The sequence below is a fragment of the Brevundimonas albigilva genome, assembly GCF_023573565.1.
In the GTDB taxonomy this organism is placed as follows: domain Bacteria; phylum Pseudomonadota; class Alphaproteobacteria; order Caulobacterales; family Caulobacteraceae; genus Brevundimonas; species Brevundimonas albigilva.
In genome coordinates this window covers 2,861,267-2,971,044 of record NZ_CP097649.1, presented here as the reverse complement: position 1 = coordinate 2,971,044, position 109,778 = coordinate 2,861,267, and the positions used below count along the sequence as shown (strand labels likewise).

Genomic DNA, 109,778 nt, shown 5'->3' with positions numbered 1-109,778 from the left:
CGGCTCCGGTCGACGAACGGCTCGTGGTCAAACCTCCGGACGCGGACAGGCTTGAAGAAGCGTCGGCAACCCTGTCGTCCCGCCTTCGACTAAGCATCGAGCCCGCCGCGTCCGGCGCCAGCTTTGTTTATAGGCTGACCGATCCGATAAGCGGGAAGGTGGTGCGGGAACTGCCCCGTCAGGTCCTGATCGAGTGGCGGGACTCCCTTGGATATGTTGCGGGCTCGGCGGCATCGATCCGCGTCTAGGCCGCATGTCTAGTGCAGCTTCGCCTGCCGACGAGCCGCGAGCCGCTCCGTGTTAACCATAAGCAAACGTTTCAAGGGCATCTTCCTAAGGAAAGCTTAGGAGATTCCTATGAGCACGGGCAGCATCAATACCAATACCGGCGCATTGATCGCGCTGCAGAATCTTAATGCAACCAACCGTGCTCTGGAAACCACCCAGAACCGGGTAAACACCGGCATGAAGGTGGCGAACGCCAAGGACAACGGCGCGGTATTTGCGATCGCAACCAATATGCGCGCCGATGTAACCGCACTGGACGCCGTCAAAACATCGGTTGAGCGCGGCCGCTCGATCATAGACGTGGCGATGGCGGCCGGCGAGACGGTCATCGAAGCACTCAAGGAAATGAAGGCCCTGGCTGTCGCCATAGAGGATTTCACGCCTGTCCCGACGGCGGGGCAGAACCCTTCTTATGACGCCTATGTTGCCGATTACGATGCGCTGGCCGAGGAGATCACCAAGGCCTTCGCCGGCGCGATATTTGACGGGGTGAACCTTTTCGGCACCCCCGCTGAAATGTTGACCATACGCACCGGTCTGCAGGCAACCGACGTGCAAGACATCGGATTTTTTGACGACACCGCCACGCCGGCTACCCCTAATTGGACGCCGCCAGATCTTAATGACATGACCTCAACAGCCGTGCAGACGGCTATTGAAGCTTTCTCGACAAGCATGGCTACGCTCGGCACCCAGTCGAAATCACTTGACCGAACACTCGTCTTTCTTGGCAAGCTGCAGGATTCCTACGAGACCGGCATCGGCAATCTCGTGGACGCCGACCTGGCCAAGGAAAGCGCTCGCCTCACCGCGTTGCAAACGAAGCAGCAACTCGGCGTCCAAGCCCTGGGTATCGCCAACCAGGCGCCTCAAATCATTCTTTCGCTCTTTAACCGTTAAACGGCCTGGGAGCTGCGGCGCCGCTCCGTCGCTTAACGGCAGGCATGGCGGCAATCGACAAGTCGCGGAGAGTGCACGGCAATCTTCGCGTCAAAAGGCGACTTGGTTGCCTCTGCTGCTTCCTGTCCAGTGGTGGGAGTGACGTGACCCCCGTTTCTCATCCAGCCATAACGAGAGTCCTAGGTTGATCTGAGCTGTGATCGGCTGGGTTGGCAAGAGGCCGGTCTGCGCAGCCATCAACCAGCGCAGCAGGCCGGCCGATGTGTCCGGTGAGCGCTTCTGCATAAGCCTGCGGCGTCAGCCACCCGAGCTTCGAGTGCGGACGCTGCTCGTTGTAATCGCGTCGCCACGCCTCCAGCACGGCGCGAGCGTGCGGCAGCGAGCGGAACAGCGTCTCGTTCAGCAGCTCGTCACGCAGCCGCCCGTTGAAGCTTTCGTTGAAGCCGTTCTGCTGGGGCTTGCCCGGCGCGATGTAGTGCCAGCCGACGCCGGTGTCGTCGGCCCAGGCCAGGACCGCGTTCGAGGTGTACTCCGTGCCGTTGTCGCTGACGATGGTGTCGGGCCGCCCTCGCTGCCGGATGACGGCGTCCAACTCCCGCACGACCCGCGCGCCCGACAGCGAGGTGTCGGCCACCAGCGCCAGGCACTCGCGCGTACAGTTATCGATCACCGTCAGGATGCGGAAGCGCCGCCCGTCCGTCAGCTGGTCTGCGACGAAGTCCAGCGACCAGCGCTGGTTGGGCGCCAGCGGCAGGTCCAGCGGTCGCCGCGTGCCCATCGCTCGCTTCCGGCCGCCGCGCCGGCGCACCGTCAGTTGCTCGTCGCGATAGATCCGCTGGACCCGCTTCCTGTTGACCGCATGGCCCTCGCGCCGCAGCAGCACGTGCAGGCGACGATAGCCGAACCGTCGACGTTCCTGGGCCAGGGCCTTCAGCCGGTCGCGCAGAGCGCCGTCGTCCGGGCGCGTCGCCTGATAGCGCACGCTCGTCCGATCGACGCCCAGAACACGGCACGCCCGCCTTTCGCTCATCTCGTAGGCGGTCTGCAGATGGCCAGCCGCCTCGCGATAGCCGGCGGGCGTCACCACTTTTTTCCCAGCAGGTCCTTCAGGGCCACGTTGTCCAGCATCGCGTCCGCCAGCATCCGCTTCAGCCGGGCGTTCTCATACTCGAGCGCCTTGAGCCGCCCAGCCTCCGACACGTCGAGCCCGCCAAACTTGGCCTTCCATTTGTAAAAGGTCGCCGAGCTGACCCCGTGGCGTCGGCACACCTCCGCCGTCGCTACACCGGCCTCCTGCTCCCGCAGGATCCCGATGATCTGCTCTTCCGTGAACCTCGATCGCTTCATTCTGTCCGTCCTTCGTTGGGCGGACTCTAGCTATTCCTGGAGGAGTTTCAGGGGGTCACGTCAGACCGAACCCATGCGCCCGCTGGGGTCGCATCATCCGCTCTGAAGCCACCGCCCCAAGCTTGTGCGGCGACGTCCGTCCCCATGAGCGAAACTGCTAGAGCCGAAATCAGGACCTTCACGACACCCCTCCCAATGTTGCTGACCAATCTATTGTTACGGGCGGGGCGATAGGTCGGCTCGCGAGCGCGCCTACAGGGTCGACGTCAGCATGACGCCAACTGCGTCCGGTCCCGTCGCCACAACCCGACCGCCGTCAAGGCGGACATAGCCAGTTCTCTCATGTGCGGGCGCGTTCTGACAGAGATAGCGTTCGCGCCCGAAACGGATCGCGCTGATCGCACTATCTCCCCAACGCCGGCCCTCAGGTCATCGTCGTTCTCTAGCATGGTCAGGCAATGTCGCTTGCGGCGCGGAGACCCAAGAGGGGCGTCGGCGATTTCGGGCAGGTATGGCCGGCGCGTCTTTTTCTTTCCAGCGGGAGGGTTGCTGGGGGCGGCCTGCGCCGACAGGCGGAAGAGCGCTAGGCGCGCGGGGCGCTCTAGAGCGGAAGGTGTGACGGCTACCACCGTCGCCGGTGCAGCTTCGGCTTCATCATTTCGATGAAGGTCCGATCTGCACGTTCGATGCCGGCCTCAAGGGCCTGGGCGAACCTTGGAGACGCGATCTTCATCAGCTTCTCGAACGTCAGACCGTTTTCCGCCTCCCCGGCGTTTCCTGTGTGATGGAACCAGACGTGTGGCGCGAGGGTGACTAGCCGATGATCGCCTTGGCGATGCTTTTTCACCTTCGGCTTCGTCTCCAGGTCGAGAGCGCCCTTGGCGATGATCTGATCGATCTGCACATAAAGGGCGACGCGCCCTTCGCTGTCATCAGGACGCTGAACGATCAGGTGAAGGTCATCCCCCTGGTTCTTCATGAAGGCGCCGTGGGACAGGCTGATGAAGCCCCCGCCTAACGCCTTGTCGATGCGAGATACAAACTCGTGGTTCGTGTTCGCTTCGTCTCTAAACGCACGACGAAGTCCTCGGTAGGTGATGCCCTTGGCGGACCTTTCATACTCCATGCTGCGCGCTCCCTTGTTAACCGTAGAGGTTAAGCAAGATGCAGTCCACGAGGGGGCCGGGGGCGCGGCTGGGGGTGAACCCCCCAGCCCCTGCCGCGCCCCGACCTCCGGTCCAAGCCTCCCGCCAAGCCAGGATTCGCCCTCTCCGGAGTCATCGTTGGTATGTAACGTGACAGGGGTCCGCACCCCGTCCAAAAACCTCAACAACCTCAGCGGCTTGGGATTTCGTGACTCGGTTTTGCCCGAGGCGGCGGGCTCGGAATCGGCCCGTTCGCTCAAAGGTTGTCGGCAAACGTGACTGGGAACAGCCTCCTGCCTGATGAAAACCTCAACAAAATCAACAACCGTGAAAAAATCTCCCGGCGGATTTCGTGACTCGGCCAAATAAGGCAGCCCGCCCGATTTTTCGCCACATTCCGTGCCAAAGCGGGAAAATCCCTGGCACGGTCCTTGCAGGCCCAGCCGCGCCTCCCCCAGCCTCCACCCGCGCCCAGCCGCCCCTGATCCGCGCCCCCACCCCCCGCCCTCCGAGTCACGCCTGGTGGAAAACGTGACCGGCGCCCCAACAAACGCTTAAGGAGTCACCCTTGAGGGCTAAAGTGACCCCCTTTCGTGACTGCCCGGCTGTCACGCCCGGTGGAAACCGTGACTGCGTCTGTAAGCGTCTCCAACTCAAAGGCGTTTTTGCTGTTCGCCGCCGCTGAACGGCCTCACTCATGCTCCGCAAGAGGTCTTCCGGAACAAGCGCCCGGAGGGCTCGCGGCCGGCGTTTGGATCCCTCTTCGCGAACAGGTCTGAGCAGCACAACAGCGGCGGCGCCAAGGTGGCGCTGCTTGGGCCGGCAAAACGGCTGCGCCCTGTTGCAGGGCTTGGCCGAAAGGGGATGCGCCGCATGCAACTCGGACTTCGTCAGCTGGATTGATGTCTCCTCTGTCAACAAACGCAGTCCGAGCAAATAGCAGACAGCATAAAGGAACGGGTAGAGACGAGTCCCCTCCACAACCATGCGCCGTCTAGGTCCATGGTGATGGAGTCGGCTGTCGCTTCAAAAGAAGTAGTAGGGACAGTGATAGTTATAGGTTGGCGCGAGAGTGTTGACAGACGGGCTAACGTTCCGGCGTTGAGACTGGAGCGGCGTGGGCGATATCTTGACAACCTCCGACCTTTGTGGCAGGATCTGAAAACAAGATGACGTGGCGTTCCCGTCTCTTGTTCCAACCGCTTCGGTCAGCGGCATCGACAATCAACACGATTTGCGGCTGCGCCCTAGCGGAGCGGCGAGGTCCCCACGCGTGTGGGCTGTTGCTGGTCAATGCCGCGCTCTTCAGCGGCTCTTGAACCACAATCCCATATAGGCGGCGTCGAATAAAAAGGCGCCGCACAACAGCGAGCCTCCTTATGAACGCCTCCATCGAGCACCGCATAGTCCCTGCCGCCCTTCAGCAATTGGCTGAGGAGGGAATGGTGCAGTCCTTCACCGGCGCCCAAGGCGAAACGCGTTGGGCGTTGACGGCTGAAGGTCAAGCCTGGTGCGCCGCCTGGCGCGCATCCCCGGCATCGGGCGTCCAAGGCGACGTGCCGACGTGCGCCTCGACCGCGACGCCGCCCATTCTGTCGCGCCTGGCTGAAGCCTGCCGCATCGCGGCGGCTCACCCCCGGTCGGAAGGTCGGTTTTGGTTGATGAACGGCCTGTTGAGCGCCCTGGCGGTGGATGAGGTCGCCGTCGCGATCGAGACGCTCCACGAGATGGCGAACGAAGGCTTGCCTGCGGCCGCCGAGCGCATGTTCACCCGATCGGATACGGGCGACGTGACTGCGATCGATTACCAGCTCGCCTATGAGGATTGCGCCACGCTGCAACTCAGCGCCGCCCTGGCGTTGGATGGGGACGAGAACAAGCGCGTAGTGGTGCTGCAAGCCGCCGCTCTGGCTGTGCTGCAGGACCCGGATGCGGACCTGGAAGATCTGATGGGGCAGGCGGCGTGAGCCAGACGCCTGTCGCCGGCGGGCAGGCTTTGACAGGTCCGGACTCGCCCGCGTCAAAACATGATGGCCAGGCGCGGCGTCGAGAAGGACCGCTCAATGCCGTTCTGGCGCCGTCCCTTTGGGTCCGCCAAAGCGGCGCCCCGGCCGTTCTTCGTGTTGTGCTGCTCAGCCGGCTTCCTGACCCTGACGGGTTTGGCGGATGCGTCCTGGATGATGCGATCAGCGAGCCGATTCGCCTGCAGGACGTCGATGCTCAGCACTTGGCCGTTGTTCATCCCGTGCACTTTGAAATGCAGCGTGACGTCGCTGTTGTGGGCGTCGGCCTTGTTGATGATTGTGGGCGTCCTGCGTACGCAGGGCGCCTGCGTGGACGCGGCCAGCAGCCTTTGCCCCGCCGGTCGTTCTGGTTTGCGTCGCATGCGCTTCGCCTAAGACGTCCGCCGTCCTGGTCGCTGTGGCCCTCGGCGTAGAGCCCATATCCTTCTTTGCACCACCGTGAAGGGGACCAAGAGTGCGGTGGCGCCGAAGCGCTGCCTTTATGAAGCTGGCTCTTGGTGCTCAGAAGGCCGGTAAGCACACAAACATGCGCGAACTGCTAAGCCTCCGGGCGCGACCGCCTGCGCAAGGGCCCTTAGTCGCCTTCGCTTTCCGACGTCGATCTGCGCTTACGGCTCAGCGCCGGTTGAGCGTCGTCAACAAGACGAGCGCCCGCACCCAGGCCGTCGGACGGCGCAATGAAGGCGACGCCTGCGGCGGTCAGCGTCGTGACCAACAGCTTGGCATTGGCGGCGTTGATCGGGGCGCCGGCGTTGACCGATTCCGCGCGCTTGATTGTGTTCACGGCCAGCCCCGTGCGCTCTGACAACTCCAGAACGCTCATGTTCAGCAGGCCGCGCGCCGCACGAAGCTGGGCGCCGGTCGGGTGGTCAGCCGGCTTCTTGCGGGGCGGCCTCGTCATCAATTTGACTCTTTCGACTCAGTTTGAATTAGTGGACTCGTCTTGATGTAGGAGACTAACATGTCAGAGACTGAGCTAACCACCCCTGTTTGTCCCATCCACGGATCGAAGCTGAAGCGGGCCACGTGCTTGCGCTGCAATGCGGTTTATATGGCGGCCTACCAGCGCCGCCGACGACGCAGCGAACCGGCGCTGGCCTTGCTGGAGCGGGCGAGGCGTCGCGCCAAGCGGGCGGGCATCCGCTTTCGGCTTGACCGTTCCGACATCGTGCTGCCGCCAACCTGCCCCGCCTTCGGCACCCCCTTGGTTGTTGGTCAGCCGCGCTCGGGGGCCTCGCCGTCGCTGGACCGTGTCGAGCCTAAGCGCGGCTATGTTCCCGGCAATGTTCGGGTCGTGTGCGACGCCGCCAATCGCCTCAAGAGCGATCTGACGCTCGATCAGTTGCAGGCTCGCGCCCGTGGCGCCAAGGGCGAGCAGCGCGACGCATACCTGAAGCTCAGCCGCTACGTAGAGCGCGAGCTGTTGCTCCAGGAGGTGCGGATCAAGGCCAGGCGCGACGGCCGCGAAGGCGAGGTCTGGGCAGAGCTGGCGTCTGCGTTGGAGCGTTTGTTTTCGCGGGGCCGCTGATCATGTCCCGGCAACCTGGCGCCCAAGACGGTCATCAGCCCGCTGGCGTGCGCATTCGGCCGAGGTAAGGTTCGTGCTCCCGTGCGGCTGTCTATGTCCACCCGGTTGCGCTGGCCACGGACCTTTGACGCAGGGCAAATCCTTCACCGGCCGCCGGGCGCCGGCCCACAAGACGAGACCACCTCGACTTTGGCGGATCGTCTGCACCTGAATGGTGAGCGGCCCGCGGGCGCGGCGGATCAGCAATTCTGCCTCGACACCCTGCTCGAGGTTGATCGTATGTCCGCCGCCCCCAGTCGTGGTGTTCTCCACCGACCGAGGTCTATGCCGTTGCGCCCATTCAGCGCCAAGGGTCGGCCTTTGCACCATCCCCGCACATCCCGATGCAAGCCGGGAGGCTGGTCGTTGCGGGCCTGAGGGCCAGTCGGCTAGGACAGCGCGTGAACATAGCCTCTCCCGCCTTTTCAAACTCGCGCCTTGTTGTTCTCTTAAGCCGCCTTGCGCTCATCGTCTCGGGCGCGGGTGTGCTGGCGGCCGCCTTTCTGCCGGTCTCGTCCGCACCCTCGCTTGGCTCGGATTGGCTGAGCCACGGTGCAGCCTTTCTGGTGCTGGCGGCTCTGTCCGCCGCGGCTCTGCCCCGAACGTCGCTTCTGCGGCTGTGGTGGGGCCTGACGCTTCTTGGAATCTTGATTGAAGTGATCCAGGGCCTGCCCGGCGTGAACCGAGGCCCCAGCGTTCTTGAAGCCCTCTGGGATTCGGCTGTTGTCGCAGCTGTGTTTCTGGTTATCTCGATTGGAGCTGTGAGGCGCCAAGCCGGCGGCCCGCATAGCGGCTCGGATCACCGCTGAGGCGCGCCCTCTGAGTTACGAGACGCGTCGCCGATATGAACCTTTTGCCTGATCCGCCCTTTAACCTCGCAGTCATCTCATTTGACGTAATCGGGGTTGCTGACGCGATCTCCACCGTGCTATGCACCCTGGCAACCCCCGGTAGCCGTCTGTTCGAAAGGTCCACCATGATGAAGTCCCTGAGCGTCGTCGCCGCCACTCTCGCCGTCGCCGCGGTTTCCGCAGGCGCTTCGGCCCAGTCGGGCGTCCCGGCTCAAACGCCGGCCGCGCGCCTGTCGGGCGCTGCTGGTCAAGTGATGGTGGACCGCGGCCAAGGCTTTGTTTCGTCGGACGCAGCCTCGATCCTGCGCGCCGGTGACGTGGTTCGGACATCTGCGGCAACCCAGGTGGTCTTCGCCGACGGCTGCGCGCTGCCGATCGCCGCGGGTCAGGCCTTCGCGGTTCCTTCGGTTTCGCCCTGCGCCGCTCAGGTGGCTGGCGGCGGCCAGGCTGAGACCGGCGCTGGCGTCGCGGCGGGATCAGCATCTGCTGGGGGGCTGGCAGCGATCAGCACCACCGGCCTGGTGGTTGGCGGTCTGGCGGCCGGCGTCCTGGTGGGCGTTGTGGCGACCGTCGCCGACGATGACGAAGACGAGCCGATCAGCCGCTAAGCCCTGATCACGGAAGTCGAGAAGAGCGGCTTCGGCCGCTCTTTTTTTGCGGTTTGTGCCGGCGCCGGGGGGTATAGCGTATCCACTCCATGATTGATCTGCACTGCCATCTCTTGCCTGGCATTGACGATGGCGCCACCGACCTGGAAAACGCCCTGGCGCTGGCCCGGGTGGCGTGGGACGATGGCATCACCACGCTGGCCTGTACGCCGCACATTTATCCTGGCCTCTATGACAACACCGCCGAGATTATTCACGACGGGGTTGCCCGGCTACAGGATGAACTTGCAAAGGCCGACATTTCGCTGACGCTGGTGGCGGGCGCGGATGCGCAGCTCACACCGAATATGCTCGAGCAGCTAAAGACCGGCCGCATCCCGACGCTGGCCGGTTCTCGGTATTTCCTGTTTGAGCCGCCCCACCATGTGGCGCCTCCGCGCATGGCGGACGTGATCTTTGAGCTCCTGGCGGCCGGCTATGTGCCGATCATCACCCATCCCGAGCGCCTGACCTGGATCGAAGATCGTTACGCCACGATCTGCGAGGTCTTCGAGGCCGGAGCCTGGATCCAGTTGACGGGCGGGTCCGTCACAGGGCTGTTCGGCAAGCGCGCCCAGTACTGGTCGGAACGGATGCTGGACGAAGGCCGCGTCCACATAGTCGCCAGCGACGGACATAATCTGCGCCGTCGTCGCCCTGTGCTCTCGGAAGCACGCGAACGCGTGGCCGATCGGCTGGGACAGCAGGCGGCGCTGGACATGGTGAGCGTCAGGCCGCAAGGCGTGATCCTTGACCATTCCCCTACGGACATGCCCGCCCTGACGAAGGCGCGGCGTCCGGTCGAGCAGCCGGCGCGAAGGCGCTGGTTCGGAGGCTTCAGATGATCCGCATGCGGACCTTCACCCTGGCAACGGCTTTGATGGCGGGCGCCGCCCTGAGCGCCTGCGCGACCCGTTCGGCTGCGCCCCCCGCCGTTCTACCAACGCCCGTCGTTCAGCAGGCGCCGCAGCCGACCTATCGCATTGGTCCGTTTGATCAGTTGCAGGTCAATGTCTTCGGCGTGCCGGAGCTGTCTGGCGCGGCTCAGGTGGACGGCGACGGCCAGTTGAACCTGCCGCTGGTCGGGGCCGTCGAGGCTTTGGGCCGCACGCCGCCGCAGTTGGCGGTCGAGGTGGAGCGAGCCTATGCGACCCGCTATGTTCGCGACCCGAACGTCACTATCCAAATCACCACGCCGCAGAGCCAGCGGATAGTTGTGTCCGGTCAAGTGCGTGAAGCGGGCGTCTTCCCCGTGCAGGGGCGGTTGACCCTGCTTCAGGCCATCGCACAGGCTCAAGGCCTCAGCGACTACGCCAACAGCTCCAACGTGGTCGTGCTGCGGCAGGGCGATGGTCAGCAGAGCGCCGCACGGTTTGACTTGCGCGAAATCGAGGCCGGTCGAATGGCTGACCCCGAATTGGCTCCAGGAGACACTGTGATCGTGGACACCGCGCGGGCACGCCGCCTGATTCGAGACCTGGCGCCGCTCGGCACCCTTTTCGCTATCTTCCGCGTGTTCGAGTAACGCCTGATGACCTCCATGCTTCCCGCGGCCGGTACCAGCTCTTCTGCTGCAGAGTCTCGTCCCCTGTTCGGCCAGGACGGCGACGGCCTGATCGATCTGCGTCGGCTTTGGCACATCGTGTTGAAGCGCTGGTGGATACTTGCCGGCATGCTGGCGGTTGCGTTGGTCCTTGGCGTAGTGGTCACCCTGCTGTCGACGCCGATCTACCGCGCCAGCGCGATTATCCAGATCGACCGGGAAGCCGCTCAGGTGGTCGATGTCGAGGGCGTCTTGCCGGCTGAGAACATGTACTCGGCCCAGGAGTTCTATCAGACTCAATATGGCTTGCTGAAAAGCCGCTCGCTTGCCGAGCGCGTGGTGACGGCTCTCCGGTTGGCTCAAGACCCGCTGTTTATCGAAGAGAACCGCCGCAGCCCGGCGAACGCAAGCCCTTCGCGCGAACGCGAAAACGAGTCTCCCGCGAATCGCAATCGCAAGGCTGTCGACCAATTGCTCGATAATCTGCGTATCTCGCCAACCGTCAATTCGCGCCTTGTAACCATCAGCTACGACAGCGCCGACCCGGCACTGGCGCAGGCGGTGGTCAACTCCATCACCGAGACCTTTATCGCGACCAACCTGGAGCGTCGCTTCGAGGCCTCCTCCTACGCCCGCCGCTTTCTTGAAGAACGGATCGAGCAGTTGCGCGCCCGCTTGGAGGAGTCTGAACGCGAGCTCGTCGCCTACGCCTCCAACCAGCAGATCATCAACATCCCCAGCGCCAGCGCTACATCGGACGGGAGCGCCAACCGCGGCCGATCTCTGATCGCCTCATCTCTGGAGGCGCTCAACGCCTCACTTGCAGAGGCGCGCACCAGCCGTATCGCCGCCGAGGAGCGCTGGCGCGCAGCGCAGGCTTCAACCGGACTGGGTCTCAGCGAGGTGTTGTCGAGCCCCACCATTCAGGCGCTGCGTGAACAGCGCGCCGAGCTTACCGCGAGGCGGCAGGAGCTCTTGGAACGCTTCCAGCCGGAGTATCCCAGTGTTCAGCAGATCCAGGCCCAGATCACGGAGTTGGATCGGCAGTTGGCGGCCGAGGCCGGCGATGTTCGTCGTTCGCTGCAGGGCCAGTATGCGTCAGCGGCGGCGGCCGAACGCTCAATCCAGGGTGAAATCGATGCGCTAAAGGCGCAGGCGCTCGACCTGGATCAACGCAGCATCCGCTACAACATCCTTCAGCGCGAGCTCGACACCAACCGCACCCTTTATGACGGCCTGCTTCAGCGCTACCGCGAGATCGGCATTGCCGGTGGCGTTGGCACCAACAATGTGTCGGTTGTGGATCGAGCTGACCTTCCGGTGCAGCCGGTGGCGCCGCGCCCGCTGATCAACCTCGCACTCGCGGGTCTTCTGGGATTGCTGCTGGGCGCCGCGATCATTTTTGTGCTCGAGTTCCTGGATGAATCGCTTCGGGTGCCGGCCGATATCGAAGCGAAGCTGAACCTGCCCCTTCTTGGCAGTGTTCCGCTGTTGCCGTCGGCCGCAGCTTTGGCGCAGGCGGAGCGTGACCCTCGCTCCGGCTTCTCTGAAGCCTATCACTCCGTGCGTTCGGCCCTGCAGTTTGCCAGACCTGGCGGCATGGTCCGCACCCTTCTTGTGACCAGCTCCCAGCCGGCGGAAGGCAAGAGCACTTCGTCGGTTGCGATCGCCCGCGCCTTTGCGCGGATGGGCAAGAGCGTGTTGCTGGTTGACGGCGACCTTCGCAATCCGTCGCTGCACAAGATTCTGGGCGGCGCCAACCGGGCTGGCTTCTCGTCAGCCTTGGCGGGATCAGACCTGAACGCCTTGCTGCAGGCGACGGAGCAGGAACACCTGACCTTGCTGCCGAGCGGACCGCGCCCGCCAAGCCCCGCTGATCTGCTCTCCAGTCAGGCCTTGCCCGACGTTCTCGGCAGGCTGGCTGAGCATTTCGACTTGGTGATCATCGACAGTCCACCCGTGATGGGCTTGGCCGACGCCACCTTGCTCGGCAATGCCGTGGAAGGCGTACTCTTCATCAGCGGCGCGGGCATCGTGCGCCGCGGCACGGCGCTGCGCGCCCTTGACCGGTTGAGAGGCGCGGGCGCCGACATCCTGGGCGGTGTGTTGGAGCGCTTTGACTCCAAACGGGCGAACCTTGGCGGCTACGGCTATGAGTACACCTATTCCTATGACTATGGGATGGAGGAGACGCCCGGCGGCAAGGCGCGGCGACGCAAGCGCTGAGGGACGTCTCTGAGATGGGCCGCCGCACGTCGCAGCATGGCGCTCGTGAAAGCCGCCGCCAGGGAAAGCTGAGGGCTTCTCGTCCTGCGGCGGTTCTCATCGTCGGCGCCGCCATCGGTTTGGGCGTGCTTACGGCGGCGTTCGGCCTCGGCAAGCTATGGGCGCAGGAGGAGCCCGATCGAGCGCTTAGGGCATGGCCGTGGCAGGCGGAGGCGCACCTCACTCTTGCTGCGGACGCGCTAGGCGGCGCCGCGGGACTTGCGGACGCCTCGCTGGCCGAAGCTCACGCACGCGACGCTCTAGAGCACGCCCCCCTGTCGGTGCGCGCCGTCTCCATTCTGGGACAAGCCGCCGTCTTCAAGGGCGAGCTCCAGCACGCCGATGCATTGATGCAAACGGCGGCCCGTCGCAGCCTGCGCGACGCGCCCAGCCAAACCTGGCTTTTCGCCCGCGCCTTGGACCGCCGGGACTATCCTGCCGCAATGCGCTCTCTGGATGTTCTGCTTCGACGCCGTCCGGAACTGAACGAGACGCTGTTCCCCGTGCTGTTCCCCCTGCTCGACGCCGCGCCGGGCGCGCGCGCCGCCCTGGCGGAACGGCTGGCGCTGACGCCGCCATGGCGATCGATGCTGCTGACGAGCTACGCTCGATCCGCCTCTCAACCCGCCTTCGCCTACCATCTCTATCAGTTTTTGCGGGATGGTCCGGCGCCTCCCACCGATCAGGAAGCCGGCGCCTACATCGATCGTCTTGTCCGCGACCGCGCCTATGTCGCCGCGCTGGTTGCGTGGCAACAACAGCGCCCACAGACGGCCGCCGGCTTGCTGATCGACGGCGGCTTTGAGGCCGATAACAGCCTGCCGCCCTTCGGATGGCGACTGCTGGCGGCGGACGGGGGGGCGGCCGAGATCATCGGCTCGCCCACAGGAGAGGGCCGCGCACTCCAGGCGACGGCGCTTGGCGGACTAAAGCGGCAGAAGCTGGCGGAACAGCTGCTGGTGCTCGCGCCCGGATCCTATCGGCTGCAGGGACGCCTGTGGCGTGAAGCGGATACACGCGAAGACGCCCTGGTGTGGACGATGCGCTGTGAGAACGGACCTGCCATAGAGGCAACTCAAACCCTACGCGGAAGCGGGGAGGGGACCTTCCTCTTCTCCGTCACTTTCGAAACGCCGCAGGCCTGCCCCGCACAGCGACTTGCGCTGGAGACACGACCGGGCGCGAGCTTGTCGCCGGGTACCGCGGTCTTCGACGACCTACGTATCGAACCCACGGGTCTCCGATGAACCCGCTTTCCGCACGTGCGCGAACCGGCGAGGACGCCCATCCCTGGTACACTGCAGCCGTGGGCTCCTACCTCGTTTTGGCGCTGGTCCTTGGCGGGGCGTCTCAAGACAACGACGGCTTCGACCTCGTTCTCCGGCTGGCCGGCTTGCCGCTGCTGGCTATAGGCGCCCTGCGCCTGCTGACGAGAGGGGACGTCTCGCGCACGGCCCTGCTGTTTCTCGGCTCGCTGTTCCTGTTGCCGCTGGTGCAGTTGATCCCCTTGCCCCCGGCGCTCTGGAGCGCTCTGCCTGGTCGAGCCGCATTGGCGACTGATCTTGTTGCCGTTGGTGCCGGTGAGACCTGGCGGCCGATCAGCTTGGCGCCTGGCGCCACGGTGGACGCGCTGCTCGGTCTCACGCCCTTTGCCACTGTCTTCCTTGGCGTTTTGACGCTTCGGCGCTCGCAAGCCGAGACGTTGTGGCTGCTCGTCGCGGTGATAGCGGTCATCTCCGTCGGCTTGGGCGGTTTCCAACTGGGTGGTGGCCCGTCCAGCCCGTTTCGTCTCTACGGGCCGGATGCCGGACGCGCAGCGACCGGCTTCTTCGCCAACCGCAACCACTGGGCTGCCTTTCTGGTCGCCTCCCTTCCCGCCGTGGCTGCCTGGAGCTTCCAGCGCCGCGCCTCGGCGGATCGAGGGCGCTCCGGCGTCGCACTGATCCTTGGCGCCGTCGCATGTCTCGCCCTGCTCGCGGGGGTGGCGATTTCCGGCTCCAGGGCCGGCGCCGGGCTGTTGCTGCTGTGCGCTCTGGGACTGGCGCCTTGGCTTGGGGTCGGCCGACAGGGCGACCCCCGTCGCCTTCTTCTGCCCGGGCTGCTGCTGGTGGTCAGTCTCGGCCTGGCGGTCGCCGGATCTTGGGTCGCTGCGGACCGCTTCGCCGATGCGCGTCGTGATCTGCGGTTCGACATCTGGGCCGAGGCGGGTCGCATAGCGGCCGCCCACCTGCCGTTCGGGACGGGCGCGGGCAGCTTCAGCGCGGTGTTTGCCGGCGTCGAGACGCCCGACGACCTGACCGCCGGCTTCACCAACCAGGCGCATAACGATTGGCTGGAAGTCGTGGTCGAATACGGCCTGCTTGCGCTCCTGCCTGCCGCATTTCTGCTGCTGCTGCTGCAACAGGCCTGGCGACACAAGGGATCCCAGAGCACTCTCGCCCTGCTCGCCCTGGCCGTGCTTCTGGCGGCCTCGCTGGTCGACTACCCGCTCAGGACCCCGGCGCTTCAGGTTTTGATGGCCCTTCTTCTGGCCAGCCTCGCAGTGCGGACGCGGGATCGAGCGGCGGTCACGGACGGCGATCAGGCCTGAGCCGCCGAGATCACCTCGGAGATGACCGCGCAGCTCTTGTCGATCTCTGCGTCCGTCAGCGTCGGGTGCACCAGAAAGGCGAGGCTGGTTTCGCCGAGCGCCTTGGCGACCGGCAGACGCTCGCTCGGCCGCCAGCCCGTGCCCTCGAAGGCCCGTTCCAGGTAGACCTCGGACGCCGAGCCGTGAAAGCAGGGCACGCCGCGCGCGTTGATCTCCTCGATGATCCGGTCGCGCGTCCAGCCGTCCGCCAAGCGCTTGGGCTGAACAAAGGTATAAAAGCGATACCACCCATGGATCACGTCCTGCGGCGGCAAGGGCGTGCGCAGCAGGTCGAAGGGCTTGCAGGCGTCGGCGAGGCGCAGCGCCAGTTCGGTCCGGCGTGCCGTCCAATCCCCCATCCGCTCAAGCTGGATCAACCCGAGCGCCGCCTGCATCTCGATCATGCGCCAGTTTGTGCCAAAGCTGTCGTGCACCAGGCGCGGCCCCGGCGGATGGGCGCGCTCATAGACCGCCTCCCAGCTCTTGCCATGATCCTTGTAGGACCACATGGCCGACCACAGCGCCGGATCATCCGTCGTGACCATGCCGCCCTCGCCGCCAGTGGTCATGATCTTGTCCTGGCAGAACGACCAGGCGCCGACGTGGCCGATCGAACCGACGGACCGGCCGCGATAGCGCGCCCCGTGCGCCTGGGCGCAGTCCTCGATCACCTTGAGGTCATGCTCACGCGCCAGCGCCATGATCGGATCCATGTCACAAGGCATGCCGCCCAGATGCACGCAGATGACCGCTCGTGTTCGAGGCGTCAGGACCGTGCGGATAGTCTCAGCGGTGATGTTCTGGCTGTTCGAATCCACGTCGGCGAACACCGGCGTCGCACCCGCCGTGACGATAGAGGACGCCGAAGCGATAAAGGTGCGCGGTGTGGTCACCACCTCATCCCCCGGCCCGATGCCCAACGCTTTCAGGGCCAGGTCCAGCGCTAAGGTCCCGTTGGCGAGAGCCACGGCATGCTTTGTCCCCGCCCACTCAGCGAACCGCAGCTCGAACTCCCGACAGCGATCACCGGTCCAGTAGTTGACGCGGTTGGACGCCAGGGTCTGGGCGACCGCGTCCACCTCCTCCTGAGAGAAGCAAGGCCAGGGAGAGAAGGGGGTGTTGAGCATCGGAAGGGGCTTCTAGGTTTGCGGCGCGGTCGGAAGAGGGGGGCTGGAGCGCTGATGATTGCGGCGCTTACGCCCGCGGAGCCCGATAGGCTGGAAAATAGCGTTCCTGATCAGCGTCGATCCCACGGGCACGGCAAAGCTGAGCGTAGCGGTCGGGATCCAAGATCTCTCGGGTCACGTGAAACGGCGCTGTTATGGGGGAGAAGCCGCGCTTGAACTCGAATAAGGCGTCCTGCCGTGATCCTAGGCCGCCGCCCAGAACGATGCGCTTTACACCTTCGCCGGCCGCGAGCCGGTGCGCCTCGGCGATGATCGCTTTTGACGGCGCGTGGCGTCGGAATTCACTTAGGCTGCCGCTCAGATAGTACTGCATGACATCGCCGGTGATGACGAACATCGACGCCGCTATTTTTCGCCTTTCCAACTCGGCGAAGAACAACAAGGTCCGAAAATCCGCAGCCTCGGTCATGCCTTTTAGGTAGTCCAGGTTGAAGAGGTAGTACTGGTCGGCGGCCAAGTCCTTCATGGCCTCATGATAGATGGCGTGAAAGGCCTTCACGGCTTGGGGGCCGCCCTCCTGGTGGACCTCGACGCCCTTCTTCCCCGCATTGACGACCTCCCGTCGGTGACTGCCGCGATACGTCTTCGTTACGTCGGGATCGTCGCTCACCTCAATGACCACGATGTCGCCCAGCGCCGTACCACGCCGGCCTTCCGGCAGGCGGTCCATGAACAGGGGATGCATGCGCGAGAAGACCGCGACCGCCCCCTGCCGGCGCATCTCGGCTAGCACGGCGTTCAATGCGTTTCCGGCGTCTGACCCGGGCCCGACCAGCGGTCCCGCATAGCCGTAGACGCTGGTCAGGTCGAAACCGTGCGTGCCGGGAATCGGCCGCCTGAGCGTCGGCCAAAAAGCCAGGGCTCGGCCGTTGTCGGCTCGCGCAACGAACGCCCCCGGCTCCCCTTCTCCGGCTTCGCGAGCCATCAGGTGAAAATCATAGGTGTGGGCGAAGTCGTGCCCGCCCATTTCGGCGAGGGTGGCGGCCCAAACCGCCCGATCCTTCGTCAACTCGACCCGCATGTTCGCCTCAGATCGAGCAGGCCATGAACTCTTCATACTGCTGACGCGTGATTCCGACGACCACCTTGTCCCAGCGCCGCCCCTTGCGGAAGTACCAGGACGGCCTGATACCTTCCACTCTCCAGCCGCACTTCCGAGTGTAGAACTCGATGGACCGCACGTTGTATTCGATGATGTCGGTGTCCAGGCGCGCAAGGTCGAGCTCATTGAAGGCGTAGCTCATGATGGTCTTGACGGTATCCAAGGCAATGCCTTTGCCCCTTAAGTCGGGATCTCCGATCAGCATGCCGTGGAAGCCGTTGCGGTTCTGCCAGTCGATGTTGACCAAGTTGGCTGTGCCCACGATGCCATCCCCCGGCACGTCGATCGCGAAACGCTGGTTGGTCGAGCCGACCGACAGGCCGTCGTACCATTTCTTCTGATCTTGCATGCCGACGGGGAAGTGCCACCCACCCAGCATGGATTGGATGCTCGGGTCGTTTGCCCATTCCTGAAGTTTCGGCAGGTCTCCTTCCTCCACTGCGCGCAGGACGATGTGTTCTCCGATAATGTTCATCCGCTCGTTCCTCGCTGAAGGTCTGACACGACGTCCGCCACGCGGTGCATGTCCTCAGTAGAATACCGATGATCTATGGGGAGGAAGACGGTGCGCTCAACTAAGGTGCGTTCAAACGCGTTCGCCGGCACCACTTCCGGCCAGTAGCGGGGGCAGAAAATGCGCTCCATCGCCAAGCGTCGCTGAAGGTCGACGCCGTCCTCGACAGCCAGAGGATAGCATAGCGGAGTCTGCGGCCCTAAGTCGAAGGTCAGGCGGTTGGCTCCGAATCGTTTGGCCAAAACCTGATAGTTGGCGCGGCGGCGGGCGCTGATAGCGTTCTGGTCTTGGGCGCAGACCCAGCGGCGGGTCAGCTCCGACATGGCGGCTAATGACGGCCGCTCGAAGCTTTCTTCCGAGGTGAGATAATGCGCCCGTGTGGACTCCGGCGGTGATCCCACTCGCTCGACGAGATAATTGAAGCGTCGCATCGAGGCCGCCTCATTGGGGGGATCCTGACGCAGGTCCGCGTCGATCTCGATGAAGCCGCCATCGGGAACGGGCAGAAACTTGCGCGGGGAGTAGATGGTAGCAAGGGCGTCGAAAGGGGCTTCGAAAAAGGCGTGGGAGTTATCGACCACCACTGCGTCACGCGGCACGGCAGTTAATTGCGCCTCCACAGCCGAGGCGCAGAGGCCGTAATAGTTGACTAGAATCAGCAATTCGCCCCGCTTCATCTCCACGCCCCGTGCGTGGAAGTTGGGACCGATTTCATAAGGGCGCGCCTGGCATCCAGCCGCTTCTACCGCCTGACGGACGGCCGCGCAGAGATAGTTCGGCAGATGCACAGTTGTCGGAGTTCGCTCTCTCACCAGGGCGAACAGGCAGGATCGCGCTGAATCGTAACCGTAGCGACCCGGCGGCGCGTGATTGTGCTCGACAGCCAGAGCCGAAAAGTGCGCCCCGACGGTTGTGGGACCGGAATCAGTTGGCGCCATTGAACGACTCCACCTCGTCCTGCCCTCCAGCCCGAGCGCCGCGACGGGCAGCCACGATCACCAGCGTCATCAGGATGATGCGAAGGTCCAGCCACAGGTTGTGATTGTCGACGTACCAAACGTCGTACTCGAACTTGCGGCGCCAGCTGATGGCGTTGCGCCCGTTCACCTGGGCCCAGCCGGTGATCCCGGGCAGCACCTCGTGCCGGCGCATCTGATCCTCGGAAAACAGGGACAGATAGGCCAAAGCCAACGGGCGCGGGCCGACCAGGCTCATGTCGCCCTTCAGCACGTTCCACAGCTCCGGCAATTCGTCCAGGCTGGTGGAGCGCAGCCAGCGCCCAAACGGCGTCAGCCGCTCGGCGTCCGACAGCGGCTGCCCGTCCGAGCCGACGGCGTCGAGCATGGTGCGAAACTTGATCATCTCGAACGGCCGCGCGCCGAGACCAGGCCGCACCTGACGAAACAGCACCGGCGAACCCAGTCGCAGGCGCACCAGCAACGCGATAGCCAGCAGCACCGGCGACAAGGCGATCAGGGCGGCTAAGCTGGCTATTACATCAAAGCCGCGCTTGAGCCGATCGTCGCGACGGCCTTTCGACGGGGGAGTATCTCGCAACATGGTCACGCCAAGATTTCGCTTGTAATCGATCGGTCGAGCTTGGTCGAACATCATAGATTGTGCCGGCTCCCTACGCCCGCATCTGCTGCGGACGAAACAGGTATGAGGCTACTTTCGACCGCTATCATGCGACACTGCGGCTTGCACTCGATTGGCCAGACAGCGGCGCGGCAGTTATCCATTCCACCCATCGACGGGCTAAAAGGGTACGGTCAAATTGCTGACGCGCTAGGATCGAGGCGTTGCGCCCCAGCTTCGCTAAGCCTGCCCGATCATCGGCAGCGCGTTCAAGCGCGTTCGCGAAAGCAGCAGGGTCCTTGGGCGGCACCGCGAAACCACATCGATGCTGGTCGATCATCTCGGCCAACCATCCTGGATAATTGTTCAGCACAGGAAGGCCAGCGCAGATGTAGTCAAAGAATTTGTTCGGCGACGTGCCGTAGTAAAATGCCGGCACATTCGCCAGGCACTGAATTCCCAGGTCGGCAGCGGCCATTAATCCCGCCAAGGCCTGTTTATTAACAGGATCATGGAAGACGACGTTGTCGAGCCCTTCGGAAGCCGCCCGCGCCTGTAAGCGCGGCTTCAACTTGCCGTCACCGACCAGTACCAGATGAATATCGTCGCGACCACGCGCCTTGAGCACGACGGCCGCGTCAAGAACAGCGTCGAGGCCGTTGGCTTGGCCGTGCGTTCCCGTGAAGATCGCCATCAGCTCGTCGGGCCGAACGCCCTCAGGTCGCCAGGGCACAGTTCGGCTATCGGCGAAAATGTCCAGGTCGCAGCCGTTCGGCACAAGCGCGATCCGGTCCCGCGCCACGCCTCTGCTGGCGATGCCGTCGATGATCCCCGGAGACAAGCCGACCAGCCGGTGCGCCGACCGGTAGGACGCCCACTCCAACACCGACAACAGTTTAAGGACCACGGGATTGCGGATAACGCCCATCGCACGCGGCAACTCAGGCCACAGGTCCCGCACCTCGAAGATGAACGGCTTGCCTCGTAACCACCGGGCGACAATGCCGGGAAGACCTGCCGTCAGCGGCGTCGTGGTTGCGAACAGCCGATCGTAGCGGGACGTCAGCGCCAGCATCATGCCCGAGAGGGCGAAGCGAACAAAGAGCCAGGAACGACGCAGAAAGCCAGTCTTATTCGAGTAGGACAGGTCGAACTCGATCACGTTGATCCCATCAACGACGCCGCTGCGGCGGCCCCGCTGAAATGAATGCTCGAGACCCGTCTGACCCAGGCCATAGCTGCCGCAGACCATCGTAACGTGATGGCCCTCGCCAACCAGGGCGCGTGCCATTTCGTAAGAGCGGATGCCAGTCGCGCCCTGAGGCGTCGAGAAATGCTGGTGGAAATAGAGGATGTGCATCTTAGACCTGGCGATCACTGATAAGAAATAGCAGGCCAAACAACAAAGGGGACAACACGCCATAGGATATCGCCTGTCCGCCGATGATCGCCTCCGCCGACGCTTCGAGGTCGTTCCGTGAATCAAGGTTACGCGCTAGTATAGGATCCAGCAGGAGTGCCAACATGATCGTTCCGAGGCCGTTGAAGAACCCCACTGACTGCAATATTACCGCGTTGTACTGGGGCGCAAAGGCCGCTATGCAGTTTACTAAGAATATAGATGACGAATATGTGAAATACACCCATGCCGACATAGCGATCACGCGAGGATCTAATCTATTAACCACCACGCGCGTGACTAGCCTGTCACTGGACGCACCTGATTGAATGACCACAAGGCTCTTCACGCCGTGGAGGATAGCAGACACGGCACTTTTGCCGGCACCGAATTCGGAAATAACTAAAACAAACCAGCTTGATAGCCTAGCTCTGAGGGCGAAGACCAAAGCGCACGCAAGCAATCCGCACAAACACGACAAGAAGATGGAGGCGTACATTTCTTCTATGCGCCCGGCAGAAAGAAGCGCGCCGAGTATTGGCGGATAAAGAAATATAAAGGTCCTCTTCACTGCAGACAGAATCTTCTCGAATGCCGCTCCTGCAGCATTCATTCCAATATGCGCGGCAGCTGTCCGTACAATAATACTCCCGCACTCCAAGAGTGCGTAGCCAAAAAAACATACACAAACAGCAGCCACAGCAACCCCGTACAACATCACTTACCTCGCGACGCTATAGCAATGGGCAACGCCAGCCAGAAATACCAAAATGCCGCGTCTCCAGAGAATATAAGACAAATGCAAAAGAACGCGAGCGTAATGGATGCAAGGTGCGATCTAGTGCGTACAGTCAATGTTGCAGCCAAAGCGGCAAGCGCCAGACCGACGATCCCGTGCTCGGAGGCGATTTCGACGACGAGGTTGTGGGGATATATAGATGGCGACATGACCCACGCCGACCAATTACCCAGCCCCACACCCAAGATCGGGTGAGACACAAAGACGTCGATGGAGTTAGTCCACATAAACAGGCGGGTCCCTACGGAGCCCGCGTCCACGTTCTCGATCCTCCCCTCCAGCAGTCGACTTAGTGCATTTAGCCTCTGCGGTATAAGTCCCATCGAAGCCACGGCTACGTAACCCATACTAGCTAACAACGAGAACATAGCTAAGCGACCCACACGCAAGTAGCTGACGGCCATGGCCATGATACATAGCAGCGTGGATACGAGAGGCCCTTTGGACGCTGTCCATATCACCGCAGCGAAAAAGATGAGCACCCAGATCAGGCTGGTATTTCGATGGTATCGAGAAAACCTATAAAACGAAATTACAGAAGCAAACCCCATCAACCACCCAAAGATGATGGGTCCGTTGAGGAAAAATCGTACCTGCCGGTCGGTAAACCCAAAGTGCCACTTATATAGCACTGTGAGTAGCAATAACACGCCCGCGGCGGCTAAGAAATGACGAATAAAATGCTCTTCTCCATGTCTCGACAAGTACATTGCAAGCACCAAAACGACGGGACTCGCAATCACGACGCCGTCTATCTTTCCGAGCGCGACTATTTGAACAAAGTCGTAAGTTCTTCCGAATTGTAGAAGAACTAGTATGCCTATGAGGACGATCGGCACTGATCGAGAGACTACGGATCGCCATGGCAGCCGCAGGAGCAGAGCGGCCGATAAAAGCGTCAGTCCGCTCCACACGATGATTTGCGGATACGAGGGGTTGGCCAGACCAGCGCCACCTGCGGCTAACGCAAGATAGAGAGCGAGCCCTAGGGGTAGGTCGTGATCAGTGCCTCTCACCCTCGCCATGTGCCCCGAGTGTCAATGGCTGCGCCGCTTGGCTTCGGCAAGTTTCGGAAGCTATGGTGATCCACGAGCATCACGTGAATATCGGCTCCTGTAACACTTTCTGGCCCGACTAGCTGAAGATTAGGCCAATTAAGCGTGAGCGAGGTCAAGTTCGGCTCCACAACCTGGATCTGCCCCTCATGTGCTTGCGCCACCTGATGGACGATCGCCAAGGCAGGGCTTTCCCGCAGGTCATCGATATCCGGCTTGAACGTCAAACCATAGACCGCCAAGGTGACGTCAGCGGCAGTTTTGTCCGGGTTCGCCAATAGGCAGGCACCAATGGCGGCCCGCACCTTCTCCAGCACCCATTGCGGCTTGGAGTCGTTTACCTCGCGAGCCGTTCGGATCAGTTTCGCCTGTTTCGGGGCGCTCGAGACAATGAACCATGGATCGACCGCGATGCAGTGGCCGCCGACGCCGGGGCCCGGTTGCAGGATGTTGACGCGGGGGTGACGGTTGGACAAGGAGATCAATTCCCAAACGTCGATGTCCAGCTTGTCGCAAATCATCGACAACTCGTTGGCGAAGGCGATGTTGACGTCGCGAAAGCTGTTCTCGGTCAGCTTGGCCATCTCCGCCGTGCGGGCGTTGGTGATCACGCAGTCGCCGGTGACGAAGGCTTTATAGAGGGTCCGAGCCTGCTCTGAACAGGCAGGAGTCAGTCCACCGATCACCCGATCGTTCAAGATCAGCTCCTGCATCACCTTGCCGGGCAGCACGCGCTCGGGGCAATGGGCGATGCGGATGTCGGACGCTTCGCCATGGGTTTGCGGAAAGGTCAGGTCGGGGCGAGCCTCGGCCAGCCAAGCAGCCATCTGTTCAGTCGCGCCGACCGGGGAGGTCGATTCCAGCACGACCAGATTGCCCGGCCGCAGCACCGGAGCGACGGCGCGGCTGGCCGCCTCGATGTACGACAGGTCGGGCTGATGGTCCTCGCCCTTGAACGGCGTCGGCACGGCGATCATGAAGGCGTCCGCCGGCTCGGGCGCCGTGACGGCGCGAAGATAGCCCTCCGTCACGGCCGCATGCACGGCGATGTCCAGATCAGGCTCGACGATATGGATCTCGCCGCGATTGATGATGTCGACTACGCGTGGGTTCACATCGACGCCGATTACCTTGATCTTGCGCGAGGCGAACATCGCCGCCGTCGGCAGGCCGATATAGCCCAATCCGATGACAGAGACGGTCTCGAATGCGGATGCGGACATAGGGCTCTTCTACTTCTTGGTGGCTTGAAGGCGAACGGGCGTCCACTCGAGCAGTCGCGATATGATCCGCTGCGTGGCCTGGCCGTCGCCGTAGGGGTTATGGGCCTGGCTCATGGCGCGCCAAGCCTCGGGGTCGTCCAGCAGACGTTCCGTCTCCGCAACGATGCGGTCGGCGTCCGATCCGACCAAGCGCACAGTGCCGGCCTCGAGCGCCTCCGGCCGTTCAGTGGTGTCGCGCATCACCAGCACCGGCTTGCCGAGCGACGGCGCCTCCTCCTGCACGCCGCCAGAATCGGTCAGGATGATGTCGGCACGCTTCATCAGGTAGACGAAGGGCAGGTAGTCTTGGGGCGGCAGCAGGCGAACGGCGTCCAACCCGCCCAAATGTGTCTCGACCGGGCCCTTGACGTTCGGATTCAGGTGAACCGGGTAAACAATCGTCACATCCGACCGCTCCGCCAGGCGAGCGAGAGCGTCACAGATGCGTTCAAACCCGTCGCCGAAGCTTTCGCGACGATGGCCGGTGACCAGAATGATGCGTCGATCGTCGGGGAGATCGAAGCGTGCCGCGAGGTTTCGCGACAGGTCCTCATCCTCTTCGAGGCGCTGAGAAATCTCCAGCAGAGCGTCGATGACCGTGTTGCCGGTGATGGTGATTCGCTCTTCCGGCACCGCTTCAGCCAGCAGGTTGGCTCGGGCGCGGGAGGTGGGCGCGAAGTGCAGCTCGGCGATGGCGCCGGCGACCTTCCGGTTTATCTCTTCGGGCCAGGGCGCATAGATGTCGCCGGTCCGCAGTCCGGCCTCTACGTGCCCTACCGGTGTTTGGCTGTAATAAGCCGCGAGCGAGGCCGCCAAGGTGGTGGTGGTGTCGCCATGGACCAGGACGACGTCAGGTTCGAAATCCTTGAGAGGCGCCTCAAGGCCGCGCAGAACCGCAGACGTCACATCGGCCAGAGATTGACCCGGCTTCATGATGTCGAGATCGTAGTCTGGCTTGATTTGAAAAAGCGCCAACACCTGATCCAGCATCTCCCGATGCTGGCCCGTCACGCAGACTCGCGCGTCGATATTCTCGGCCGCCGCCAGACCCTTCACCACCGGAGCCATTTTGATGGCCTCGGGCCGAGTGCCGAACACGGTCAGTACGCGCAACTGCGATTTCACCGGCATCATATTGCTCTTTTGGAAGACGTTCGAACCAGTGGAGGCGATTTGATCGCGACCTCAGTGATCCGCAGGGCGGATGAATGGCTTAGCACGGGTATAGCTTTATCTGCGGAACGGACGGGAGATGATCATGACTTAGCCGCTGGCCTGTTGGACTTCTACATCGCGGAGTCTGCTGACGTGGCCATACACCGCGCGACACACCTCGGCCTCGTCGCCGGTTCGCGCCAGCGCCTCAAGCAAGCAAACCTGATCCTCGTTCATCACGGCGGCGGGGCCGTGTTCCACCACCTCCATCACCGAGTCCAGCCGCGCAATGACGCGTTCGCTGGTGTCGACCAGTTCCTCCGTCAGCTTTTCGCCGGGGCGCAGGCCGGTGAAGACCACGGGGATGTCCACATCCGGCTGCAGGCCGTGGAGCAGGATCATGTTGCGCGCCATGTCCACGATCTTCACCGGCTCGCCCATGTCCAGCACGAAAACGCTGGGGCGCGACAGCTCGCGCGCGGCGCTTTCGGCCGTGGCGTGCAGCACCAGTTGCACCGCCTCGGGTATGGTCATGAAATAGCGCTCGACGTCCGGGTGGGTGACGGTCACCGGGCCGCCGCGCCGGATCTGGTCCTGAAAAATCGGCGCCACCGATCCGGCCGATCCCAGCACATTGCCGAACCGAACCACGCTAAAGGCGGTGTCGCCCGCTTGGTCGTGCAGCCCCCGCACCACGGCCTCGGCCAGCCGCTTGGTGGCGCCCATGACGTTGGCGGGATCGACCGCCTTGTCGGTGGAGATCATCACCATCTGCGGCACGCGCGCCTCTCGCGCCGCCTCGGCGACATTCCAGGTGCCGATCACATTGGTCAGCACGCCCTCGGCCGGATGATGTTCGACAATGGGCACATGCTTCAGCGCCGCGGCGTGAAAGATGATGTCCGGCGCTTCTTGCGACACCCAGGCTGAGACGCGGCGGCGGTCGCGCACGTCGCAGATGATCTCGCGGCGCGACAGGTGGGGATAGGCCTGGCCGATCTCCTGGTCGATCTTGAACAGGCCGAACTCCGAATGGTCCAGCAGCGCCAGATGGCCACAGCCGAAGGCGGCGACCTGGCGGCAGATTTCGGAGCCGATGCTGCCGCCCGCGCCGGTCACCAGCACGCGCTTGCCCTGCACAAGCTGGCGAACCCGCGCGGGGTCGAGCCGAACCGGGCTGCGCGGCAGGAACTCCTCCAGCGGGATTTCCTTCAGCGCCTGGGGATCTCCGTCCGCCGCCGCAAGGTCCACCAGCATCCGCGGCCGAAGCAGCGTGTGGCCCGCCTTGCGCACCTCGCCGATCCGCGCCGGGCTGACGTTCCAGGCCTGAACCGGATCGTCCAGGAAAAGAATGGCGTAACGCGGCCCATCCGCCGTCTCGGGCAGCCGCCACTCGCCGACCATGCCCAGCACCGGCACGCCGTGAAGACGCAGGCCGACCTCGCCCCCGTTGGGCGTGATGATCCCGACCGGCTGGTGCGGCGACCGGGCATCGGCCAGGAGGTGGCGCAGATGCGCGTCGGCGGCCTTCATGTCTCCCACCACGAGCAGGGGCGTCTTGCGAGCGGCGTGGAGCTCTCCGGCCTTGAGGCCGCCTGCGACCGATCGACGAAGCAGGTGAGGATCGTGAGCCAGGCGCCAGCACAGCCTGAGGCCCGCCAGTCCCAGCAGGCTGAACAGAAGGGCGAGAACCAGAACCGAGCGCGGCAGTTGCAGACCCCGATCGAGGGCGAACACGAGTACCAGGAACAGAGCCATGGCCGCGACAAGGCTGCGCGCCAGGGCCAGCAGCTCGCCCAGAGACGTATAGCGCCAGGCGGACCGTTCAGTCTTGGCGACGAGTTCGACCGCACCGCCCATCCCGGCATACAGCGCCGCCCAGCCCAGGACCCGGATCGCATCGCTTTGCGTCAGCCACCACTCCAGCGGCAGGGCGCGCCGGATTTCATAGGCCGCGAGAAACGCGACAAACAGCACGCCCACATGCAGGGCGAACTTCGTGGCGTCGGTGACTCCGAACCGCGCCGGCGCTTTGAAACGGTGCGGCATTCAGCGAACCTCCAGCATGGTCACTCCACCGTCACCGACTTCGCCAGGTTGCGGGGCTGGTCCACGTCCGTGCCCTTGTGGACGGCGGTGTAGTAGGCCAGCAACTGGACCGGGACGGCGTAGACCAGGGGCGCGATCAGGGGGTGGCAGTCGGGGGGGTGGATGCGGCGGATGTCGGCGCCGTGCGGAGCGGGGGCGGTCTCCGGGGCGATCATGATCACGGGACCGCCGCGGGCGGAGACTTCCTGCAGGTTGGAGCAGGTCTTTTCGAACACGTCGTCCAGCGGCGCCAGGGCGACAGTCGGCGTCTCCTCGTCGATAAGGGCGATGGGGCCGTGCTTCAGCTCGCCGGCGGCGTAGCCCTCGGCGTGGATGTAGCTGATCTCCTTGAGCTTCAGCGCGCCTTCCATGGCCAGCGGGAACATGGCGCCGCGACCCAGGAACAGCACGTCTCTGGCCTTGGCCAGGTCGTGGGCGACAGCTTCGATGTCGGCGTGATGCTCGGCGCATTCCGCGATCAGGCGCGGGCTCTCGAACAGCGCCTTGACCAGTTCGGCTTCCTTGTCCGCATCAACGCGGCCGCGCTGAACGCCGGCGGCGACCGCCAGCGCCAGCAGCGCCGCGACCTGAGCGGTGAAGGCCTTGGTGGAGGCCACGCCGATTTCCGGCCCGGCATGCGTCGGACAGAGGATGTCCGCCTCGCGCGCCATGGAGGAGGAGTGGACATTGACCACCGCCGCCGTCTTCAGCCCCTCGCGCTTGCACCAGGTCAGGCTGGCCAGGGTGTCGGCGGTCTCGCCCGACTGGCTGACGGCGACCGCCAGGGTGCTCTTGCTCAGGGCCGGCGAGCGGTAGCGGAACTCCGACGCGATCTCGACGTCGCAGGGAAGGCCGGCGATGCGCTCGAACGTATAGCGGCCGATCTGGCCGGCGTAGAAGGCGGTGCCACAAGCGATGATCTGGATGCGGTCGATGGCGGCGAAGTCGATCGCCCCGGTCTTGGCCTTGCCGGTCACCAGATCGAGATATTCCGACAGGGTGTGCTGGACGCTGTCGGGCTGCTCGTGGATCTCCTTTTCCATGAAATGGCGGTACTCGCCCTTCTCGACCATGGCCGAGGAGGCCGAGACCTGGACCACCGGCCGATCGACGGAGGCGCCGCCGGCATCGAACATGCGCGCGCCGGAGCGATCGACCGCGACATAATCGCCCTCCTCCAGATACGAAATCTTCTGGGTGAACGGGCCGACGGCCAAGGCATCGGAGCCCAGGTACATCTCGCCCTCGCCCCAGCCGACCACCAGGGGGCTGCCGCGCCGGGCGCCCAGGATCAGGCCGTCCTCGCCCTCGATCAGCACCGCCAGCGCATAGGCGCCGGTCAGCCGGTCCAGCGTCGCCTTGAAGGCGTCCAGCGGGGCCGCGCCTTTGGACAAGGTTTGATCCAGCAGATGGGCCACCACCTCCGTGTCGGTCTGACTTTCGAACACATGGCCCTGCGCCGCCAGTTCGGCCTTCAGTTCGGCGAAATTCTCGATGATGCCGTTGTGAACCAGAGTCACGCGCCCGGCCTGGTGCGGGTGGGCGTTGGGCACGTTCGGCGCGCCGTGCGTGGCCCAGCGGGTGTGGCCGATGCCGACGGTGGCCTTCAGGGGCTCGTCCGCCAGCACCTCTTCCAGCGCGCGGATTTTCCCCTTGGCGCGGCGGCGCTCGATCCGGCCGTCCACCACGGCGGCGACGCCGGCGGAATCGTAGCCCCGGTATTCCAGCCGCTTGAGGCTGTCGAGCAGACGCGGAACGACCGGGCCCTCGCCGGTGACGCCGATGATGCCGCACATAAAGAAAGGCGCTCGCTGAACGGCGCCCCCGCGCCTCGGATACCGCCTTTTACAGCCACAAGTTTGTGCTGTCACTCTCATACTCTCATTTTGAGAGCATCCTCACTGGCGCTGCAAAAAGGGGGAAGGCGCTGCTCAGGGCGCTTACGCAGCCGGTGCGTCAGGCTGGTGCTCAGCGCAAGACCAACAGGCTGACTTAGATAGAACACCCACTGCACTGAGACGATGACGAAGCGCTCGAACAAGGTCGGCTTCGAAATCTCCGGACCGCACCCCGGCGGCGGATGCCGAACGCCAATGCATCAAGGCCCGGCTGGAGAGCCTGTCGGCGCGCGAACGCGATGTTCTCGACGGTCTGGTCAAGGGCCACGCCAACAAGGTCATCGCCTTCGACCTCGACATCAGCCCGCGCACCGTTGAGGTCTATCGCGCCAACGCCATGACCAAGATGGGCGCCAACAGCCTGTCCGAACGGGTGCGGATGGTCCTCACCGTGGGCCAGCCAGCCTCGCCGCCTCTACAGTCTGAGTTCGCTATCGCCGGAATCCCGGATACCCATAAGCGCTGCTCACCGACCCGCAATCAGCCTCGCTGACCCCGGCCGCGCGCGCGATCGCATACCATTCGCTCGTCACCACCCGCTCCACTTCGTCCACCACGGCGGCGGCTTGGGCAGGAGGCAGCAGGAACCGCCCGCTTTTGCTGAGCAGGTTCGCGGCGTTGGCGGAGCGCCCCTGGGCGCCGCAGGCCATGGCCAGGTCGCGGCGGTCCTCGCTGACTGACGGTGTCGGAGAGAGGTCGAAGGCCGGAGACAGGCGCCAGCCCCGGCCGGGCGCGATGGCGGCATGGTTGCGCGGGTGGTCGTCGATGTTCGAGATCAGGGCGTTGAAGACCATGCGGCGGAACAGTTCGTGCGCGTCCTTCGCGCGGTCGCTCGCTGATCCGACGCAACGTCTCGGCCAGAATGACGTAGGACCAGCGGGCCCGACCATCCGGGGTCTCATCGGTCTCCAGCAGGGTGAGGGCGCTGACCATGCGGGCGCGGGCGTAGCCGTCCTTGGCGCGCTCGCGATCGAAGCGGCGGACCAACAGGACATCCCGTCCGCCCACGGTCACAACCTGGGAGTCGGGGGCCTGCAACCCGCACCGCCTCGCGAGCAACAGGGTGGCGTGCTCCATGCGCGCCATGTTCCAGCGGTCGTCGGCGCGGTTGAATTTGGCCAGCCACAAGGCTCCGTCGTGCTCGACCACCACCTTCGGCCGAGCGCCGCCCATGGAGGTGCCCAGCAGCAGCAGTTCCTCGACCGCCGCCGCGTCCTTGGGGGCTTGGTCGGCGATCAGGGTGTCGGCCAGCGCCTGAAGCTTCTCAAGGTCCCAAGTCTTGTTGAACTCACGGATCGGCGCGAGCGGCTCGACGCCCAGACCGAAGCCGAGGGCGCCCGCCCGGTCGTCGGGCGAGTGCAGCAGGTAGTCGAGTTCGCCCAACGCGTCGACGCCGGCGTGTTTCTCGATGACCCGCCGTCCCCAATAATCCGGGCTTGAGTCGCGCAGGGCGCCGAAGACGCCGTTCAGGCGCACGGTCTCGAACTGCGCGCGGCCCAGACGCAGCTCGAACGGATCGATCTCGACTGCATCGGGCCGCTTGCGATAGCGGCGGCCGTAGACGAAGCGGCCGACAGCGACCCCGTTGCGATCGACCTCGTGCTCGAACCGCCCGGCGGTGACGGCCTGGGTGGCGCCAGGCAGGGTGATGTAGACGTAGGCCTGGGGCATGGCGCGGCTCAGAAGTCGTCGTCCAGCGCCTGGCCGACACGGGCGCGCTGGCGCTGGTCCAGACTGGCGAGGCGCAGGCCTTCTTCGTCGGCGAGCGGTTCGGCCAGCGACGCCAGGCGCTCGATCAGACCGTAGGACCACAGCAAGGCCGCATAGATGGCGACGCTGGTTGACGGCTTTCCCCGCTCGGCGTCGGCGATGGCTTCGCGGCCGACACCCAGCCGCTCGGCCGCCTCGATCATGGTGACGTTTCGGCGCAGACGCGCGGTGCGTAGGTCCGCTCCTAGCCGCTTCAGGGCGGCCTCGACTTCATAGGGCGGGGTGGTATGCAGGGGACTGCGACGCATGACGGCCTCCGAAGCCACTATGAGGCCTTGAGCCGACATTATCCAGCTTAGTGTCGGTTTGAGCCGACACCACCGCGCCCAAGGATCGCCCACGAAACGCCCGTGCAACCTCGGTTCGAGTCCTGATTTCCTTGATCTGTCCGTTATTTGGATAATTCCAAACCTTTGAATTTGTTGGAAATATTAGCGTTGACATCGTAGGGGTCACAGGTTCAATCCCTGTCGCGTCCACCATTCTTTTCAAAGACTTATGAAGATTGCTGGGCGAGCGCTGGTCACATACTGACCAGATTGCCCGCGGCGTTAACGCGGGCATGGCGGCCGAGCCTATTGCATGTCCACATTTACGGTCTGCTTGACGCACGATCGCAGCAGTCGGATGGCCCCATCTGACTCATATCGGACTTTGGGAGCGTCCGCTGACGGCATCCAACTACGAATCTGAGGATCGGACGTTCGAATCGTTTCGAGCGCGACGCAAGTGTCGGATGTCACAATAGGTTGGACTCCGTCAGAGATGATTGGACTCTGGCGAGGTCTCCGGGGTGACAGCGTTGCCTGAACTCGGCAGTCTGGTCGGTATCTTGAGACGAGATGCCCGTGACCCAATCGCCCACGCTGCCCAAGTACGATGATCTTTTCAGACCCACCCTTGAGGCGCTCTCAAGCTTGGGCGGCTCCGGCTCCATCGAGGAACTGGACGAAGCGCTGATCTCGTCGCTCGGAATCACTCAAGAACAACTCGACGTCACCTATCCCAAGAGCGGGGCGCCCGTTCTGCCTGATCGGATGTCCTGGGCTCGGTCCTTCCTCAAGATCGGCGGCTTCGTCAAAAATCCAAAGCGCGGAGTGTGGGTGCTCACCGAGGAAGGGAGGGCCGCCCTCAGCAAGAGCAATGCCGATCTGAAGAAGATCATCTCGGCGGCCGACCGTGCGGCAATCGCCGCCCGGAAGGCGGCTCAAGCTGCTGCGGAAGGAAGTTCCAGCGAAAATGGGAACGGCGATTCGCTAAGCTGGCCGGACCTGCTGTTGCAGCGGGTTCAAGCCGTAGAACCCGCTGCCTTCGAGCGCCTCTGTCAGCGCCTGTTGCGCGAGAGCGGCTTCACCCGGGTCGAGGTCACCGGCAAGACGGCTGACGGGGGTATCGACGGCGTCGGGGTTTTGCGCGTGAACCTGATTTCCTTTCAGGTTCTGTTCCAGTGCAAGCGCTGGAAGGGCTCCGTCGGTTCGGAAGTGGTCCGCAACTTTCGCGGGGCTATGCAAGGTCGGGCGGACAAAGGCCTGATCATCACGACCGGGACATTTACGTCTGAGGCTCGCCGGGAAGCGACGCGAGACGGCGCGCCGGCCATCGATCTGATCGACGGCGACTCGCTATGCCTGCTGATGAAGGACCTCGGCTTGGGCGTGGACGTCAAAGAGGTTAGGGTGGAGGAGGTCTCCCTCAACGAGGAGTTTTTCGGGACCCTTTGACCCGGTGCTGCACCTTTTCGCCCATGGCCGACGGGCTGCTATGGCAGGAAAGCCTTCGCGGCGGCCTGGGTCAGACGGGCCGGACCCCCCTTCGCCTCCGCTAGGCTCTTGATCACCGACTTCTGCTCGCCGCGCGTAGTCGCACCGTAGCGAAGAGCATCCTTGAACCTCCTGACGACGATCAGCTTGCCTTCCGTCGCGCCCATGCCGTGCACATCGCAGTCGTCGCACCAAAAGTAGAGCGAGGGGCCACCAGCGTAAGTCGTCGCTCTCGTCGCCGTGTGGCTGCAAGTGGTGCAAGATTGCAGGAAGGGCTTCGCGTCCAGAACGGCCGCCAAACGCTTGAACTCCTTGGCGACTTTGCCGTCAGGGTATTGATCCATGATGAATGCGGCATGGCCTGGGTCGCGCAGAAGGACGTATGCCGCTTCTTGCCCTGCGTGTTTCCCCGATTGAAAAATCATCTCGTGTCCTCGATCTGCGTCAACTGATGTTGGGCCCCCGGAACGGTCGGTCGCCGTATACCAATGCCCTTCTGTGAGATGTGGCTGGGGGGCGTCGCCGCCCTCCCGCGTCGCCTACTTCCGCTCGACGGGTGCGGCGTACGAGCTCTTGTTAAGCTCGATCGACCGATCGCAGTCTGCTTCGGCCAAGTAGGCCTCGCTGGACATCGAGATGATCTTGCCGTTGGCGGTGGACTTGAGACGCCAACGCCAGCCGTCGGTCTTGTACTTTTCGTACTTCAGATTGGTGATCGACATATCGTCGCTCCTTGAGGAGCGGCTTGACGGAGATCGACCGAGCGACGACGTTGGATTGTCCATCCTAGTTCGCGCCGTGGTCCCTGTCCGTCGTCAGAACATTCGGCACAACTCGCGGCGTAGATTAGCGGAGTGCGGACCTCGTCAGGGGGTTGATGTTAGGCGGCGAACTTGCGGTGCTGCAAGCGCCGATGTTCGATGGTCTGTCGCTTGATCCTTTCGCGCAGTTTGATGATTGCCGGAGCCCTGCCGAAGTAGGCGTCGGCAGGCGTCACGTTGGCCAGGCTCTCGTGGTATCGCTGGTGATTGTAGTGCTCGACGAAGGCCTCGATGTGGGCTTCGAGGTCGCCGGGCAGGAAGTAGTTTTCCAGCAAGATGCGGTTTTTCAGGGTCTGGTGCCAGCGCTCGATCTTGCCCTGGGTTTGGGGATGACACGGGGCGCCGCGGACATGGCTCATCTTCCGGGCCTCGATGTATTCCGCCAGCTCACCCGCGATGTAGCTGGGGCCATTATCGCTGAGTAGCCGGGGTTTGTGCAGCACCGTGGCGCTGTCGCAACCAGAAGCCGCCAGGGCGAGGTCCAGCGTGTCGGTGACGTCCTCGGCTCGCATGTTGGTGCACAGCTTCCAGGCGATGATGTAGCGCGAGAAGTCGTCGAGCACGGTCGACAGATACATCCAGCCCCACCCGATGATCTTGAAGTAGGTGAAGTCGGTCTGCCACATCTCGTTCGGCCGCGTGGTTTTCGTGTGGAACTGATCGGCAGCCTTGATCACGACATAGGCCGGGCTGGTGATCAGGTCGTGGGCCTTCAACAGGCGGTAAACCGTGGATTCCGACACGAAGTAGCGCTGCCCATCGGTGAAGCGCACGGCCAGTTCCCGGGGGCTCAGCTCAGACTGTTCCAGCGCCAGCTCGATGATCTGGTCGTGGTGCCCGCGGTGCTGTCAGTCTAACGCTAAAGGTGCTCCACCTAAAAGGTGGCAAGCCACTGGTGGAGTAGGCATTTCTATGAAGCCCTTATCGTTTAAGCGACATCGTTTTCCAGCTGAGGTGATCCGTCATGCCGTGTGGCTGTACTTTCGTTTCAACCTGAGCTTCCGTGATGTCGAGGAGTTGATGGCGCAACGCGGAATCGACGTGAGCTACGAAACGATCCGGTGCTGGACGATCAAGTTCGGGCCTTTGATTGCACGGCGGCTGAAGAAGCGACGTGGGTCACCCACAGGCCGCTGGCATCTCGATGAGATGGTTTGCAAGATCGGTGGCAGACGTATGTATCTGTGGCGCGCTGTTTGTCCGCCGTCAGCACCAATGGCACAGATTTGAGGTTGTGATTTAAGGAGGATCTGGGCTTCGTCGTAGTGACGAAGGAACGAAGATGAAGCCCAGATCCTCCAATGTAAAATCGCCCGCCAAGGCCCCAGCAGAGCGGGTAGTGAAGGACATCCGCCGACAGACCCGGCGCCACTTTTCGGCCGAGGACAAGATCCGCATCGTGCTGGATGGCCTGCGCGGGGAAGACAGCATCGCCGAGCTATGCCGCAAGGAAGGCATTGCCCAGAGCCTGTATTACACCTGGTCGAAGGAGTTCATGGAAGCTGGCAAGCGCCGCCTGGCCGGCGACACCGCCCGTGCCGCGACCACCGGAGAGGTCCAGGACCTGCGCCGCGAAGCCCGGGCCCTGAAGGAATGCGTGGCCGATCTGACACTGGAAAACCGTCTGCTCAAAAAAAGCATGGTCGCGGATGGGGGCAACGACGAATGAGATATCCCGCATCCGAGAAGCTCGAGATCATCAGAACCGTCGAGCAGTCGCACCTGTCGGCCAAGCGCACGCTGGACTAACTCGGCATCCCTCGTCGGACATTCTACCGCTGGTATGATCGCTACCTCGAAGGCGGGCCGGAGGCGTTGGAAGATCGGCCATCGGCGCCGAGCCGGGTGTGGAACCGCATCCCGGCGGGCATCCACGACCAGATCATCGAGCTGGCGCTGGAACAGTCTGAGCTGAGCCCCCGGGAACTGGCCGTGCGCTTCACCGATGGGCAGCGCTACTTCGTGTCGGAATCCACGGTTTACCGCCTGTTGAAGGCCCACGACCTGATCACCAGCCCGGCCTATGTCGTGATCAAGGCTGCCGATCAGTTCCACACGAAAACCACGCGGCCGAACGAGATGTGGCAGACCGACTTCACCTACTTCAAGATCATCGGGTGGGGCTGGATGTATCTGTCGACCGTGCTCGACGACTTCTCGCGCTACATCATCGCCTGGAAGCTGTGCACCAACATGCGAGCCGAGGACGTCACCGACACGCTGGACCTCGCCCTGGCGGCTTCTGGTTGCGACAGCGCCACGGTGCTGCACAAACCCCGGCTACTCAGCGATAATGGCCCCAGCTACATCGCGGGTGAGCTGGCGGAATACATCGAGGCCCGGAAGATGAGCCATGTCCGCGGCGCCCCGTGTCATCCCCAAACCCAGGGCAAGATCGAGCGCTGGCACCAGACCCTGAAAAACCGCATCTTGCTGGAAAACTACTTCCTGCCCGGCGACCTCGAAGCCCACATCGAGGCCTTCGTCGAGCACTACAATCACCAGCGATACCACGAGAGCCTGGCCAACGTGACGCCTGCCGACGCCTACTTCGGCAGGGCTCCGGCAATCATCAAACTGCGCGAAAGGATCAAGCGACAGACCATCGAACATCGGCGCTTGCAGCACCGCAAGTTCGCCGCCTAACATCAACCCCCTGACGAGGTCCGCACTCCGCTAATCTACGCCGCGAGTTGTGCCGAATGTTCTGACGACGGACAGCGCGCTGTTGATGATGAAGGCGAGGTTCTAGACGTCATCGTCCAGCGTCGGCGGGACACAGAAGCGGCTTTGAAGCTGATTAGACGTCTTATACGTAACCAACCTGTCGAGCCGGAAACCATCACAACGGATGGGCTGGCATCCTACGGTGCGGCCCTCGATCAGTTGGAACTACGGCATCTTCATCGTCCCGGTCGACTGCGTGATAATAACCGCGTTGAGAATTCTCACCTGCCGATCCGGCGACGAGAGCGGCAGCAGCAGAGGTTCAAATCCCAAGCCTCAGCCCAGAGATTTCTCACCACCCACGCGGCGATTTACAACACCTTCAATATCCAGCGCCATCTCATCAGCAGATCCACACTTCGTCGTTTTCGCGCCGATGCGGATGCCGCTTGGATGGCGGCGGTAGCCTGATATTTTGCAGGGTTGGGGGCTTTTTGAATGTGCTCAGTTAACCTGACGGTTCCTCGGCGATCCGGTTCACTGCAAGATGATCTCGGACATGCTGCTGGAAGACCACGGCGTCTACGTCCAGCCGATCAACTATCCGACCGTGCCCAAGGGAACGGAGCGGCTGCGCTTCACCCCGTCGCCGAACCACACCGACGCCATGATGAACCATCTGGTGCAGGCGATGGACAAGCTGAGGACCCACTGCAACGTGGCGCGCCTCCCTGCCGTCGCCTGATCGCGGCCTATTCGAAGATGATCGGATCGCCGTCGCGGTCGTAGGCGGCGAAGCGGCCGAAGCCGCCGTCGCGCACGGCCTCCACCATCACCTGCAGCGCCCCGTCAATCTCTCGCTTGTCCGGGGGGTGGCCGTTTCGCCCGGCCAGGCCGGCGGCGAAGACCATTGTCCAGGGCGGCCCGGCGCGATGCGACTCTTCGGTGAGGGCGTCGAAATCGCGGAGGTCTTCGGGCGCCTTGTCCACGCACATGAGCGGGACCAGGGCGCCGCCCTGACCGGCGAGGAAACGGGCCCGCTGCGTCGGCGTCGAGTCCTGGGGCAGTTCGGCCGCGGCGAACACGAACAGGAGCCGGTGCGGGTCGGGCTGATCCTGGGCGGCGGCGACGAGCTGTCGGAAATGGGAATCGGTGGTCATCGTTTGAGCCTCGCCGTCAGAATGCGCCGCCGCATTGCGCCCGGACAAGGCGCCGGGCCGTCCCGGACCGCAGAATGGCCGGACAAGGAGACCCGACCATGACTTCGACCGATGCCCCCGATACATCCGCAAGCCCCGCCGCGACCGCGACGATGGAGGCGGCGCACCCCTTCGACGCGCGCGGCGTGGCGAGGCGTTTCAGGCATGCGGCCATCTTCGGCGCCCTGGACGTGCTGGCGCCCGGCGAAACGATGCGCTTCCTCAACGATCACGATCCCCATCCTCTGCTGCGTCAGATCGCCGACCGCTACGGCGACGGATTCGAGATCGAATATCGCCACCGCTCCGAACAGGGCGTGGTCATCGACTTCCTGCGGCGCGAGTAGTCGCTTCAGGCGAAGATCAGGAACAGGGTGACGGCCACCAGCACGATGGTCGTCACCGCCCAGATCACCGGCCACACCGCCGGACCAGCCTTCTTGACCGAGATGGTGTCCAGCGGCGTACTGCCGTTGTTGGCCTCGGCGTAGTCACCGTCCCGGCCCTGTCTGAGCTCCGGATTGAGGGTCTGCGGCTCGGCCGGATCGGCCTTGGGGGCGGCGTCGGTCATCGGGCTTCCTCCAGCGGTTCGTCCAGCGGCGTGGCGAGGCGCCAGCGGACCATCTCCTGCAGACAGACCAGACCAGGATCGGCGCTGTTGTGCAAGCGGCCGGTGAGGCGGGTCCAGGCCTCGGCGCTGGCATGACGGTCGAAGTCGATCACGGCGGCGCGGGCGAAGGCCGCGGGCGTCTCGTCGCGTTCCGTCGCCGCCGCCCGGACCGAGCCGGCGAGATCGGGAGCCGAGTCCGCCAGCCAGGCCTCGAAGGCCGGTGAGGCGGCCCGGGCCCGCGCCATCAGGTCGCCCAGCGTCAGCATGAGGCGCACGGGCTCTCTTCGGCGACCGCCAGTTCGACGCCCTCGATCCGGGCGGCCGCAGCCAGTTCCGCGACGTACTGGCCGGCGGCGACCGCCCAGGCGCGCGCTTCCAGGGTGTCGCGGATCTTGTCTTCGACCACCTCGTATGGCAGGTCGCGACCCTCGATACGCCGCTCCAGCCGGATCAGGTGCCAGCCAAAGCGCGAACGCACCGGCTCGTCCCGGTTGGTCCCCGGCGGGGTGTCTTCCAGCGCCTTCTGCACGGGCGGGGCCAGTTCGCCCCGCCGCACCTGGCCCAGCGATCCGTCCTGCTGGGCCGAGGGGCAGGTCGAATGGGCTCGCGCGGCCGCCACGAAGGCGGAACGGCTGTCGCCAATGTCCGCGCGCAGGGCCCGGATGCGGGCCTCGGCCGCCGCCCAGCCCTCGGCGTCGTCGGTCTCCGGTTCGATCAGGATGTGGGCCGCCTCGAACAGGTCGGGGGTGCGGAACCGATCGCGCTGGGACTCATACAGACGCCGGCACTCCGCCTCGCCGGGTTCTGCGGGGTCCAAGGCCTCCTCGAGCAGCAGGCGCACCAGCGCCTCCTCTTCGGACTCGCGGGTCTCTCCCTCGTCTTCGGGCTCGGGCGCGATGTTGCGGCGGCGGGCCTCGTGCAGCAGCAGTTCGCGCACGACCAGCGCGCGAGCCGCTCCGGTCCAGGCTTCCTTCGGGTCTCCCGCCGGGTGATGCTGGAGTTCGCGGGCGATGGCCGCCGCCTCGATCTCGACGCCATTCACCCACACGTCGGGGAAGATCGGCGGCTCGGGCTTTCGCTCTCCGTGGTGGCCGCAACCCGCTGCCGCCGGGGCAGGGCGGGGCGCCGCAGGTTGGGCCGGAGCCGGTGGTGTGGCCGCGGCGGATCGGCCGGACGAGCGGGTGAGGACGAAGCGGGCTGTGGTCATTGGGCGCTCTCCGCCTCGCCGCGGATTACCGAAGGTCCGCCATAGGTGGGGGCGCTGCCCGGCTCGCCATGCGTCGGCGTGGTCGTGGGCCGCTTCACCGGCCCGCGCGACCGCACCAGCTGATAGCCGGGCCGCACCAGGAACATGATCGGGATGCTCCACACATGCACGAGGCGGGTGAAGGGCGTGATCAGGAAGATCGTCAGCCCCAGCACAATGTGCAGCTTGTAGACCCAGTAGGCGTTGATAATCAGGTCGGCGGCGGCCGGGTTGAAGGTCAGAAGGCCGTTGGCCCAGCCCATAAACAACACCATCTCGGACCCATCGAGGTGTTTCATCGTCCACCAGGTGGTGGCGAGGCCAAGCGCCAGCTGCAGCCAGAGCAGGAACAGGACGAGGATGTCCATCTTCGAGGAACTGCGCCGGATGCGAGCGTCGAACAGGCGTCGATGCAGCAGCAGGCTGGCGCCGATGAAGGCGGCGACTCCGGCGATCCCGCCGACGACCAGGGCCATCATCTGCTTGAAGCCGTGGCCGATGCCGAAATAGTCGAAAACGTTGATCGGCGTCAGCAGCCCGACGAAATGGCCGCCTAGCAGGGCCAGGATGCCGAGGTGGAACAGGTTCGAACCAATCAGCATCTGCTTTCGGCGCAGGAATTGGCTGGATTGCGAGCGCCAGGAGTACTGCGCCTTGTCGAAGCGCAGGATGCTGCCGACGATGAGCACGGTGACCGCCAGGTAGGGAAACCAGCCGAACGCCAGTTGGTTGAGGAAACCTTCCACTTACGCCTCCTGGTTCTTGGTCCCGGCGGAACGGCGTCCCGCACGGATTTTGGCGATCAGGCCAGTGGGCCCGCCAGCCTCGTGATCCGGCCGGCCGAAGGTGACCGGCGCTTCCCGCCACTCGTCGTCGACGTCCGCGTCGGCGACGTCCTCTTCCGTGCGCTCGAGCAGCGCCTTCAGCGCCTCGGCGTCCGGCCTGGCTTCGGCCAGCCCCAGAAGGGCGATGAACACCCCGGCGTAGGGACTGTCGCGATCGGCCAGCCGCTGCTGCAGCGCCGCCAGCACGTGGGCCGGCTCGCCGAGTAGCGCGCGGGCCTCCGCGAAAGGCTGGCAGGCTAGGAATTCGAGATAGAGCGGCAAGTAGTCCGGCAGTTCGGATACGGTCATGGCGAAGCCGCGATCGAAATAGGTCTGGCCCAGATCGACCATCGCCGGTCCACGGTCCCGGCTGTCGCCGTGCACATGTTCGAACAGATGCAGCGACAGCTTGCGCGAGCGGTCGAACAGGTCGCTGTAGTCCTCCTGCAGGTCATATAGTTCACGGCTCTCCAGCGCCGTCAGCAGCGGTTCGAGCGCATCGCGGCCCGCCGGGGGGACGAGCCGTTCGACCGCCAGGGCGTTGCGGATCTCGCCGATGTTGGCCTGTAGCTCCTCAGATGGATAGGCGAGCAGGACCGAAAGGGCGCGTAGCGAGCGGATCATGTCGACACATCCATGTAGGGCGACCGTCTCGGCGTGGTCTTGGGTCCGCCGAACAGGTTCAGCTTGCTGGAGCCGTTGGTCGGCCGGTCGAGGGTGAAGCCGCCCGAGCCGCGCAGGACATAGGCGTCCTCGTTCTCCTCGCGGTGGGTGGTCGGGATCACATAGCGGTCTTCGTAGGCCGCCAGCGCCATGATCTTGTACATGTCGTCGATGACGGCGCCGGTCAGGCCGACGCGTTCAGCGATCGACTCGTCGATGCGGCCGTCGATGGTCTTGGCCCGCATGTAGGACCGCATGGCCAGCATCCGCTCCAACCCCCGGGCGACCGGCTCCTCGTCGCCGGCGGTCAGCAGGTTGGCGAGGTAGCGCATGGGGATGCGCAGCGACCGCACGTCGGGCATGCCGTCGTTGACCGACATCTTGCCGGCTTCGGCCGCCGACTGGATGGGCGACAGCGGCGGCACGTACCAGACCATCGGCAGGGTGCGGTATTCGGGGTGCAGCGGGAAGGCGACCTTCCACACCTTGGCCATCTTGTAGACCGGCGAGCGGACCGCGGCCTCCAGCCAGGCCTCGGGCACGCCGTCGCGGCGGGCCTGCTCGATCACCGCTGGATCGTTGGGGTCCATGAACAGCGACAGCTGGGCCTCGTAGAGGTCCTTCTCGTCCTCGACCGACGCCGCCTCCTTGATGCGGTCGGCGTCGTACAGGAACACGCCCAGATACCGGATGCGCCCGACGCAGGTCTCGGAGCACACCGTCGGCTGGCCGACCTCGATGCGCGGGAAACAGAAGATGCACTTCTCGGACTTACCGGACGACCAGTTGTAATAAATCTTCTTGTACGGGCAGCCCGAGACGCACATGCGCCAGCCGCGGCAGCGCTCCTGATCGATCAGCACGATGCCGTCCTCTTCGCGCTTGTAGATGGCGCCGGAGGGACAGGCGGCCAGGCAGGCCGGGTTCAGGCAGTGCTCGCACAGCCTCGGCAGGTACATCATGAAGGTGTTTTCGAACTGGCCGTAGATCTCCTTCTCGATCCCTTCGAAATTGTAGTCCTGCGACCGCTTGGCGAACTCGCCCGAGAGGTCGTCCTCCCAGTTGCCGCTCCATTCGATCTTGGTCATCACGTCGCCGGTGATCAGCGAGCGCGGCTTGGCCGACGGTTGGGCCTCCAGCTCCGGCGCCTTCTGCAGCCAGTCGTATTCGAAGGTGTACGGCTCGTAGAAGTCGTCGATCTCGGGTAGGTCGGGGTTGGCGAACAGCTTGGCCAGGATGCGCCACTTCGAGCCGATGCGCGGCTCGATCTTGCCGTTTTTCTTCCTGACCCAGCCGCCCTTCCAGCGCTTCTGGTTCTCCCAGTCCTTCGGATAGCCGATGCCGGGCTTGGTCTCGACGTTGTTGAACCAGGCGTATTCCACCCCCTCGCGGTTGGTCCACACGTTCTTGCAGGTGATCGAACAGGTGTGACAACCGATGCATTTGTCCAGGTTCAGGACCATGGCGATCTGAGCGCGGATCTTCATTCGGCGGCCTCCAGGTCGGGCTCGGCGGCTTTGTCGAACCAGTTGATCGCGCTCATCTTGCGGATGACCACGAACTCATCGCGATTGGCCCCAACGGTGCCGTAGTAGTTGAAGCCGTAGGACAGCTGGGCGTAGCCGCCGATCATATGGGTCGGCTTCATGTTGATGCGGGTGATCGAGTTGTGCACCCCGCCGCGCTGGCCGGTGAGCTCGGAGCCGACTGTGTTCACCAGCTTTTCCTGGGCGTGGTACATGATCGCCGTGCCGGCCATGACCCGTTGCGAAACGATCGAGCGGGCGGTGACCGCGCCGTTTACGTTGAAGGCCTCGATCCAGTCGTTGTCTTCGATCCCCGCCTGGCGGGCGTCCGTCTCGCTGATCCAGATCACCGCCCCCCCGCGGTTGAGGCTGAGCAGGATCAGGTTCTCGGCATAGGTCGAGTGGATGCCCCATTTCTGGTGCGGGGTCAGGATGTTAAGCAGGATCTCGGGGTTTCCGTTGGGCAGCTTGCCGTGGACGGCGCGCACGGTGCGGGTGTCGATCGGAGGCCGCCATGTGACGAAGCCCTCGCCGAAGGCCCGCATCCAGTGGTGGTCCTGGTAGAGTTGCTGGCGTCCCGTGAAGGTCCGCCACGGGATCAGTTCGTGCACACTGGTGTAGCCGGCGTTGTAGCAGACGTGCTCGGACTCCAGTCCCGACCAGGTCGGCGACGAGATGATCTTGCGCGGCTGGGCGACGACGTCGCGGAAGCGGATCTTCTCCTCCTCCTTGCCCTCGGCCAGGTGGACGTGGTCGCGGCCGGTGAACTCCGACAGCGCCTTCCATGCCTTGACCGCCACCTCGCCGTTGGTCTCGGGGGCCAGCGACAGGATGGTCTCGCAAGCGTCGATGTCCGTGAGGATGCGCGGTCGGCCCTTGGCGGGTCCTTCCTCGGTAACCACGCCGTTCAGGCCGGCCAGCAGCGCTACCTCGGCGTCGGTGTTCCAGTTGATGCCCTTGCCCCCGTTGCCCAGCTTCTCCAGCGCCGGGCCGAGCGAAGTGAATTTGGCGTAGGTCTGGGCGTAGTCGCGCTCGACGATGGAGACATTGGCCATGGTGCGGCCCGGGATCGGCTCGCACTCGCCCTTGTCCCACCGCTGGGGCGCATAGGGCTGGGCCAGTTCGCCGGCGGTGTCGTGCATGATCGGGGTCAGGACCAGGTCATGCTCGACGCCCAGGACCTCGGGCGCGATCTTCGAGAATTTGTCGGCGATGGCCCGGAAGATGTCCCAGTCGCTCTTGGCCTCCCACACCGGGTCCACGGCCGCGGTCAGCGGGTGGATGAAGGGATGCATGTCCGAGGTGTTGAGGTCGTGCTTCTCGTACCAGGTGGCGGTCGGCAGCACGATGTCGGCGTACATGCTGGTGGTCGACATGCGGAAGTCGATGTTGACCATCAGATCCAGCTTGCCCACCGGCGCCTCCTCGCGCCAGACGACCTCCTGCGGCTTGTCGCGGCCGTCCTCGCCGAGATCGACGCCGACCACCCCGTGCAGGGCGCCGACGAGGTGCTTGAGGAAATACTCGTGGCCCTTGCCGCTGGCCCCCAGCACGTTGGAGCGCCAGAAGAACATGTTGCGCGGCCAGTTCTTCGGGTTGTCCGGATCGGCGCAGGCCAGCTTCAGCCCGCCGTCCTTCAACTTGTCCGAAACGTAGGTCGCGGGATCGGCCCCGGACTCGAAGATCTCCTTGCCGACGCTCAGCGGATTGGTCTCCAGCTGCGGCGCGGTAGGCAGCCAGCCCATGCGTTCGGCCCGCACGTTGAAGTCGATGATGCTGCCCGACCAGTCGCCTTCGGGCGCGGTCGGCGACAGGATTTCCGAGATCTGCAGGCTCTCGTAGCGCCACTGGTTGGTGTGGGCGTAGAAGAACGAGGTGCCGTTCATGAACCGGGTCGGCCGCATCCAGTCGAGAGCGAAGGCCAGCGGGGTCCAGCCGGTCTGGGGCCGCAGCTTCTCCTGGCCGACGTAGTGCGCCCAGCCGCCGCCGGACTGGCCGATGCAGCCGCACATGACCAGCATCGAGATGATGCCGCGGTAGGCCATGTCCATGTGGTACCAGTGGTTCAGCCCGGCCCCGAGGATGACCATGGAGCGGCCATTGGTCTTCTCGGCCACCTCGGCGAACTCGCGCGCCGTGGTAATGATCGCCTCGCGCGGCACGCCGGTGACGTTCTCCGCCCAGGCCGGGCTGAAGGGGGCGTCGTCGTCGTAGGACCTGGCCACGTTGTCGCCGCCGAAGCCGCGATCGACGCCGTAGTTGGCGCAGAACAGGTCGAAGACGGTGGCGACCAGCGCCTCGCCGTCCTTCAGCTTCACCCGCTTGACCGGCACATTGCGGTCGAGGATCTGCTCGTGGCTGGTTGAGACGAAACTCTCCGGCGCCGTGCCGCCGAAATAGGGGAAGCCGACCGGGACGATCTCGTCGTGACCGTCGGCAAGCGTCAGGCGCAGGCGGATGTCCTTGCCCTTGCCGTCCTTCTCCTCGAGGTTCCACTTGCCCGGATCGCCCCAGCGGTGGCCGGACTGTCCCTGCGGACAGACGATCTTGCCGCTGATCTCGTCGAACCCGACCGCCTTCCAGTCAGGATTGATCTTCTCGTGCAGGTCGTGGCGGAAGTCGGCGGCGCGAACCATGCGGTCGGCGACCAGCCGGCCGTCGCGCTCGACCAGCTTCACCAGCAAAGGGAAGTCTGAATATTTGCGCCCGTAGTCGGCGAAGTAGGGTGTCTGGCGGTCGCAGTGGAATTCCTTGAGGATCACATGGCCGAAGGCCAGGGCCAAGGCGGCGTCGGTCCCCTGTTTGGGGTGCAGCCACAGGTCCGCGAATTTGGACGCCTCGGAATAATCCGGCGTGATGACGACGCTCTTGGTCCCCTTGTAGCGGACCTCCGAGTAGAAGTGGGCGTCCGGCGAGCGGGTCTGCGGGATGTTCGAGCCCCAAACCAGCAGGAAGCCCGCGTTGTACCAGTCGGCGCTCTCGGGCACATCGGTCTGCTCGCCCCAGGTCTGGGGCGACGACGACGGCAGGTCGCAATACCAGTCGTAGAAGCTGAGGATGGTCCCGCCGATCAGCGACAGGTATCGGCTACCCGCGGCGTAGGAGATCATCGACATGGCCGGGATCGGCGAGAAGCCAGCGACCCGGTCGGGGCCGTATTCCTTGATGGTATAGGCGTTGGCCGCCGCGATAATGTCGGTGACCTCGTCCCAGCCGGCCCGGATGAAACCGCCGCGGCCACGGCGCGAAACCCAGCTGTGGCGCTTCTCGGGCGCCTCGACGATCGATCGCCACGCCTCGACCGGGGTCATGCTCTTGCGCGCCTCGCGCCAGTGCCGGAGCATTCGCCCGCGCACCAGCGGGTATTTGATGCGCGTGCCGGAATACAGGTACCAGCTGTAGCTGGCCCCCCGGGGGCAGCCGCGCGGCTCGTGGTTGGGCAGGTCCGGCCGGGTGCGCGGATAGTCGGTCTGCTGGGTCTCCCAGGTGACGATGCCGCCCTTGACGTAGATCTTCCACGAGCACGAGCCGGTGCAGTTCACTCCGTGAGTGGAGCGCACGATCTTGTCGGCCGCCCAGCGGGTTCGATAGGCATCCTCCCAGTCGCGATTCTCTCGGGTCGTGAGCCCATGGCCGTCGGAGAAGGTCTCCTTGTCACGACGGAAATAGGTCAGGCGATCCAGGAAGTGGCTCATGACGGGCTGCCTTCCGCTTGGGCTTGGGGGTCAGGGGATATGGAGATGGAACGCCGTCCTTCGACGGCGCGCAAGAGGCCGCGCGGGCCCGCATAGACAAACCACGTCAGGGCGGCGCAGCTGAGATAGAAGATCAGGAAGCCCCACAGCGCCGCTTCGGGCCCGCCGGTGCCGTCGATCGAGGCGCCGTAGGCCTTGGGAATGAAGAAGGCGCCGAAGGCGGCGATCGCCGAGGTGAAGCCGACGATGGCCGCGGCTTCGCGGTCGGCGCGGACGCGCTGCTCGGCGGAGGTCAGGTTCGGTGCCAACCGCGCCGTTTCCAGCGACATGATCGGCCCGATCATCTGGAAGGTCGACGCATTGCCCACGCCGGTCAGGAAGAACAACGCCAGCACGCTGCCGAAGAAGGCCGGGAAGGACGCGATCGACAGCGCCCAGAGCATGCCGAGGACGGCCAGAATCATGCAGACGAACACCGCCAAGGTGACACGCGCGCCGCCCCAGCGATCGGAGACCCAGCCCGTACCCGCCCGAGACAGGGCTCCGACCAACGGCCCAAGGAACACGTACTGCATGGCGTTCACCTCGGGGAACACCAGCCGGGCGAGCAGGGGAAAGCCGGCCGAGAAGCCGATGAACGAGCCGAAGGTGCCGGTATAGAGCCAGCACATCAGCCAGTTGTGGGTGCGCCGGAAGATCGCCGCCTGGTCGGCGAACGAGGCCTTGGCCGAGGCGATGTCGTTCATCCCGAACCACGCCGCCAGGGCGCCCAGCATGATAAAGGGAATCCAGATGAACCCGGCGTTCTGGGCCCAGAGCCGCGTCCCGTCGCCGGCGACCTGGGCCTGGCCGCCCAGGACGCCGAAGATCGAGAAGGTGACCACGATCGGCACCAGGAACTGCATCAGGCTGACGCCGAGGTTGCCGAGACCGGCGTTGAGCGCCAGGGCGTTGCCGCGCTCGGATTTCGGAAAGAAGAAGCCGATGTTGGACATCGAGGAGGCGAAGTTGCCGCCGCCGAAGCCGCACAGCAGGGCCAGCACCAGGAAGATCAGGTAGGGCGTACTCGGGTCCTGCACCGCATAGCCAATGCCGAAGGCCGGGATCATCAGCGAGGCGGTGGATACCGCCGTCCATAGCCGGCCGCCGAACACCGGCACCATGAAGGCGTAGAAGATGCGGAAGGTCGCCCCCGACAGGCCGGGCAGGGCCGCCAGCCAGAACAGCTGGTCGGTGGTGAAGGCGAAGCCGAGACGCGGCAGCTGGGCGACGACCACGCTCCACACCATCCAGACGGCGAAGGCCAGCAGAAGGCAGTAGATCGAGATCCACAGGTTGCGGCGCGCTACCGGCCGCCCCGTCGTACGCCAGAAGTCGGCGTCCTCCGGGCGCCAGTCGGCCAGCACGCCGGCGCGCGCCTTGCGCAGCCGGTCGAGCAGCGGTTTGGCCGGCTCGTGGATTGGCTCCATTTCGGGCAGTTCCGGCAGGCCGGAGATCGCCCGACCTTGCCGCAGGGCCGTCGTCTCCATCTGGCGGACCGCGAAATGCATCCAGACCAGAGAGACGGCGACGACGAGGAACAGCAGGGCGAAACAACTGGTCCAGATGCCGGTCAGGTCGTTCATCAGGCCGAACACGATCGGCAGGACGAAGCCGCCCAGGCCTCCGACCATGCCGACCAGCCCACCGACCGCGCCGATCTGCTTCGGGTAGTAGACGGGGATGTGCTTGAACACCGCCGCCTTGCCCAGGCTCATGAAGAAGCCCAGCACGAAGATAGCGACGAGGAAGGGGACCAGCCCCATCGAAGTCGCGAAGCTGATCGGCCCCCGGACCCCGTGGATGGTGTAGTCGGTCGGCGGGTATGACAGCATGAACAGGCACAGGGCCGACATGCCGAAGGTCCAGTAGAGCACCGCCCGCGCGCCATACTTGTCCGACAGCCGGCCGCCGTACATGCGGAACACGCTGGCCGGGATGGAGTAGAGGGCCGCCAGCATGCCGGCCGTCTTTATGTCGAGACCATAGACGGAAATGAGGTAGCTCGGCAGCCACAGCGCCAGCGCCACGAAGGCGCCGAAGACGAAGAAATAGTAGAGGGCGAAACGCCAGACCTGCAGGTTCCTGAGCACGGCCAGCTGCGCCGCCGCGGTCTGCGCGGGACGTCCTTCGCGCCGACGCGCGAGGGTGTCGGGGTCGTCGCGGGTGACGAGGAAGAACGCCACGGCCGCGAGCGCGAGAACGGCGGCCCAAATCTGGGTCACGGCCTGCCAACCCCAGGCGACCATGACCGCGGGGGCGAGGAATTTCGTGACCGCCGCCCCGACGTTGCCCGCGCCGAAGACGCCCAGCGCCGTGCCTTGCATCCCCGGCGGGAAGAATTTCGGCACATAGGCCACGCCCACGGCGAAGGCGCCGCCTGCCATACCGACGCCCAGCGCCGCCAGCAGCATCTCGGCATAGCTGTCCGCCCAGGACAGCAGCAGGGTCGCCAGTGCGGCGGTCAGCATGACGAGGGCCAACGTTCGCCGGCCGCCGAGCTGTTCGGTCCAGACGCCGAGGAGGACGCGCACAAGCGAGCCGGTCAGGATCGGCGTGCCGACGAGCAGGCCGAACTGGGCTTCGGACAGACCGAGTTCGTCCTTCACGTCCAGGCCGATGATCGAGAAGATCGTCCAGACGGCGAAGCAGATGGTGAAGGCGAGGGTGCTCGCCCACAGCGCCGTCCTGCCTCCTTCCGCCGGGACATCCATGCCCACAGAGCCCTCCGAGATCGCCTTCGGGGACATCGACCCCTCCCGCTACCAAAGCTGCCATGCAGCGTTACGGTTCCAGACTGCCGGTCCGCAATCGTACGAACATTGCGCGTCGAACCCCAATTAACGTGACAAAGTGACGCTTGCCAGAGGAACCACATTCCGCGGCATATGTTTGCAGACCGGGCCATGGAGTTCGGGGAGGGCGCATGACGGCGACTGCTGAGATGGCGGCTGGGACGACCCACCCGGCCGAGCCCCGTCTGGCCGATGGCTTTGGTCGCCGCTTCCGCTATCTGCGGCTGTCGATAACCGAGGTTTGCAATTTCCGCTGCGCCTACTGCCTGCCGGATGGCTACCGCAAGACGTCCGGCGGTTTTCTCGAACTCGACGAGATCGCCCGGCTCGCTTCCGGTTTCGCGGCGCTCGGCGTCACCAAGGTCCGGCTGTCCGGCGGCGAGCCGACCGTGCGCCAGGATCTGCCCGGCATCATCGCAACGGTCGCCGAAACGGCGGGCGTGCAAAAGGTGGCGCTGACCACCAACGGCTGGCGGCTGGATCGCAATGTGCGCGGCTGGCGCGACGCCGGCCTGACCCATCTGAACGTCAGTCTCGATTCGCTTGATCCAGCAGTGTTCGCCCGCATCACGGGCCACGATCTCCTGCCGCAGATCCTCGACGGCCTCGATACGGCGCTGGGGCTGGGCTTCGGAGCGGTGAAGGTCAATGCGGTGCTGCTGCGCGAGACCGCATACGCGGCGTTCGATCAGTTCGCGGACTGGCTGCGCGACCGGTCCGCGAGCGTGCGCTTCATCGAACTGATGCGAACCCTCGACAACGTGGACTATTTCGAGGACCAGCATATCCGCGCCAGCGTGCTGGAGCGGTGGCTGACGGCGCGGGGGTGGACGCCCGTGCCGCGCCGGCCCGACGACGGCCCGGCGCTGGAGTATCGCCACCCGGACTACGCAGGGCGGTTCGGGATCATCGCGCCCTATGCGGCGAATTTCTGCGACGGCTGCAACCGGCTGCGCGTGACCGCGCGGGGCAAGCTTCGGCTCTGCCTGTTCGGCGAGGGCGGGATCGACCTGCGCGACCTGCTGGCCGCCGACGTGGACCCCCTGTGGCTGGAGCAACGCATCCTGGACGCCCTGCCCACCAAGGCGCGGGGTCACAACCTGATGCTGGCCCAGTCTGGCGATCTGCGCCGCATGGCCGACGTCGGCGGCTGAGCGGAGCCGTGCGGGGGGGCAGATGGATCCGGTGACGATTATCGCCGTCGCCCTGCTGATGGGCGTGGCGGCGGCCCTGTATTCGTCGGTCGGCCATGGCGGGGCTTCGGCCTATCTCGGCATCATGGCGCTGTTCGCCGTGGTCCCGGAGGTGATGCGGCCGACGGCGCTGGCCCTCAATCTGGTGGTCGCCGGTTTCGGCACATGGCGATACCTTCGCGCCCGCCAGTTCAATCCGCGCCTGTTCCTGGCCTTCGCGGTCACCGCCATTCCGATGGCCTACCTGGGCGGCCGCATCCATGTGCCGCCCGAGGTCTATCGTCCCATGCTGGGCGCCGTGCTGTGGTTCGCCGCCGCCCGGATGCTGTGGCGGCCGCGGGCGACGGCGGCGCGCACCGTGCGATCACCGAGCCTGGCGCTGAGCCTGCCGGGCGGCGCCGTGCTGGGACTGCTCGCCGGCCTGACCGGCACGGGTGGCGGCATCTTCCTCAGCCCGCTGATCCTACTGTTCGCGTGGGAGGAGCCGCGCCGCACCTCGGGCGTCGCGGCCGCCTTCATTCTGGTCAATTCGATCGCCGGCCTGGCGGGCCAGATGACCTTGGCTCCCAGCTTGCCGCCAGGCCTGCCTGTCTTCGTCGCCGCGGTGGCGGCCGGTGCGGTCGCCGGAACCTGGCTCGGCATGAAGAGACTTCCCCAGGCGGGGCTGTTGATCACCCTTGGAGTGGTGCTGGCTCTAGCCGGCGCCAAGCTGATCTTCACATGACCTCGGCGCCGGACCACATCGCCGTGGTGGTGCTGGCTGGCGGGGAGGGGCGCCGCATCGGCGGCGGCAAGCCCCTGCGCCGGCTGGCCGGGCAGACCCTGCTGGATCGCGCCCTGGCGCAGGCGCGAACGGTGTCGGACATGGTGGCCGTGGCCGTACGCGATCCGGCGCAGGCCGCCGGCGTGGACGGCGCGCGCCTGATCCCCGACGCGCCGTGGGAGGGACCGCTCGGCGGCCTGGCCGCGGCCCTCGTCTTCGCCCGGCAGGCGGGACGGACGGCAGTCCTGACCCTGCCGTGCGACATGCCGCTGGTCCCGCCCGATCTCGCCGGGCGACTGACGGCGGCGCTGGACGGGCACGGTGCGGCCCTGGCCTCGAGCGGCGGGCGGCTGCACCCGGTCTGCGGCCTGTGGCGCACGGACCGGCTGGGCGCCCTGTCGGCCTATGCGGCGACGGGACAGCGATCGCTGAAGGGCTTCGCCGCCGGAATCGGTTTCGTCGCCGTCGATTGGCCCGCCGAGCCGGTCGATCCGTTCTTCAATGTCAACACCGCCGCGGACCTGGGCCGCGCCGAAGCCCTGCTGGCCTGATCAGAAGTCCAACGCCTCGACCGTCTCGCCAGTCGTCGCGGCCGGCGATCCGGGACGACGGCGGATCAGCACGTCGGCGGCGGCCAAGGCCTTCTGGGCGCTCGAGTCCTGGTTGCCGACCGGGACGACGCCCTGCTCGCCCCACGTCCCGCGATGGAAGGTCTCGCGGCTTTCGCACGGCGGCAGATCGCCGGCCAGCGGCGCCGGCCGCCAGGTCAGGGCTGTGGCCGGATTCTCGCCGGCCGCCCCGGCCAGCAGCGGGGCGAGGAACAGCCGCGCGGTGACCAGCGCCGAGGTCGGATTGCCCGGCAGGCCCAGCACCAGCTTGCCTTTCGCCCGGCCCAGCCACACGGGCTTGCCAGGCTTGATCGCCACCTTGGAGAAGATCATCTCCAGCCCGGCCGGCCCGAACATGGCCCGCGCGTAGTCCTTTTCGCCGACCGAGGCGCCGCCGGTGACCACCACGATGTCGGCTCGCTCCAGCGCCGCCGCGGCGGCCTGTTCGAGCACCGCCGGCTGGTCGGGCAGGCGCAGCCGGTCGATCATTTCGGCGCCGTACGCCAGCGCCAGGCCGGCGACGCCGAAGGAGACGCTCTCTGGAATGGCGCCGGCGCGGCCGGACGCCTCGCCGGGCGCGGCCAGTTCGTCGCCGGTGCCCAGGACGATGACCCGGGGGCGGGCCCAGAGCTCGACCTCCGCCACGTCAGCCCCGGCCGCCGCCACCATGGCCCGGGCGTCCAGCCGTCGACCCGCCGGCAGCAGCGCGTCGCCGCGGCGGAAGTCCGAGCCGCGGACGCGTACGTGCCGGCCGCCGCCCAGGGCGTGGTCGAACAGGGCCAGATCGCCGTCGCGCCGCACCACCTCCTGGATGATCACCCGGTCGGCGCCGGCCGGCATCGGCGCGCCGGTGAAGATGCGCACGCACTCGCCCGGCCCCACCGCGCCCTCGAAGCCGCGGCCGGCGAAGGACTCGCCGACCACCGTCAGCCGGCCGGGGATGGCGAACTCCGCCTCGCGCACCGCATAGCCGTCCATGGCCGAAGTGTCCGTGGCCGGAGCGTCCAGGCGGGCGATCACCGGCGCGGCCAGCACCCGCCGTTGCGCCTCACCCAGCGCGACACGCTCGCAGCCAGCCGGTCGGACGGCTTCGGCCAGCAGGGCGAAGGCCTCGTCGAAACCGATCACGTCGCCGGTCCCGCTGTCCAGTCGCCCGAGCGGCCGCCGCGCTTCTCGACCACGCGGATCTCGCCGATGGTCATGGTCCGGTCGATGGCCTTGAGCATGTCGAACAGGATCAGGCCGGCGACCGAGACGGCGGTCAGGGCCTCCATCTCCACTCCCGTGCGGCCCAGCGTCCGCGCCTCGCTCCGGATGCGGAACCCGGGCAGGGTGGGATCCGCCGTCACCGTCACCTCGACCCGGCTCAGCGGCAGGGCATGGCACAGGGGGATCAACTCGGCGGTGCGCTTGGCGGCCATCACGCCGGCCAGTTCGGCGGTGGCGATCACCGCGCCCTTGGGCGTGTCGCCGGCGACGGCGCGGGTCACCGTTTCGGCGGCGCAGGTCAGCACCCCCTCTGCGATGGCCGTTCGGTCGGTCACCGCCTTGTCGGCGACATCGACCATGCGCGCCCGGCCCGCCCCGTCGAGATGGCTGAGCTCGCTCATGCGCAGACCTCGCGCAGGCGCGGCAGCTGGCCGGCGAGCGAACAGGGTCGGTAACGGCTGTCCAGCTCCAGGCCGAGCACCAGGTCCCATGCGTCACGGCAGGCCCCGGTCGAGCCTGGCAGGCAGAAAACGAAGCTGTCCCCCGCCTGTCCGGCGAAGGCGCGGGACTGCAGAGTCGATAGCCCCACGGTTCCCATGCTGGCGTGGTGGAAGACCACCGAGAAGCCGTCCATCTCGCGCTGGAACAGGGGTCTGATCGCCTCCGGGGTCACGTCGCGTGGCGCGAACCCGGTGCCGCCCGTGGTAAGGATTACCTCCACCGAAGGGTCGGCAACCCACGCTTCGATCTGGCCGCGGATCGCACCGATGTCGTCCCGGACGAGCGCCCGACCGGCCAGTCGATGTCCGGCCGCGGTCAGCCGATCCACCAGAAGTCCGCCCGAGGTGTCGTTGTCGGCGGTCCGCGTATCGGACGCGGTCAGTACGGCGATGTTGAGGGGATAGAAGGCGAAGCTTTCGTCAATTCCGGGCATTAGTCGTTCCATCTCGCGCGATCGGCGCGGTCCTTGTCGGTGGGTTCGATCCATCGCGAGCCGGCGGGACCGTCCTCGCGCTTCCAGAAGGCCGCTTCGGTCTTCAGCCGGTCCATCAGATAGTCGGCCGCCTCGAACGCCGCGCGTCGGTGCGGCGCCGCGACGGCCACGAACACGATCGTCTCTCCGGGCGCGACCGCCCCGCACCGATGCACCACCCGAATGTCGCGGACGGGAAAGCGCGCTCCCGCTCCGGCGGCTATGGCTTCAAGAGAACGTTCGGTGAAGCCGGGATAATGATCCAGGTACAGTTCGGCGACCGGACCGCTCGCCGAACTGTCACGTGCGAGTCCCACGAAGGCCGCCACCGCGCCGTCGCCGGTGCGGTCGGCGAGGAAGGCGCGCAGTTCGGCGTCGGCCTCTAGCGGCCCGGGCGTGAGGATCGCTGAGATAGCCAATTCAGCCGCCGGAGAAGATGGGAAGGACGGCGACCTCCTGTCCGGGTCGCACGGGTGCGGCTTCCGAAACGACCACCTGATCGACCGCTAACCGGATCGCGGGCCCGGACAGGGCGACCTCCGACCCTTCGATCCCCTCGATCAGACGACGCCGAAGCTCTCCGACGGTCAGGCCTTCCGTGAACGCCAACGTGTGCTCCCGACCGAAGCGGGCGCCAAGATCGCCCAGAAGCAAGATCCGAATGTCCATGTGGATCCTTGTCCGGTCCGGGGCATGGCGAGTCAACGGTAGAGGCTCGCCAGAGGTTGCGACTGCACGCCGCGGTGCTGTCAGTCTAACGCTAAAGGTGCTCCACCTAAAAGGTGGCAAGCCACTGGTGGAGTAGGCATTTCTATGAAGCCCTTATCGTTTAAGCGACATCGTTTTCCAGCTGAGGTGATCCGTCATGCCGTGTGGCTGTACTTTCGTTTCAACCTGAGCTTCCGTGATGTCGAGGAGTTGATGGCGCAACGCGGAATCGACGTGAGCTACGAAACGATCCGGTGCTGGACGATCAAGTTCGGGCCTTTGATTGCACGGCGGCTGAAGAAGCGACGTGGGTCACCCACAGGCCGCTGGCATCTCGATGAGATGGTTTGCAAGATCGGTGGCAGACGTATGTATCTGTGGCGCGCTGTTGATGATGAAGGCGAGGTTCTAGACGTTGACGTGACCCCCGTTTCTCATCCAGCCATAACGAGAGTCCTAGGTTGATCTGAGCTGTGATCGGCTGGGTTGGCAAGAGGCCGGTCAGCGCAGCCTCCAACCAGCGCAGCAGGCCGGCCGATGTGTCCGGTGAGCGCTTCTGCATAAGCCTGCGGCGTCAGCCACCCGAGCTTCGAGTGCGGACGCTGCTCGTTGTAATCGCGTCGCCACGCCTCCAGCACGGCGCGAGCGTGCGGCAGCGAGCGGAACAGCGTCTCGTTCAGCAGCTCGTCACGCAGCCGCCCGTTGAAGCTTTCGTTGAAGCCGTTCTGCTGGGGCTTGCCCGGCGCGATGTAGTGCCAGCCGACGCCGGTGTCGTCGGCCCAGGCCAGGACCGCGTTCGAGGTGTACTCCGTGCCGTTGTCGCTGACGATGGTGTCGGGCCGCCCTCGCTGCCGGATGACGGCGTCCAACTCCCGCACGACCCGCGCGCCCGACAGCGAGGTGTCGGCCACCAGCGCCAGGCACTCGCGCGTGCAGTTATCGATCACCGTCAGGATGCGGAAGCGCCGCCCGTCCGTCATCTGGTCTGCGACGAAGTCCAGCGACCAGCGCTGGTTGGGCGCCAGCGGCAGGTCCAGCGGTCGCCGCGGGCCCATCGCTCGCTTCCGGCCGCCGCGCCGGCGCACCGTCAGTTGCTCCTCGCGATAGATCCGCTGGACCCGCTTCCTGTTGACCGCATGGCCCTCGCGCCGCAGCAGCACGTGCAGGCGACGATAGCCGAACCGTCGACGGTCCTGGGCCAGGGCCTTCAGCCGGTCGCGCAGAGCGCCGTCGTCCGGGCGCGTCGCCTGATAGCGCACGCTCGTCCGATCGACGCCCAGCACACGGCACGCCCGCCTTTCGCTCATCTCGTAGGCGGCCTGCAGATGGCCAGCCGCCTCGCGATAGCCGGCGGGCGTCACCACTTTTTTCCCAGCAGGTCCTTCAGGGCCACGTTGTCCAGCATCGCGTCCGCCAGCATCCGCTTCAGCCGGGCGTTCTCATCCTCGAGCGCCTTGAGCCGCCGAGCCTCCGACACGTTGAGCCCGCCAAACTTGGCCTTCCATTTGTAAAAGGTCGCCGAGCTGACCCCGTGGCGTCGGCACACCTCCGCCGTCGCTACACCGGCCTCCTGCTCCCACAGGATCCCGATGATCTGCTCTTCCGTGAACCTCGATCGCTTCATTCTGTCCGTCCTTCGTTGGGCGGACTCTAGCTATTCCTGGAGGAGTTTCAGGGGGTCACGTCAACGTCATCGTCCAGCGTCGGCGGGACACAGAAGCGGCTTTGAAGCTGATTAGACGTCTTATACGTAACCAACCTGTCGAGCCGGAAACCATCACAACGGATGGGCTGGCATCCTACGGTGCGGCCCTCGATCAGTTGGAACTACGGCATCTTCATCGTCCCGGTCGACTGCGTGATAATAACCGCGTTGAGAATTCTCACCTGCCGATCCGGCGACGAGAGCGGCAGCAGCAGAGGTTCAAATCCCAAGCCTCAGCCCAGAGATTTCTCACCACCCACGCGGCGATTTACAACACCTTCAATATCCAGCGCCATCTCATCAGCAGATCTGTCCGTCGTCAGAACATTCGGCACAACTCGCGGCGTAGATTAGCGGAGTGCGGACCTCGTCAGGGGGTTGATGTTAGGCGGCGAACTTGCGGTGCTGCAAGCGCCGATGTTCGATGGTCTGTCGCTTGATACTTTCGCGCAGTTTGATGATTGCCGGAGCCCTGCCGAAGTAGGCGTCGGCAGGCGTCACGTTGGCCAGGCTCTCGTGGTATCGCTGGTGATTGTAGTGCTCGACGAAGGCCTCGATGTGGGCTTCGAGGTCGCCGGGCAGGAAGTAGTTTTCCAGCAAGATGCGGTTTTTCAGGGTCTGGTGCCAGCGCTCGATCTTGCCCTGGGTTTGGGGATGACACGGGGCGCCGCGGACATGGCTCATCTTCCGGGCCTCGATGTATTCCGCCAGCTCACCCGCGATGTAGCTGGGGCCATTATCGCTGAGTAGCCGGGGTTTGTGCAGCACCGTGGCGCTGTCGCAACCAGAAGCCGCCAGGGCGAGGTCCAGCGTGTCGGTGACGTCCTCGGCTCGCATGTTGGTGCACAGCTTCCAGGCGATGATGTAGCGCGAGAAGTCGTCGAGCACGGTCGACAGATACATCCAGCCCCACCCGATGATCTTGAAGTAGGTGAAGTCGGTCTGCCACATCTCGTTCGGCCGCGTGGTTTTCGTGTGGAACTGATCGGCAGCCTTGATCACGACATAGGCCGGGCTGGTGATCAGGTCGTGGGCCTTCAACAGGCGGTAAACCGTGGATTCCGACACGAAGTAGCGCTGCCCATCGGTGAAGCGCACGGCCAGTTCCCGGGGGCTCAGCTCAGACTGTTCCAGCGCCAGCTCGATGATCTGGTCGTGGATGCCCGCCGGGATGCGGTTCCACACCCGGCTCGGCGCCGATGGCCGATCTTCCAACGCCTCCGGCCCGCCTTCGAGGTAGCGATCATACCAGCGGTAGAATGTCCGACGAGGGATGCCGAGTTGGTCCAGCGTGCGCTTGGCCGACAGGTGCGACTGCTCGACGGTTCTGATGATCTCGAGCTTCTCGGATGCGGGATATCTCATTCGTCGTTGCCCCCATCCGCGACCATGCTTTTTTTGAGCAGACGGTTTTCCAGTGTCAGATCGGCCACGCATTCCTTCAGGGCCCGGGCTTCGCGGCGCAGGTCCTGGACCTCTCCGGTGGTCGCGGCACGGGCGGTGTCGCCGGCCAGGCGGCGCTTGCCAGCTTCCATGAACTCCTTCGACCAGGTGTAATACAGGCTCTGGGCAATGCCTTGCTTGCGGCATAGCTCGGCGATGCTGTCTTCCCCGCGCAGGCCATCCAGCACGATGCGGATCTTGTCCTCGGCCGAAAAGTGGCGCCGGGTCTGTCGGCGGATGTCCTTCACTACCCGCTCTGCTGGGGCCTTGGCGGGCGATTTTACATTGGAGGATCTGGGCTTCATCTTCGTTCCTTCGTCACTACGACGAAGCCCAGATCCTCCTTAAATCACAACCTCAAATCTGTGCCATTGGTGCTGACGGCGGACAAGTCCCCGGCCAGGCTGAACACCCGCCCGGCGTTTGTCGGCGCCCAGTCGAACGCGATCGACCGCCGCGCCTCCTCTACCTCATAGCCTTCGGCGTAGGCGTCCCAGTTCACCTGGTGCAGCCTATCCGCCGTCCGCCCCGCTGACAGCGCCAGCAGATCATGCCGCGCCGCGAAGGTGACCGGGGCGCTCAGCTCCCGGTCCTCCAGCATCCGCACCGACATGATCAGCCGTCGGGCCGCAGGAAGGCGATCACCCGTTTGAGCGCTCTCACGTCGCGGCCGTCGCTGCGCCCTCCGGCCTCCAGGTTCTCGCCGACCATCTCCAGCATCGCCGCCGCTTCCGCCGCGCTCCGGGGCTCGTGATCCAGAATCAGCCGCTCCAGCCGATCCACCACGTCGAACCCGTCGGCCTCCGTCACCGCGCGATAGGCGCGGACCGTCTCTTACAGTCGTGCAACCGTCGCCATCTATCTCTCCCAGGTTTTGCGATAAACAACGGTAAGGCGAGTGGAGTTAATAATACAAATACGCGCGGTTGTGTAAGCGTGACTGTAAGTATTAGGTCACTCTCGCAGGATACGGGTCATCCGACACCTGCTAAGGTTGAAGCCATGGACCAGGACGACCCCCTCGACATCGCCATCGGCGCCCGCGTTCGAACGATCCGCGAAGCGCGGCGGATGCCGCAAAGCGGCCTCGGCAAGGCGCTGGGGGTCAGCTTCCAACAGATCCAGAAGTACGAGAAGGGCGTGAACCGAATGTCGGGCTCCACCCTCATCCGCTGCGCCGAGGCCCTAGACACCTCGGTCGCCGCCCTGTGCGGCGAAAAGGACGAGGCGCCCGAAGCCGTGCCCTTCATGCGGGAGTTCGCCGCCCTGACCAGCGATCAACGCAAGGCGGTGCTCGATCTGGTCCGGGTGATGCGGCGTTGCAGCTGATCGTCGATAACGGCGCGTTCTTGCTCTAGACGCACTGGACACCCGCCCCGGCTGTGCTATTTCGCCCCGACGTCGCGACGGGGGGTTGCGGCGATTCAATCCCTGGAGGGGTTTCCTAATGAAGAAGACGTTTGCCGTGGCCGCTCTGGCGGCCGCCCTGAGCACTGCTGCCTGCACCACGACGGAGAAGGTGTCTGTGACTCAGCCGGGCGACCGCATGATGACCTGCGCTCAAATGCGCGACCAGTTCGCCAAGCTGGACGAGATCAAGCGCGACGGACAAAGCGACCAGGGCGTGAACGGCGCCAATGTCGCGGCCGTGCTGTTCTTCTGGCCGGCAGCCGTTGGCAACTACATGAGCGCCCGCGACGCCATGCAGGTTGCTGAGCGGCGCCACGAACACCTAATGACCATCTACAACGAAAAGCAGTGCGACAATCCGGGGAACGCCAGCCTGCGCTTCTCCGTCCCGGCCGAGCTGCTGGTGCAACTAGGCGCCGGCCGTCCCTGATCGCCTAGTAAGGCACCTTAGTCGGCAGCGGCCCCTGAGACGGCCGCTGCCGATCCGCATCCGCCAATTCGCGCTGGCCAAATCAGATATACATATCCGTTCCGGCTTGTCTGTTACTCAGTAGGGTTGGCTTCGGCTTTCCGAGAGATACAGGACGCCGCAGCAAAATCTGGTGACTGGCAAATTCATACCGGGACGTCGGCGCCGGTGCTAGAGCTCGGCCTCGCAGCCCACCGAAGAAACAGATGCGATCGGCGGCGTCGATAAGACCGACGCCGCGAACAGGGAAGCCATCGATCTCAAAGAGCAATGGATGCGCGACGGCGAAATGCGTTTGGTCACGAACGCAAATGCGCACCGGCTGGGCATGTTGCTGTCCGATGATGACGCCATTCCACCCATCCGGATCCGGCAGTCGCTCAAGTAAGACTGCCGAGAGGTCGTCGGGAATGGCGCCGGTCTGGCGGATTGCCATCACTGGCGCCAAGACAGCGCCGAATGGTCCGACAGGAAACAGCTCGCGAGTGTTTTGACCTCGCTTTAAAGGGGGGATCTCTGCACCGGCGTACCCGGGCTTGGAATGGTTCGCCATGTCAGTGCATCGCCTCAAAGTCGGCTGACTTCCGACGTGCCTGCTCCTCGCGGCCGAGCTGGGTCAAAGCCCAGCGGGTCTTTCCGTCGTCGCAGAGAAAGCTGTAAACGAGGCCTTGATCCTGAAGATCTTCCAGAATCTCCTGAACGCTTCGATCTTGATTGGGGTGAGACGTCACTTCATGTCCTTTTCGGTTCGGTGGAATGGAGCTGCCCTGGACGTTCTGGGTCAGCGCCGCGTTGGATGGGGGGGGGGCGGCTCGACGCCGACATCAGGACGTCGCCGCCTATTCCGGTATGCGCAGTGTGTGTTGATGAGCGGACTGGCAACGGACTCGAATGAGCCAGTCGGCGACAGTGTGAGCCGGCCTGCAACTCTGATTTCGCGTGCTCTAGACTAACTCCTTGTTTTCTTTGGCCCGCGCCGGACGGAAGATGAACCAGCGATTGGATTCCGGGTCGCCACGCCCGGCACCGCCAAGGTCCTGATCGGCCACGCAAAAACGCCCGCCGCGCGGGTCAGGCGGGGCAGGCGTCGGACTCGACGACGGACTCAGGCGTCCGGCGGCTGGCAGCGTGGGTTGAGCGCGGCCGGCGCCGCTGACCTGAGGCGGTCTTGCGAACCCTGGCGCTGCGTCAGTGCGTGGGGCAGGTGTCGCGCCGGCGGATGGGCGCAGCTGGCCCGGCCGCGGGCCCGCCCGCCGGCGTGACCCCGCTGTCGTGCAACATCTCGCGCACCACCGGATCGGCCAGATAGTCCGGCATGCCGTGGCCGACCTGACCGGTCACCGGATAATCCTGCAAGACCCGGTAGTGGCAGTCCAGCATCGGCCGCCCGCCTCGGAGGCACCCAGGTCCGTCGGGTTGAAGTTGTCCGCCAGACCGATCCACAGCTTGTTGAGCACATAGTCGCCCGGGTTGACCGTGTAGCGGATGGAAACGAGCCGCCCGGGGAAGGTGCGCGGGACCCAAAGATCATCGACCTTGTCCGGGGCACGGAAGTCCGGCGACCCAATCGCCGGCGCCAGCATCACCACCCGGATCAGCCCGCCGGGCCACAGCGGCGCGGGCGCGAACCGTTCCGTCCGACCCGGGCCAGTCGGGCGGGTAGAAGGTCCCGTTCATGTCGACGTAGGCGCGCGCCGGATCGGGGCCAGCAATCGATTGGGCGTCGCGTCTTCCGGCAGGTTGTGGGCGCAGGCCGTGCACATCAGCACCAGCCTGATCAGCATCGCTCTCAGCATGCACGCCTCCCCAGGTTGCATTGAACGATGACACGCTCTGCGCGATCTCGCCAGACCGTCGTTCGTCGACCTGAGGCTCAGGCTGGCGGCGTCGCGATCCGCAGTCCTGGGCCGTCGGCGTCCGGCGTCAGGAAGGTGATGCCCAAGGCCTGCAGGCCCGCCACCAGGCGCTCGGCATTGACGGTGGTGAGCACCTTTGCGCCGCCGGCTTCGGCCCGCCGCACCGTATTGACGCCCAGGCCTGTGTGCTCCGCCAGCGCATGGACGGACAGGCCGGTGGCGGCCCGCGCCGCCGCCAACTGCGGCCCCGTGGGAGAAAATTGTCCATGTGGGCGATTATTGACCATCAAGAAATCCCGTGATAGCTCGTTCGTTCGTGGGCGCAAACCGCCCACATGGGCAAAGGAGGCCCATTCATTATGTTGTCAGCCTATATGATTCAACCGGCCGGCGTGATGCGCCGCCACATCGACTGCATCCCCGACACGGGCGGGGTCTACGCCTTTTTGCTGGATGACCCCGATGCTCTGACGCCCGCGCTGGATCGTGCGCGGCTCAAACTCGATTCCCTGCGTCTGGGCCGCCGGGCGATCCTGTACCTGGGCGCCAGCGGCGGGTCGTTGCGCCGCCGCGTCAAGGCGCACCTGTCCAACGACACCGGACGCTCCACCTTCCGCATGAGCCTGGGCGCGGTGCTCGCCGAGCAGCTGGACCTGCGAGTCGTGCCCAATCCCCACGTCTCCTACTTCTGGTTCGAGCCGGACGGGGAACTGCGCCTCAGCGCGTGGATCGCGGCCAACGTCTCGGTGGCGGTGCGCGCCTCGGCCGAGGCCATGGTCGAGGAAAAGTCTCTGATCGCGGACGAGAAGCCGTTGCTCAACATCACCGGCCGTCGTCGTCAGCCCTCGGCCGAGACCCTCATGGTCATGCGTCGTGAGATGCGCGGCCTGCCGCTTGATCCCAAGACGCTGAACTAATGACCGGACCCGCCCCCGTGGTCCCCGAGGCGGCGTCCATTGATGTGGAGCGCATGACCACTGACGAGGTCACGGCTTTGGCTCGCATCTCGCGCGCCACCTTGTGGCGTCGCGTCGCCGCCGGCCGATTGCCCAAACCCGTCGATCAGGCGCGGCAATCCCTGTTCCTGAAAAGCGCGGTCGTGAAAGCTCTGGCCGGTGAAGCGAACCGCCCCCACTCCATGGCCGTCGAAACCGAACGTCGTCTGGAGGCGCTGCGGCGGCGCCGGCTCAAAAAGGGTCTTGATTCTGGGAAAGCCCCAGATTAAAGATCAAGCGCAATCTGGGTGTTCCCCAGATTTAACCGCCTCCATTCTGGGTAACGCCCGGAATGGAGGCCCATCTGATAGGAGAAAATCATGAAGAACTATGGACCCTGCGTCGCGGTCCGTCCGCGCCTGGATGGCACGGTGCGCTTTCGCTTCGAGGTAAGGCGCAATCGCCCGGCCGGGTGGCCGGGCTCGCGGCCGATCCTGGTGGATGGCAAGGATGGGATGCGGCTCGGCAATCTGACCGCCGCTCAGGAAGCTCAGATCGAGAAGGCTGCCGAGGCCATGTTCCGCGAGCTGTGCCGCCTGCGCGCCCAGGAGGCCGACGCCCAGACGCTCAAGCCGCCCCAGATCGAGCGGTCCTGGAGCGACCTGATTGAATTGCGCCGTCAACACTCCAACTGGCAGGGGCTGAAGCCGAAGTCGCGTCAGACCTATGCTTCGACCCAGAAGCGGATCGTGGACTTCCTCGGCTGGGACCCCGCCCTTCAGCCCTCGACGGTGCTGGAATCGCAGATCGACAAGATCTTTCTGCAGCGGATCATTAGCCCGCATCGGCGCAAGGCCGCCTATCTGGAAGTGCGTCGCCTGTTGGAAAAGGCGGTGCGCGAGGGCTGGCGCGATCCGGCCCTGACGATCTCCTACAGCGCTCGCCTGCCCAAGCCCAAGCTGAAGACCTGGAGCGCCGACGATCTGCGTTGCGCCGCCACCCAGGCGATCACCGAAGGCGAGTACGGTCTGGCGCGCATGATGTTCGCCCAGTGGGAAATCGGTCAGCGTCTGCAGAACGTGCGCCTGTTCCGCTACGGCTATCAGTACGTCAGCGGCGGCTTCCACTACGAGTGCGTCAAGACGGGTCGGGAAATCCGCATCGGCGTCATCAACGCCCAGGCGCGCCGGATCCTGGACGACGCCTATGAGCACGGCGCCTACATGTTCCCTTACGCCGCGACCGGAAAGCCCTTCACCGGCGTCGAGCTCTCGAAGACCTTCGCCCGCGTGCGCAAGCGTCTGCAGGGCTTCGATCCCAAGCTGCAGTTTCGCCAGCTTCGCCACACCGTGATCCTCGAACTGGCGCTGGCGGGCTGCACCGTTCCGGAGATCGCCACCATCACCGGTCACGAACTGTCCTCGGTCCACCACACGCTGAAACACTACCTGCGGCCGCACAGCGAGATGGCCGACCGCGCCATGGAGAAGCGCGAGCGGCGCCGGCTGGAACAGGTGACCGGCATCAAGGGCGAGCTGATCGTGGAGGGCGTCCGTTCGATCTACATCGGCGATCTGCCGGACGTCGAAAGGCCGATCCTGCTGAGCCAGGAGGCTGCGTGATGAGGGTGCGTCAGACCAATGCCGAAGGCCGGCGCGCGGGCTTGGTCCTGCTAGGGGTAGAGCACGCCATGCAGCGCCTGGAACACCCGGGCATGCACCATGATGTGGACCTCGAAGGCGGCGATCGCCTTGAAGCCGTCGATTGCGGGCCCGCCCGGCACAAACATCATGGTGTGTTCCTCGACCAAAGCGCGGCCGGGCCAGGCCATTGTGATGTAGGCTTCCAGACTGGGGCGATGCATACGCAGGAGGACCGCTGTTCCATGCGGCCAGTCCTCAAGCTCCAGCCCGTCAGTCGTGGCGGGGTAAAGCGGGCCCAGGACCGGCAGCGTGCCTTGTACGCGTGGCGTCTGGGTCGCCAGCTTGGCGCCGGATTCGATGATCGCGGCGACCGCGGTCGCCAGATTGGGCTGGTGCTGGATGGCGTCGACCGTGGCGGGCAGTCCCTTGGGCAGCGGCATCGCAAAGGTCGCCAGCCGCCCGAACTCTCCGGCCGCCGTCGCAGCAGTGCCGCGCCCATCGGAGCCGTAAACCCCCAGCACCAGATGAGCGGCATCCAAGGAGGTCATTTCGGCCGCCCCGCGCCCGCGCTTGGTGGTCTGGATCAGGCCCGCCTCGCGGATCTCGCGCGCCATGTGGTCGATGACGCCCCGGTCGCGCCCGTCGACCTTGGCCAAGGCGTCAACCAGTCCCGGAAGGCTCGCCATCCCATCACTCCTCGCGCGGCTCAGCGCGCCTCCAATCTGCGTATTACACAGAATGAAGGCCGCTGTCGATCCCTTGTCGTCATCAAGAAAGGAGCTCGCCGTGTCTGACTATCAAACCTTCCACGCCGCCTGCCTGGACCCCACGGCGATCGCCGCAACGCCCGGCGACCTGATCATTGCGGCGCGCGAACCGATGGCCCTGATGGGCTTTGAGCCCGATCATCTGGGCATCCTGCCCACCGGCGCCCCGCTGTTCGTCGAGGCGGCGACGCCCTCCTTGCGCGCGTCGGTTCGTCGCCACTGCTTCGGGCTCGGCGCCCCGTCCGCCTTCCGCACCGCGCTCGCCGAACGGATGAGCCTGCCGATGCTTACGCCAGATGAACAGCGCGCCGCCCGGCGCGAGATCGACGCCTGGATCGCCGGCTACACTCTGGTTCGCCTGCGCCCTCACCCGCCGGAAATGACCCCGATTGAAGACCGCATCGGGTGGCTCAACCCCCCGACCGGATCGGGCCGCGACGCACCGGACGGGCAGGGGAGCCGGTGAGCGATGGGTCGCAACATCATCGCCCCGCCTTGCCGCCGCGCGTGCAGGATCGGCCTCACCCTGACCACTGGGCGGAAGAAGAGCCCCTCACTCTCGAAGAAGCCGTTGCGCTGTTCTTTCCCCAAGGCCCGCTCAAGGTCTCGTCGTTGCGCGCCGAAATTCGCCGCGGCAACCTGCGCGCCGCGCGCGTCTCGGGTCGTCTTTGGGTCACCCCGCATGCGGTGCGCTCACTCTTTGAGCTCCACCAATGGGTAGGCCCGCCAAAGGCGCGCGCCTCTACCTCAGGCAGGGCCGGATCGACGGCCGGACCGGACGCACCCTGGCGGCCGTCTACTTCATCCGCGACGGCGCCAAAAACATCAGCACAGGTTGCGGCCCGGAGCGCCTTACGGAAGCTGAAGTCGCGCTCGCGGAGTATTTGACCGCGAAGGCCGCCTCGGTCCGGCCCAAGGACCGGGCGCTCGAGCCCGAAGAGGTGCTGATCGACGAGGTCGTCGCGCTTTATGCGCGCGAAAAGGCCCCTGGCCTTGCGGACCCCAGCGCGGTCAGCGCACGACTGGGCGCCATCCTCGACTGGTGGAGCGGCATGACCCTGGGCGACGTCAGGCGCAGCACCTGCATGGCCTATGTTGCCCACCGCACGGCTCAGCCGATCAAGGCGTTCAAGAACGCCGCGCAGGCACGCAGGGTCAGTCCGGCCGGCGCCCGGCGCGAACTGGAGGACCTGTCGGCGGCGACCAGCTACTGGGACGCCGAGCACCGCCTGACGCGCAAGCCGGTTTTCACCTATCCCAAAACCGCGGCCGGTCCTCGCGATGCCCTGAGCCGTGAACAGGTGGCCGCCATCTTGCGCGCGGCCCGCGGCTGGCGGCTGACGCCGGAAGGATGGCGCGCGACGCCAGTCTCCACCCGGTCCAATCGCGCCCATCTGGTTCGGTTCGTTCTTCTGGGGATTTACACCGGCACGCGGCCAGGCGTTTTGCCCAAGCTGCGTTGGACACCGTCCGACGACAGCGCCTGGGTCGATCTGGAGAAGGGGTGGATCTTCCGGCGTGGGCGCAAGGAAGCCGACAAGCCGACCAAGCGTCGCCCCATGTGCCGCATTCCCAAGCGTCTGCTCCGCCACCTGCGCCGGTGGCGCCGCCAGGACGACATCCTGAACGCCGAGCGGCTCAAGGCGGGCCAGGCGCCGGTCGAGACCGTCCTGCATCATGGAGGTCGCGCGATCCGGGGCCGCATCCGCAAAGGCTACAAGGGCATCGTCGCCGACGCGGGCCTCGATGCCGCCATCACGCCGCACTGGCATCGGCACACGGCGGCGACCTGGCTGATGGAGGCCGATGTGCCGATCCGGCGCGCCGCCCAATACCTGGGCATGACGCCGCGCACCCTTGAAAAGGTCTATGGTCATCACCGGCCGGACTATCAGTCCGATGTCAGCGACGCGTTCGATCGCGGGCGCCGCACTCGCCAGTAGATGTGGCCGCCCTCTAGAGAATCTGGGCGTTCAGGTCGTTGGGCCCAAGATAGACAAGATCGACGCCGCCATCGCGGCTCGTGACCTGAAGAAGGCCGGAGCGCTGAGCGTTCACCCAACCGGCGAGAACGCCGATGTGCTGATAGGCGCTGTCGACGATTTCATCCTCTGACCCGGGCTTTATGCGCAGCGCCTCACCGGGGCGGGGCGCGGCGCCCAGCCACTGAACGCTGGCGCGATGCTCCTGCCGACTCCAGGTCGCGATGCGCTCGGGGCTCAAGCCGCCCAGAAACTCCAGCCAAAGCTCATGGGTTTCGGGTGTCGGCCACGCCGGATCCGAAGTGAGCTCCATGACCTCTGGCGTGCGAGCCCACGCGCGAAGGTCAGAAAGGCTTTCGAAATCGCCACCGCCATCAGCCACCGCAATCTGCGCGCCTGAGCGGGACGTGAAGCCGGCCTGGATCAGGAAGATCGTGTCGCGGTTGAGGACACCAGTCTCGACGGCGCCGGCCGCCACCCCGAGCTCCAGATCGTCAAGCTCGAAGCCCTGCGCCGTCGTATAGCCGATCGCGAGACCGTAGACCCGCACCGACTCCAGCGCCCAAGGCAGCCGATAGAGGAATGCCTCTTCGATGAATTGCAGAGCGTCGCTGTCCTCATCGCCCGCGAAGGCGCTCATCGGTCGACCTTCCAGCCAGCAACGAAGCATATCGCGCCAATTCGGCGGAAGCTTACGGGGCGCAAACGGCGGAATGCCGAATGCGAGGTCCGCAAACGCGGTCAGAGTGTCGATGGCGAGTTCGTCGTCGCGACCGATGATGGCGCCGTTGGCGCGGGTCAGAAGGTCGATCAGTTCATCGCCATGCGCGTCCAGCAGGTGTCCGGTCGCCAGCCCAACCCCCGCCAGGAAGTAACCGCGCCGTTGCCGAGCCGTCGTGTTCGCCCAGATGTACTGCGCCCGCTTGACGAGCGTGTCGCGCATCAACGCCTGCAGCTTTTCGCCGCGACGAGCGAGTCGCCGGCTCCACAATGAACTTGCGAGCGCTGCGTCCAAAGCCGCCTCGATGTCGGCGTCAGCGACTTCTTCTTCGCCCAGCATGCTGAGCAGGGCCGTGTCGAGCGATGTGACGTAGGTGTTCCAGGCGTCCTCCTGTTGCGCCTGTTCTTCCACCGTCTCACCGGCCACAGGCTCGAAGTCCCACTGCGGCATGCCGGCGACGTAGTCGATCAGCGTCTGGGCGTCCTTGGTCCCCAGTTTTGTTTGCATGCGTCGCAGCAAGGTCAGGATCAGGCGTAGCAGCCCGCTCTCCATCTCCCGGCCGGCTGTCTCGTTGACGAGCTCTGTCCAGTCGCGTCGCCGGGAAAACTGCTTGTCGAACATCGGGTAGAGCACGAGGCCCTGCACATCGATGAAGGCGCGCCCCGCCCGGCCGACGATGTTCCTGAACTCGTGAGGCTCGACAATCCCGCTGTGACCGCGCAGACCCTGGAAGACCAGGGTGGTCGCGCTGAGGTTCAGGCCTTGGGCGAGCGTCGGCGAAGACACCGTCACCTTCAAGATACCGTCACGCAGCAGCGCTTCGACCTCGCGCCGATAAGGTGTGGGCAGGGCGCCGTGATGGACGGCGACGCCGAGGCGCAGGCACTGAAGAAGGGGATGGTCGGCGCCCAGCCACTCGGTGCCGATCGCCAGCGCCTTGTTGAGGCGGGGATCGTCCTCCTCGATCAGCGCGCTGAGCAGTTGGCGTTTGTACAGATCGACGATCGTGTCGGCGAACGGTTCAACCGAGCGACGCTGAGGACAATAGATCAGGACCGTCTGACCATCCTCAATCAGACGCCAGGTCGTCGCCAGCACGAGTTCTCGTTGATCGCATGGAAACAGCTTCCTGCGCTGGCCCCGACCGCCGAGCTGCGGCGGCTCGCGCGGTGTCAGGAACTTGGGGATGTAGGGGGTCTCTTCGCCAAGGGTGATGTTGAGCTTGCCGCCGTTGTCGCTCCAGGCCACCTCGCCAAACCGTAGCCTCGTCGGGCGCCAATCCTTGAAGACCAGTCCGTCGGCATGGTCCTTCGACAGCCAGGCGACGAAGTCGTCGAGCTGGTCGTTTTCGGGCAGAACGGCGGAGAGACAGACGATGCGACGCTGATCGGCGTCTGCACGGCGAAGAAGGCGTTGGATCTGCACCTCGTAACGAACTTCGCGTTCGCCTAGGCCGATCGTGTGGCCTTCATCCAAAACGACAAGGCCGACGTCATCCAGCAGGGCGGGATCGTTGCGCAAGGCGAAGTCCAGCTTCTCAGGCGTGGCGACGACGATGTCGCGATCCATCAGCAGCCCGGCGTCGGCTCCACTGACGCCGATGCTGCCGTAGAGTCCCGAGACGGTCTTTCCCAGCGGTCGAAATGTTCGAATGAGAGAGACCTCGGTTTGCGCCGACAGGGCTCGAAGCGGGGTGATGAACATCACGCGCTTGCCCGCGGACAGACAGGCCAGAATGCAAAGCTCTGCGATGCGCGTCTTGCCGGCGCTCGTCGGCAGGGAGACGACCAGATTCTCGTCAATCGCCATCGCCCGCGCCGCAGCGTCGATTTGCGAGGGCCAAAGGTCGATTTCCGCACGTGACCGGCTGTGCAAGGAGGCGATGAAGAGATCGCGCAGGCTGGTCCAATCCGGCAAGCCCGCGGGGCCGGCTTTGGGAAGAACATTGTGGAAGCTACATCCCCACAGCTCTTCGAACAGATGGCGAGCCAAGCGATGCGCCCACCATTGCGGCACCATGTTCAGCGCCTCGGCATCCTCGAGACCCACGCCGAATTGTTCGAGCGCCCGGTCAAGCAATGACCGTTCGCCGCGCTCCAACGCCAGAAGCGCCTCGCTGGTGGCGACCATGAAGCCTTGCGTGAGGACCAGGTCCGCCACCTCGACGACGGCGTCAGACGCCGCGTCGTCTGGATCCTGATCGTCAGGGGCCTCTGCATCCGCCCACGCATCGGCCGGCATGAGGTCTGCAAGCTGTCTCGCAAGCGCCTCGTCGGATGTCCGATCCCCTGTCGTCCAATCGATCACCAACTGATCAAGTCGATCAAGCTGGCGCAGCATCAAGAGCGATAGGGCGCGCTCGACAGGCGCGAGATTGCCCGCCTCGGCGTCGGCGAAAGGCGTCAACAGGGAGAAGGCGCGCGCCGAATATCGGGCGATATGGTAGGCGCCCGCCGCCATCAGCCTGTGGAAGTCCGCTTCAGGACTTTCCGGGCCGTTGGCGACGACCGCCTCCAACGCTTCGGCTGCGGCCGCGCAGGCGGTGCGAGCCAGGTCGTGATCGCCGTCCCCTTCGAGCAAGCGAAGACCTTGCGTCAGCAGGCTGTAGCCGTAGGCCAGCAGGTCGTAGCTCAGGCCCCGCGCGAAGCGCGGACCCCCGTCCGGCACACGGCCATCACGCCAAACCATGGCGCGGGCCTGGCCCTTGGCGAGCAGTTGGTCGCGAAAGCCTTGCTCGGTCGCGCGGCGGACGGCGGCGGAAATCGCGTCGATGTTAGAGGGCATTTGCGATCGCCGTCTCAAACACGTCGCGGATGAAGTTCTGATGTGTCGGAATGCGGAAGTTCACCGCTGACTGACGCACCCCACCGCCATAGGCCTGGAGATCTGTGGTGAGCAGACCGGCCGTAGCGTTGCCGCTGAATGTGAAGAGAAGATGCTCCACCTGATTGAGCGCAACACCGGTATCCAGGGTCGCGTCCTCGATCAGATCGCAACGGTGCTCATCACCCATGTCCAGGTATTTTTCTGCCATGAACGACAGAGCGTGTGGGGTGGGGCGCTGATCTGCAGAGGCGAGCGCGGTGCGCGCATTGGCGATGACGGCGTTGCCCATCGCGGCGCCGCTTTTCGCTTCGCCTTTCAGAAACAGGGCCCGCCCGTTGGCGTCCTCCGCAAGGCCGATCAGATCGTCGCCGCGCATCGCCATGTTGCGGTGATCCTTCCACCGAAGTCGAAACACGCCGATGTCGTAGCTGGTCAGCTCATTGACGTAGGCCGTGCCCAGAATCTCACCCAAGTCGCCCGAGCGGATTTTCTTGTTCGTCGGCAGGCGGGCCTCCAGGACCGCCGCGGCCTGAGGCTTGCCCTTACGGCGCAGGACGCGCGCGAGATATGGCGAGGCGACATAGTGGTCCGGGATGGTCTTGGCGACTTCGTCCACGCCGTCAGCAAGCTGACCCGGCTTGACTGTGATCTCGTGCAGATCGTGCGTGCCGACCTTGCTAGAGGCGACGTCGCACCAGCTGTTAATATTGGCCAAATCTGCCTCCCCGACAGTCTTGCGCATGACGTAAGCGCTACCGTAAGTCGAACCTAGATTGCAATGCGCGCTCTTATAGGTGCGTGTCCGTTCGGTAGAGCCAGTCGGCCGGAAGCCCCATCCGGACGCAGGCGCCCGCAGGCGGGGCGCTGATCAAGGGCAGCCGATCGGCCAGACGCGCGGCCGCGCGCACCATGCTGGCTTGCACAGTCGTAAGGCGCATACCGTCAAGTCCTATGATGTTGCGCACCTCCGGCGGGGGCGCGTCGATCATCACAGCGGTGTTCTTCCCAGATCAGCAGCAGTGGCGCTTCGTTCGTCAGTTGCTAAGCTCGACCTGTATGAAAGGGCCTCGTCTTGGACCTCGCAGAGCTTTCCTGGATCAACCTGTCTGTGCCCGTGGTTGGCGACTTCAGATTGCCGATCTTCTCCGGCGAATTCTCAGATTGGGCAGCCAAGGGCCGGTGGTCCGACGGACAGAGCTTCATGCTCTCTATGCTGACCACGCTCGCGCGGACGCTTCCGGCAGACGGTCAGCTGGACCAGCAGGCGCTCAGCGCCTTGGCTCCAGAGGATGTCGACGCAATCGCCGAGCAGATCATCGACAAAACCGGGTCGTACTTTTTCACCGCTGACTTGAAACTAGCCAAGAACAGGCTGCAACAGACTGCACCGGTGGCGTGCAAGCGTTGCCAGCCGGCTATGGCCTCGGGTGCTGGAGAAGTTTTGACCTGAACCAAGAGACTGTATTTGTTGAGAACTTGCTGAATGCCCGGATGATGCTTCGGGCACAGCAGCCGCTCCCGATCATAAGGCCCGCGTCGTTGACATCGTAGGGGTCACAGGTTCAATCCCTGTCGCGTCCACCATTTTCCCCCGTGAAACCCAGTGCTTGCCACGCGAACGGCTGCGTGGCGTACGTGGATGTCGTCTCGTCCATTGGGCCGGGCGCCCGGCCGTGCTGTCAGGGCGTGAACTGGATGGTGTGTTCGAACGGCGTGTCGATGGGGCGGCCCTGGTCGAGCGCGGGTTCGACGGTCGCGCCGTTCATCAGCGCCAAAGCGGCCGCGCCGAATCCGTGGCCTGGGCGGGTCTCGTCCAGCACGACGCAGTCCGACGCCACGCCGGTCGCCCGGGCGATGCACCGCAGGCGGACGCGCACCGCGTCCTGATCGTCGGTCGCGGATTTGGCCGCGACCAGCGCGTCGGCCGGCTTGTCCGGCGCGCCGCCCACGGTGGGCGATGCGGGCGCAGGGGCGGCGATCAGGGCCAGGATCAGGGCGAGGGGCATGGGGACGGTCTCTTTCCCCTGCATAAGCGCCCAGGCCCGTCGCCCGTTCCCGCCGCCGCCCTTCCGGTCCGCGCCTTTTCGCGCCTTCGTGCGTTGTGCGACCATGAGCGACCGCCCGACCGACCCTGTCACGCCCGACGGCCGATACATGGTGGTGCGTGGCCGGCTGTGGCGGCGGACCGATCCCAGGCTCTCGCCCGAGACACGCGAACGGCGGGTCCGTGACCTGATGGCGGCGCGGCGGTCGGTCCGGGCGGCCCTGGCCGCGCGCGACCCAGACGGTCTGGCGCAGGCGCGTCGCGCCGTCGACCAGGCCAAGGTCGCGCTGGGCGAACGCGGGCCGGTCTGGTGGGACGACGGCGCGCCGGATCTGAACCGGCGAATGGCGCGCAACAGCCCCTATGCGGACTGGTTCGCCGCCTTGGAGGAGACCGCGTGGAACGAGGGCCTGCAGCGGTTCGTGGCGGCGCAGGATCCGGTGTTCGACCGCGCCATGGCCGAACTGGCCGTGGGGCGAAAGACGAGCCACTGGATGTGGTTCGTGTTTCCGCAGGCGAGGTCGCTGGGCCGTTCGTCGACCGCTCGGCTCTACGGCGTTTCTTCCCTGGCCGAGGCGCGGGCCTATCTGGCCCATCCGATCCTGGGCCCGCGGCTGAGCCAGGCCGCGCGGGCGGCCTCGACCGCGCCGGCGGCGTCATTGCGACAGGTGTTCGGATCGCCGGACGATCTGAAGTTCCGATCGTCCATGACGCTGTTCCATGCGGTCGCGCCGGACGAGGCCGTCTTTGGCGAGGCGCTCGCGAGATGGAATCTTGGGCCGGACCCCTTGACGACGGACCGGGTGCGGGCGGCGCGGGCGGGTCCGGATCGTCTCTGAACGATCCGTCCGCGGCGACCCGGCGTGGAGGCCGGCGCGCGGCGCCGGTGGGTACAGAACCGCACAATGGATCGTCAGGGCGCGTCGCGTGTTCAGACGCGGCTATGTCATCGCTCGCCTTTGTCGGCGCCGGCCCGACCACCCTCTACACGCTCGACGCCCTGCTCAGACAGGGGCCGAGAGGCGTGCGCATCACCGTGTTCGAGGCCCAAGCCGCCGTCGGCCTGGGCACGCCCTACCGCCCGGGCTGGAACGACCCGGCCATGCTGTCCAACATCGCCAGCGCCGAGATTCCGCCCCTGACGCAGACCCTGCTGGCCTGGCTCCAGTCCCGGTCGCCGGCTGAGCTCGAGGCGATGGGGGTCGACATCGCGGCCGTCAGCGACCGCGCCTTCCTGCCGCGCCTTGTCCTGGGGCGGTATTTTGAAAGCCAGTTCCAGAGCCTGCTGGACACGGCCGCCAAGGCCGGCGTGCGGATCGACGTTCGCGCCGGCTGCCGCGTCGTCGACGCCGTCAACCGGCCGGACGGCCTGGAGCTCGTGTTCACGTCCCCCGACGGGAAGACGGCCCGGAGCCTGTTCGACCATGTCGTTCTGGCCACCGGCCACCAGTGGCCGTCGCGCCAGGAGGCGCGGCCCGGCTATTACACCAGCCCCTGGCCGGCCCGCGCCCTGGCCGCGGCGCCGCCGACCGACATCGGCGTCCGCGGGTCGTCCCTCACCGCGATCGACACCGCCGTGGCGCTGGCCGCCGCCCACGGCGACTTCGTCCGCGACGGAGAGGCGCTGACCTACAGGCCGGGTTCGGCCCTGCCGGATTTCCACATCACCCTGATGTCCAGAAAGGGCCTGCTGCCGGAGGCCGACTTCTACTTCCCGCTGCCGCACGCCCCGCTCGCGGTCTGCAATCCGGCGGCGCTCGCCGAATTGATCGACCGCCGTCAGCCCGACCTGCTGGACGCCGCCTTCGATCTGTTCCGACGCGAGCTCCTGCGGATCGACCCCGCCTATGCGGAGGCGACGGGACTGGCGCAGGCGACCCTGGAGCCGTTCGGCGAAGCCTATTTCCAGGCGCGCGCCGACGCGGACCCCTTTGTCTGGGCCGAGGCCAATCTCGCCGAGGCGCGGGCCAACCATGCGACGAAGACCACGGTGTCCTGGCGCGACGCCATCCTGCGGATGCACGAACCGATCGCGGCGATCGTCCCCCATCTGAGTGAAACGGACTTCGAACGCTTCAATCGCAGCTTCAAGCCGGTGTTCGTGGACGCCTATGGCGCGGTTCCCCACGAGTCGGTGGAGCGGATGCTGGCGCTGCATCGGGCCGGACGGTTGAGCCTGATCGCCCTCGGCGACGATTATCGGATCGACACCCGGTGTCCCGAAGGCGGCGCGCGCCTGGTCCGGGCCGGGCGCAGCCGGCATTTCCCGGTCTTCATCGAAGCGACCGGCCAGCGCCCCTTGAGCGCCCTCCAGTTCCCTTTTCTCTCGCTGATCGAGCAGGGGATCGTGCGGGACGAGACGGCCGGGGACCCGGGCGGGGCGGGCCGGGGCATCGTCGTCGACGACCTGTTCCGGCCGATCGCCGCCGCCCTGCCGGCGGACCGGCTCTTCTGCCTCAGCCTGCCGTTCATCCTGGGGCGTCACCCCTTCGCGCAGGGCGTCACCAGCTCGCGCGACATGGGCGAGATCGTGGGCCGGCATCTCGGGTGCGTCCTCGCCGCGCAGGGCGGCGCCGTCGACACATGGCCCGCCGTCGCCTAGACGGCGGGACCATGAGACTGTTCGCGATCTACATCGGCGGCGAGCATCCGCGCGCCAACATCGAGGTTCACGACATGCGCTTCGTCGTCGCCGAGACGATCGAGGCCACGCATGGGGCGCTCCTGGCGCAGTGGTGGGGCAAGCCCGGCAGCCTTCACATCGACTGCTGGTCGGAGATCGTCCAGGCGGACGGCTATGCGGTGTCGCTGCGGCCCGAACCGTTCGAGGGGCCCGAGCGTCTCTACTATGTGAACCTGGGCGGCTATGACGGGACGACCTTCGCCGAGCAGCACCGGAACGTCTTCGTGGTGGCCGAGGACCTGGCCGGCGCCAAGGCGCGCGCCATCCGCCGCGCCGCGGGCTGGCGCGACGCCCATCGCGACGACCTTTACGAGGCCGAGCAGGCCTTCGCCCTCGATGCGGCGGCGCAAGGGGAACGCCTGCACATCCACCTGACGCCCAGCCTGATGTCCGACGATCCGGCCTTCGCCTGCCGTTACATGCCCATCCGCTAGGCCGCATTCGACACGCCGGCGTCTGGCTCCGGAAGGCGTCAGGGCCTATATGGCGGGGGATGAGCGATCACACCCACGTCCGTCCCTGGCGCCATATCGAGCGTCGCAAGAGCCGGCAGATCCGGGTCGGGTCGGTGCTCGTGGGCGGCGACGCGCCGATCAGCGTGCAGTCGATGACCAACACGCCGACATCGGACGCGGCGGCGACGATCGACCAGATCCGCCAGCTGGAGGAGGCCGGGGCCGACATCGTGCGGGTGTCCTGTCCGGACGAGGACTCGACGGCGGCGTTCCGCACAATCGCGCGCGCGGCCAAGGTCCCGCTGGTGGCGGACATACACTTCCATTACCGGCGCGGGATCGAGGCGGCCCAGGCCGGCGCGGCCTGCCTGCGGATCAATCCGGGCAATATCGGATCCTCGGATCGGGTGCGCGAGGTGGTGCAGGCAGCCAAGGACCACGGCTGCTCGATGCGGATCGGCGTCAACGCCGGTTCGCTGGAGCGCGAGCTGCTGGAGAAGTACGGCGAGCCCTGCCCCGACGCCATGGTCGAAAGCGCGCTGAACCACGCGCGCATCCTGCAGGACCACGACTTCCACGAGTTCAAGATCTCTGTGAAGGCGTCCGACCCCTTCCTGACCGTCGCCGCCTACCAGCAGCTGGCCGAGGCCATCGACTGCCCCCTGCACCTGGGCGTGACCGAGGCGGGGCCGCTGCGCACCGGCACGATCAAGTCGGCCATCGGCATGGGCTCGATGCTGTGGGCCGGCATCGGCGACACCATCCGGGTGTCCCTGGCCGCCGATCCGGTGGAGGAGATCAGGGCCGGCTTCGACATTCTGAAGTCGCTGGGCCTGCGTCACCGGGGCGTCAACATCATCGCCTGCCCGTCGTGCGCGCGGCAGGGCTTCAACGTCATCGAGACGGTGGCCGTGCTGGAAGAGAAGCTGGCCCATATCTCGACGCCGATGAGCCTGTCGGTGATCGGCTGCGTCGTGAACGGACCGGGCGAGGCCCTCTATACCGACATCGGCTTCACCGGCGGCGGCAAGGGCGCGGGCATGATCTATCTGAACGGCAAGATCGCCCACAAACAGGCCAACGACGGGATGATCGACCACATCGTCGGCCTGGTCGAGGAAAAGGCGGCCCAGCTGGAAGCCGCGCGGGCGGCGCCGCAGGCGGCGGAGTGACGGCGCGCGCGGGGCTTTAGTCCGGGGCCGTCGCCTCGTCGCGCGCCTGGACGTTGCGGGCGGCCATGACCGGATAGAGGCGAATGACGGTGCGGCTGGCCGTCGTCTTGAACAGGGCCGGCGCGACGGCGTGGACCAAGGCCGCGAAGGCCGCGCCGAACAGGGTCGCGGACACGCCCAGGGCCACCCGCGCATGGGCGGCGTAGGATTCCCCGCACGCGCGCGGATGGGACAGGAAAAACGACTTCAGCATCGACACCGCTCCTTTCCGGGGGAAGGGCAGCGTCCCGCCGGACGCGTTCAATGTCTAGTCACGAAGTAGATATTTAGCCGGCGCGCCCTACAGCACCCCGAACAGCCGCAGCGCCTGGTAGCCGGCCGACACCAGGACCACCACGCCGACGCCGTAGGTCAGAGCCTGGCGGGGCGCCACGCGGGCGATGACGCCGGCCAGGGGCGCGGCGGCCAGACCGCCCAGGATCAGCCCCAGGATGGCCGTGGCGTGAGAGGCGAACCCTTCCGCCTGGTCCCAGTGGCCGGTCAGCAAGGCGGCCAGGAAGGTGGCCGAGATGGCCGAGGTGACGAAGAATTCCGCCGTGTTGGTGGTGCCGATCGACATGCGCGGATCCTGGCCCGTCCCCACCATGGTGGTGGTGACGGTGGGGCCCCAGCCGCCGCCGCCGATGGCGTCGAAGAACCCGCCCACTAGGCCCAGCGGAGCCGAGAACTTGATCGGGAAAACCCGCTCGCGCGTCTTCTTGGTGGCGCGCCAGATGATGACCAGGCCCATGATCGACAGATAGGCGGTGATCCAGGGCTTGAGCACGTCGCCGTCCACGCTGGTCAGGACGAAGGCGCCCAGGCCCCCGCCGACCACGCCGCCCAGCGCCAGGGGCGCGAACAGCTTCCAGTTCACATTGCGGTTGGCCGCGTGCGATCCGGCCGAGGCGGCGGTGGTGAAGACCTCGGCGGCGTGAACGCTGGCCGAGGCGGTGGCCGGCGGCACCCCGAACGACAGCAGCACGGTCGAGGAGATGACGCCGTAGGCCATGCCCAGGGCGCCGTCGACGATCTGGGCCAGGAAGCCGACGAGCAGGAACAGCAGGAAGTCTTGCATGGACGCCTCCAGGAGGATGGGGCGAAGGTGAGGTCTAATTCCCTACCGGGTCAATAGGAGAAGAATTGGCGGCCGCCTGCAGAAGGGTTCGCGTCTCGAACACGGCCGCCAGGGCGTCGCGCCCCTCGGTCAGCACCGGCCGCAGCGGGCAGGTCCTTTCGTCGGGGCAGGTCTCGCACGGGCCGGGCGCGGTGCGCGAGGCGCACGGCGCCAGGGCCAGCGGCCCTTCCAGGGCCCGGATCACGTCGGCGAAGGTGATGGCGTCGGCCGGCGCGGCCAGGGCGTAGCCGCCGGTGCGGCCCCGCCGCGAGACCAGCAGACGCCGCCGACGCAGGTCCAGCAGGATGGCCTCCAGGAACTTCCTCGGCGCGCTGGCGGCCTCGGCGATCTCGGCGATGGTCGCGGGGCCGCCGCCGGGCAGGGCGGCCAGGTGGACCATGGCGCGCAGGGCGTAGCGGGACCGGTTGGACAGCATGGCCCGTGATCGCGCGCGCCGGCCCCCGGCGCAAGGCCCCGCCTGCGGTCGCGCGCAGCCTCAGGCCGCCGGGCCCAGCCGCGTCACCGCCTCCAGGATCTGGGCGCCGGTGTACGGTTTCAGCACCAGGGCCTCGGCCCGGTCGGCGTGGCGGGCGGCCAGGGTCACGTCGCCCGAGATGAAGACCACCTGCACGTCCCACCGGTCGGTCAGGTCCGAGGCCAGGTCCACCCCGGTCGCGCCGTCGGACAGGTTGAGGTCCAGAAGGGCGATGTCGATGGGATGCAGGGCGGCCGCCGCCTCGGCCGCGGCCGCGTTGTGGAAGGGGCCGACCACGCGATGGCCCGCCTCGGTCAACAGTTCGGTCAGGTCGGCGGCGGCCTCGGCGTCGTCCTCGACCACCATCACGGTCACGGGATCGCCCGCCGCGGCGGGGGCGTCGTCGTCCCGGCGCGGCGCCTGCCGGGTGACGACGGCGCGCACGTCGCGCCACACCTCGGCCGGGCTGCGGTCGGTGTCCAGGTCGTAGATGGCGGCCATGGCCTTCAGCTCCCTCAGGTCCTCGGGCGACAGATCGCCCCCGGTCTCGGTCATGCGGTCGTCGTAAAGGCGGCACAGGCGTTCGACGGGCGTCGAAGCGGAATGATCGACCATGGCGGCCCCCCGGAGATGGATCGAGGCTCAGCTAGGTCATCGGGCCGGCGGACGGAAGCGGGGTGACGGCATCGTTATCCGCGATCACAATGGCGGCGCCGGGGGTTGATCGCCGCCGGTCATCGACAGGGCGCGGTCCGGCGAGGTAAGGACGCCCCCTTTCCTCAAGCTCAGGTCCTTTCATCCCTTGCGACTGCCCCAGGCCCGTCTCGACCAGGTTCTCGACCGCTTCCACGAGGTGGAGGCGCGGATGGGCGCGGCGACCGACGGGGCCGAGATCGTGCGCCTGTCCAAGGAGCACGCCGAGCTGAAGCCGGTCGCCGACGCGGTCCAGGGCCTGGCGCGCGCGCGGGCCGAGGCGGCCGACCTCAAGGCCATGACCGGCGATCCGGAAATGGCGGCGATGGCCGAGGAGGAGCTGCGCGCCCTGAACGACCGCCTGCCCGAGCTTGAGCGGCAGGTGGCCCTGCTGCTGGCCCCGCGCGACGCCGACGAGAACGCCTCGGCCGTGCTGGAGGTGCGCGCCGGCACCGGCGGGGACGAGGCCGCCCTGTTCGCCGGCGACCTGTTCCGGATGTATTCGCGCTACGCCCAGGACCGGGGCTGGCGGGTCGAGGTCGACAGCGCCGCCGAGGGCGAGGCCGGCGGCTACAAGGAGATCGTCGCCACCGTCACCGGCGAGGGGGTGTTCGGGCGGCTGAAGTTCGAAAGCGGCGTGCACCGGGTCCAGCGCGTGCCCGTCACCGAGGCGGGGGGGCGCATCCACACCTCGGCCGCCACCGTCGCCGTCCTGCCCGAGGTCGAGGACGTCGAGATCGAGATCCTGGACAAGGACATCCGCATCGACACCTTCCGCGCCTCCGGTTCGGGCGGTCAGCACGTCAACAAGACCGACTCGGCGGTGCGGATCACCCACCTGCCGACGGGCATCGTGGCCACCAGCTCCGAGAAGTCGCAGCACGTGAACCGCGACAAGGCGATGAAGAACCTGCGCGTGCGGCTGTACGACATGCAGCGCCAGGCCAAGGACGCGGCGCGGTCCGACGCGCGCAAGTCCCAGGTCGGCTCGGGCGACCGCTCCGAGCGCATCCGCACCTACAACTTCCCGCAGGGGCGCGTGACCGATCACCGCATCGGCCTGACCCTGCACAGCCTGCCGCAGATCCTGGAAGGCGACCTGGACCCGGTCCTGAACGCCCTGATCGCCGAAGACCAGGCCGCGCGCCTGGCGGACCTGGAGGCCGAGTTCGCCTGAGGCGGGCGATCCGCCGCTCACGCGAAAATGAGCGGTGACGCCGGCCTCGGGGGGCTAGGACTGTCGGCATGAAGTTTCGGGCTGGGGTCATAGCGGCGGCGGCGGCCGGTGCCCTGCTGACGGTCGGATCGGCCGCGCAGCCGGCGGGCGCGCGTCCCGAGCGGCCGCGCGTCGTCCTGCGCGGCGCCGCGCCGGTGGTGGTGGAGCTGTTCACCGCCCAGGGCTGCGGCGGCTGCGTCGACGCCAACGCCACGGTCGAACGGGCGGCGGCGGGGCCGGGCGTGATCGCCCTGACCTACGGCGTCGACTACTGGGACTATCTGGGCTGGCCCGACACCTTCGCCCAGCCGGCCTTCGGCGAGCGCCAGAGGGCTTACCGCGCCGCCCTGCACCAGCGCGGCGTGTCCACGCCCCAGGTGGTCATCGACGGCCGCCGCCAGGTCTCGGGCGCGCGCGGCCTGGAGCTGGAGGCCGCCATCGTCCAGGAAGCGTCGCGCCAGGTCTGGCCCCCCGAGATCGAGTTCCGCGAGACCGGCGACCGCGTCGGCGTCGGCTCGGGCCGGGCCCCCGCCGGCGGCGCCGAGGTGCTGGCGGTGACCTACACCCCCGGCGTCCAGACGGTGGAGGTGCGCGAGGGCGAGAACCGCGGCCGCACCGTGCGCCACGTCAATGTGGTGCGCGAGGTCACGCGCCTGGGCGAATGGCGCGGCCGCCCGATGCTCTACGCCCTGCCCCAGACGGCGAACGGCGACGCCGTGGCCGTTCTGATCCAGGGCAAGACGGACCGCCGCATCATCGGCGCGGCGGTGAAGGACTAGAGATCGTCAGGTGCGGGTGATGGTGACGCCGCCATCGACCAGCATGGCCGATCCCGTCACGAAGCTGGACGCCTCCGACGCCAGGAACAGGGCCGCGCGGGCGATCTCCTCGGCGGCGGCCATCCGTTTCACCGCATGCAGCTGTTCCACGAAGGCGACGATCTCCGGCGTCGTGGCGAAGGCGCGGCCGGCCTCGGTGTCGACCCCTCCCGGCAACAGGCAGTTGCTGCGCAGACCGCGCGAACCGAACTCCGCCGCGATCACCCGCGAAAGGCCGATCAGGCCCGCCTTCGCGGCGGCGTAGGCGCCCATGCCCGGCATTCCGACCGAATGGCCGACGAAGGTGGAGGTGAAGATCAGCGACCCGCCGCCCCGCGCCAGCATGGCGGGAATCTGCGCCCGGGCGCCCAGGAACGATCCCGTCAGATTGACGTCCAGCGCGGCGGTCCAGTCGGACAGCGACAGGTCGGGCACGGCGGCGTTCGTCCCGATGTCGCCCGCGTTGTTCAGGGCGATGTCCAGGCCGCCAAAGACGTCCGTCGCCGTGCAGACCAACCGATCCGCCAGGTCGGGATCACGCACGTCCCCGGCGACCGGGACCACCCGGCCCCCTTCCTGGCGGATGGCGTGGGCGACGGCGTCCAGTCGGTCGTCCCGTCGCGCCGAGATGACGACCGCTGCGCCGGAGGCGGCGAACAGTCGGGCGGCCGCCGCCCCGATGCCGGAACTCGCGCCGGTGACGATGGCGACCTTGTCGGCCAGCAGAGGGTGGGTGAGCATGGAAACCTCCTGATGTGTGGAGGCTTCAGCGTGCGGCGCCGATCCGGGCGTGTCTGGCGACGTTCGGACCCCTCAATCGACGTCAGGCGCCCGCCGTCTTCGCGAACGCCCAGGCGGCGTCGCTGAGGGGGCCGACCTGGGCGGCCATGGTCTTGGCGTGGGCGCTGGCGGCCGTGCCGTCGCGGACGCGGCCGGCGATGCCCTGGCAGATGGCCGCCAGGCGGAACAGGTTGTAGGCGTAGAGCCAGTCCAGGTTGGCCGGGCGCAGGCCCGTGGCGGCGGCGTAGCGGTCGACCGTCTCCTCGACCGACGGAATGCCCAGGGCCTGAAGGTCCGCGCCGGCCAGGCCGTTGCGCAGGCTGGCGGGAATGGCCCAGGCGATCAGCAGATAGGAGAAGTCGGCCATCGGATCGCCCAGGGTCGACAGCTCCCAGTCCAGCACGGCGCGGACCTGGGGCGCGTCCGGCGCCAGGATCATGTTGTCCAGGCGGAAGTCGCCGTGGACGATGCGGCTGGGGCCCTCGGGCGGCAGGCTGTCGGGCAGGAAGGCGATCAGCCGGTCCATCGCCGGAATGGGTTGGGTCTCTGACGCGCGATACTGCTTGGTCCAGCGGCCGACCTGGCGGGCGAAGTAATTGCCGGCCTTGCCATAGTCGGCCAGGCCGATGGCGGCGGGGTCGAAGGCGTGCAGCCGCGCCAGCGCATCCGTCTGGGCCTCGTAGATGGCGCGCCGCTCGGCCGGGGCCAAGCCGGGCAGTTTCAGGTCCCAGAAGACACGCCCCTCGACCTTGTCCATGACATAGAACATCGAGCCGATGACCGCATCGTCCGTACACAGAGCGTAGGGCCGGGCCACCGGGAAGTCCTGGGCGCTCAAGGCCGAGATGACGGTGAACTCGCGGTCCACGGCGTGGGCGCTGGGCAGCAGCACGCCCGGCGGCTTGCGCCGCAGCACATAGGCGCCGCCGGGGGTGGTCAGCTCATAGGTGGGGTTCGACTGGCCGCCCTTGAACTGGCGCACCGTCAGGGGGCCGGCGTAGCCCGGGACGTTGGCCGTCATCCAGGCGTCCAGCGCCGCCTCGTCCAGCCGATAGCGGGGATCGACCTCGCGCGTGCCGGAAAAGGCGTCCTGCGGGTTCATGGCGGCGGCGTCGGTCATCCTGTCTCCCCTTGGTCCGTCGGCGTTCTTCAGGACGCGCGTTCCGGCGCGGCGATGATGGCCGCCTTCACCGCGCGGCGCCAGCCGGAAAGCAGCCGCTCGCGCTCCCTCGCGTCCATGCGCGGGGTCCAGACGGCCGGGGCCTCGGCCGGGCGATGCTCCAAGTCGTCGATCAGGCCGACGCCGAACGCGGCCAGGCGCGCGGCGCCCAGCGCCGTCATCTCCTGGAAGGCGGGACGTTCGACCGCCACCTGGCAGATGTCGGCGACGAACTGCATGGCGAAGCTGTTGGCGGTGACGCCGCCGTCGACCTTCAGCGTCGTCAGGGGCGGGGCCCCGTCGTCGGCCAGGGCGTCCAGCAGGTCGCGGGTCTGATAGGCCAGGGCCTCCAGCGCGGCGCGCACGAAATGGGCCGGGCCGGAATCGCGGGTCAGGCCGACCACGGTCCCGCGCGCCTCGGGCTCCCACCACGGCGCGCCCAGGCCGGTGAAGCCGGGGACCAGATAGACGCCGCCGTTGTCCGGCAACCCCTGCGCCATCGCCTCGGACTGGCGGGATTCCGAGATCATCCTCGCCCCGTCGCGCAGCCATTGGATCGCCGAGCCGGCCGAGAAGATCGACCCCTCCAGCGCATAGGCCGTGCGGCCCTGCGTCCCGGTCCGGGTGGCGAAGCCGAGCGTGCCCAGCAGGCGCCGGGTCGAGGCGACCGGTTCGGCCCCGACATTGGCGACCAGGAAGGCGCCGGTGCCGTAGGTAATCTTGGCGTCGCCGGGGTTCAGCGCCCCATGACCGACCAGGGCCGCCTGCTGGTCCCCGGCCGATCCGGCGACGGGCAGGGCGCGGCCGAACAGCGACGGCTCGCTCTCGCCGATCACCTCGGCGCAGCCGACGATGCGGGGCAGGGCCTGGATGGGCACGTCGAACAGGGCGCACAGGTCCTCGCGCCATTCCAGGGTCTTCAGGTCCATCAGGCTGGTGCGGGCGGCGTTGGTGGCGTCGGTCGCATGGACCCGCCCGCCGGTCAGCTTCCAGATCAGCCAGGCGTCGATGGTGCCCAGCAGGACCTCGCCCCGCGCCGCCCGCTCTCGCGCGCCCGGCACGGCGTCCAGCAACCAGGCGAACTTGGTCGCCGAGAAATAGGGGTCCAGGATCAGGCCGGTCGCCCGCTGCACCGTCGCCTCGTGGCCCGCCGCCGCCAGCCGGGCGGTGACGTCGGCGGTGCGCCGGTCCTGCCAGACGATGGCGCGGTGCAGAGGCTCGCCCGTCGCGGCGTCCCAGATCACCGACGTCTCGCGCTGGTTGGTGATGCCGATGGCGGCGAAACGGCCGATCCCGCCCGCCTGGCGCACCACTTCGCGACAGGTCTGCAGCGTCGCGGTCCAGATCTCGGCGGCGTCGTGCTCGACCCAGCCCGAGCGCGGAAAGTGCTGCGCCAGCTCGATCTGGCTGACGGAAAGGGGGTGCAGGTCTCCTCCCCGGCCTGTTGGTTCGCCCACCGCGCTTCGCGCTGCTCGAGGCGTAACCTCGAAGGCGATGGCGCGGCTGGAGGTGGTGCCCTGGTCGATGGCGAGGATCAGGCTCAAGTCGTTTCTCTCCCGATAGGCTTTACGCTAAGGGGAGCACATGACGAACCGCCTGCCCAGCTATGAAGGCGTGCTGGACGCCGCCCGCCGGATCGAGGGCGTCGCCGTCCGCACCCCGCTGGTCGAGAGCCCGGCCCTGAACGAGCGGATCGGCGGCCGGGTGCTGATGAAGGCGGAAACCCTGCAACGCGCCGGCGCCTTCAAGTTCCGGGGCGCCTACAACCGCATCAGCCGTCTGGACCAGGACGAACGGCGGCGCGGGGTCGTGGCCTTCTCCTCGGGCAATCACGCGCAGGGCGTGGCGGCGGCGGCGCGCCTGGTCGGGACGCCGGCCATCATCGTCATGCCGGCGGATTCCCCCGCGGTGAAGGTCGAGGGCGTGCGGTCCTTCGGCGGCGAGGTGCGCTTCTACGACCGCTGGAGCGAGAGCCGCGAGGCCATCGGGGCCGAAATCGCCGCCCAGCGCGGATCGGTCCTGGTGCCGCCGTTCGACGACCCCTTCGTCATCGAAGGCCAGGGCACGACGGCGCTGGAGATGCTGGACCAGGCCGACGGGACGATCGACCAACTGCTGTGCGGCGCCTCGGGCGGCGGGCTGATGGCGGGGATCAACCTGGTCATGGCCGAGCGCAGTCCGCAGACGGACGTCGTCGTGGTCGAGCCCGAGGCCTTCGACGACACGGCCCGCTCCCTGGCGGCCGGCGAACGCGTCGCCCATCCCCAGGGGCCGCCGTCGATCTGCGACGCGCTGATGGCGCCCATGCCCGGCGAGCTGACCTTTCCGATCAACCGGCGCTGCGCCGGGGCGTTGACGGTGTCGGACGCCCAGGTGGCCGAGGCCGTGGCCTTCGCGTTCCGTCATCTGAAGCTGGTGGTCGAGCCGGGCGGGGCCGTGTCGCTGGCCGCCCTGCTGGCCGGAAAGATCGAGGCGAAGGATCGGGTGACCGCCGTCGTCCTGTCGGGCGGCAACGTCGACCCCGGCCTGTTCGCCGCCATCATCGAGGGGCGTTTTCAGGCCTGACTTCCCTTCGCGCCCCGCTTCGGGGAAGGTGGCGCGAACAACGGGAGGACAGGATGCCCAAGACCAGCGAACTGCAGGGCCTGATCGGGCAGGAGGTCGGGGTCTCGAAATGGTTCGAGATCACCCAGGCGCGCATCGACGCCTTCGCCGACTGCACCGAGGACCACCAGTTCATCCACGTCGATCCGGAGGCGGCGAAGAAAACCCCGTTCGGCGGGACGATCGCGCACGGCTTCTTGACCCTCAGCCTGGCCTCGGCCATGAGCTATGACGCGGTCGCGCCGCTGGACGGGGTCGTGATGGGCGTCAACTACGGCTTCGACAAGCTGCGCTTCCTGGCGCCCGTCCCGGCGGGATCGCGCGTGCGCGGCCGGTTCAAGCTGCTGTCGGCCGAGGACAAGGGCGGCGGCCGCTGGCTGCTCAAGCACGAGTTGACGGTCGAGATCGAGGGCGGCGACAAGCCCGCCCTGATCGCGGAATGGCTGGGGATGCAGATGGTCGGCGGCTGAGGCGGCCAAAAGGAAAAGGGCCCGGAACCTGCGTTCCGGGCCCTTGCCCCTAGTCCAGCGTGCGCTTGATCTCTTCGACCGTGAAGCACTCGATGTAGTCGCCTTCCTTGATGTCCTGGAAGCCGGCGAACTGCATGCCGCACTCCTGGCCCGAAGGCACCTCGTTGACCTCGTCCTTGAAGCGCTTGAGCGTGTTGAGCACGCCCAGTTCCAGCACCACCACGTCGTCGCGGATGATGCGGACGCGCGCGCCCTTGCGGACCACGCCCTCGGTGACGCGGCAGCCGGCGATCTTGCCGACCTTGGAGATGTCGAACACCTGCAGCACCTGGGCGTTGCCCAGGAAGGTCTCGCGCTGCAGCGGCGCCAGCATCCCCGACAGCACGCCCTTCATGTCGTCCAGCAGGTCGTAGATGATCGCGTAGTAGCGGATCTCGACGCCCTCGCGCTCGGCCAGGTCGCGCGCCTGTTTCGAGGCGCGGACGTTGAAGCCCAGGATCGGCGCCCCGGCCGACTTGGCCAGGTTGACGTCGCTCTCGGTGATGCCGCCGGCGCCCGAATAAACGATGCGCGCGCGGACCTCGTCGTTGCCCATCTTCTCCAGCGAGGCGGCGATGGCCTCGCCCGAGCCCTGGACGTCGGACTTGATGACGACCGGCAGTTCGCTGATCTTCTTGGAGCCGAGCTTGGCCATCATGTCGACCAGCGACACCGAGCCGCCCGACACCTGGGCCTTCTCGCGCTTCACCCGCTGACGGTATTCGGTCAGCTCGCGGGCGCGGGCTTCGGAATCCACCACGGCGAAGACGTCGCCGGGCGACGGCGCCTCGTCCAGGCCCAGGATCTCGACCGGGACGGACGGGCCGGCCTCGGTCAGCTGCTCGTTGCGCTCGTTCAGCAGGGCGCGGACCTTGCCCCAGGCGCCGCCGGCCACGACGATGTCGCCGCGCTTCAGCGTGCCGCGCTTGACCAGGACGGTGCCGACCGGGCCGCGGCCCTTGTCCAGCTTGGCCTCGATGACCACGCCTTCGGCCGAACGGTCGGGGTTGGCGCGCAGGTCCATGACCTCGGCCTGGATCAGGATGGCTTCCAGCAGGCCGTCCAGGTTGGTGCGGTTCTTGGCCGAGACCTCGATGATCTGGGTGTCGCCGCCCAGGCTCTCGGCGATGACCTCGTACTGCAGCAGCTCGTTGACGACCTTCTGCGGATTGGCGTCCGGCTTGTCGATCTTGTTGACCGCCACGATGATCGGGGCGCCGGCCGCCTTGGCGTGCTGGATGGCCTCGATCGTCTGGGGCATGACGCCGTCGTCGGCGGCCACCACCAGCACCACGATGTCGGTGACGGTGGCGCCGCGCGCCCGCATCGCCGAGAAGGCGGCGTGGCCGGGGGTGTCCAGGAAGGTGACCTTCTGGCCGTCCTCCAGCCGCACCTGATAGGCGCCGATGTGCTGAGTGATGCCGCCGGCCTCGCCCGCCGCCACGTCGGTGGTGCGCAGCGCGTCCAGCAGGCTGGTCTTGCCGTGGTCGACGTGGCCCATGATGGCCACGACGGGGGCGCGGGTTTCGGACGCCTCGGCGTCGTCGGCCTCGCCCAGGAAGCCCGTCTCGATGTCGGATTCGGACACGCGCTTGACCGCCATGCCGAACTCTTCGGCCACCAGTTCGGCGGTGTCGGAATCGATCACGTCGTTGATCTTCATCATCATGCCCTGACGCATCAGGAACTTGATGATGTCGACGCCGCGCACGGCCATCCGGTTGGACAGCTCCTGCACGGTGATGACGTCGGGGATGACCACTTCGCGCGGACGGTTCGGCGCGTCGGTCGATCCGCCCTTGCGCTTTTCCTTCTCGCGTTCGCGGGCGCGGCGGACCGAGGCCAGCGAGCGCATCCGCTCGGCGGCGTCGCCGTCGCCGACCACGGACTGGATGGTCATGCGGCCTTCGCGGCGCTTGGGCTCGCCGCGCGTGCGGCTGACCGCCTTGCCGGCGTCGGAGAAGCGCTTGTCGCGGTCGTCGTCGCGGCCGACCGGACGGCCGAAGCCGGCGCCGGTCGAGCGGCTGGGACGGGCCACTTCCGGCGTCGCGGGCGGAGCGTTGGGCGCGGCGCGGCCGCCGGGGCCGGTGCGCGGGCCGCCCGGACGGGCGCCGCCGGGGGCGGGACGCGGGTTCAGCGCCGAATAGCGGACCGGCTCGGCCGGACGGGCGCCCTGGGGCCGCGCGCCGGGTGCGCCGGAGCGGGCGCCTTGCGGGCGGTCCGACGACGGGCGCTCGGGACGATCGGAATAGGACCGCTCGCCGCCGCCCATCGCCTGTTCGCGGGCCGAGCGGCCGCCGAAGGCCGGACGTTCGGCGGGCGCGCGCTGCGGATTGCCCGGCTTGGGCGCCCGCTGGCCGAAGTTGACGGCCGGACGTGCAGGCGCGGCCGGACGCGACGGCGCGGCGGGGGGCTGAGTCTGGGCCGGGGTCGGCGCCTGGGCCGCAGGCGCGGCGGGTGCGGCCGGCGCGGGCGCGGCCGGCTTGGGCGCCGGCTTGGCGGCCGGGGCCGGGGCGGCGGCGGCCAGCTTGGCGGCCTCGGCGCGCGCGGCCTCGGCGGCGGCCTTGGCGGCGGCGGCCTCGTCTCGGGCGGCCTGGGCGGCGCGTTCGGTGGCGGCCGCCTGCTCGCGGGCTTCGGCCTCGCGCTGGGCGCGTTCGGCGGCGGCGGCGCGTTCGCGTTCCGCATTGGCCTGGGTGGCCAGGGCGATGGCGCGGCGACGGGCCTCCTGCTCCTCGGGCGACAGGGCGCCGCCGGCGGGCTGGGACGAACGCGGCGCCTGCGGACGCGGGGCCTGGCCCTGGTCGTTGCGCGGACGCGCGACGTCGAAGCCCTGCGGCCGTTGCGGGCCGCTGGCGCCGACGCGGCGCTTGGTCTCGACCACCACCGTCTTGGATCGGCCGTGGCTGAAGCTCTGCTTCACGGTGCCGGTCGAAACCGATCCCGCGGCGCGCGGCTTCAGGCTCAGCGGCGCGCGCGGTCCCGTCTGGGACGGCGCGCCGCCGGTGTTGGAGCCCTGGCCCTGGTTGGTCTTGTCGTTTTCGTCGCTCATCCGGTCGCTTTACTTGGGGCGGAACAGCCCGCCGTCGTCTTCAATGCACATGAACGGCCGTGAGCCCGTCTCCGTCCCTGGAGACAGGCCCGCGCCCGCCAAAATCCTCAACTCGCCCCTGTCGGTGGGGCTCCCGCCGATCCGTCCTCGTCACCGGAAACATCCCAGTGAGGGGGGCGAAGCGGCCGAAATCCGGCCAGTCGTTCGACCTCGATGGTCCAGCGATCGGCCCGTCCGCCCGCAAGCAGGACGGCGTGTATCGCATTTTCCAGCCCGAGGGCCAAACTCAAATCGTCCGCGCCGAACGCGCCGCAGATGCGGGCGGTCTGGTGGGCGGCCAGGGCCAGCAGCTTTCCGCGCCCGTCGGCCGATCCGTCGGACGCCTCGACCAGCCAGGCGGCCTTGCCTGAACGGATCGCCGCGGCGGACTTTTCGAAGCCGGAGATAAGCACGCCTTCGCGCCGGGCAAGACCCAGCTGGTCCAGACAGCGCCGGGCCAGCAGTCTCTCGACCATGTCGGACAGGTCGGCCGGGGCCGACAGCGGCGTCTTGGCGGCGCGGGAAAAGCCGTTCTTCCTGACCGCCTGATCGACCGCGGCGCGGGTCGCCTCGACCCACAGGCCGCGCCCGGGCAGCTTGCGCCCCAGGTCGGGGACGACCTGGCCCTCGGGCCCGGCGACGAAACGGATCAGGCGAGATTCGTCCATGACCTGGTGGCTGACCAGGTCCCGGCGTTCCCTATCGATCGTCGCGTCGCGCAAGCTCATGGAGGGCCAGGGTCTCCATCACGCGTCGCGGGACTGTTCGAGGTCTTCGGCGAAGACCTCCGCGTCGCCGTTCTCGAGCTCGGCCTCTTCCAGCCCCTCGGACGAGGCTTCGCCGAACACCTGGTCGGGATCGTATTCGCCCTCGGCGTACTCGCCCTCTTCCTCGTATTCCGGCTCGGGCTGCGGCAGTTCGGACGCGTCGATCCAGCCGGCGGCCACGCGGGCCTGCAGGATCAGCAGCTCGGCGTCCTCCTGGGCCAGGTTGAAGCTTTCCAGCACGCCCGGAACCTTGACGCGCTCGCCGCCGCGGACTTCGTAGCCGCCGCGGATCTCGTCGGTGGCCAGGTCGGCCAGGTCCTCGACCGTCTTGACGCCGCCCTCTCCCAGCGCGACCGCCATGCCCAGGGTCACGCCCGGCACGTCCAGCACGGCGTCCTCGACGCCCAGCTCGGTGCGCTTGGCGTCCAGCTCGGCGGCCTTCTTGTCCAGGAAGTCGCGGGCGCGGGCCTGCAGTTCCTCGGCGGTCTCCTCGTCGAAGCCCTCGATCTCGGCGACTTCGTAAGGCTCGACATAGGCCAGGTCCTCGACCGTGGCGAAGCCTTCGGTGACCAGCAGCTGGGCGATGACCTCGTCCACGTCCAGGGCGTCCTGGAACAGGGCGGTGCGCTCGGTGAATTCCTTCTGGCGGCGCTCGCTATCCTGGGCCTCGGTGATGATGTCGATCTGCCAGCCGGTCAGCTGGCTGGCCAGGCGCACGTTCTGGCCGCGACGGCCGATGGCCAGCGACAGCTGCTCGTCGGGCACCACGACCTCGACGCGGCCGGCTTCCTCGTCCAGCACGACCTTGGACACCTCGGCCGGGGCCAGGGCGTTGACGATGAAGGTCGGCTCGTCGTTGTTCCACTGGATGATGTCGATCTTCTCGCCCTGCAGTTCGGCGACGACCGCCTGCACGCGGCTGCCGCGCATGCCGACGCAGGCGCCGACCGGATCGATGGAGCTGTCGTTCGACAGCACCGCCATCTTGGCGCGCGAGCCGGCGTCGCGGGCGGCGGCGCGGATCTCGATCACGCCGTCATAGACCTCGGGCACTTCCTGGGCGAACAGCTTGGCCATGAAGCCGGGGTGGGCGCGGCTCAGCATCACCTGCGGGCCCTTGGCCTCGGGGCGGACGTCGTAGATGTAGGTGCGGATGCGGTCGCCGATGTTGAACACCTCGCGCGGGATGGACTGGTCGCGGCGCATCACGCCCTCGCCCCGGCCCAGGTCGACGATGGTGTTGCCGTATTCGACGCGCTTGACCGTGCCGTTGACGATCTCGCCGACGCGGTCCTTGAACTCTTCGTACTGGTTGGCGCGTTCGGCCTCGCGGACCTTTCCGGTCACGACCTGGCGGGCCATCTGGGTCTGGACGCGGCCGAATTCGAACGGCGGCAGGACCTCGACGTAGTCCTTGCCGACCACGGCCTCGGGGTCGCGCTTCAGCGCGTCCTTCAGGCGCACCATGGCGCTGTCGTTGAACTCTTCCAGCTCGTCTTCCGGCTGCCAGTCGTCCTCGACGACCGTGACGTGACGCGTCAGGGCCAGTTCGCCGGTCTTGTGGTCGATCTTGGCGCGGATGTCGTGGTGGGCGCCGTAGCGCGACTTGGCGCCCTTCTGGATCGCCTCCTCGATCGCCTCGATGACGATCTCGCGGTCGATGTTCTTCTCGCGCGCGACCGCGTCGGCGATCTGCAGCAGTTCGAGGCGGTTGGCGGAAATACCGGTGACGGCCATCAGGCGTTGTCCTCAGAGGGGGTCTTGGTGTCGGTGTGTTCGGCCGCCCCTTCGGGCAGGCCGTCGTCTTCGGGTTCGCCGCGCGCGGCGCGGATGGCGGCGCCCCGCTTCATCAGGGCGTCGGTCAGCACCAGCTTGGCGTCGGCCAGCCAGTCGAAGGGGATCAGGGCGGTGTCGTCCTCGCCGTCCAGGTCGATCAGGACGTTTCCGTCCTCGAACCCGGCCAGCACGCCCTTGAAGCGCTTGCGGCCCTCGATCATCCGGTCGGTTTCCAGCCGCGCCTCCTCGCCCTCGAACAGGTCGAAGTCCACGGGACGGGTCAGGGGCCGGTCGACGCCGGGCGACGAGACTTCCAGCAGATATTCGCCCGCGATCGGGTCGGCGGCGTCGAACACCTCGGAAATGGCGCGGCTCAACTTGGCGCACTGTTCGACCGAGATGTCGTGGTCGGAGGGGCGCTCGGCCATCACCTGCAGGCGCTGGCGCCGGGAACCCGACATCAGGCGCACGCGCACGACGTCCAGGCCCAGGCTTTCGGCCACGGGGTCGATCAGCTCCAGAAGCTGGCGGTCCTGTGCGGTCTTTGCGCGCAAAGAGGTCGGTCCAAAACAAAAGCGGCGGTCCGTCCGGGCCGCCGCTTCGATACGGCGTCGTCGGACGCCGGTCTAACGATGTGAGAGGCCATATAGGCGCATCACGACCGCTTGTCAGCCCTCTTCGTCACAGCCGCCGGTATTCGAGGAAGATCGGCGTCGTGTCGCCCAGCCGCTTTTCCTCGTAGCGGGTGACGACGTGGTCGGCGGGGGCGGCGAACCAGTCCTGGTCCGCCGGGCCGACCCGTTGCAGGCCCGGCGTGCGCTCCAGGCGTTCCAGCGCCCATTCGGCATAGTCGCGCCAGTCGGTGACGAAGCGCAGCGTCCCGCCGGGCTTCAGGATGCGGGCGAAGGCCTGGGCCGTCTCGTCCTGCAGCAGGCGGCGCTTGTTGTGGCGGGCCTTGTGCCAGGGGTCGGGGAACAGGATCAGCACCCGGTCGACCGAGGCGTCCGGCAGGGCGTCGACCACGTCGCGCGCGTCGTCGGCGTGGATGCGGACGTTCTTCAGGCCCTGCTCGTCGATGTGGCGCAGGGCCGAGGCGACGCCGTTCAGGAACGGCTCGCAGCCGATCACTAGCACGTCGGGCCGACGCGCGGCCTGGGCGGCCATGTGCTCGCCCCCGCCGAAGCCGATCTCCAGCCAGACCTCGGTCGCCTGGGGCGCCAGCGCCTGGGGGTCCAGCGGCCCCGCCTTGGGGTCGGGCACGGCGACCGCCGGCAGCAGCGTATCCATCAAGGCCGCCTGGCGCGGCTTGATCGGGCGGGCCTTGATGCGGCCGAAGGACCGCAGGGGACGGTCGATATGGGGGTTTTCGGGTTCGGACACGGACTTCGGCGGGCGGCGCCCCATCGAACGGGGCCTGAATCTGAGCGCGCCTGACACAGGGTTTGCGCGCCGGTGTCAACCGAGGCCCGGCGCGCGGGGCCTCAGTCGCCGTGCTTGCCCACGCTTTCGAACGTCGGCTCGGCGGCCTTGTGCACATACTGTTCGGCCACCAGCCAGGCCTTGAAGGGGCGCAGGCACCCCAGGCACAGGGCCACCAGCAGCGGCAGGGTCACGACCGCATGGACCCAGATCGGCGGATGGACTGTGAATTCGAACGCCATCATGAAGATCATGCCGATCAGGCCGGCGCCGGACATGACGAAGAAGGCCGGGCCGTCCGCCGGATCGGCGAAGCCGTAGTCCAGGCCGCAGTCCGGACAGCTTTCGCGCAGCGACAGATAGCCCTTGAACAGCGGCCCCTTGCCGCAGCGCGGGCAGCGGCAGGCCAGGCCGGTCTTCAGGGTGCTGAGGCGGGGCGTTTGCATGGGGTCATCCTGAGCCGGAACGCGGCGCTTGTCGCTGGGACGAACGGTCCTATCCGTAACTCTACGGTGAACGGCGGTTAACCGCGATTAAAGGGCTTTGGGGCAAGGGCTTGGAAGATATGTCCGGGGCCCTGGCCAGCAAACGCATCCTGAACACGACCGTGGCGGCCGCCGCGGCCGGCGCCGTCGCGTTCGCCCCCCTGGCGCCCCTGGCGCAGGAGGCGGCCTCGCGCGGCGGCGATCCGCTGTCGATCGACATCGGCCAGTCCAGCGAATTCACCCGGCTGGAGTTCGGCGGCGTCATCGGCGTGCGCAGCCAGGTGCGGCGCGACGGCGACAAGGTGGTGGTGCGGCTGGGCACGACCGCCGCGCCCGACGTCTCGCGCCTCAGGGTCGATCCGCCCGAGGGCGTCACGGGGGTCGAGACGCGCCAGGCGCGCGGCGGCACGGACCTGATCATCACCCTGGCCGAAGGGGCCGAGGCGCGGTCCGGCGTCGCCGACGGGGCGGTGTGGCTGAACCTCTATGCGCCGGGCAAGGCGCCCGAGCCGAGCCGCGCCGAACGGGCCGCGACGGAACGCTCGGTGGTGCCGGTCCGCGCCGTGGCCAGCGACGACAAGACGGTGCTGACCTTCCAGTGGGCCGCCCCGGTGGGGGCCGCCGTCTTCCGCCGCGGCGAGGCGGTCTGGATCGTGTTCGACACCGCCGCCCGCATGGACCTGACCGGGGCGCGGGCCCTGGGCCAGGCGCGCGACGCCCGCTGGGCCGCCGGCCCCGACTACACCGTGGTGCGCCTGTCCGCGCCCGAGGGGCTGGCCCTGTCGGCCCAGGGGCAGGGCGGGACCTGGACCGTGACGCTGGGCGGGCCGCCGTCGGGCGCGACCGGGGTGGAGATCGACCGGTCCGCCGACGGCTCGCCGGTGCTGACGGCCCGGATGGCGGGGGCGACCAAGACGGTCTGGCTGACCGACCCGCTGGCGGGGGACCGCTTCGCCGCCGTCACCGCCCTGGCGCCCGGCAAGGGGCTGGGCCAGCCGCGCCGCACCGTCGATCTGACCCTGTTGCCGACCGCCCAGGGCCTGGCGGTCGAGACGCCGACCGACGACCTGAAGATCGACGCCGCCGGGGACCTGGTGACGCTGAGCCGGCCGCGCGGCCTGACCCTGTCGCCGCCGTCGGCCCTGCTGGAGGCGGGCGACCATGACGCCGACGCGCCGCGCAAGGCCGCCCATCCGGCGCTGATCCTGGACGAGTGGGCGCAGCTGGGCCAGGCGGGCTTCTCGGACCGCTATCGCCGGCTGCAGGACGCCGCCGGGCTGGAGACGATCGCCGCCGACGGCGACCCCCGCGCCCCGATCTCGGCGCGGCTGGCCCTGGCGCGCTTCCTGGTCGGATCGGGGCTGAATTACGAGGCCATCGGGGTGCTGAACGCCCTGGTGGACAAGGCGCCCAACATGCTGGGCGAGCCCGAGGTGCGGGGCCTGCGCGGCGTCGCGCGCGTCGGCGTGGGCCGGCTTGAGGAGGCGCAGGCCGACTTTTCCGGGGCGGCCCTGGCCAACGATCCCGCCACCCAGGTCTGGCGCGGCTATATCGCCGCCGAACAGGGCGACTGGACCGAGGCGCGCCGCGCCTTCGCCGCCGGCGCCTCGGTGGTCGACGACTTCCCCCGGGAATGGCGCGCCCGCTTCGGCGCCGCCCATGCGATGGCGGCGATCGAGACGGGCGACCTGCCCGCCGCGCGCCAGCTGCTGGCCTATGTCTTCAGCCAGGACGCCCCGGCGGCGGACCAGCTGACAGCCCGGCTGGTGCAGGCGCGGCTGTTCGACCTGAGCGGCGACAAGGACCGGGCGCTGGCGGTGTACAAGGCGGTGGCGCGCGCCCCGATCGAGGCGATCGCCACGCCCGCGCGCCTTGGGGTGGTCAGCCTGGAGATGGACAAGGGCGCGATCACGCCCGACCAGGCCGCCCAGCAGCTGGAGCAGCTGAAATGGCGCTGGCGCGGCGACGCCACCGAATTGGCGGTGATCCGCAAGCTGTCGGACATCTATCTGCAGCGTGGCCGCTATCGCGAGGCGCTGGACGCGCTGCGCAGCGCGGGCAAGCGGATGGCCGGCGTGCCGGGCGCGACCGAGATCATGGCCGACCAGTCCGACGCCTTCCGCGCCCTGTTCCTGGACGGCGCCGCCGACGGCCTGCAGCCGGTCCAGGCCCTGGCGCTGTTCTACGACTTCCGCGAACTGACGCCGATCGGCGCCGACGGCGACGAGATGGTGCGCCGCCTGGCCCGCCGGCTGATCGACGTGGACCTGCTGGACCAGGCCGCGGAACTTCTGAAGCACCAGGTGGACGAGCGGCTGGACGGCGTGGCCAAGGCCCAGGTCGCGACCAATCTGGCCACCGTCTATCTGATGGACCGCCAGCCGGAGAAGGCGCTGCAGGCGATCTGGGGCTCGCGCACCACCCTGCTGCCGACAGCGATGAACAGCGAACGCCGGGCATTGGAGGCGCGCGCCCTGATGGATCTGGGCCGGTTCGACCATGCGCTGGAGGTGCTGGACCGGGACCAGTCCGACCCCGCCCGCGAGGTCCGCGCCGACATCCTGTGGAAGCAGCAGAAGTGGGCCGAGGCCGCGGCCCTGTACGAGGCGCGCCTGGGCGGACGATACCGCGACACGGCCACGGCCCTGTCGCCGTCCGAAGAAAGCTGGCTGGTCCGCGCCGGCGTGGGCTATTCGCTGGCGGGAAACCGCGCCGCCCTGCAACGGCTGAGCGGCCAGTACCGGCCGTTCCTGGACCGGGCGAAATCGGCCAACGCCATCCGCGTGTCCCTGGACGACAGCCTGTCGGGCGTGGCGGGGGCCGGCGACTTCTCCGCCCTGTCCAGCGGGGCCGACACCTTCGTCGGCTGGGTCGAGAAGGCCAAGGCGGACTTCCGAACGGAAACGGGCGGAGATCGCGCCGCGACCCCCGCCCGTTCGTAAGCTTCGATCCGTCCCAGGCGGGACGGGCGAAAGGCCTTAGCCGTTTACGGCGTCCTTCAGCGGCTTGGAGACGCGGAAGCGCACGGCCTTGGAGGCGGCGATCTTGATCGTGGCGCCGGTGGCCGGGTTGCGGCCTTCGCGCTCGGCGCGGGCGGCGGTGTCGAAAACGCCCAGGTTCGAGATGCGGACGTCGCCGCCCGACTTCAGGGACTTGTGGATGTTCTCGACGATGGCGGTCAGCACCTTGCCGGCGTCGGCCTGCGAGACACCGGCGTCCTTGGCGACAGCGGCGATCAGTTCGGCTTGAGTGGTCATGAGAAGCGTTTCCAGTGTTAGTCGCCCAATTCAGGGCGAGGACCGGCGGATCAACGCGGATTTCGGACGGCATTGCAAGCGCGGAAAACGCGCAAAGCCTTGCGGGGCGGGGATTATCCCCCGCCGGCGCCCCTCTGGAAGCTCTCCACCAGACTGCCCGCGACCAGTCGCCAGCCGTCCACCAGCACGAAGAAGATCAACTTGAACGGGAGGCTGACGACCACCGGCGGCAGCATCATCATGCCCATGGACATCAGCACGCTGGCGACCACCAGATCGATCACAAGGAACGGAACGAAAAGGAGAAATCCGATCTCGAAGGCCCGCTTCAGCTCGCTGATCATGAAGGCGGGCGTGACCACGCGCAGCGGCAGCTCCTGGACGTTCTGGGGCGCCTCGATGCGGGACAGGCGGGTGAACAGGGCCAGGTCGCCCCGGTCCACCTGGGACAGCATGAAAGTTTTCACAGGTTCGGACGCCGCATCGAACGCCTGGGGCAGCTCCATCTGCTGATCCAGCAGCGGACGCACCCCCGAATCATAGGCGTCCTGCCAGGTCGGAGCCATGACGATGGCGCTCAGGAACAGGGCCAGCGACACCAGCACGGCGTTCGGCGGCGACTGCTGCAGGCCCAGCGCCGTGCGCAGCAGCGACAGCACCACCACGATGCGCACGAAGCTGGTGGTCATGATGACGATCGACGGCGCCAGCGACAGCACCGTCATCAGGCCGATCAGCTGCACGACCCGCTGGGTCAGGCCGGAGCCGGTGCCCAGGTCGATGTTGATGGCGGAACCGGACTGGGCCGCCTCCTGGGCCAGGGCGACGACGGGCCAGGCCAGGCACACCAGCGTGGTGAACAGCGACAGCAGGGCGGCGCGCTTCAACTCGGCGGCGGCGGGAACGGCGAAAATCCTCTCCCTCCCCCTGCGGGGGAGGGTGGCCGAGCGGAGCGAGGTCGGGTGGGGCGGGCAAGGCGACGCATCGCCCATCTGTCTTGCGTCGGGCCGCGCGGCCTTGCCAGGCCGCCCCCACCCCGTCGCTGCGCGACGACCCTCCCCCGCAGGGGGAGGGAGAAAACCGAAAGGCTTCACTTGGCGCCTCCGGGCTGGCGCGGCTCGATCAGTTCGCGGCCCTCGCCCAGCAGGATCAGCCGTTCCTCGTCGTCGACGCGCACCAGGACCAGCCGGCGCGCCGGGTCCAGCACCAGGGTCTCGACCACCTGCAGCCGCCGCTCGCCCCTGTGCGCCTGGAGCCGGGCCATCAGCTGGGGCGCATAGCGGCGCACGGCCCAGGCGGCCAGGCCGATCAGGCCCAGGGTGAAGGCCAGGCCGAAGACGGCGCGGAGAAGGTCGAGGAAGTTCATCAGATCGCCCGGCGCGCGTCCGGCGAGGGCGCGCGTTCGGGGGCGACTGTTAACCGGCAGGGTTAACGACCGGTTGAGATAACGGCCTATTAACCATGCAGGCGGCATTTTCTGCCCATCGCGCCCCGCCGGGCGCCGACGGGAGATCGCCATGGGCGTCGCCGACATTCCTCTGCTGGGCCAGATCAAGGGCCGCCTGGGCTGGCTGGACGAGCGCCAGAGGGTCATCGCCTCCAACGTCGCCAACGCCGACACGCCCGGCTACGTCGGCCGCGACCTGAAGCAGCCGACCGACTTCGCCGCGGCGATGCAGAACCGTCGGCTGACCATGACGCGCACCAACGCCGCCCACATCGCCCCGGCCGGATCGCCGGTCCGTTTCGATTCGACCCGGGCGCCGGATTCCGAAACCACGCTGGACGGCAATTCGGTGGTGGTCGAAGAGCAGATGCTGAAGATGGCCGAGAGCCGCATGGCCTATGACGCCGCCATCGGCTTCTACCAGAAGTCGATGTCGATGATCCGCCTGGCCGCCAAGAAGCCGGGCCAGGCGTGAGGAAGGACTGACCCATGCCGGACCCCATCCCGCCCTCCAACTCCGCCATGGCCGTGGCCGCCTCCGCCCTCAAGGCGCAGCAGTCGCGCATGCGCATCATCGCCGAGAACATCGCCAATGCGCAGTCGACGGCGCGCACGCCGGGCGGCGAACCCTATCGTCGCCAGACGCCGGTTTTCCAGCCGCGCGAGGTCGCCGGCGCCACCGGCGTGGCCCTGGCCGAGGTGCGGCCCGACCAGAGCGACTTCAAGATGGACTACGACCCGTCGCACCCGGCCGCGAACGCGCAAGGCTATGTGATGCGGCCCAACGTCGACACCCTGGTGGAGGCGATGGACATGCGCGAAGCGCAGCGCGCCTATGAGGCCAATCTGAACGTCATCGAGACGGCGCGGTCGATGGACATGCGCACCCTCGACATCATCAAGCGCTAGGGGCTGAGCCGTGATGAATCCGATGATGGCCGCCCGCGCCTACGCCGCCGTCCAGGGCGGGGCCATGCCCACAGCCACGCCCGCGCCCCAGGCCGGGGACGGCGGCTTCGCCGACCTGGTCAAGTCGGCCATGACCGACATGAGTCAGCAGTCGCGCGCGGCCGAGACCCAGATGACCCAGGCCATCGCCGGCCAGGGCAATCTGATCGACGTCGTGACCGCGCTCAGTTCGGCCGAAGCGTCGTTGGAAACCGTGATCTCGGTTCGCGACCAGGTGATATCGGCCTACAAGGAAATCATGGCCATGCCGATCTGACGGCCGGCCAGACGGCCTCAGTCGTCCAGGCGCCCCATCAGGAACAGGGCGCCGACGGCGGTCAGGGCCCCCAGGGCGAAGGCGCTGATCACGGCGCCGGTGACGGCCGCGGTCGACAGGGTGATGGGACGCGCCTCGTACCATTCGACGATGTCGGCGTCGTCGAAGGCCTCGTCCTCGTGATCCTCGATGATGACGTCGGGGGCGGTCATGGGGGTGCTCCGTATTCCGTGTCGGTTCAATCCGTGCGCACGGCGACGGTTCCCGCGCAACCCCCGTCGTGACACGCAAGCGCCCATCCGCTAGGACGCGCGGCTCAGGTTTCAGACTTTCGAAGACGATCCCATGGCCGGCCATTCCAAGTTCAAGAACATCATGCACCGCAAGGGGCGGGCCGACGCGGCGCGCTCCAAGCTGTTCTCCAAGCTGTCGCGCGACATCACCGTGGCGGCAAAGTCGGGCCTGCCGGACCCGGCCATGAACCCGCGCCTGCGCCTGGCGGTAAATAACGCCAAGGCCGAGAGCCTGCCCAAGGACGTGATCCAGCGCGCCATCAACAAGGCGACCTCGGGCGACGCCGACACGATGGAGGAAATCCGCTACGAGGGCCGCGGCCCCGGCGGCGTCGGCGTCATCGTCGAAGCCCTGACCGACAACCGCAACCGCGCCGGTTCGAACATCCGGGCCGCCTTCTCCAAGAACGGCGGGGCGCTGGGCGAGATGAACTCGGTCGCCTTCATGTGGGACAAGGTCGGCAAGATCGTCTATCCGGCCGAGGCGGGCAGCGAGGACGCCGTGATGGAGGCCGCCATCGAGGCCGGCGCCCAGGACGTCGAGAGCGACCTGGAGAAGCCCGACATCTACGAGGACGCGCCCGGCCACACCATCTGGACCGCCTTTGAGGACCTGAACGAGGTGGCCGAGGCCATGTCCAAGGTGCTGGGCGACCCCAAGTCCACCGCCATCGTCTGGAAGCCCCAGTCCGAGGTGCCGGTCAGCGGCGACGCGGTCGGGACCCTGTTCAAGCTGCTGGACGCGCTGGACGCCGAGGACGACGTCTCGGCCGTCTATTCCAACGAGGACGTCTCGGACGAAGACGCGGCCAAGTACGCGGGGTGATTTCCGCGAGGGCGGCGGCCGTGATACGGTCGCTGCATGACCGTGCATGCGACCATCGCCCTGGACGAGGCCGTGAAGGCCAAGCTGGACGCCCTGGCGAACGCCCGACAGGCCCCGATCGGCGACATCGTCGCCATGGCGGTGTGGGACATGGCGGTGGAGGAAGAGGCGACGCCCTTTGCGTCCACAGACGAGGAAACGGCCTTTGAGGCCGCCGTGGACAAGGGTCTGAAGTCGCTGGAAGAAGGCCGCCTTCATCCGCAAGAGGACGTGGTCGCCGCCCTGGCCGCGCAACGCGCCGCCCGCAGGGGATGAGGGTCGATTGGTCGGACGAGGCGTTGCGGATCTGCTCGACGCCTACGCCTTCATCGCCGCCGACAATCCCTCGGCCGCCGAACGCGTTCAGGATCGTCTGGTCGAGGCGGCGCGCACTCTGCGCGACCTGCCCAATAGAGGCCGTGAAGGCCGCAAGCACGGCACGCGTGAACTGAAGGTTTCGGATACGCCCTATCTGATCGTCTACACGGTCGGCGGCGAGGCGGTCACAATCCTTCGCCTCTGGCACGGCGCGCGCAAACCGTTTGAATAGAGCGAGTCGTTCGCACGGAACCGGGCCGCGCGCCGGGCGTATCGAGGCTTCACCGTTGCGACCGGAGCGCCCCCGATGGACATCACCCAGCTGATCCTGGACGACCACGCCGAGCAGCGTCGGCTGTTCGCCATCATCGAACAGATCGACCCCAAGGACACGGACGCCCTGACGAAGGTCTGGAGCCGGCTGTCGGCCTTTCTGGACGTGCACGCCGAGGCCGAGGAACGGTTCTTCTATCCGCAGCTGCTGAAGCTGGGCGAAGGCGCCAACGACGCCGAGGACGGCACCGTCGAGGGCGAGACCGAGGACGCCATCGAGGACCACAACAAGCTGCGCGACGCCGTCAAGGCCGTGGCCGCGCACGCGGTCGGCTCCAAGGCGTGGTTCGAGGCGGTGGGCCAGGCCAATGTCGTCAACTCCAAACACATGGGCGAGGAAGAGCGCCAGGGTCTGACCGATTTCCGCATCAACGCGGACGTCGCCGTGCGCCACGACCTGGCGGTCCGGTTCGCGGCCTTCGAGGCCGAGCACATCACGGGCGTCAAGCCGGTGAACAAGGACCCGGAACACTACGTCGACGCGCACGCCTGAGACGATCCGTCCCCGGAACATCCGAAAAGCGCCGCCGTTGAAGGCGGATGAACCTGGAGAATCTTCCCGACGCCTTCCTGCCGATCCTGGGCGCCGTCGTCGCCGGCGGCGTGATCGGGCTGGAGCGCGAATGGCGCGGACGCGCGGCGGGGTTCCGCACCCACATCCTGGTCAGCCTGGCCTCGGCCCTGCTGATGCTGGCGGCCATGTCGCAGGCGGACTGGGCCTTCCGCGCCCTGCCGGACGAGAACATCGTCACCGATCCCACCCGCATGGCGCACGGGGTGCTGACCGGCATCGGCTTCCTGTGCGCGGGGGTGATCTTCCGCACCGGTTTTTCCATCCACGGCCTGACCACGGCGGCGTCGCTGTGGATCACCTCGGCCCTGGGGCTGCTGTTCGGGGCGGGCCTCTACGGCCTGGGGGCGGCGGGAACCGTGGTGACGGCGCTGATCCTGATCGGCCTGAGGCTGATCAGCCGCAACCTGCCCGCCCGCATCCTGGCGGACGTGGAGGTCGCCTGGGCGCGCGGGGACGAAGCGACGGGTCAGGCGGTCGTGGCGGCGGTGAAGACCGTGGACCCCGCGCCGCGATCGGACCGGCTGGAACTGGTCGACGAGGGGCGGCTGCAACGTCGCGCCTGGCGCCTGAAGGTGACGGCGGACGGCGATCTCCTGACGCTGGGCGAGGCGCTTCGCCGCCTGCCCGGGGTGGCGGCCTACCGGCTGGACCCGCGCGACGACTGACGGGTTCATTGCTCGCTAACCGTCTTTGGGGCATGAGGAACGGATGGCGAACGACTCCATCCGAATCCTGGGGCTGGACCCCGGCCTGCGGCGCACCGGATGGGGCGTGGTGGCGGCCGAGGGCGCGCGGCTGCGCTGGGTCGCCCACGGGGTGGTGACGCCGCCCGAGGCCGCGCCCTTCGCCGAACGGCTGGTGCACTTGCTGGACCATGTGGGGGCGATCTGCGCCGAACACGGCTGCGAGGAGGCGGCGGTCGAGGAGGTGTTCGTCAACGTCAATCCGGCCTCGACGCTGAAGCTGGGCCATGCGCGGGCGGCGGTGATGCTGGCGCCGGCCAAGGCGGGGCTGACGGTGGCGGAATATTCGCCGAACCTGATCAAGAAGGCGGTGGTCGGCGCCGGCCACGCCGACAAGAGCCAGATCGCCTTCATGGTCAAACGCCTGCTGCCCACCGCCGGAGACGTGAAGGCCGACGCCGCCGACGCCCTGGCCGTGGCCATCACCCACGCGCAGTTGAGGAAGCATCGGATCCTCGCCCGCATTGCGGGGGAGGCGGACCGCGAAGCGGTGGACGGGGCGAACCGAAGCACCATGCCTGAGGTCGCCCCATCCGTCACGACGCAAGGGCGTCGCGGTCCCCCTCCCCCGTACCGCTTCGCTTCACGGGGGAGGATCGCGTGATCGGGCGTCTGCGGGGCGTGCTGGCCGAGGTCGGAGAGGCGGACTGCCTGATCGACTGCGGCGGCGTGGGCTATGTGGCGTCGTGCGGGGCGCGCACCCTGGGCCGCCTGCCGGCGCCGGGCGACGAGGCGACCCTGCACATCCATTCGCAGTGGAGCGAGGACGCCGGGCCGCGCCTTTACGGCTTTCTGACCCGCGACGAGCGGCGGGCCTTCACCACCCTTCTGGCCATCCAGGGGGTCGGGCCCAAGGCGGCGCTGGCGGTGCTGGACGTCCTGCCGCCCGGCGAACTGGCGGGCGCGGTGGCGCGCGAGGACAAGGCGGCGGTGGCGCGCGCCAACGGCGTGGGACCCAAGCTGGCGCTGCGGATCGTCACCGAGCTGAAGGGCAAGCCGCTGGGCGAGGCGACCTTCGCCCCGAGCGCATCCGGCGTTCATGCCGAGGCGGCGCCCCCGCCGCCCTCGATAACGGGAGAAGCCGTGTCGGCCCTGCTGAGTCTGGGCGTGGTCGAGGTCAATGCGCGCCGGGCCGTGGACCAGGCCCTGATCCGCCTGGGCGAGGACGCCGACCTGTCCGCCGTGATCCGCGCGGCCCTGCAGGAGCTGGGGCGGTGAATTTTTATTCCCCGATCATCCCGGCGAAAGCCGGGACCCAGTGCTTTGGGCGCTCAGGTGCTGATTTGAGAACACCGAAAGGCGTCCCGCGTCTCGCGGTGCGAAAGAACTGGGTCCCGGCTTTCGCCGGGATGAGCGGAATTTCAATATGACCCGCGTCATCTCTCCAGAAGCAGAAACCGGCGAGGCTTACGACCGCGCCCTGCGGCCCCAGACCCTGTCCGAATTCGTCGGCCAGTCGCAGGCCAAGGGCAACCTCAAGGTCTTCATCGACGCCGCGCGCGGTCGGGCCGAGGCGCTGGACCATGTGCTGCTGTTCGGACCGCCGGGCCTGGGCAAGACCACCCTGGCGCAGATCGTGTCGCGCGAACTGGGCGTCGGCTTTCGCGCCACGTCCGGGCCGATCCTGGCCAAGGCCGGCGATCTGGCGGCCATCCTGACCAATCTGGAGCCGCGCGACGTCCTGTTCATCGACGAGATCCATCGGCTGAGCCCCCAGGTGGAGGAGATCCTCTATCCGGCGATGGAGGACCATGTGCTGGACCTGATCATCGGCGAGGGGCCGTCGGCGCGCTCGGTGCGGATCGACCTTGCGCCCTTCACCCTGGTCGGGGCGACGACGCGGGCGGGCCTGCTGGCCACGCCGCTGCGCGACCGGTTCGGCATTCCGCTGCGGCTGGAATTCTACACGCCGGAGGAACTGTCGGCGGTGGTGCGCGGCGCGGCGCGCAAGATGGGCGCGGGCATCGACGAGGGCGGCGCGCGCGAGATCGCGACGCGGGCGCGGGGCACCCCCCGGATCGCCGGCCGGCTGCTGCGCCGGGTGCGCGATTTCGCCGACGCCGACGGCAGCGTGACCATCACCAAGGCGGTCGCCGCGCGCGCCCTGTCGCGGTTGGAGGTGGACGAGGCGGGCCTGGACAGCCTGGACCGGCGCTTCCTGAAGGCGCTGATCGAGAACTACGGCGGCGGTCCGGTCGGCATGGACACCCTGGCGGCGGCGATCGCCGAGGCGCGCGACGCCGTCGAGGACGTGATCGAACCCTATCTGCTGCAGCAGGGCTTCATCATGCGCACCCCGCGCGGGCGGATGGCCTGCGCGCGCGCCTACGCCCACCTGGGCCTGACCCCGCCGCCCCAGCCCCCGCCTTCGGGGGCCGTCGCCGCGCCGGACCTGTTCGACGAGCGCTGAGTTGCGCCGCCCGGCGATCGGTGCATCATCGGCGCATGGAGACGCCGCCGTCCCGCCTGGTCTTTCGGCTCCGCCCGCTGACGCTGGCGCTGGGCGCCGTCCTGATCGGGCTGATCGCCTTGGCCGGCTGGAACTGGTCGCGCCGGCCGCCCGCGCCGCCGGCCGAGCCGGCCCAGGCCCGCACCGCGCGCCAGGTGCGCGAACAGGCGGGACCGGCGGCCGAGCTGCGCCAGGCCGAGGCGGGCCAGAGGCGCGCGGTCTGCGGCTATATCGGGCGGACGCGCGGCGGGCCGGCGGTCGGCTTCGTCTCGACCCCCAACCGCATCCTGTTCAGCGACGATCCCCTGCCCAAGGAGTTCGCCGAGATGCGCGCCCGCTATTGCCCCGGCTTCATGCAGGGGCCTCCGCAGCCGCCGCCGATGCGCTAGACTGGCGCCATGAGCGACGATCTTCCTACCGCCGGCCGCTTCGACGGGCGCGACCACCTCTTGCCGGTGCGCGTCTATTACGAGGACACCGATTTCACCGGCCTGGTCTATCACGCTAACTATGTCCGCTATTTCGAGCGGGGGCGGTCGGACTTCCTGCGCGCCATCGGCGTGGGCCACGCCGACCTGCTGGCCGAGGACGAGCCGCTGGCCTTCGTGGTGTCGGAACTGAACATCAAATATCTGAAGCCCGCCCGCATCGACGACGCCCTGGTGGTGCGCACCGTCTATGAGTCGGTGAAGGGCGTGCGGCTGATCATCCGCCAGACGGTGGAGCGGGCCGGCCAGGTGCTGTGCCGCGCCGAGGTGGTCGCCGTCTGCATCCACCTGGACGGTCGGCCGCGTCGGCCGACGCGGGCCCTGGTCGAAAAAGTCACGCCGTGGCTGGCGGGCGATCGGGCGGCGGGCTAGGCAGGGAAGACGCGGAGAGACGCCATGACGCAATCGGATCGCCAGGTCGTGACCTTCACCGTCACGGCGTTCGTGCTGGGCCTGCTTCTGCTGGGCGGCGGCCTTGTCGGATGCCCGCACTACAAGGTGTGGGAGCGCAAGATGGCGGGCCAGGCCGAGCTTCAGTACCAGCAGGGCGCGCGTCAGGCCCTGATCGCCCAGGCCGCGGCCGAGGACGAGGCCGCGATCAAGCGCGCCGAGGCGGCGACCCGCCGGGTGCTGGGCTGGACCGATGCGGCCAGGCGCGGCTGCGCCGCCCTGGATCGGCCGGGCGACCGGGCCTGCGAGGAGCAGCTGCTGCGCGACGCCGCCACCTATTCCATCGCCAAGGAAGGCCACGAGGGCGTGATCATCAGCGTCGGCGCCCCGGTGTCGGTCGCGGTCGATCCCAACCGCCCCCGCGCGGCCGAGTAAGCTTTCCTTAACCGCGATGACGCCCCTGTCAGATGACGGGGCCCGCGTGCGCGTCTAGACCCCGCCACACAAAGGTCACGCCGCCTCGCTGGATAGGCGCGACTGTCCCGATTCCTGCCGGAGCGCCCGAATGACCCCGCCCGCCGACGCCTCCATGCTCAATCCGGTCGAGCTGTTCCTGACCGCCGACTGGGTGGTGAAAAGCGTGATGATCGGACTGGCGGCCGCCTCGCTCTGGTCGTGGACGATCATCATCGACAAGGCCGTGCGCTTCGCCCGGCTGAACCGCCAGGCCGACGACTTCGAAAAGGCGGTCCAATCGGGCCGGTCGCTGGAGGAGGTGGCCGCCCAGGCCGGGCCGAACCCCGAGCACGCCCTGCCGCGCATGCTGGTCATCGCCCTGTCGGACTGGCGCGAGGCGCGCCAGCGCGGGGCCATGAACGAACACCAGGGCGAACTGCTGATGACCCGCATCGACCGGGCCGCCGACAGCCTGATCGCGCGCGAGGGCCAGCGGATCGAAAGCGGCCTGGGCGTGCTGTCGATCGTCGCCACCGCCTCGCCCTTCATCGGCCTGTTCGGCACGGTGTGGGGGATCATGAACGCCTTCGACCGCATCGCGGCGGCCGGCAACACCAATCTGACCACCGTGGCGCCGGCCATCGCCGAGGCCCTGTTCGCCACCGCCATCGGCCTGGGCGCGGCGATCCCCGCCTATATCGCCTACAACAAGTTCTCGATCGACGCGGGCAAGTTCACCGGCCGGCTGGAGAGCTTCGCCGACGACTTGCAGGCCGCCGTGGCGCGCCGGCTGGGGGCCCCGTCCGCGCCGCCGCCCCCGCCCGCGCCGCCGTCGGGCCTGAACCTGAACCGGAGCCTCTGACATGGCCCTGGGCGGAGGCGGCGCGGCCCGGCCGGGCCGGCGCGGCAGGCGGGGGCGCAAGGGCCCTCTGACCGAGATCAACGTCACGCCGCTGGTCGACGTGATGCTGGTGCTGCTGATCATCTTCATGATCTCGGCGCCCCTGCTGACGGTGGGCGTGCCCCTGGAGCTGCCGCAGACCGACGCCAGCGCGGTCGAGACGGACAATGAACCGCTGACGGTCTCGGTCGACCAGCAGGGGGCCATCTTCATCGGCGAGGGCGAGACCTCGTTCGACGACCTGGCCGCGCGGCTGCTGACCGAGGCGGGCGGGTCCGAACAGGCGACGCAGCGTCCGGTGTTCGTGCGCGCCGACGGCCGGGCGCCCTATCAGGCGGTGGCGCGCGTGATGGCGCGGCTCAGCGCCTCGGGCTTCACCAAGCTGAACCTGATCACCGACACCGCCCCCACGACCACCCCCGGTTCCGCCCCGGCGGCCGGAGGCTGACCTTGCGTCGTCCCAGCCCCGCGATCCTCGGCTCCATCGCCCTGCACGCCGGGGTGGTCGCGCTCGCCTTCGTGTCGTGGCCGCGCGAGCGCGACGCGCCCAAGCCGCTGGTCAATTCGGTGCCGGTCTCGATCGTGTCCGACGTCCAGATCGCCGCCGCTCCGGCCGACAACCCCCAGCCGGAGCCCTCGCCCGACGATGCGGCGACCGCGCCGATCAGCGCCCCGGAAGAGCCGACGCCTCCGGCTCCGGACCCGACGCCGCCGCCGCCCGCGCCGTCGTCGCAGCCGCGTCCGGCCCCGCGTCCGACGCCGTCCCCGCCGCGCCCCACGCCGCCCCGGCCGACCCCGCCCCAGCCTCGGCCGCCGGAAAAGGCGCGCCCCACGCCGCCGCGCCCCGATCCGACGCCCCCGCGCCCCGCGCCCAGGCGCGAGGAGCCCAGCCTTGACCTGGACGCCCTGGCCGGCCCGACGCGCCCGACCAACAACCGCGGCCGCCCGGCGACCGGCCAACAGGGCGCCGGTCAGGCCAGTCAGGCGACGGGTCCGCAAGTCACGGCCATCTTCAACCAGGTCTATCCGAACTGGAACCTGCCCTGCGACATCCCCGGCGCGGACCAGTTGCGCATCCAGGTCGATCTGACGCTGTCGGCGGACGGTCGGATCACGCGCGGCCCGACCCTGGTCAGTCCGCAGTCCAGCGCGGTCTATCGCGCCGCGGCCGATGGGGCGCTCAGAGCGCTGCGCCAGACCGCGCCGTTCGACGTGCCGGAGGGGTTCCCCGGCGGAGCCTATCGCCCGACCTTCAACACTGAGCGCGCCTGCCGGAACCGCTGATCAGCGGGTGTCGGCGATCAGATGGAGGGCCGCTCGCCCGCCCTTGACGGCGTCCGGCGAAAGGCGGCGGTCAAAGGTCGCCAGAAGGCCGCCGTTCGAGACCGCCAAGGCCAGCAGATAAGCATCCGTGATTTGTTCAGGTGCGGTCAGGGCCGACGGGTTGAACAGCCGGCCGTTCGCCAGACTGACCGTATCGGGCCAGAAGACGTGTCCTCGCATGTCGCGCAGAAGGTCGAGGATTCGAAGCACTTCGGACGGAGGGCCGACCGGATTGCGATAGCGGTTGCTGCCGACGATCCGGACCAAACCGTTCTCGGTGATCGGACAGGTCGCCCAGGAAGCGACGGCCTCGCGATGAAACCAGGCATTCGCCGGATCGTGAAAGACGTGACGCGGATCGACCAGGGCGATCAGCACGTTGACGTCCAGCAAATAGGTCAAGGCAGTTCGTCGCGCAGCGCGTTGACGTCTTCCAATGTGACCATCGGTCCCGGCCGATCGGGCAGAAGAGGGACGCCATTGCGGAAACGGGTCGTCGTCGGTCGTTTTTGCAACGTCTGTCGCGCAAGTTCGGACAGGACTTCCCCGACTGTGCGGTCTTGATGCGCCGCGATGGCCCTCGCGGCGTTCAGCACGTCGTCGTCGATGGCCAGGGTGGTGCGCATGGGGCGAATATAATGCATCACGCATCACGCATCAACGTGACGACCTCGTCCGCAAAGTCGCCCCATTCGCCGTGAAGCTGGCGATTACGGCCGGGCCCGGCGATAAGGGCCGTCGAGCCTTTGGACGATCGGGAGCCCATCATGCGTCTGAACCCCCTGCTGGCGTCCGCCGCGGCCCTGGCGCTGGCGGCGTCTGGCCTGTCCCAGGCCCAGGCTTCCGGACAAACCCCCGGCCAGCCGGCGCAGACCGGCGCGCCTGTGGAGGTCGAGATCGATCAGGGCGTGCTTCGTCCCTTCCAGATCGCCATCGTGCCCTTCACCGGCGAACGGGGCCGCGACATCTCGGACGTGGTCAGCGGCAATCTGCGCCGCTCGGGCTTCTTCGAGCCGATGAACCCCGCCGGCTTCATCGAGACGGGCCTGACCCTGGCCAATGCGCCGAACTTTCCGCAATGGACCCAGATCGGCGCCCAGGCCGTGCTGTACGGCGGCGTGACGACGCGGGCCGACAACCGGCTGGACGTCGGTTTCCGGCTCTATGATCCCTATCGCCAGTGCCAGCTGGTCAGCTACCAGTTCACCGCCACGCCGGAGCAGTACCGCCGCATCGCGCACAAGATCTCGGACATGATCTACCAGCGCATGACCGGCGAGCCCGGCTTCTTCGACACCCGGGTCATCTTCGTGTCCGAGGAAGGCGACGCGCTGAACCGCAAGAACCG

General features: G+C 67.0%; 116 protein-coding genes and 10 pseudogenes (1 of these 126 cut by a window edge). 57 read left to right on the top strand and 69 right to left on the bottom strand.

Annotation, left to right across the window (positions count from 1 at the left end):
• Positions 1 to 357 precede the first annotated feature (357 nt).
• On the top strand, positions 358 to 1,188 hold the full coding sequence (locus M8231_RS14825; RefSeq protein WP_250201836.1) for a flagellin: 831 nt from the start codon (positions 358 to 360) through the stop codon (positions 1,186 to 1,188).
• A 157-nt stretch (positions 1,189 to 1,345) separates the two neighbouring features.
• On the opposite strand, the gene M8231_RS14820 is transcribed toward M8231_RS14825, so the two are convergent.
• A protein-coding gene (locus M8231_RS14820; RefSeq protein WP_250201835.1) for an IS3 family transposase occupies positions 1,346 to 2,535 on the bottom strand; the annotation gives its coding sequence in 2 pieces (ribosomal slippage) (positions 1,346 to 2,283 and positions 2,283 to 2,535; 1,191 coding nt in all).
• 622 nt (positions 2,536 to 3,157) lie between these two features.
• On the bottom strand, positions 3,158 to 3,661 hold the full coding sequence (locus M8231_RS14815; RefSeq protein ID WP_250201834.1) for a hypothetical protein: 504 nt from the start codon (positions 3,659 to 3,661) through the stop codon (positions 3,158 to 3,160).
• A 1,398-nt stretch (positions 3,662 to 5,059) separates the two neighbouring features.
• Between M8231_RS14815 and M8231_RS14810 the strand changes: the two genes are divergently transcribed.
• Positions 5,060 to 5,647 (top strand): hypothetical protein, encoded by a 588-nt coding sequence (locus tag M8231_RS14810; RefSeq protein WP_250201833.1) that lies wholly within the window; start codon positions 5,060 to 5,062, stop codon positions 5,645 to 5,647.
• 53 nt (positions 5,648 to 5,700) lie between these two features.
• Here the strand turns inward: M8231_RS14810 and M8231_RS14805 are convergent, their stop codons facing one another.
• Both M8231_RS14805 and M8231_RS14800 read right to left on the bottom strand, forming a co-directional pair.
• Entirely contained in the window at positions 5,701 to 6,066 is a 366-nt protein-coding gene (locus M8231_RS14805) for a hypothetical protein (RefSeq protein WP_250201832.1), read from the bottom strand.
• 212 nt (positions 6,067 to 6,278) lie between these two features.
• Positions 6,279 to 6,605, bottom strand: a complete 327-nt coding sequence (locus M8231_RS14800; protein ID WP_250201831.1) for a helix-turn-helix domain-containing protein — start codon at positions 6,603 to 6,605, stop codon at positions 6,279 to 6,281.
• A 150-nt stretch (positions 6,606 to 6,755) separates the two neighbouring features.
• On the opposite strand from M8231_RS14800, the gene M8231_RS14795 reads away from it, so the two are divergent.
• The 8 genes from M8231_RS14795 (at position 6,756) to M8231_RS14760 (ending at position 15,167) form a co-directional block, all read left to right on the top strand.
• A complete protein-coding gene (locus M8231_RS14795) occupies positions 6,756 to 7,232 on the top strand; it encodes a hypothetical protein (protein WP_250201830.1) in 477 nt (158 codons plus the stop codon).
• Positions 7,233 to 7,672: 440 nt separating this feature from the next.
• Positions 7,673 to 8,080, top strand: coding sequence for a hypothetical protein (locus tag M8231_RS14790; protein ID WP_250201829.1), 408 nt, complete (start codon positions 7,673 to 7,675; stop codon positions 8,078 to 8,080).
• Positions 8,081 to 8,247: 167 nt separating this feature from the next.
• A complete protein-coding gene (locus M8231_RS14785) occupies positions 8,248 to 8,730 on the top strand; it encodes a hypothetical protein (protein ID WP_250201828.1) in 483 nt (160 codons plus the stop codon).
• Positions 8,731 to 8,819: 89 nt separating this feature from the next.
• Positions 8,820 to 9,614, top strand: a complete 795-nt coding sequence (locus M8231_RS14780) for a tyrosine-protein phosphatase (protein WP_250201827.1) — start codon at positions 8,820 to 8,822, stop codon at positions 9,612 to 9,614.
• Positions 9,611 to 10,294 carry a polysaccharide biosynthesis/export family protein gene (locus M8231_RS14775; protein WP_250201826.1) on the top strand — a complete coding sequence of 228 codons (684 nt, stop codon included), beginning with the start codon at positions 9,611 to 9,613 and terminating at the stop codon, positions 10,292 to 10,294. The genes M8231_RS14780 and M8231_RS14775 overlap by 4 nt, the downstream gene beginning before the upstream one ends.
• A 6-nt stretch (positions 10,295 to 10,300) precedes the next feature.
• Positions 10,301 to 12,538 carry a GumC family protein gene (locus M8231_RS14770; protein ID WP_250201825.1) on the top strand — a complete coding sequence of 746 codons (2,238 nt, stop codon included), beginning with the start codon at positions 10,301 to 10,303 and terminating at the stop codon, positions 12,536 to 12,538.
• Positions 12,539 to 12,552: 14 nt separating this feature from the next.
• Positions 12,553 to 13,824, top strand: a complete 1,272-nt coding sequence (locus M8231_RS14765) for a tetratricopeptide repeat protein (protein WP_250201824.1) — start codon at positions 12,553 to 12,555, stop codon at positions 13,822 to 13,824.
• On the top strand, positions 13,821 to 15,167 hold the full coding sequence (locus M8231_RS14760; protein ID WP_250201823.1) for an O-antigen ligase family protein: 1,347 nt from the start codon (positions 13,821 to 13,823) through the stop codon (positions 15,165 to 15,167). Before M8231_RS14765 ends, M8231_RS14760 begins: the two co-directional genes overlap by 4 nt.
• On the opposite strand, the gene M8231_RS14755 is transcribed toward M8231_RS14760, so the two are convergent.
• The 12 genes from M8231_RS14755 to glmS form a co-directional block, all read right to left on the bottom strand.
• Positions 15,158 to 16,333: a DegT/DnrJ/EryC1/StrS family aminotransferase gene (locus M8231_RS14755; protein ID WP_250201822.1), complete on the bottom strand. Its 1,176-nt coding sequence runs from the start codon at positions 16,331 to 16,333 to the stop codon at positions 15,158 to 15,160. The genes M8231_RS14760 and M8231_RS14755 overlap by 10 nt on opposite strands.
• Before the next feature lie 67 nt (positions 16,334 to 16,400).
• Positions 16,401 to 17,414 carry a peptidoglycan bridge formation glycyltransferase FemA/FemB family protein gene (locus M8231_RS14750; RefSeq protein ID WP_250201821.1) on the bottom strand — a complete coding sequence of 338 codons (1,014 nt, stop codon included), beginning with the start codon at positions 17,412 to 17,414 and terminating at the stop codon, positions 16,401 to 16,403.
• A 7-nt stretch (positions 17,415 to 17,421) separates the two neighbouring features.
• Positions 17,422 to 17,970 carry a GNAT family N-acetyltransferase gene (locus M8231_RS14745; protein WP_250201820.1) on the bottom strand — a complete coding sequence of 183 codons (549 nt, stop codon included), beginning with the start codon at positions 17,968 to 17,970 and terminating at the stop codon, positions 17,422 to 17,424.
• Positions 17,967 to 18,947 (bottom strand): aspartate aminotransferase family protein, encoded by a 981-nt coding sequence (locus tag M8231_RS14740; RefSeq protein ID WP_250201819.1) that lies wholly within the window; start codon positions 18,945 to 18,947, stop codon positions 17,967 to 17,969. Before M8231_RS14740 ends, M8231_RS14745 begins: the two co-directional genes overlap by 4 nt.
• Positions 18,934 to 19,623, bottom strand: coding sequence for a sugar transferase (locus M8231_RS14735; RefSeq protein ID WP_250201818.1), 690 nt, complete (start codon positions 19,621 to 19,623; stop codon positions 18,934 to 18,936). Before M8231_RS14735 ends, M8231_RS14740 begins: the two co-directional genes overlap by 14 nt.
• A 70-nt stretch (positions 19,624 to 19,693) precedes the next feature.
• Entirely contained in the window at positions 19,694 to 20,947 is a 1,254-nt protein-coding gene (locus M8231_RS14730; RefSeq protein WP_250201817.1) for a glycosyltransferase family 4 protein, read from the bottom strand.
• Position 20,948: 1 nt separating this feature from the next.
• Positions 20,949 to 21,704 carry a lipid II flippase family protein gene (locus M8231_RS14725; RefSeq protein ID WP_250201816.1) on the bottom strand — a complete coding sequence of 252 codons (756 nt, stop codon included), beginning with the start codon at positions 21,702 to 21,704 and terminating at the stop codon, positions 20,949 to 20,951.
• Positions 21,704 to 22,336, bottom strand: a complete 633-nt coding sequence (locus tag M8231_RS17110) for an O-antigen ligase family protein (protein WP_431307138.1) — start codon at positions 22,334 to 22,336, stop codon at positions 21,704 to 21,706. The genes M8231_RS14725 and M8231_RS17110 overlap by 1 nt, the downstream gene beginning before the upstream one ends.
• 461 nt (positions 22,337 to 22,797) lie before the next feature.
• Positions 22,798 to 24,063, bottom strand: coding sequence for a UDP-N-acetyl-D-mannosamine dehydrogenase (wecC, locus tag M8231_RS14720; RefSeq protein ID WP_250201815.1), 1,266 nt, complete (start codon positions 24,061 to 24,063; stop codon positions 22,798 to 22,800).
• Between the two features lie 9 nt (positions 24,064 to 24,072).
• Entirely contained in the window at positions 24,073 to 25,236 is a 1,164-nt protein-coding gene (gene wecB, locus M8231_RS14715) for a non-hydrolyzing UDP-N-acetylglucosamine 2-epimerase (protein WP_348521881.1), read from the bottom strand.
• Positions 25,237 to 25,365: 129 nt separating this feature from the next.
• Complete coding sequence (locus M8231_RS14710; protein WP_250201814.1) at positions 25,366 to 27,306, bottom strand: polysaccharide biosynthesis protein; 1,941 nt, start codon at positions 27,304 to 27,306, stop codon at positions 25,366 to 25,368.
• A gap of 20 nt (positions 27,307 to 27,326) precedes the next feature.
• A complete protein-coding gene (gene glmS, locus M8231_RS14705; RefSeq protein WP_250201813.1) occupies positions 27,327 to 29,141 on the bottom strand; it encodes a glutamine--fructose-6-phosphate transaminase (isomerizing) in 1,815 nt (604 codons plus the stop codon).
• A 310-nt stretch (positions 29,142 to 29,451) separates the two neighbouring features.
• On the opposite strand from glmS, the pseudogene M8231_RS14700 reads away from it, so the two are divergent.
• Positions 29,452 to 29,637 (top strand): annotated as a pseudogene (locus tag M8231_RS14700) (LuxR C-terminal-related transcriptional regulator); the annotation flags it as partial.
• A 37-nt stretch (positions 29,638 to 29,674) separates the two neighbouring features.
• Here the strand turns inward: M8231_RS14700 and M8231_RS17105 are convergent.
• The 3 genes and pseudogenes from M8231_RS17105 to M8231_RS14690 all read right to left on the bottom strand — a co-directional run bounded on the left by M8231_RS17105 (position 29,675) and on the right by M8231_RS14690 (position 31,261).
• Positions 29,675 to 30,037: a HipA domain-containing protein gene (locus M8231_RS17105; protein WP_431307137.1), complete on the bottom strand. Its 363-nt coding sequence runs from the start codon at positions 30,035 to 30,037 to the stop codon at positions 29,675 to 29,677.
• A gap of 100 nt (positions 30,038 to 30,137) precedes the next feature.
• A pseudogene (locus M8231_RS17100) lies at positions 30,138 to 30,416 on the bottom strand (HipA domain-containing protein); the annotation flags it as partial.
• Positions 30,417 to 30,922: 506 nt separating this feature from the next.
• Positions 30,923 to 31,261, bottom strand: coding sequence for a helix-turn-helix domain-containing protein (locus M8231_RS14690; RefSeq protein ID WP_250201811.1), 339 nt, complete (start codon positions 31,259 to 31,261; stop codon positions 30,923 to 30,925).
• A 600-nt stretch (positions 31,262 to 31,861) separates the two neighbouring features.
• Here M8231_RS14690 and M8231_RS14685 point away from each other — a divergent pair.
• Complete coding sequence (locus M8231_RS14685; RefSeq protein WP_250201810.1) at positions 31,862 to 32,734, top strand: restriction endonuclease; 873 nt, start codon at positions 31,862 to 31,864, stop codon at positions 32,732 to 32,734.
• 38 nt (positions 32,735 to 32,772) lie between these two features.
• Here the strand turns inward: M8231_RS14685 and M8231_RS14680 are convergent, their stop codons facing one another.
• From M8231_RS14680 to M8231_RS14670, 3 genes and pseudogenes are all read right to left on the bottom strand, one after another.
• Positions 32,773 to 33,198 (bottom strand): hypothetical protein, encoded by a 426-nt coding sequence (locus M8231_RS14680; protein WP_250201809.1) that lies wholly within the window; start codon positions 33,196 to 33,198, stop codon positions 32,773 to 32,775.
• 114 nt (positions 33,199 to 33,312) lie between these two features.
• Positions 33,313 to 33,495, bottom strand: coding sequence for a YegP family protein (locus M8231_RS14675; RefSeq protein WP_250201808.1), 183 nt, complete (start codon positions 33,493 to 33,495; stop codon positions 33,313 to 33,315).
• A gap of 158 nt (positions 33,496 to 33,653) precedes the next feature.
• Positions 33,654 to 34,424: pseudogene (locus M8231_RS14670) on the bottom strand (IS3 family transposase); the annotation flags it as partial.
• A gap of 82 nt (positions 34,425 to 34,506) precedes the next feature.
• Between M8231_RS14670 and M8231_RS14665 the strand changes: the two are divergent.
• From M8231_RS14665 to M8231_RS14650, 4 pseudogenes are all read left to right on the top strand, one after another.
• A pseudogene (locus M8231_RS14665) lies at positions 34,507 to 34,791 on the top strand (IS6 family transposase); the annotation flags it as partial.
• 85 nt (positions 34,792 to 34,876) lie between these two features.
• Positions 34,877 to 36,240, top strand: a pseudogene (locus tag M8231_RS14660) (IS3 family transposase).
• Positions 36,241 to 36,315: 75 nt separating this feature from the next.
• Positions 36,316 to 36,732: pseudogene (locus M8231_RS14655) on the top strand (DDE-type integrase/transposase/recombinase); the annotation flags it as partial.
• 52 nt (positions 36,733 to 36,784) lie between these two features.
• Positions 36,785 to 37,006: pseudogene (locus tag M8231_RS14650) on the top strand (aminotransferase class I/II-fold pyridoxal phosphate-dependent enzyme); the annotation flags it as partial.
• Between the two features lie 7 nt (positions 37,007 to 37,013).
• Here M8231_RS14650 and M8231_RS14645 read toward each other — a convergent pair.
• The gene (locus M8231_RS14645) at positions 37,014 to 37,421 is read right to left on the bottom strand and encodes a ribonucleotide reductase subunit alpha (protein ID WP_250201807.1); all 408 of its coding nucleotides are present in this window, start codon (positions 37,419 to 37,421) and stop codon (positions 37,014 to 37,016) included.
• Positions 37,422 to 37,519: 98 nt separating this feature from the next.
• Between M8231_RS14645 and M8231_RS14640 the strand changes: the two genes are divergently transcribed.
• A complete protein-coding gene (locus M8231_RS14640) occupies positions 37,520 to 37,807 on the top strand; it encodes a DUF2249 domain-containing protein (protein WP_250201806.1) in 288 nt (95 codons plus the stop codon).
• 5 nt (positions 37,808 to 37,812) lie between these two features.
• Here M8231_RS14640 and M8231_RS14635 read toward each other — a convergent pair whose 3' ends face one another.
• The 8 genes from M8231_RS14635 to M8231_RS14600 are packed head-to-tail and all read right to left on the bottom strand — an operon-like array spanning position 37,813 to position 48,813.
• The gene (locus M8231_RS14635) at positions 37,813 to 38,031 is read right to left on the bottom strand and encodes a hypothetical protein (protein ID WP_250201805.1); all 219 of its coding nucleotides are present in this window, start codon (positions 38,029 to 38,031) and stop codon (positions 37,813 to 37,815) included.
• Positions 38,028 to 38,345 carry a hypothetical protein gene (locus tag M8231_RS14630; protein ID WP_250201804.1) on the bottom strand — a complete coding sequence of 106 codons (318 nt, stop codon included), beginning with the start codon at positions 38,343 to 38,345 and terminating at the stop codon, positions 38,028 to 38,030. Before M8231_RS14630 ends, M8231_RS14635 begins: the two co-directional genes overlap by 4 nt.
• Positions 38,330 to 39,277: a peptidylprolyl isomerase gene (locus M8231_RS14625; RefSeq protein ID WP_250201803.1), complete on the bottom strand. Its 948-nt coding sequence runs from the start codon at positions 39,275 to 39,277 to the stop codon at positions 38,330 to 38,332. Before M8231_RS14625 ends, M8231_RS14630 begins: the two co-directional genes overlap by 16 nt.
• Positions 39,274 to 40,062 carry a respiratory nitrate reductase subunit gamma gene (gene narI / locus M8231_RS14620; RefSeq protein WP_250201802.1) on the bottom strand — a complete coding sequence of 263 codons (789 nt, stop codon included), beginning with the start codon at positions 40,060 to 40,062 and terminating at the stop codon, positions 39,274 to 39,276. The genes M8231_RS14625 and narI overlap by 4 nt, the downstream gene beginning before the upstream one ends.
• Positions 40,063 to 40,764 carry a nitrate reductase molybdenum cofactor assembly chaperone gene (gene narJ, locus M8231_RS14615; protein ID WP_250201801.1) on the bottom strand — a complete coding sequence of 234 codons (702 nt, stop codon included), beginning with the start codon at positions 40,762 to 40,764 and terminating at the stop codon, positions 40,063 to 40,065. It abuts the gene before it with no gap.
• Positions 40,761 to 42,290: a nitrate reductase subunit beta gene (narH, locus tag M8231_RS14610; protein ID WP_250201800.1), complete on the bottom strand. Its 1,530-nt coding sequence runs from the start codon at positions 42,288 to 42,290 to the stop codon at positions 40,761 to 40,763. The genes narJ and narH overlap by 4 nt, the downstream gene beginning before the upstream one ends.
• Positions 42,287 to 46,024, bottom strand: coding sequence for a nitrate reductase subunit alpha (locus tag M8231_RS14605; protein WP_250201799.1), 3,738 nt, complete (start codon positions 46,022 to 46,024; stop codon positions 42,287 to 42,289). The genes narH and M8231_RS14605 overlap by 4 nt, the downstream gene beginning before the upstream one ends.
• Positions 46,021 to 48,813, bottom strand: a complete 2,793-nt coding sequence (locus tag M8231_RS14600) for a nitrate/nitrite transporter (protein WP_284150794.1) — start codon at positions 48,811 to 48,813, stop codon at positions 46,021 to 46,023. The genes M8231_RS14605 and M8231_RS14600 overlap by 4 nt, the downstream gene beginning before the upstream one ends.
• Before the next feature lie 176 nt (positions 48,814 to 48,989).
• Here M8231_RS14600 and moaA point away from each other — a divergent pair, with 176 nt between their 5' ends.
• Genes moaA through M8231_RS14585 form a run of 3 tightly spaced genes read left to right on the top strand, consistent with a single transcriptional unit; the run spans position 48,990 to position 51,365 of the window.
• Entirely contained in the window at positions 48,990 to 50,012 is a 1,023-nt protein-coding gene (gene moaA, locus M8231_RS14595) for a GTP 3',8-cyclase MoaA (protein ID WP_250201798.1), read from the top strand.
• 31 nt (positions 50,013 to 50,043) lie between these two features.
• On the top strand, positions 50,044 to 50,775 hold the full coding sequence (locus tag M8231_RS14590) for a sulfite exporter TauE/SafE family protein (RefSeq protein ID WP_250201797.1): 732 nt from the start codon (positions 50,044 to 50,046) through the stop codon (positions 50,773 to 50,775).
• Complete coding sequence (locus M8231_RS14585) at positions 50,772 to 51,365, top strand: molybdenum cofactor guanylyltransferase (protein WP_250201796.1); 594 nt, start codon at positions 50,772 to 50,774, stop codon at positions 51,363 to 51,365. Before M8231_RS14590 ends, M8231_RS14585 begins: the two co-directional genes overlap by 4 nt.
• On the opposite strand, the gene M8231_RS14580 is transcribed toward M8231_RS14585, so the two are convergent.
• The 5 genes from M8231_RS14580 to M8231_RS14560 are packed head-to-tail and all read right to left on the bottom strand — an operon-like array spanning position 51,366 to position 54,273.
• Positions 51,366 to 52,550: a molybdopterin molybdotransferase MoeA gene (locus M8231_RS14580; protein ID WP_250201795.1), complete on the bottom strand. Its 1,185-nt coding sequence runs from the start codon at positions 52,548 to 52,550 to the stop codon at positions 51,366 to 51,368.
• Entirely contained in the window at positions 52,547 to 53,032 is a 486-nt protein-coding gene (gene moaC, locus M8231_RS14575; protein ID WP_250201794.1) for a cyclic pyranopterin monophosphate synthase MoaC, read from the bottom strand. The genes M8231_RS14580 and moaC overlap by 4 nt, the downstream gene beginning before the upstream one ends.
• Positions 53,029 to 53,565 (bottom strand): molybdenum cofactor biosynthesis protein B, encoded by a 537-nt coding sequence (gene moaB / locus M8231_RS14570; RefSeq protein WP_250201793.1) that lies wholly within the window; start codon positions 53,563 to 53,565, stop codon positions 53,029 to 53,031. Before moaB ends, moaC begins: the two co-directional genes overlap by 4 nt.
• Positions 53,565 to 54,017 (bottom strand): molybdenum cofactor biosynthesis protein MoaE, encoded by a 453-nt coding sequence (locus M8231_RS14565; protein WP_431307136.1) that lies wholly within the window; start codon positions 54,015 to 54,017, stop codon positions 53,565 to 53,567. The genes moaB and M8231_RS14565 overlap by 1 nt, the downstream gene beginning before the upstream one ends.
• Positions 54,018 to 54,024: 7 nt before the next feature.
• Complete coding sequence (locus M8231_RS14560) at positions 54,025 to 54,273, bottom strand: MoaD/ThiS family protein (RefSeq protein WP_250201791.1); 249 nt, start codon at positions 54,271 to 54,273, stop codon at positions 54,025 to 54,027.
• Positions 54,274 to 54,417: 144 nt separating this feature from the next.
• Between M8231_RS14560 and M8231_RS14555 the strand changes: the two are divergent.
• Positions 54,418 to 54,729, top strand: a pseudogene (locus tag M8231_RS14555) (IS6 family transposase); the annotation flags it as partial.
• A gap of 17 nt (positions 54,730 to 54,746) precedes the next feature.
• Here the strand turns inward: M8231_RS14555 and M8231_RS14550 are convergent.
• A protein-coding gene (locus M8231_RS14550) for an IS3 family transposase (RefSeq protein WP_250201334.1) occupies positions 54,747 to 55,936 on the bottom strand; the annotation gives its coding sequence in 2 pieces (ribosomal slippage) (positions 54,747 to 55,684 and positions 55,684 to 55,936; 1,191 coding nt in all).
• Positions 55,937 to 56,007: 71 nt separating this feature from the next.
• On the opposite strand from M8231_RS14550, the pseudogene M8231_RS14545 reads away from it, so the two are divergent.
• Positions 56,008 to 56,340, top strand: a pseudogene (locus M8231_RS14545) (DDE-type integrase/transposase/recombinase); the annotation flags it as partial.
• A 61-nt stretch (positions 56,341 to 56,401) separates the two neighbouring features.
• On the opposite strand, the gene M8231_RS14540 reads toward M8231_RS14545, so the two are convergent.
• The 3 genes from M8231_RS14540 to M8231_RS14530 all read right to left on the bottom strand — a co-directional run bounded on the left by M8231_RS14540 (position 56,402) and on the right by M8231_RS14530 (position 58,270).
• Positions 56,402 to 57,765, bottom strand: a protein-coding gene (locus tag M8231_RS14540) for an IS3 family transposase (RefSeq protein WP_431307110.1) whose coding sequence is annotated in 2 segments (ribosomal slippage) — positions 56,402 to 57,415 and positions 57,418 to 57,765 — 1,362 coding nt in all. Because the reading frame shifts where the segments join, the coding sequence is not laid out codon by codon here.
• A 44-nt stretch (positions 57,766 to 57,809) separates the two neighbouring features.
• Positions 57,810 to 58,073 (bottom strand): hypothetical protein, encoded by a 264-nt coding sequence (locus M8231_RS14535; RefSeq protein WP_250201788.1) that lies wholly within the window; start codon positions 58,071 to 58,073, stop codon positions 57,810 to 57,812.
• Between the two features lie 2 nt (positions 58,074 to 58,075).
• Positions 58,076 to 58,270: a hypothetical protein gene (locus M8231_RS14530; RefSeq protein WP_250201787.1), complete on the bottom strand. Its 195-nt coding sequence runs from the start codon at positions 58,268 to 58,270 to the stop codon at positions 58,076 to 58,078.
• A gap of 192 nt (positions 58,271 to 58,462) precedes the next feature.
• On the opposite strand from M8231_RS14530, the gene M8231_RS14525 reads away from it, so the two are divergent.
• The gene (locus M8231_RS14525; RefSeq protein ID WP_250201786.1) at positions 58,463 to 58,789 is read left to right on the top strand and encodes a helix-turn-helix domain-containing protein; all 327 of its coding nucleotides are present in this window, start codon (positions 58,463 to 58,465) and stop codon (positions 58,787 to 58,789) included.
• A gap of 118 nt (positions 58,790 to 58,907) precedes the next feature.
• A complete protein-coding gene (locus M8231_RS14520) occupies positions 58,908 to 59,300 on the top strand; it encodes a hypothetical protein (protein WP_250201785.1) in 393 nt (130 codons plus the stop codon).
• An 82-nt stretch (positions 59,301 to 59,382) separates the two neighbouring features.
• Here M8231_RS14520 and M8231_RS14515 read toward each other — a convergent pair whose 3' ends face one another.
• From M8231_RS14515 to M8231_RS14495, 6 genes are all read right to left on the bottom strand, one after another.
• Positions 59,383 to 59,892: a hypothetical protein gene (locus M8231_RS14515; RefSeq protein WP_250201784.1), complete on the bottom strand. Its 510-nt coding sequence runs from the start codon at positions 59,890 to 59,892 to the stop codon at positions 59,383 to 59,385.
• A gap of 1 nt (position 59,893) precedes the next feature.
• Positions 59,894 to 60,070: a hypothetical protein gene (locus M8231_RS14510; RefSeq protein ID WP_250201783.1), complete on the bottom strand. Its 177-nt coding sequence runs from the start codon at positions 60,068 to 60,070 to the stop codon at positions 59,894 to 59,896.
• A gap of 457 nt (positions 60,071 to 60,527) precedes the next feature.
• Positions 60,528 to 60,680 (bottom strand): hypothetical protein, encoded by a 153-nt coding sequence (locus tag M8231_RS14505; protein ID WP_250201782.1) that lies wholly within the window; start codon positions 60,678 to 60,680, stop codon positions 60,528 to 60,530.
• The gene (locus M8231_RS14500; RefSeq protein ID WP_250201781.1) at positions 60,677 to 60,928 is read right to left on the bottom strand and encodes a hypothetical protein; all 252 of its coding nucleotides are present in this window, start codon (positions 60,926 to 60,928) and stop codon (positions 60,677 to 60,679) included. The genes M8231_RS14505 and M8231_RS14500 overlap by 4 nt, the downstream gene beginning before the upstream one ends.
• Positions 60,929 to 61,012: 84 nt before the next feature.
• Positions 61,013 to 61,135: a hypothetical protein gene (locus tag M8231_RS16950; protein WP_284150793.1), complete on the bottom strand. Its 123-nt coding sequence runs from the start codon at positions 61,133 to 61,135 to the stop codon at positions 61,013 to 61,015.
• 77 nt (positions 61,136 to 61,212) lie between these two features.
• Positions 61,213 to 61,482 (bottom strand): helix-turn-helix domain-containing protein, encoded by a 270-nt coding sequence (locus M8231_RS14495; RefSeq protein WP_250201780.1) that lies wholly within the window; start codon positions 61,480 to 61,482, stop codon positions 61,213 to 61,215.
• A 72-nt stretch (positions 61,483 to 61,554) separates the two neighbouring features.
• Between M8231_RS14495 and M8231_RS14490 the strand changes: the two genes are divergently transcribed.
• The 3 genes from M8231_RS14490 (at position 61,555) to M8231_RS14480 (ending at position 63,752) form a co-directional block, all read left to right on the top strand.
• Positions 61,555 to 62,112, top strand: coding sequence for a GIY-YIG nuclease family protein (locus M8231_RS14490; RefSeq protein WP_250201779.1), 558 nt, complete (start codon positions 61,555 to 61,557; stop codon positions 62,110 to 62,112).
• Positions 62,112 to 62,420: a helix-turn-helix transcriptional regulator gene (locus M8231_RS14485; RefSeq protein WP_250201778.1), complete on the top strand. Its 309-nt coding sequence runs from the start codon at positions 62,112 to 62,114 to the stop codon at positions 62,418 to 62,420. The genes M8231_RS14490 and M8231_RS14485 overlap by 1 nt, the downstream gene beginning before the upstream one ends.
• Positions 62,421 to 62,510: 90 nt before the next feature.
• Positions 62,511 to 63,752, top strand: coding sequence for a site-specific integrase (locus M8231_RS14480; protein WP_250201777.1), 1,242 nt, complete (start codon positions 62,511 to 62,513; stop codon positions 63,750 to 63,752).
• Positions 63,753 to 63,802: 50 nt separating this feature from the next.
• Here M8231_RS14480 and M8231_RS14475 read toward each other — a convergent pair whose 3' ends face one another.
• Positions 63,803 to 64,459 (bottom strand): hypothetical protein, encoded by a 657-nt coding sequence (locus tag M8231_RS14475; RefSeq protein ID WP_250201776.1) that lies wholly within the window; start codon positions 64,457 to 64,459, stop codon positions 63,803 to 63,805.
• Between the two features lie 52 nt (positions 64,460 to 64,511).
• Here M8231_RS14475 and M8231_RS14470 point away from each other — a divergent pair, with 52 nt between their 5' ends.
• Both M8231_RS14470 and M8231_RS14465 read left to right on the top strand, forming a co-directional pair.
• A complete protein-coding gene (locus M8231_RS14470) occupies positions 64,512 to 65,006 on the top strand; it encodes a hypothetical protein (RefSeq protein ID WP_250201775.1) in 495 nt (164 codons plus the stop codon).
• Positions 65,007 to 65,253: 247 nt separating this feature from the next.
• A complete protein-coding gene (locus M8231_RS14465) occupies positions 65,254 to 66,483 on the top strand; it encodes a tyrosine-type recombinase/integrase (protein WP_250201774.1) in 1,230 nt (409 codons plus the stop codon).
• Positions 66,484 to 66,496: 13 nt separating this feature from the next.
• On the opposite strand, the gene M8231_RS14460 is transcribed toward M8231_RS14465, so the two are convergent.
• Positions 66,497 to 70,027: a DEAD/DEAH box helicase gene (locus M8231_RS14460; RefSeq protein ID WP_250201773.1), complete on the bottom strand. Its 3,531-nt coding sequence runs from the start codon at positions 70,025 to 70,027 to the stop codon at positions 66,497 to 66,499.
• Entirely contained in the window at positions 70,017 to 70,811 is a 795-nt protein-coding gene (locus M8231_RS14455; protein WP_250201772.1) for a Hachiman antiphage defense system protein HamA, read from the bottom strand. The genes M8231_RS14460 and M8231_RS14455 overlap by 11 nt, the downstream gene beginning before the upstream one ends.
• A gap of 330 nt (positions 70,812 to 71,141) precedes the next feature.
• Between M8231_RS14455 and M8231_RS14450 the strand changes: the two genes are divergently transcribed.
• On the top strand, positions 71,142 to 71,519 hold the full coding sequence (locus M8231_RS14450) for a hypothetical protein (RefSeq protein ID WP_250201771.1): 378 nt from the start codon (positions 71,142 to 71,144) through the stop codon (positions 71,517 to 71,519).
• Positions 71,520 to 71,748: 229 nt separating this feature from the next.
• On the opposite strand, the gene M8231_RS14445 is transcribed toward M8231_RS14450, so the two are convergent.
• The gene (locus tag M8231_RS14445) at positions 71,749 to 72,075 is read right to left on the bottom strand and encodes an energy transducer TonB (protein ID WP_249749391.1); all 327 of its coding nucleotides are present in this window, start codon (positions 72,073 to 72,075) and stop codon (positions 71,749 to 71,751) included.
• Between the two features lie 103 nt (positions 72,076 to 72,178).
• Here M8231_RS14445 and M8231_RS14440 point away from each other — a divergent pair, with 103 nt between their 5' ends.
• From M8231_RS14440 to ispG, 4 genes are all read left to right on the top strand, one after another.
• On the top strand, positions 72,179 to 72,952 hold the full coding sequence (locus M8231_RS14440; RefSeq protein ID WP_249749392.1) for a DUF1810 domain-containing protein: 774 nt from the start codon (positions 72,179 to 72,181) through the stop codon (positions 72,950 to 72,952).
• Between the two features lie 104 nt (positions 72,953 to 73,056).
• Positions 73,057 to 74,715, top strand: coding sequence for an FAD/NAD(P)-binding protein (locus M8231_RS14435; RefSeq protein ID WP_250201770.1), 1,659 nt, complete (start codon positions 73,057 to 73,059; stop codon positions 74,713 to 74,715).
• Positions 74,716 to 74,726: 11 nt separating this feature from the next.
• Positions 74,727 to 75,230, top strand: a complete 504-nt coding sequence (locus M8231_RS14430) for a DUF1543 domain-containing protein (RefSeq protein ID WP_249749395.1) — start codon at positions 74,727 to 74,729, stop codon at positions 75,228 to 75,230.
• A 59-nt stretch (positions 75,231 to 75,289) separates the two neighbouring features.
• Positions 75,290 to 76,423 (top strand): flavodoxin-dependent (E)-4-hydroxy-3-methylbut-2-enyl-diphosphate synthase, encoded by a 1,134-nt coding sequence (ispG, locus tag M8231_RS14425; RefSeq protein ID WP_250201769.1) that lies wholly within the window; start codon positions 75,290 to 75,292, stop codon positions 76,421 to 76,423.
• A gap of 16 nt (positions 76,424 to 76,439) precedes the next feature.
• Here ispG and M8231_RS14420 read toward each other — a convergent pair whose 3' ends face one another.
• From M8231_RS14420 to M8231_RS14405, 4 genes are all read right to left on the bottom strand, one after another.
• Positions 76,440 to 76,676 (bottom strand): DUF6356 family protein, encoded by a 237-nt coding sequence (locus tag M8231_RS14420; protein WP_249749396.1) that lies wholly within the window; start codon positions 76,674 to 76,676, stop codon positions 76,440 to 76,442.
• A gap of 87 nt (positions 76,677 to 76,763) precedes the next feature.
• Positions 76,764 to 77,540 (bottom strand): sulfite exporter TauE/SafE family protein, encoded by a 777-nt coding sequence (locus M8231_RS14415; protein WP_249749397.1) that lies wholly within the window; start codon positions 77,538 to 77,540, stop codon positions 76,764 to 76,766.
• A 34-nt stretch (positions 77,541 to 77,574) separates the two neighbouring features.
• Positions 77,575 to 78,015 carry an RrF2 family transcriptional regulator gene (locus tag M8231_RS14410; protein ID WP_249749398.1) on the bottom strand — a complete coding sequence of 147 codons (441 nt, stop codon included), beginning with the start codon at positions 78,013 to 78,015 and terminating at the stop codon, positions 77,575 to 77,577.
• Positions 78,016 to 78,075: 60 nt separating this feature from the next.
• Entirely contained in the window at positions 78,076 to 78,669 is a 594-nt protein-coding gene (locus M8231_RS14405; RefSeq protein WP_249749399.1) for a response regulator, read from the bottom strand.
• Between the two features lie 187 nt (positions 78,670 to 78,856).
• Between M8231_RS14405 and prfA the strand changes: the two genes are divergently transcribed.
• Both prfA and M8231_RS14395 read left to right on the top strand, forming a co-directional pair.
• Entirely contained in the window at positions 78,857 to 79,924 is a 1,068-nt protein-coding gene (prfA, locus tag M8231_RS14400; protein ID WP_249749400.1) for a peptide chain release factor 1, read from the top strand.
• Positions 79,925 to 79,992: 68 nt separating this feature from the next.
• Entirely contained in the window at positions 79,993 to 80,742 is a 750-nt protein-coding gene (locus M8231_RS14395) for a DUF1223 domain-containing protein (RefSeq protein ID WP_250201768.1), read from the top strand.
• A gap of 6 nt (positions 80,743 to 80,748) precedes the next feature.
• Here the strand turns inward: M8231_RS14395 and M8231_RS14390 are convergent, their stop codons facing one another.
• The 3 genes from M8231_RS14390 to glpK form a co-directional block, all read right to left on the bottom strand.
• Entirely contained in the window at positions 80,749 to 81,522 is a 774-nt protein-coding gene (locus tag M8231_RS14390) for an SDR family oxidoreductase (RefSeq protein ID WP_249749401.1), read from the bottom strand.
• Between the two features lie 82 nt (positions 81,523 to 81,604).
• Positions 81,605 to 82,681 (bottom strand): phosphotransferase family protein, encoded by a 1,077-nt coding sequence (locus tag M8231_RS14385; RefSeq protein ID WP_250201767.1) that lies wholly within the window; start codon positions 82,679 to 82,681, stop codon positions 81,605 to 81,607.
• 29 nt (positions 82,682 to 82,710) lie between these two features.
• The gene (gene glpK / locus M8231_RS14380; RefSeq protein ID WP_431307135.1) at positions 82,711 to 84,258 is read right to left on the bottom strand and encodes a glycerol kinase GlpK; all 1,548 of its coding nucleotides are present in this window, start codon (positions 84,256 to 84,258) and stop codon (positions 82,711 to 82,713) included.
• A gap of 46 nt (positions 84,259 to 84,304) precedes the next feature.
• Between glpK and M8231_RS14375 the strand changes: the two genes are divergently transcribed.
• Positions 84,305 to 85,285, top strand: a complete 981-nt coding sequence (locus tag M8231_RS14375; RefSeq protein ID WP_249749404.1) for a threonine ammonia-lyase — start codon at positions 84,305 to 84,307, stop codon at positions 85,283 to 85,285.
• Positions 85,286 to 85,338: 53 nt separating this feature from the next.
• Positions 85,339 to 85,794, top strand: coding sequence for a MaoC family dehydratase (locus M8231_RS14370; RefSeq protein WP_249749405.1), 456 nt, complete (start codon positions 85,339 to 85,341; stop codon positions 85,792 to 85,794).
• A gap of 49 nt (positions 85,795 to 85,843) precedes the next feature.
• Here the strand turns inward: M8231_RS14370 and infB are convergent, their stop codons facing one another.
• The 6 genes from infB to M8231_RS14340 all read right to left on the bottom strand — a co-directional run bounded on the left by infB (position 85,844) and on the right by M8231_RS14340 (position 93,329).
• Entirely contained in the window at positions 85,844 to 88,882 is a 3,039-nt protein-coding gene (gene infB, locus M8231_RS14365; protein ID WP_249749406.1) for a translation initiation factor IF-2, read from the bottom strand.
• A gap of 107 nt (positions 88,883 to 88,989) precedes the next feature.
• The gene (locus M8231_RS14360) at positions 88,990 to 89,649 is read right to left on the bottom strand and encodes an RNA-binding protein (RefSeq protein ID WP_250201765.1); all 660 of its coding nucleotides are present in this window, start codon (positions 89,647 to 89,649) and stop codon (positions 88,990 to 88,992) included.
• Positions 89,650 to 89,667: 18 nt separating this feature from the next.
• Positions 89,668 to 91,425: a transcription termination factor NusA gene (gene nusA, locus M8231_RS14355; protein ID WP_249749407.1), complete on the bottom strand. Its 1,758-nt coding sequence runs from the start codon at positions 91,423 to 91,425 to the stop codon at positions 89,668 to 89,670.
• A complete protein-coding gene (gene rimP / locus M8231_RS14350; protein ID WP_249749408.1) occupies positions 91,425 to 92,018 on the bottom strand; it encodes a ribosome maturation factor RimP in 594 nt (197 codons plus the stop codon). Before rimP ends, nusA begins: the two co-directional genes overlap by 1 nt.
• Positions 92,019 to 92,145: 127 nt before the next feature.
• Positions 92,146 to 92,844, bottom strand: coding sequence for a tRNA (guanosine(46)-N7)-methyltransferase TrmB (gene trmB / locus M8231_RS14345; protein ID WP_249749409.1), 699 nt, complete (start codon positions 92,842 to 92,844; stop codon positions 92,146 to 92,148).
• Positions 92,845 to 92,945: 101 nt separating this feature from the next.
• A complete protein-coding gene (locus tag M8231_RS14340) occupies positions 92,946 to 93,329 on the bottom strand; it encodes a DUF983 domain-containing protein (RefSeq protein ID WP_249749410.1) in 384 nt (127 codons plus the stop codon).
• A gap of 119 nt (positions 93,330 to 93,448) precedes the next feature.
• Between M8231_RS14340 and M8231_RS14335 the strand changes: the two genes are divergently transcribed.
• Entirely contained in the window at positions 93,449 to 96,310 is a 2,862-nt protein-coding gene (locus M8231_RS14335; RefSeq protein WP_250202626.1) for a tetratricopeptide repeat protein, read from the top strand.
• Positions 96,311 to 96,346: 36 nt separating this feature from the next.
• Here M8231_RS14335 and M8231_RS14330 read toward each other — a convergent pair whose 3' ends face one another.
• The 3 genes from M8231_RS14330 to M8231_RS14320 all read right to left on the bottom strand — a co-directional run bounded on the left by M8231_RS14330 (position 96,347) and on the right by M8231_RS14320 (position 97,991).
• Positions 96,347 to 96,625, bottom strand: a complete 279-nt coding sequence (locus M8231_RS14330) for an HU family DNA-binding protein (RefSeq protein WP_201217035.1) — start codon at positions 96,623 to 96,625, stop codon at positions 96,347 to 96,349.
• Between the two features lie 113 nt (positions 96,626 to 96,738).
• A complete protein-coding gene (gene fliP, locus M8231_RS14325; protein WP_250202625.1) occupies positions 96,739 to 97,539 on the bottom strand; it encodes a flagellar type III secretion system pore protein FliP in 801 nt (266 codons plus the stop codon).
• 176 nt (positions 97,540 to 97,715) lie between these two features.
• Positions 97,716 to 97,991 carry a FliO/MopB family protein gene (locus tag M8231_RS14320; protein ID WP_249749413.1) on the bottom strand — a complete coding sequence of 92 codons (276 nt, stop codon included), beginning with the start codon at positions 97,989 to 97,991 and terminating at the stop codon, positions 97,716 to 97,718.
• A 151-nt stretch (positions 97,992 to 98,142) separates the two neighbouring features.
• Between M8231_RS14320 and flgB the strand changes: the two genes are divergently transcribed.
• From flgB to fliE, 3 genes are read left to right on the top strand one after another with little or no spacing between them, the layout of a single operon-like run.
• On the top strand, positions 98,143 to 98,547 hold the full coding sequence (gene flgB / locus M8231_RS14315) for a flagellar basal body rod protein FlgB (RefSeq protein ID WP_201217041.1): 405 nt from the start codon (positions 98,143 to 98,145) through the stop codon (positions 98,545 to 98,547).
• 47 nt (positions 98,548 to 98,594) lie between these two features.
• The gene (gene flgC, locus M8231_RS14310) at positions 98,595 to 98,981 is read left to right on the top strand and encodes a flagellar basal body rod protein FlgC (protein WP_249751912.1); all 387 of its coding nucleotides are present in this window, start codon (positions 98,595 to 98,597) and stop codon (positions 98,979 to 98,981) included.
• Between the two features lie 13 nt (positions 98,982 to 98,994).
• A complete protein-coding gene (fliE, locus tag M8231_RS14305; RefSeq protein WP_249751913.1) occupies positions 98,995 to 99,297 on the top strand; it encodes a flagellar hook-basal body complex protein FliE in 303 nt (100 codons plus the stop codon).
• 17 nt (positions 99,298 to 99,314) lie between these two features.
• Here fliE and M8231_RS14300 read toward each other — a convergent pair whose 3' ends face one another.
• Positions 99,315 to 99,509: a hypothetical protein gene (locus M8231_RS14300; RefSeq protein WP_249749414.1), complete on the bottom strand. Its 195-nt coding sequence runs from the start codon at positions 99,507 to 99,509 to the stop codon at positions 99,315 to 99,317.
• Positions 99,510 to 99,642: 133 nt separating this feature from the next.
• Between M8231_RS14300 and M8231_RS14295 the strand changes: the two genes are divergently transcribed.
• From M8231_RS14295 to M8231_RS14230, 14 genes and pseudogenes are all read left to right on the top strand, one after another.
• Positions 99,643 to 100,416, top strand: a complete 774-nt coding sequence (locus M8231_RS14295) for a YebC/PmpR family DNA-binding transcriptional regulator (RefSeq protein ID WP_249749415.1) — start codon at positions 99,643 to 99,645, stop codon at positions 100,414 to 100,416.
• Positions 100,417 to 100,452: 36 nt separating this feature from the next.
• A complete protein-coding gene (locus M8231_RS14290) occupies positions 100,453 to 100,731 on the top strand; it encodes a hypothetical protein (protein WP_249749416.1) in 279 nt (92 codons plus the stop codon).
• 7 nt (positions 100,732 to 100,738) lie between these two features.
• Positions 100,739 to 101,005 (top strand): type II toxin-antitoxin system RelE/ParE family toxin, encoded by a 267-nt coding sequence (locus M8231_RS14285; RefSeq protein WP_249749417.1) that lies wholly within the window; start codon positions 100,739 to 100,741, stop codon positions 101,003 to 101,005.
• 75 nt (positions 101,006 to 101,080) lie between these two features.
• Positions 101,081 to 101,599, top strand: coding sequence for a hemerythrin domain-containing protein (locus tag M8231_RS14280; protein ID WP_250201764.1), 519 nt, complete (start codon positions 101,081 to 101,083; stop codon positions 101,597 to 101,599).
• A 47-nt stretch (positions 101,600 to 101,646) separates the two neighbouring features.
• A complete protein-coding gene (locus M8231_RS14275) occupies positions 101,647 to 102,345 on the top strand; it encodes an MgtC/SapB family protein (RefSeq protein ID WP_249749419.1) in 699 nt (232 codons plus the stop codon).
• Between the two features lie 43 nt (positions 102,346 to 102,388).
• Positions 102,389 to 102,880: pseudogene (gene ruvC, locus M8231_RS14270) on the top strand (crossover junction endodeoxyribonuclease RuvC); the annotation flags it as partial.
• A 143-nt stretch (positions 102,881 to 103,023) separates the two neighbouring features.
• Positions 103,024 to 103,641, top strand: coding sequence for a Holliday junction branch migration protein RuvA (ruvA, locus tag M8231_RS14265; protein WP_249751914.1), 618 nt, complete (start codon positions 103,024 to 103,026; stop codon positions 103,639 to 103,641).
• Between the two features lie 148 nt (positions 103,642 to 103,789).
• Positions 103,790 to 104,833: a Holliday junction branch migration DNA helicase RuvB gene (ruvB, locus tag M8231_RS14260; protein WP_250201763.1), complete on the top strand. Its 1,044-nt coding sequence runs from the start codon at positions 103,790 to 103,792 to the stop codon at positions 104,831 to 104,833.
• A 35-nt stretch (positions 104,834 to 104,868) separates the two neighbouring features.
• Positions 104,869 to 105,261, top strand: coding sequence for a hypothetical protein (locus tag M8231_RS14255; protein WP_249749420.1), 393 nt, complete (start codon positions 104,869 to 104,871; stop codon positions 105,259 to 105,261).
• 9 nt (positions 105,262 to 105,270) lie between these two features.
• Positions 105,271 to 105,732, top strand: coding sequence for a tol-pal system-associated acyl-CoA thioesterase (ybgC, locus tag M8231_RS14250; protein ID WP_283843576.1), 462 nt, complete (start codon positions 105,271 to 105,273; stop codon positions 105,730 to 105,732).
• Positions 105,733 to 105,756: 24 nt separating this feature from the next.
• Positions 105,757 to 106,185: a hypothetical protein gene (locus M8231_RS14245; RefSeq protein ID WP_250201762.1), complete on the top strand. Its 429-nt coding sequence runs from the start codon at positions 105,757 to 105,759 to the stop codon at positions 106,183 to 106,185.
• 130 nt (positions 106,186 to 106,315) lie between these two features.
• The gene (gene tolQ, locus M8231_RS14240) at positions 106,316 to 107,068 is read left to right on the top strand and encodes a protein TolQ (protein ID WP_250201761.1); all 753 of its coding nucleotides are present in this window, start codon (positions 106,316 to 106,318) and stop codon (positions 107,066 to 107,068) included.
• Position 107,069: 1 nt separating this feature from the next.
• Entirely contained in the window at positions 107,070 to 107,555 is a 486-nt protein-coding gene (locus M8231_RS14235; protein ID WP_249749422.1) for an ExbD/TolR family protein, read from the top strand.
• Between the two features lie 2 nt (positions 107,556 to 107,557).
• Positions 107,558 to 108,391: a hypothetical protein gene (locus tag M8231_RS14230; protein WP_250201760.1), complete on the top strand. Its 834-nt coding sequence runs from the start codon at positions 107,558 to 107,560 to the stop codon at positions 108,389 to 108,391.
• Here M8231_RS14230 and M8231_RS14225 read toward each other — a convergent pair whose 3' ends face one another.
• Positions 108,392 to 108,808 (bottom strand): TA system VapC family ribonuclease toxin, encoded by a 417-nt coding sequence (locus M8231_RS14225; RefSeq protein WP_249749423.1) that lies wholly within the window; start codon positions 108,806 to 108,808, stop codon positions 108,392 to 108,394.
• Between the two features lie 20 nt (positions 108,809 to 108,828).
• Entirely contained in the window at positions 108,829 to 109,056 is a 228-nt protein-coding gene (locus M8231_RS14220; protein ID WP_249749424.1) for a CopG family transcriptional regulator, read from the bottom strand.
• Positions 109,057 to 109,197: 141 nt separating this feature from the next.
• Between M8231_RS14220 and tolB the strand changes: the two genes are divergently transcribed.
• On the top strand, positions 109,198 to 109,778 hold the 5' portion of the coding sequence (gene tolB / locus M8231_RS14215) for a Tol-Pal system beta propeller repeat protein TolB (protein WP_250201759.1). The gene runs 808 nt beyond the window's last position; the window shows 581 of its 1,389 coding nt (coding positions 1–581); the start codon lies at positions 109,198 to 109,200; its stop codon lies off the right edge, out of view.

Coding starts and splice junctions, on each gene's coding strand:
- M8231_RS14825 (WP_250201836.1), top strand. CDS start 358: ATGAGCACGGGCAGCATCAATACCAATACCGGCGCATTGATCGCGCTG.
- M8231_RS14815 (WP_250201834.1), bottom strand. CDS start 3,661: ATGGAGTATGAAAGGTCCGCCAAGGGCATCACCTACCGAGGACTTCGT.
- M8231_RS14810 (WP_250201833.1), top strand. CDS start 5,060: ATGAACGCCTCCATCGAGCACCGCATAGTCCCTGCCGCCCTTCAGCAA.
- M8231_RS14805 (WP_250201832.1), bottom strand. CDS start 6,066: ATGCGACGCAAACCAGAACGACCGGCGGGGCAAAGGCTGCTGGCCGCG.
- M8231_RS14800 (WP_250201831.1), bottom strand. CDS start 6,605: ATGACGAGGCCGCCCCGCAAGAAGCCGGCTGACCACCCGACCGGCGCC.
- M8231_RS14795 (WP_250201830.1), top strand. CDS start 6,756: ATGGCGGCCTACCAGCGCCGCCGACGACGCAGCGAACCGGCGCTGGCC.
- M8231_RS14785 (WP_250201828.1), top strand. CDS start 8,248: ATGATGAAGTCCCTGAGCGTCGTCGCCGCCACTCTCGCCGTCGCCGCG.
- M8231_RS14780 (WP_250201827.1), top strand. CDS start 8,820: ATGATTGATCTGCACTGCCATCTCTTGCCTGGCATTGACGATGGCGCC.
- M8231_RS14775 (WP_250201826.1), top strand. CDS start 9,611: ATGATCCGCATGCGGACCTTCACCCTGGCAACGGCTTTGATGGCGGGC.
- M8231_RS14770 (WP_250201825.1), top strand. CDS start 10,301: ATGACCTCCATGCTTCCCGCGGCCGGTACCAGCTCTTCTGCTGCAGAG.
- M8231_RS14765 (WP_250201824.1), top strand. CDS start 12,553: ATGGGCCGCCGCACGTCGCAGCATGGCGCTCGTGAAAGCCGCCGCCAG.
- M8231_RS14760 (WP_250201823.1), top strand. CDS start 13,821: ATGAACCCGCTTTCCGCACGTGCGCGAACCGGCGAGGACGCCCATCCC.
- M8231_RS14755 (WP_250201822.1), bottom strand. CDS start 16,333: ATGCTCAACACCCCCTTCTCTCCCTGGCCTTGCTTCTCTCAGGAGGAG.
- M8231_RS14750 (WP_250201821.1), bottom strand. CDS start 17,414: ATGCGGGTCGAGTTGACGAAGGATCGGGCGGTTTGGGCCGCCACCCTC.
- M8231_RS14745 (WP_250201820.1), bottom strand. CDS start 17,970: ATGAACATTATCGGAGAACACATCGTCCTGCGCGCAGTGGAGGAAGGA.
- M8231_RS14740 (WP_250201819.1), bottom strand. CDS start 18,947: ATGGCGCCAACTGATTCCGGTCCCACAACCGTCGGGGCGCACTTTTCG.
- M8231_RS14735 (WP_250201818.1), bottom strand. CDS start 19,623: ATGATGTTCGACCAAGCTCGACCGATCGATTACAAGCGAAATCTTGGC.
- M8231_RS14730 (WP_250201817.1), bottom strand. CDS start 20,947: ATGCACATCCTCTATTTCCACCAGCATTTCTCGACGCCTCAGGGCGCG.
- M8231_RS14725 (WP_250201816.1), bottom strand. CDS start 21,704: ATGTTGTACGGGGTTGCTGTGGCTGCTGTTTGTGTATGTTTTTTTGGC.
- M8231_RS17110 (WP_431307138.1), bottom strand. CDS start 22,336: ATGGGGTTTGCTTCTGTAATTTCGTTTTATAGGTTTTCTCGATACCAT.
- wecC (WP_250201815.1), bottom strand. CDS start 24,063: ATGTCCGCATCCGCATTCGAGACCGTCTCTGTCATCGGATTGGGCTAT.
- wecB (WP_348521881.1), bottom strand. CDS start 25,236: ATGATGCCGGTGAAATCGCAGTTGCGCGTACTGACCGTGTTCGGCACT.
- M8231_RS14710 (WP_250201814.1), bottom strand. CDS start 27,306: ATGCCGCACCGTTTCAAAGCGCCGGCGCGGTTCGGAGTCACCGACGCC.
- glmS (WP_250201813.1), bottom strand. CDS start 29,141: ATGTGCGGCATCATCGGCGTCACCGGCGAGGGCCCGGTCGTTCCGCGT.
- M8231_RS17105 (WP_431307137.1), bottom strand. CDS start 30,037: ATGGTCTTCAACGCCCTGATCTCGAACATCGACGACCACCCGCGCAAC.
- M8231_RS14690 (WP_250201811.1), bottom strand. CDS start 31,261: ATGCGTCGCAGTCCCCTGCATACCACCCCGCCCTATGAAGTCGAGGCC.
- M8231_RS14680 (WP_250201809.1), bottom strand. CDS start 33,198: ATGATTTTTCAATCGGGGAAACACGCAGGGCAAGAAGCGGCATACGTC.
- M8231_RS14675 (WP_250201808.1), bottom strand. CDS start 33,495: ATGTCGATCACCAATCTGAAGTACGAAAAGTACAAGACCGACGGCTGG.
- M8231_RS14645 (WP_250201807.1), bottom strand. CDS start 37,421: ATGACCACCGATTCCCATTTCCGACAGCTCGTCGCCGCCGCCCAGGAT.
- M8231_RS14640 (WP_250201806.1), top strand. CDS start 37,520: ATGACTTCGACCGATGCCCCCGATACATCCGCAAGCCCCGCCGCGACC.
- M8231_RS14635 (WP_250201805.1), bottom strand. CDS start 38,031: ATGACCGACGCCGCCCCCAAGGCCGATCCGGCCGAGCCGCAGACCCTC.
- M8231_RS14625 (WP_250201803.1), bottom strand. CDS start 39,277: ATGACCACAGCCCGCTTCGTCCTCACCCGCTCGTCCGGCCGATCCGCC.
- narJ (WP_250201801.1), bottom strand. CDS start 40,764: ATGATCCGCTCGCTACGCGCCCTTTCGGTCCTGCTCGCCTATCCATCT.
- narH (WP_250201800.1), bottom strand. CDS start 42,290: ATGAAGATCCGCGCTCAGATCGCCATGGTCCTGAACCTGGACAAATGC.
- M8231_RS14605 (WP_250201799.1), bottom strand. CDS start 46,024: ATGAGCCACTTCCTGGATCGCCTGACCTATTTCCGTCGTGACAAGGAG.
- M8231_RS14600 (WP_284150794.1), bottom strand. CDS start 48,813: ATGTCCCCGAAGGCGATCTCGGAGGGCTCTGTGGGCATGGATGTCCCG.
- moaA (WP_250201798.1), top strand. CDS start 48,990: ATGACGGCGACTGCTGAGATGGCGGCTGGGACGACCCACCCGGCCGAG.
- M8231_RS14585 (WP_250201796.1), top strand. CDS start 50,772: ATGACCTCGGCGCCGGACCACATCGCCGTGGTGGTGCTGGCTGGCGGG.
- moaC (WP_250201794.1), bottom strand. CDS start 53,032: ATGAGCGAGCTCAGCCATCTCGACGGGGCGGGCCGGGCGCGCATGGTC.
- moaB (WP_250201793.1), bottom strand. CDS start 53,565: ATGCCCGGAATTGACGAAAGCTTCGCCTTCTATCCCCTCAACATCGCC.
- M8231_RS14560 (WP_250201791.1), bottom strand. CDS start 54,273: ATGGACATTCGGATCTTGCTTCTGGGCGATCTTGGCGCCCGCTTCGGT.
- M8231_RS14535 (WP_250201788.1), bottom strand. CDS start 58,073: ATGTCGGTGCGGATGCTGGAGGACCGGGAGCTGAGCGCCCCGGTCACC.
- M8231_RS14525 (WP_250201786.1), top strand. CDS start 58,463: ATGGACCAGGACGACCCCCTCGACATCGCCATCGGCGCCCGCGTTCGA.
- M8231_RS14520 (WP_250201785.1), top strand. CDS start 58,908: ATGAAGAAGACGTTTGCCGTGGCCGCTCTGGCGGCCGCCCTGAGCACT.
- M8231_RS14515 (WP_250201784.1), bottom strand. CDS start 59,892: ATGGCGAACCATTCCAAGCCCGGGTACGCCGGTGCAGAGATCCCCCCT.
- M8231_RS16950 (WP_284150793.1), bottom strand. CDS start 61,135: ATGCTGAGAGCGATGCTGATCAGGCTGGTGCTGATGTGCACGGCCTGC.
- M8231_RS14495 (WP_250201780.1), bottom strand. CDS start 61,482: ATGGTCAATAATCGCCCACATGGACAATTTTCTCCCACGGGGCCGCAG.
- M8231_RS14490 (WP_250201779.1), top strand. CDS start 61,555: ATGTTGTCAGCCTATATGATTCAACCGGCCGGCGTGATGCGCCGCCAC.
- M8231_RS14485 (WP_250201778.1), top strand. CDS start 62,112: ATGACCGGACCCGCCCCCGTGGTCCCCGAGGCGGCGTCCATTGATGTG.
- M8231_RS14480 (WP_250201777.1), top strand. CDS start 62,511: ATGAAGAACTATGGACCCTGCGTCGCGGTCCGTCCGCGCCTGGATGGC.
- M8231_RS14475 (WP_250201776.1), bottom strand. CDS start 64,459: ATGGCGAGCCTTCCGGGACTGGTTGACGCCTTGGCCAAGGTCGACGGG.
- M8231_RS14470 (WP_250201775.1), top strand. CDS start 64,512: ATGAAGGCCGCTGTCGATCCCTTGTCGTCATCAAGAAAGGAGCTCGCC.
- M8231_RS14465 (WP_250201774.1), top strand. CDS start 65,254: ATGGGTAGGCCCGCCAAAGGCGCGCGCCTCTACCTCAGGCAGGGCCGG.
- M8231_RS14460 (WP_250201773.1), bottom strand. CDS start 70,027: ATGCCCTCTAACATCGACGCGATTTCCGCCGCCGTCCGCCGCGCGACC.
- M8231_RS14455 (WP_250201772.1), bottom strand. CDS start 70,811: ATGCGCAAGACTGTCGGGGAGGCAGATTTGGCCAATATTAACAGCTGG.
- M8231_RS14445 (WP_249749391.1), bottom strand. CDS start 72,075: ATGCCCCTCGCCCTGATCCTGGCCCTGATCGCCGCCCCTGCGCCCGCA.
- M8231_RS14440 (WP_249749392.1), top strand. CDS start 72,179: ATGAGCGACCGCCCGACCGACCCTGTCACGCCCGACGGCCGATACATG.
- M8231_RS14435 (WP_250201770.1), top strand. CDS start 73,057: ATGTCATCGCTCGCCTTTGTCGGCGCCGGCCCGACCACCCTCTACACG.
- M8231_RS14430 (WP_249749395.1), top strand. CDS start 74,727: ATGAGACTGTTCGCGATCTACATCGGCGGCGAGCATCCGCGCGCCAAC.
- ispG (WP_250201769.1), top strand. CDS start 75,290: ATGAGCGATCACACCCACGTCCGTCCCTGGCGCCATATCGAGCGTCGC.
- M8231_RS14420 (WP_249749396.1), bottom strand. CDS start 76,676: ATGCTGAAGTCGTTTTTCCTGTCCCATCCGCGCGCGTGCGGGGAATCC.
- M8231_RS14415 (WP_249749397.1), bottom strand. CDS start 77,540: ATGCAAGACTTCCTGCTGTTCCTGCTCGTCGGCTTCCTGGCCCAGATC.
- M8231_RS14410 (WP_249749398.1), bottom strand. CDS start 78,015: ATGCTGTCCAACCGGTCCCGCTACGCCCTGCGCGCCATGGTCCACCTG.
- M8231_RS14405 (WP_249749399.1), bottom strand. CDS start 78,669: ATGGTCGATCATTCCGCTTCGACGCCCGTCGAACGCCTGTGCCGCCTT.
- M8231_RS14395 (WP_250201768.1), top strand. CDS start 79,993: ATGAAGTTTCGGGCTGGGGTCATAGCGGCGGCGGCGGCCGGTGCCCTG.
- M8231_RS14390 (WP_249749401.1), bottom strand. CDS start 81,522: ATGCTCACCCACCCTCTGCTGGCCGACAAGGTCGCCATCGTCACCGGC.
- M8231_RS14385 (WP_250201767.1), bottom strand. CDS start 82,681: ATGACCGACGCCGCCGCCATGAACCCGCAGGACGCCTTTTCCGGCACG.
- M8231_RS14375 (WP_249749404.1), top strand. CDS start 84,305: ATGACGAACCGCCTGCCCAGCTATGAAGGCGTGCTGGACGCCGCCCGC.
- M8231_RS14370 (WP_249749405.1), top strand. CDS start 85,339: ATGCCCAAGACCAGCGAACTGCAGGGCCTGATCGGGCAGGAGGTCGGG.
- infB (WP_249749406.1), bottom strand. CDS start 88,882: ATGAGCGACGAAAACGACAAGACCAACCAGGGCCAGGGCTCCAACACC.
- M8231_RS14360 (WP_250201765.1), bottom strand. CDS start 89,649: ATGAGCTTGCGCGACGCGACGATCGATAGGGAACGCCGGGACCTGGTC.
- nusA (WP_249749407.1), bottom strand. CDS start 91,425: ATGGCCGTCACCGGTATTTCCGCCAACCGCCTCGAACTGCTGCAGATC.
- M8231_RS14340 (WP_249749410.1), bottom strand. CDS start 93,329: ATGCAAACGCCCCGCCTCAGCACCCTGAAGACCGGCCTGGCCTGCCGC.
- M8231_RS14335 (WP_250202626.1), top strand. CDS start 93,449: ATGTCCGGGGCCCTGGCCAGCAAACGCATCCTGAACACGACCGTGGCG.
- M8231_RS14330 (WP_201217035.1), bottom strand. CDS start 96,625: ATGACCACTCAAGCCGAACTGATCGCCGCTGTCGCCAAGGACGCCGGT.
- M8231_RS14320 (WP_249749413.1), bottom strand. CDS start 97,991: ATGAACTTCCTCGACCTTCTCCGCGCCGTCTTCGGCCTGGCCTTCACC.
- flgB (WP_201217041.1), top strand. CDS start 98,143: ATGGGCGTCGCCGACATTCCTCTGCTGGGCCAGATCAAGGGCCGCCTG.
- flgC (WP_249751912.1), top strand. CDS start 98,595: ATGGCCGTGGCCGCCTCCGCCCTCAAGGCGCAGCAGTCGCGCATGCGC.
- fliE (WP_249751913.1), top strand. CDS start 98,995: ATGAATCCGATGATGGCCGCCCGCGCCTACGCCGCCGTCCAGGGCGGG.
- M8231_RS14300 (WP_249749414.1), bottom strand. CDS start 99,509: ATGACCGCCCCCGACGTCATCATCGAGGATCACGAGGACGAGGCCTTC.
- M8231_RS14295 (WP_249749415.1), top strand. CDS start 99,643: ATGGCCGGCCATTCCAAGTTCAAGAACATCATGCACCGCAAGGGGCGG.
- M8231_RS14290 (WP_249749416.1), top strand. CDS start 100,453: ATGACCGTGCATGCGACCATCGCCCTGGACGAGGCCGTGAAGGCCAAG.
- M8231_RS14280 (WP_250201764.1), top strand. CDS start 101,081: ATGGACATCACCCAGCTGATCCTGGACGACCACGCCGAGCAGCGTCGG.
- M8231_RS14275 (WP_249749419.1), top strand. CDS start 101,647: ATGAACCTGGAGAATCTTCCCGACGCCTTCCTGCCGATCCTGGGCGCC.
- ruvB (WP_250201763.1), top strand. CDS start 103,790: ATGACCCGCGTCATCTCTCCAGAAGCAGAAACCGGCGAGGCTTACGAC.
- M8231_RS14255 (WP_249749420.1), top strand. CDS start 104,869: ATGGAGACGCCGCCGTCCCGCCTGGTCTTTCGGCTCCGCCCGCTGACG.
- ybgC (WP_283843576.1), top strand. CDS start 105,271: ATGAGCGACGATCTTCCTACCGCCGGCCGCTTCGACGGGCGCGACCAC.
- M8231_RS14245 (WP_250201762.1), top strand. CDS start 105,757: ATGACGCAATCGGATCGCCAGGTCGTGACCTTCACCGTCACGGCGTTC.
- tolQ (WP_250201761.1), top strand. CDS start 106,316: ATGACCCCGCCCGCCGACGCCTCCATGCTCAATCCGGTCGAGCTGTTC.
- M8231_RS14235 (WP_249749422.1), top strand. CDS start 107,070: ATGGCCCTGGGCGGAGGCGGCGCGGCCCGGCCGGGCCGGCGCGGCAGG.
- M8231_RS14220 (WP_249749424.1), bottom strand. CDS start 109,056: ATGCGCACCACCCTGGCCATCGACGACGACGTGCTGAACGCCGCGAGG.